The organism is Candidatus Caldatribacterium saccharofermentans (genome assembly GCF_050267035.1).
Lineage (GTDB): Bacteria > Atribacterota > Atribacteria > Atribacterales > Caldatribacteriaceae > Caldatribacterium > Caldatribacterium saccharofermentans.
In genome coordinates this window covers 671688-787030 of the sequence record NZ_CP187957.1, presented here as the reverse complement: position 1 = coordinate 787030, position 115343 = coordinate 671688, and the positions used below count along the sequence as shown (strand labels likewise).

The 115343-nt window shown below is 56.2% G+C and carries 105 protein-coding genes, 1 tRNA gene, 2 rRNA genes and 3 pseudogenes (2 of these 111 cut by a window edge); 89 read left to right on the top strand and 22 right to left on the bottom strand.

Features of this window, described 5'->3' with window-relative positions; genetic code table 11:
- The 4 genes in view from ACPT9Q_RS04055 to ACPT9Q_RS04040 are tightly spaced (at most 49 nt apart) and all read left to right on the top strand, a layout consistent with a single transcriptional unit that may run on beyond the window.
- A protein-coding gene (locus tag ACPT9Q_RS04055; protein ID WP_427366421.1) for an ABC transporter substrate-binding protein crosses the window boundary here: on the top strand, window positions 1-488 show its 3' portion. It extends 850 nt beyond the left edge of the window; only the last 488 of its 1338 coding nucleotides appear in the window; the start codon falls outside the window, past its left edge; its stop codon occupies window positions 486-488.
- Between the two features lie 49 nt (window positions 489-537).
- Complete coding sequence (locus ACPT9Q_RS04050; protein WP_017873716.1) at window positions 538-1422, top strand: ABC transporter permease subunit; 885 nt, start codon at window positions 538-540, stop codon at window positions 1420-1422.
- Window positions 1423-1433: 11 nt separating this feature from the next.
- On the top strand, window positions 1434-2282 hold the full coding sequence (locus ACPT9Q_RS04045; protein ID WP_017873715.1) for an ABC transporter permease subunit: 849 nt from the start codon (window positions 1434-1436) through the stop codon (window positions 2280-2282).
- Between the two features lie 14 nt (window positions 2283-2296).
- Window positions 2297-3559: a uroporphyrinogen decarboxylase family protein gene (locus ACPT9Q_RS04040; protein WP_427366420.1), complete on the top strand. Its 1263-nt coding sequence runs from the start codon at window positions 2297-2299 to the stop codon at window positions 3557-3559.
- On the opposite strand, the gene ACPT9Q_RS04035 is transcribed toward ACPT9Q_RS04040, so the two are convergent.
- Window positions 3543-4898 (bottom strand): sigma-54-dependent transcriptional regulator, encoded by a 1356-nt coding sequence (locus ACPT9Q_RS04035; protein WP_427366419.1) that lies wholly within the window; start codon window positions 4896-4898, stop codon window positions 3543-3545. The two genes, ACPT9Q_RS04040 and ACPT9Q_RS04035, sit on opposite strands and share 17 nt — an antisense overlap.
- A gap of 211 nt (window positions 4899-5109) precedes the next feature.
- Here ACPT9Q_RS04035 and ACPT9Q_RS04030 point away from each other — a divergent pair, with 211 nt between their 5' ends.
- Window positions 5110-6153, top strand: coding sequence for a uroporphyrinogen decarboxylase family protein (locus ACPT9Q_RS04030; RefSeq protein WP_427366418.1), 1044 nt, complete (start codon window positions 5110-5112; stop codon window positions 6151-6153).
- The gene (locus ACPT9Q_RS04025; protein ID WP_427366716.1) at window positions 6105-6734 is read left to right on the top strand and encodes a GNAT family N-acetyltransferase; all 630 of its coding nucleotides are present in this window, start codon (window positions 6105-6107) and stop codon (window positions 6732-6734) included. Before ACPT9Q_RS04030 ends, ACPT9Q_RS04025 begins: the two co-directional genes overlap by 49 nt.
- Here ACPT9Q_RS04025 and ACPT9Q_RS04020 read toward each other — a convergent pair.
- Both ACPT9Q_RS04020 and ACPT9Q_RS04015 read right to left on the bottom strand, forming a co-directional pair.
- Window positions 6724-7950: a homocitrate synthase/isopropylmalate synthase family protein gene (locus ACPT9Q_RS04020; RefSeq protein WP_427366417.1), complete on the bottom strand. Its 1227-nt coding sequence runs from the start codon at window positions 7948-7950 to the stop codon at window positions 6724-6726. The two genes, ACPT9Q_RS04025 and ACPT9Q_RS04020, sit on opposite strands and share 11 nt — an antisense overlap.
- A 12-nt stretch (window positions 7951-7962) precedes the next feature.
- Window positions 7963-9168 (bottom strand): pyridoxal phosphate-dependent aminotransferase, encoded by a 1206-nt coding sequence (locus ACPT9Q_RS04015; RefSeq protein WP_427366416.1) that lies wholly within the window; start codon window positions 9166-9168, stop codon window positions 7963-7965.
- A 147-nt stretch (window positions 9169-9315) separates the two neighbouring features.
- Here ACPT9Q_RS04015 and ACPT9Q_RS04010 point away from each other — a divergent pair, with 147 nt between their 5' ends.
- Genes ACPT9Q_RS04010 through ACPT9Q_RS03995 form a run of 4 tightly spaced genes read left to right on the top strand, consistent with a single transcriptional unit; the run spans window position 9316 to window position 14172 of the window.
- Complete coding sequence (locus tag ACPT9Q_RS04010) at window positions 9316-10278, top strand: TIM barrel protein (protein ID WP_017872778.1); 963 nt, start codon at window positions 9316-9318, stop codon at window positions 10276-10278.
- Between the two features lie 45 nt (window positions 10279-10323).
- A complete protein-coding gene (locus ACPT9Q_RS04005) occupies window positions 10324-11562 on the top strand; it encodes a M16 family metallopeptidase (RefSeq protein ID WP_427366415.1) in 1239 nt (412 codons plus the stop codon).
- 22 nt (window positions 11563-11584) lie between these two features.
- On the top strand, window positions 11585-12799 hold the full coding sequence (locus ACPT9Q_RS04000) for a M16 family metallopeptidase (RefSeq protein WP_427366414.1): 1215 nt from the start codon (window positions 11585-11587) through the stop codon (window positions 12797-12799).
- Window positions 12800-12855: 56 nt separating this feature from the next.
- Entirely contained in the window at window positions 12856-14172 is a 1317-nt protein-coding gene (locus ACPT9Q_RS03995; RefSeq protein WP_427366413.1) for a hypothetical protein, read from the top strand.
- Between the two features lie 37 nt (window positions 14173-14209).
- Here the strand turns inward: ACPT9Q_RS03995 and ACPT9Q_RS03990 are convergent, their stop codons facing one another.
- The 5 genes from ACPT9Q_RS03990 to ACPT9Q_RS03970 form a co-directional block, all read right to left on the bottom strand.
- Window positions 14210-16732, bottom strand: a complete 2523-nt coding sequence (locus ACPT9Q_RS03990; protein ID WP_427366412.1) for a beta-mannosidase — start codon at window positions 16730-16732, stop codon at window positions 14210-14212.
- A 14-nt stretch (window positions 16733-16746) separates the two neighbouring features.
- Window positions 16747-17595 (bottom strand): carbohydrate ABC transporter permease, encoded by an 849-nt coding sequence (locus tag ACPT9Q_RS03985; RefSeq protein WP_427366411.1) that lies wholly within the window; start codon window positions 17593-17595, stop codon window positions 16747-16749.
- On the bottom strand, window positions 17592-18452 hold the full coding sequence (locus ACPT9Q_RS03980; RefSeq protein ID WP_427366410.1) for a carbohydrate ABC transporter permease: 861 nt from the start codon (window positions 18450-18452) through the stop codon (window positions 17592-17594). Before ACPT9Q_RS03980 ends, ACPT9Q_RS03985 begins: the two co-directional genes overlap by 4 nt.
- 48 nt (window positions 18453-18500) lie before the next feature.
- On the bottom strand, window positions 18501-19757 hold the full coding sequence (locus ACPT9Q_RS03975; RefSeq protein WP_427366409.1) for an ABC transporter substrate-binding protein: 1257 nt from the start codon (window positions 19755-19757) through the stop codon (window positions 18501-18503).
- Window positions 19758-19829: 72 nt separating this feature from the next.
- A complete protein-coding gene (locus ACPT9Q_RS03970) occupies window positions 19830-20849 on the bottom strand; it encodes a substrate-binding domain-containing protein (protein WP_017872769.1) in 1020 nt (339 codons plus the stop codon).
- Window positions 20850-20986: 137 nt separating this feature from the next.
- Here ACPT9Q_RS03970 and ACPT9Q_RS03965 point away from each other — a divergent pair, with 137 nt between their 5' ends.
- From ACPT9Q_RS03965 to ACPT9Q_RS03935, 7 genes are read left to right on the top strand one after another with little or no spacing between them, the layout of a single operon-like run.
- On the top strand, window positions 20987-21397 hold the full coding sequence (locus ACPT9Q_RS03965; RefSeq protein ID WP_427366408.1) for a PspC domain-containing protein: 411 nt from the start codon (window positions 20987-20989) through the stop codon (window positions 21395-21397).
- Between the two features lie 43 nt (window positions 21398-21440).
- Window positions 21441-22520, top strand: a complete 1080-nt coding sequence (locus ACPT9Q_RS03960; protein ID WP_427366715.1) for an LptF/LptG family permease — start codon at window positions 21441-21443, stop codon at window positions 22518-22520.
- Window positions 22517-23188 carry a tetratricopeptide repeat protein gene (locus ACPT9Q_RS03955; RefSeq protein ID WP_427366407.1) on the top strand — a complete coding sequence of 224 codons (672 nt, stop codon included), beginning with the start codon at window positions 22517-22519 and terminating at the stop codon, window positions 23186-23188. Before ACPT9Q_RS03960 ends, ACPT9Q_RS03955 begins: the two co-directional genes overlap by 4 nt.
- 2 nt (window positions 23189-23190) lie before the next feature.
- The gene (locus ACPT9Q_RS03950; RefSeq protein ID WP_427366405.1) at window positions 23191-24375 is read left to right on the top strand and encodes a tetratricopeptide repeat protein; all 1185 of its coding nucleotides are present in this window, start codon (window positions 23191-23193) and stop codon (window positions 24373-24375) included.
- A gap of 6 nt (window positions 24376-24381) precedes the next feature.
- Window positions 24382-24957 carry an RNA polymerase sigma factor gene (locus ACPT9Q_RS03945; RefSeq protein ID WP_427366404.1) on the top strand — a complete coding sequence of 192 codons (576 nt, stop codon included), beginning with the start codon at window positions 24382-24384 and terminating at the stop codon, window positions 24955-24957.
- 44 nt (window positions 24958-25001) lie between these two features.
- The gene (locus ACPT9Q_RS03940) at window positions 25002-25484 is read left to right on the top strand and encodes a hypothetical protein (RefSeq protein ID WP_427366403.1); all 483 of its coding nucleotides are present in this window, start codon (window positions 25002-25004) and stop codon (window positions 25482-25484) included.
- Window positions 25481-26308, top strand: a complete 828-nt coding sequence (locus tag ACPT9Q_RS03935) for a hypothetical protein (RefSeq protein WP_017872762.1) — start codon at window positions 25481-25483, stop codon at window positions 26306-26308. Before ACPT9Q_RS03940 ends, ACPT9Q_RS03935 begins: the two co-directional genes overlap by 4 nt.
- 5 nt (window positions 26309-26313) lie before the next feature.
- On the opposite strand, the gene ACPT9Q_RS03930 is transcribed toward ACPT9Q_RS03935, so the two are convergent.
- Complete coding sequence (locus tag ACPT9Q_RS03930) at window positions 26314-27375, bottom strand: 3-isopropylmalate dehydrogenase (RefSeq protein WP_427366402.1); 1062 nt, start codon at window positions 27373-27375, stop codon at window positions 26314-26316.
- A gap of 111 nt (window positions 27376-27486) precedes the next feature.
- Here ACPT9Q_RS03930 and ACPT9Q_RS03925 point away from each other — a divergent pair, with 111 nt between their 5' ends.
- The 14 genes and pseudogenes from ACPT9Q_RS03925 to ACPT9Q_RS03860 all read left to right on the top strand — a co-directional run bounded on the left by ACPT9Q_RS03925 (window position 27487) and on the right by ACPT9Q_RS03860 (window position 43064).
- Window positions 27487-28038, top strand: coding sequence for a macro domain-containing protein (locus ACPT9Q_RS03925; protein ID WP_427366714.1), 552 nt, complete (start codon window positions 27487-27489; stop codon window positions 28036-28038).
- 112 nt (window positions 28039-28150) lie between these two features.
- Window positions 28151-29062: pseudogene (locus ACPT9Q_RS03920) on the top strand (UPF0236 family transposase-like protein).
- On the top strand, window positions 28962-29339 hold the full coding sequence (locus ACPT9Q_RS03915) for a UPF0236 family transposase-like protein (protein ID WP_427366713.1): 378 nt from the start codon (window positions 28962-28964) through the stop codon (window positions 29337-29339). The pseudogene ACPT9Q_RS03920 and the gene ACPT9Q_RS03915 overlap by 101 nt, the downstream one beginning before the upstream one ends.
- Window positions 29340-29344: 5 nt before the next feature.
- Complete coding sequence (locus tag ACPT9Q_RS03910) at window positions 29345-29527, top strand: hypothetical protein (protein ID WP_427366401.1); 183 nt, start codon at window positions 29345-29347, stop codon at window positions 29525-29527.
- A 236-nt stretch (window positions 29528-29763) separates the two neighbouring features.
- Window positions 29764-30657, top strand: a complete 894-nt coding sequence (glyQ, locus tag ACPT9Q_RS03905; protein ID WP_017873084.1) for a glycine--tRNA ligase subunit alpha — start codon at window positions 29764-29766, stop codon at window positions 30655-30657.
- Entirely contained in the window at window positions 30650-32752 is a 2103-nt protein-coding gene (gene glyS, locus ACPT9Q_RS03900; protein WP_427366400.1) for a glycine--tRNA ligase subunit beta, read from the top strand. The genes glyQ and glyS overlap by 8 nt, the downstream gene beginning before the upstream one ends.
- Entirely contained in the window at window positions 32745-33608 is an 864-nt protein-coding gene (locus ACPT9Q_RS03895; protein WP_017873086.1) for a kinase/pyrophosphorylase, read from the top strand. The genes glyS and ACPT9Q_RS03895 overlap by 8 nt, the downstream gene beginning before the upstream one ends.
- The gene (ppdK, locus tag ACPT9Q_RS03890; protein ID WP_017873087.1) at window positions 33605-36268 is read left to right on the top strand and encodes a pyruvate, phosphate dikinase; all 2664 of its coding nucleotides are present in this window, start codon (window positions 33605-33607) and stop codon (window positions 36266-36268) included. Before ACPT9Q_RS03895 ends, ppdK begins: the two co-directional genes overlap by 4 nt.
- 37 nt (window positions 36269-36305) lie before the next feature.
- The gene (locus tag ACPT9Q_RS03885) at window positions 36306-37370 is read left to right on the top strand and encodes a deoxyguanosinetriphosphate triphosphohydrolase (RefSeq protein ID WP_427366399.1); all 1065 of its coding nucleotides are present in this window, start codon (window positions 36306-36308) and stop codon (window positions 37368-37370) included.
- 15 nt (window positions 37371-37385) lie between these two features.
- On the top strand, window positions 37386-39350 hold the full coding sequence (locus ACPT9Q_RS03880) for a sodium-translocating pyrophosphatase (RefSeq protein WP_017873089.1): 1965 nt from the start codon (window positions 37386-37388) through the stop codon (window positions 39348-39350).
- Window positions 39351-39400: 50 nt separating this feature from the next.
- Window positions 39401-41161, top strand: coding sequence for a DNA primase (dnaG, locus tag ACPT9Q_RS03875; RefSeq protein WP_427366398.1), 1761 nt, complete (start codon window positions 39401-39403; stop codon window positions 41159-41161).
- Window positions 41162-41179: 18 nt separating this feature from the next.
- Complete coding sequence (rpoD, locus tag ACPT9Q_RS03870) at window positions 41180-42271, top strand: RNA polymerase sigma factor RpoD (protein ID WP_017890492.1); 1092 nt, start codon at window positions 41180-41182, stop codon at window positions 42269-42271.
- Window positions 42272-42298: 27 nt separating this feature from the next.
- Window positions 42299-42373, top strand: a tRNA-Asn gene (locus ACPT9Q_RS03865).
- A 25-nt stretch (window positions 42374-42398) separates the two neighbouring features.
- Complete coding sequence (locus ACPT9Q_RS03860) at window positions 42399-43064, top strand: hypothetical protein (protein ID WP_427366396.1); 666 nt, start codon at window positions 42399-42401, stop codon at window positions 43062-43064.
- Window positions 43065-43106: 42 nt separating this feature from the next.
- On the opposite strand, the gene ACPT9Q_RS03855 is transcribed toward ACPT9Q_RS03860, so the two are convergent.
- Window positions 43107-44096, bottom strand: coding sequence for a hypothetical protein (locus ACPT9Q_RS03855; protein WP_427366395.1), 990 nt, complete (start codon window positions 44094-44096; stop codon window positions 43107-43109).
- 202 nt (window positions 44097-44298) lie between these two features.
- On the opposite strand from ACPT9Q_RS03855, the gene ACPT9Q_RS03850 reads away from it, so the two are divergent.
- Complete coding sequence (locus tag ACPT9Q_RS03850) at window positions 44299-45276, top strand: alpha/beta fold hydrolase (RefSeq protein ID WP_427366394.1); 978 nt, start codon at window positions 44299-44301, stop codon at window positions 45274-45276.
- A gap of 91 nt (window positions 45277-45367) precedes the next feature.
- Here the strand turns inward: ACPT9Q_RS03850 and ACPT9Q_RS03845 are convergent, their stop codons facing one another.
- Together ACPT9Q_RS03845 and ACPT9Q_RS03840 are read right to left on the bottom strand one after the other, a co-directional pair.
- Complete coding sequence (locus ACPT9Q_RS03845) at window positions 45368-47350, bottom strand: HD domain-containing phosphohydrolase (protein WP_427366393.1); 1983 nt, start codon at window positions 47348-47350, stop codon at window positions 45368-45370.
- Entirely contained in the window at window positions 47347-48390 is a 1044-nt protein-coding gene (locus ACPT9Q_RS03840) for a diguanylate cyclase (RefSeq protein WP_427366391.1), read from the bottom strand. Before ACPT9Q_RS03840 ends, ACPT9Q_RS03845 begins: the two co-directional genes overlap by 4 nt.
- 801 nt (window positions 48391-49191) lie before the next feature.
- Here ACPT9Q_RS03840 and ACPT9Q_RS03835 point away from each other — a divergent pair.
- The 23 genes from ACPT9Q_RS03835 (at window position 49192) to ACPT9Q_RS03725 (ending at window position 72599) form a co-directional block, all read left to right on the top strand.
- Entirely contained in the window at window positions 49192-49746 is a 555-nt protein-coding gene (locus ACPT9Q_RS03835; protein WP_017874127.1) for a hypothetical protein, read from the top strand.
- An 11-nt stretch (window positions 49747-49757) separates the two neighbouring features.
- The gene (locus ACPT9Q_RS03830; protein WP_427366390.1) at window positions 49758-51653 is read left to right on the top strand and encodes a methyl-accepting chemotaxis protein; all 1896 of its coding nucleotides are present in this window, start codon (window positions 49758-49760) and stop codon (window positions 51651-51653) included.
- Window positions 51654-51898: 245 nt separating this feature from the next.
- Window positions 51899-53080, top strand: a complete 1182-nt coding sequence (locus ACPT9Q_RS03825; protein ID WP_427366388.1) for an Ig-like domain-containing protein — start codon at window positions 51899-51901, stop codon at window positions 53078-53080.
- The gene (locus ACPT9Q_RS03820) at window positions 53070-53777 is read left to right on the top strand and encodes a ComF family protein (RefSeq protein WP_427366386.1); all 708 of its coding nucleotides are present in this window, start codon (window positions 53070-53072) and stop codon (window positions 53775-53777) included. Before ACPT9Q_RS03825 ends, ACPT9Q_RS03820 begins: the two co-directional genes overlap by 11 nt.
- A gap of 102 nt (window positions 53778-53879) precedes the next feature.
- Window positions 53880-54833, top strand: coding sequence for a sugar-binding transcriptional regulator (locus ACPT9Q_RS03815; RefSeq protein WP_427366385.1), 954 nt, complete (start codon window positions 53880-53882; stop codon window positions 54831-54833).
- A gap of 2 nt (window positions 54834-54835) precedes the next feature.
- The gene (locus ACPT9Q_RS03810; RefSeq protein ID WP_427366384.1) at window positions 54836-55780 is read left to right on the top strand and encodes a carbohydrate kinase family protein; all 945 of its coding nucleotides are present in this window, start codon (window positions 54836-54838) and stop codon (window positions 55778-55780) included.
- Window positions 55777-56964 (top strand): mannitol-1-phosphate 5-dehydrogenase, encoded by a 1188-nt coding sequence (locus ACPT9Q_RS03805; RefSeq protein WP_427366383.1) that lies wholly within the window; start codon window positions 55777-55779, stop codon window positions 56962-56964. Before ACPT9Q_RS03810 ends, ACPT9Q_RS03805 begins: the two co-directional genes overlap by 4 nt.
- Before the next feature lie 5 nt (window positions 56965-56969).
- Window positions 56970-59012, top strand: a complete 2043-nt coding sequence (gene pdhA, locus ACPT9Q_RS03800) for a pyruvate dehydrogenase (acetyl-transferring) E1 component subunit alpha (protein ID WP_427366381.1) — start codon at window positions 56970-56972, stop codon at window positions 59010-59012.
- A gap of 2 nt (window positions 59013-59014) precedes the next feature.
- The gene (locus ACPT9Q_RS03795) at window positions 59015-60181 is read left to right on the top strand and encodes an MFS transporter (protein ID WP_427366380.1); all 1167 of its coding nucleotides are present in this window, start codon (window positions 59015-59017) and stop codon (window positions 60179-60181) included.
- A complete protein-coding gene (locus ACPT9Q_RS03790; protein WP_427366379.1) occupies window positions 60181-61725 on the top strand; it encodes an FGGY-family carbohydrate kinase in 1545 nt (514 codons plus the stop codon). The genes ACPT9Q_RS03795 and ACPT9Q_RS03790 overlap by 1 nt, the downstream gene beginning before the upstream one ends.
- Window positions 61715-62686 (top strand): sugar phosphate isomerase/epimerase family protein, encoded by a 972-nt coding sequence (locus ACPT9Q_RS03785; protein WP_427366377.1) that lies wholly within the window; start codon window positions 61715-61717, stop codon window positions 62684-62686. The genes ACPT9Q_RS03790 and ACPT9Q_RS03785 overlap by 11 nt, the downstream gene beginning before the upstream one ends.
- Window positions 62687-62699: 13 nt before the next feature.
- On the top strand, window positions 62700-64217 hold the full coding sequence (locus tag ACPT9Q_RS03780) for an FGGY-family carbohydrate kinase (protein ID WP_427366375.1): 1518 nt from the start codon (window positions 62700-62702) through the stop codon (window positions 64215-64217).
- Window positions 64214-65257: an alcohol dehydrogenase catalytic domain-containing protein gene (locus ACPT9Q_RS03775; RefSeq protein WP_017873038.1), complete on the top strand. Its 1044-nt coding sequence runs from the start codon at window positions 64214-64216 to the stop codon at window positions 65255-65257. Before ACPT9Q_RS03780 ends, ACPT9Q_RS03775 begins: the two co-directional genes overlap by 4 nt.
- The gene (srlD, locus tag ACPT9Q_RS03770) at window positions 65254-66051 is read left to right on the top strand and encodes a sorbitol-6-phosphate dehydrogenase (RefSeq protein WP_427366373.1); all 798 of its coding nucleotides are present in this window, start codon (window positions 65254-65256) and stop codon (window positions 66049-66051) included. Before ACPT9Q_RS03775 ends, srlD begins: the two co-directional genes overlap by 4 nt.
- Window positions 66052-67098, top strand: coding sequence for a hypothetical protein (locus ACPT9Q_RS03765; protein WP_427366371.1), 1047 nt, complete (start codon window positions 66052-66054; stop codon window positions 67096-67098). It abuts the gene before it with no gap.
- Window positions 67037-68275 (top strand): 2-oxo acid dehydrogenase subunit E2, encoded by a 1239-nt coding sequence (locus ACPT9Q_RS03760; protein WP_017873035.1) that lies wholly within the window; start codon window positions 67037-67039, stop codon window positions 68273-68275. Before ACPT9Q_RS03765 ends, ACPT9Q_RS03760 begins: the two co-directional genes overlap by 62 nt.
- 213 nt (window positions 68276-68488) lie before the next feature.
- Window positions 68489-68707 carry a DUF2281 domain-containing protein gene (locus ACPT9Q_RS03755; protein WP_427366370.1) on the top strand — a complete coding sequence of 73 codons (219 nt, stop codon included), beginning with the start codon at window positions 68489-68491 and terminating at the stop codon, window positions 68705-68707.
- Window positions 68694-69104 carry a PIN domain-containing protein gene (locus tag ACPT9Q_RS03750; protein WP_017873033.1) on the top strand — a complete coding sequence of 137 codons (411 nt, stop codon included), beginning with the start codon at window positions 68694-68696 and terminating at the stop codon, window positions 69102-69104. The genes ACPT9Q_RS03755 and ACPT9Q_RS03750 overlap by 14 nt, the downstream gene beginning before the upstream one ends.
- A 34-nt stretch (window positions 69105-69138) precedes the next feature.
- On the top strand, window positions 69139-69351 hold the full coding sequence (locus ACPT9Q_RS03745) for a DUF2281 domain-containing protein (protein WP_017873032.1): 213 nt from the start codon (window positions 69139-69141) through the stop codon (window positions 69349-69351).
- Window positions 69351-69752: a type II toxin-antitoxin system VapC family toxin gene (locus ACPT9Q_RS03740; RefSeq protein ID WP_427366368.1), complete on the top strand. Its 402-nt coding sequence runs from the start codon at window positions 69351-69353 to the stop codon at window positions 69750-69752. The genes ACPT9Q_RS03745 and ACPT9Q_RS03740 overlap by 1 nt, the downstream gene beginning before the upstream one ends.
- A gap of 99 nt (window positions 69753-69851) precedes the next feature.
- Window positions 69852-70151 (top strand): hypothetical protein, encoded by a 300-nt coding sequence (locus tag ACPT9Q_RS03735; RefSeq protein ID WP_427366367.1) that lies wholly within the window; start codon window positions 69852-69854, stop codon window positions 70149-70151.
- A gap of 97 nt (window positions 70152-70248) precedes the next feature.
- Window positions 70249-70992, top strand: coding sequence for a glutamine amidotransferase-related protein (locus ACPT9Q_RS03730; protein WP_017873959.1), 744 nt, complete (start codon window positions 70249-70251; stop codon window positions 70990-70992).
- On the top strand, window positions 70968-72599 hold the full coding sequence (locus ACPT9Q_RS03725) for an NAD+ synthase (RefSeq protein WP_026137374.1): 1632 nt from the start codon (window positions 70968-70970) through the stop codon (window positions 72597-72599). The genes ACPT9Q_RS03730 and ACPT9Q_RS03725 overlap by 25 nt, the downstream gene beginning before the upstream one ends.
- Before the next feature lie 182 nt (window positions 72600-72781).
- Here the strand turns inward: ACPT9Q_RS03725 and ACPT9Q_RS03720 are convergent, their stop codons facing one another.
- A complete protein-coding gene (locus ACPT9Q_RS03720) occupies window positions 72782-73120 on the bottom strand; it encodes a P-II family nitrogen regulator (protein ID WP_017873956.1) in 339 nt (112 codons plus the stop codon).
- 12 nt (window positions 73121-73132) lie between these two features.
- A complete protein-coding gene (locus tag ACPT9Q_RS03715) occupies window positions 73133-74503 on the bottom strand; it encodes an ammonium transporter (protein WP_427366365.1) in 1371 nt (456 codons plus the stop codon).
- 899 nt (window positions 74504-75402) lie between these two features.
- On the opposite strand from ACPT9Q_RS03715, the gene ACPT9Q_RS03710 reads away from it, so the two are divergent.
- From ACPT9Q_RS03710 to ACPT9Q_RS03670, 9 genes are all read left to right on the top strand, one after another.
- Window positions 75403-75708: an integrase catalytic domain-containing protein gene (locus ACPT9Q_RS03710; protein ID WP_427366343.1), complete on the top strand. Its 306-nt coding sequence runs from the start codon at window positions 75403-75405 to the stop codon at window positions 75706-75708.
- Window positions 75645-75845, top strand: coding sequence for an integrase core domain-containing protein (locus ACPT9Q_RS03705; protein WP_427366364.1), 201 nt, complete (start codon window positions 75645-75647; stop codon window positions 75843-75845). Before ACPT9Q_RS03710 ends, ACPT9Q_RS03705 begins: the two co-directional genes overlap by 64 nt.
- A 173-nt stretch (window positions 75846-76018) precedes the next feature.
- The gene (gene glnA / locus ACPT9Q_RS03700) at window positions 76019-77353 is read left to right on the top strand and encodes a type I glutamate--ammonia ligase (RefSeq protein WP_017873791.1); all 1335 of its coding nucleotides are present in this window, start codon (window positions 76019-76021) and stop codon (window positions 77351-77353) included.
- Between the two features lie 9 nt (window positions 77354-77362).
- Window positions 77363-78463: a hypothetical protein gene (locus tag ACPT9Q_RS03695; protein ID WP_017873792.1), complete on the top strand. Its 1101-nt coding sequence runs from the start codon at window positions 77363-77365 to the stop codon at window positions 78461-78463.
- A complete protein-coding gene (locus ACPT9Q_RS03690; protein WP_017873793.1) occupies window positions 78432-79952 on the top strand; it encodes a glutamate synthase-related protein in 1521 nt (506 codons plus the stop codon). Before ACPT9Q_RS03695 ends, ACPT9Q_RS03690 begins: the two co-directional genes overlap by 32 nt.
- A gap of 2 nt (window positions 79953-79954) precedes the next feature.
- On the top strand, window positions 79955-80377 hold the full coding sequence (locus ACPT9Q_RS03685; RefSeq protein WP_038305266.1) for a 4Fe-4S dicluster domain-containing protein: 423 nt from the start codon (window positions 79955-79957) through the stop codon (window positions 80375-80377).
- Window positions 80370-81644, top strand: a complete 1275-nt coding sequence (locus tag ACPT9Q_RS03680; RefSeq protein ID WP_017873795.1) for an FAD-dependent oxidoreductase — start codon at window positions 80370-80372, stop codon at window positions 81642-81644. Before ACPT9Q_RS03685 ends, ACPT9Q_RS03680 begins: the two co-directional genes overlap by 8 nt.
- On the top strand, window positions 81641-82378 hold the full coding sequence (locus ACPT9Q_RS03675) for a hypothetical protein (protein WP_017873796.1): 738 nt from the start codon (window positions 81641-81643) through the stop codon (window positions 82376-82378). Before ACPT9Q_RS03680 ends, ACPT9Q_RS03675 begins: the two co-directional genes overlap by 4 nt.
- 68 nt (window positions 82379-82446) lie before the next feature.
- On the top strand, window positions 82447-83877 hold the full coding sequence (locus ACPT9Q_RS03670) for a radical SAM protein (protein ID WP_427366362.1): 1431 nt from the start codon (window positions 82447-82449) through the stop codon (window positions 83875-83877).
- A gap of 44 nt (window positions 83878-83921) precedes the next feature.
- Here ACPT9Q_RS03670 and ACPT9Q_RS03665 read toward each other — a convergent pair whose 3' ends face one another.
- Window positions 83922-85490 (bottom strand): FMN-binding glutamate synthase family protein, encoded by a 1569-nt coding sequence (locus ACPT9Q_RS03665; RefSeq protein ID WP_427366360.1) that lies wholly within the window; start codon window positions 85488-85490, stop codon window positions 83922-83924.
- A 293-nt stretch (window positions 85491-85783) separates the two neighbouring features.
- Between ACPT9Q_RS03665 and ACPT9Q_RS03660 the strand changes: the two genes are divergently transcribed.
- From ACPT9Q_RS03660 to ACPT9Q_RS03640, 5 genes are read left to right on the top strand one after another with little or no spacing between them, the layout of a single operon-like run.
- Window positions 85784-86770 (top strand): autoinducer 2 ABC transporter substrate-binding protein, encoded by a 987-nt coding sequence (locus tag ACPT9Q_RS03660; protein ID WP_427366358.1) that lies wholly within the window; start codon window positions 85784-85786, stop codon window positions 86768-86770.
- A 56-nt stretch (window positions 86771-86826) separates the two neighbouring features.
- Window positions 86827-88347: a sugar ABC transporter ATP-binding protein gene (locus ACPT9Q_RS03655; protein ID WP_427366356.1), complete on the top strand. Its 1521-nt coding sequence runs from the start codon at window positions 86827-86829 to the stop codon at window positions 88345-88347.
- Window positions 88344-89297: an ABC transporter permease gene (locus ACPT9Q_RS03650; RefSeq protein ID WP_427366355.1), complete on the top strand. Its 954-nt coding sequence runs from the start codon at window positions 88344-88346 to the stop codon at window positions 89295-89297. The genes ACPT9Q_RS03655 and ACPT9Q_RS03650 overlap by 4 nt, the downstream gene beginning before the upstream one ends.
- The gene (locus tag ACPT9Q_RS03645; RefSeq protein WP_427366353.1) at window positions 89294-90277 is read left to right on the top strand and encodes an ABC transporter permease; all 984 of its coding nucleotides are present in this window, start codon (window positions 89294-89296) and stop codon (window positions 90275-90277) included. Before ACPT9Q_RS03650 ends, ACPT9Q_RS03645 begins: the two co-directional genes overlap by 4 nt.
- A gap of 10 nt (window positions 90278-90287) precedes the next feature.
- Window positions 90288-91061, top strand: a complete 774-nt coding sequence (locus tag ACPT9Q_RS03640) for a hypothetical protein (protein WP_427366352.1) — start codon at window positions 90288-90290, stop codon at window positions 91059-91061.
- 10 nt (window positions 91062-91071) lie between these two features.
- Here the strand turns inward: ACPT9Q_RS03640 and ACPT9Q_RS03635 are convergent, their stop codons facing one another.
- Window positions 91072-91686 carry a molybdopterin-dependent oxidoreductase gene (locus ACPT9Q_RS03635; protein ID WP_427366350.1) on the bottom strand — a complete coding sequence of 205 codons (615 nt, stop codon included), beginning with the start codon at window positions 91684-91686 and terminating at the stop codon, window positions 91072-91074.
- A gap of 219 nt (window positions 91687-91905) precedes the next feature.
- Here ACPT9Q_RS03635 and ACPT9Q_RS03630 point away from each other — a divergent pair.
- Together ACPT9Q_RS03630 and ACPT9Q_RS03625 are read left to right on the top strand one after the other, a co-directional pair.
- Window positions 91906-93033 (top strand): annotated as a pseudogene (locus tag ACPT9Q_RS03630) (IS256 family transposase).
- Window positions 93034-93043: 10 nt separating this feature from the next.
- Window positions 93044-93874 (top strand): annotated as a pseudogene (locus tag ACPT9Q_RS03625) (IS1595 family transposase).
- 179 nt (window positions 93875-94053) lie between these two features.
- Here ACPT9Q_RS03625 and ACPT9Q_RS03620 read toward each other — a convergent pair.
- Together ACPT9Q_RS03620 and ACPT9Q_RS03615 are read right to left on the bottom strand one after the other, a co-directional pair.
- Entirely contained in the window at window positions 94054-94347 is a 294-nt protein-coding gene (locus ACPT9Q_RS03620) for a nucleotidyltransferase domain-containing protein (protein ID WP_427366348.1), read from the bottom strand.
- A gap of 7 nt (window positions 94348-94354) precedes the next feature.
- Window positions 94355-94741 (bottom strand): HEPN domain-containing protein, encoded by a 387-nt coding sequence (locus tag ACPT9Q_RS03615; RefSeq protein ID WP_427366712.1) that lies wholly within the window; start codon window positions 94739-94741, stop codon window positions 94355-94357.
- Window positions 94742-95496: 755 nt separating this feature from the next.
- Here ACPT9Q_RS03615 and ACPT9Q_RS03610 point away from each other — a divergent pair.
- Window positions 95497-96390: a GNAT family N-acetyltransferase gene (locus tag ACPT9Q_RS03610; protein ID WP_427366347.1), complete on the top strand. Its 894-nt coding sequence runs from the start codon at window positions 95497-95499 to the stop codon at window positions 96388-96390.
- Between the two features lie 156 nt (window positions 96391-96546).
- Here the strand turns inward: ACPT9Q_RS03610 and ACPT9Q_RS03605 are convergent, their stop codons facing one another.
- From ACPT9Q_RS03605 to ACPT9Q_RS03590, 4 genes are read right to left on the bottom strand one after another with little or no spacing between them, the layout of a single operon-like run.
- Window positions 96547-96711 (bottom strand): hypothetical protein, encoded by a 165-nt coding sequence (locus tag ACPT9Q_RS03605; RefSeq protein ID WP_017874035.1) that lies wholly within the window; start codon window positions 96709-96711, stop codon window positions 96547-96549.
- Entirely contained in the window at window positions 96698-97675 is a 978-nt protein-coding gene (gene floA / locus ACPT9Q_RS03600; protein ID WP_017874036.1) for a flotillin-like protein FloA, read from the bottom strand. The genes ACPT9Q_RS03605 and floA overlap by 14 nt, the downstream gene beginning before the upstream one ends.
- Window positions 97672-99054 carry an NfeD family protein gene (locus ACPT9Q_RS03595; protein ID WP_427366345.1) on the bottom strand — a complete coding sequence of 461 codons (1383 nt, stop codon included), beginning with the start codon at window positions 99052-99054 and terminating at the stop codon, window positions 97672-97674. Before ACPT9Q_RS03595 ends, floA begins: the two co-directional genes overlap by 4 nt.
- 2 nt (window positions 99055-99056) lie before the next feature.
- Entirely contained in the window at window positions 99057-99302 is a 246-nt protein-coding gene (locus ACPT9Q_RS03590) for a glycogen-binding domain-containing protein (protein WP_427366711.1), read from the bottom strand.
- A gap of 1855 nt (window positions 99303-101157) precedes the next feature.
- Between ACPT9Q_RS03590 and ACPT9Q_RS03585 the strand changes: the two genes are divergently transcribed.
- The 17 genes from ACPT9Q_RS03585 to recJ all read left to right on the top strand — a co-directional run.
- Window positions 101158-101463, top strand: coding sequence for an integrase catalytic domain-containing protein (locus ACPT9Q_RS03585; RefSeq protein ID WP_427366343.1), 306 nt, complete (start codon window positions 101158-101160; stop codon window positions 101461-101463).
- Window positions 101400-101600, top strand: a complete 201-nt coding sequence (locus tag ACPT9Q_RS03580) for an integrase core domain-containing protein (RefSeq protein WP_427366052.1) — start codon at window positions 101400-101402, stop codon at window positions 101598-101600. Before ACPT9Q_RS03585 ends, ACPT9Q_RS03580 begins: the two co-directional genes overlap by 64 nt.
- Window positions 101601-101727: 127 nt before the next feature.
- Window positions 101728-104741, top strand: a 23S ribosomal RNA gene (locus ACPT9Q_RS03575).
- A 41-nt stretch (window positions 104742-104782) separates the two neighbouring features.
- Window positions 104783-104940 (top strand): 5S ribosomal RNA (gene rrf / locus ACPT9Q_RS03570).
- 135 nt (window positions 104941-105075) lie between these two features.
- Window positions 105076-105828, top strand: a complete 753-nt coding sequence (locus tag ACPT9Q_RS03565) for a YebC/PmpR family DNA-binding transcriptional regulator (protein WP_017874133.1) — start codon at window positions 105076-105078, stop codon at window positions 105826-105828.
- Window positions 105825-106307 (top strand): crossover junction endodeoxyribonuclease RuvC, encoded by a 483-nt coding sequence (ruvC, locus tag ACPT9Q_RS03560; protein ID WP_017874134.1) that lies wholly within the window; start codon window positions 105825-105827, stop codon window positions 106305-106307. The genes ACPT9Q_RS03565 and ruvC overlap by 4 nt, the downstream gene beginning before the upstream one ends.
- A complete protein-coding gene (ruvA, locus tag ACPT9Q_RS03555) occupies window positions 106300-106890 on the top strand; it encodes a Holliday junction branch migration protein RuvA (RefSeq protein WP_017874135.1) in 591 nt (196 codons plus the stop codon). The genes ruvC and ruvA overlap by 8 nt, the downstream gene beginning before the upstream one ends.
- The gene (gene ruvB / locus ACPT9Q_RS03550) at window positions 106887-107852 is read left to right on the top strand and encodes a Holliday junction branch migration DNA helicase RuvB (RefSeq protein WP_427366340.1); all 966 of its coding nucleotides are present in this window, start codon (window positions 106887-106889) and stop codon (window positions 107850-107852) included. Before ruvA ends, ruvB begins: the two co-directional genes overlap by 4 nt.
- The gene (locus ACPT9Q_RS03545) at window positions 107842-108414 is read left to right on the top strand and encodes an epoxyqueuosine reductase QueH (RefSeq protein WP_427366339.1); all 573 of its coding nucleotides are present in this window, start codon (window positions 107842-107844) and stop codon (window positions 108412-108414) included. The genes ruvB and ACPT9Q_RS03545 overlap by 11 nt, the downstream gene beginning before the upstream one ends.
- Window positions 108375-108605, top strand: a complete 231-nt coding sequence (locus ACPT9Q_RS03540; protein WP_017874168.1) for a DUF2905 family protein — start codon at window positions 108375-108377, stop codon at window positions 108603-108605. The genes ACPT9Q_RS03545 and ACPT9Q_RS03540 overlap by 40 nt, the downstream gene beginning before the upstream one ends.
- 1 nt (window position 108606) lies before the next feature.
- Window positions 108607-109947: a SpoIID/LytB domain-containing protein gene (locus tag ACPT9Q_RS03535; RefSeq protein WP_427366337.1), complete on the top strand. Its 1341-nt coding sequence runs from the start codon at window positions 108607-108609 to the stop codon at window positions 109945-109947.
- On the top strand, window positions 109947-110969 hold the full coding sequence (queA, locus tag ACPT9Q_RS03530; RefSeq protein ID WP_427366709.1) for a tRNA preQ1(34) S-adenosylmethionine ribosyltransferase-isomerase QueA: 1023 nt from the start codon (window positions 109947-109949) through the stop codon (window positions 110967-110969). Before ACPT9Q_RS03535 ends, queA begins: the two co-directional genes overlap by 1 nt.
- A gap of 19 nt (window positions 110970-110988) precedes the next feature.
- Window positions 110989-112101 (top strand): tRNA guanosine(34) transglycosylase Tgt, encoded by a 1113-nt coding sequence (tgt, locus tag ACPT9Q_RS03525; protein WP_017872802.1) that lies wholly within the window; start codon window positions 110989-110991, stop codon window positions 112099-112101.
- Between the two features lie 22 nt (window positions 112102-112123).
- Window positions 112124-112456, top strand: coding sequence for a preprotein translocase subunit YajC (gene yajC, locus ACPT9Q_RS03520; protein WP_017872803.1), 333 nt, complete (start codon window positions 112124-112126; stop codon window positions 112454-112456).
- A 23-nt stretch (window positions 112457-112479) separates the two neighbouring features.
- Entirely contained in the window at window positions 112480-113667 is a 1188-nt protein-coding gene (secD, locus tag ACPT9Q_RS03515; protein WP_017872804.1) for a protein translocase subunit SecD, read from the top strand.
- A gap of 14 nt (window positions 113668-113681) precedes the next feature.
- Window positions 113682-114563, top strand: a complete 882-nt coding sequence (gene secF / locus ACPT9Q_RS03510; RefSeq protein ID WP_427366336.1) for a protein translocase subunit SecF — start codon at window positions 113682-113684, stop codon at window positions 114561-114563.
- 5 nt (window positions 114564-114568) lie between these two features.
- Window positions 114569-115343 carry the 5' end (the start) of a single-stranded-DNA-specific exonuclease RecJ gene (gene recJ, locus ACPT9Q_RS03505; protein ID WP_017872806.1) on the top strand. It continues 920 nt past the right edge of the window, so the window shows 775 of its 1695 coding nt (coding positions 1-775); its start codon is at window positions 114569-114571; the stop codon falls past the right edge of the window.

Here is a 115343-nt window from a genome sequence, read left to right as displayed (position 1 = left end):
TTGGGAAGGGTATGGTGGCCATGGTGCCCCAGTGGACGGCGTGCCTTGCAAGCTGGAAGGAATCGCCGCTATTACAGCCTTTCGAGGAAAAGGTCGGTGTTGCGGTCATGCCCGGTGGAACGCCGGTGAGCGGTGGATGGGGCCTTGGGATTAACGCGGCTTCGAAGAACAAAGAAGTGGCTTTCCGCTTCATCCAGTACGCGACGAGCAAAGAGGGTGACAAAATCCAGTGGCTCAAGTACCGCATTGGTCCGACCCGGAAATCCGTGGTGGAGGACCCGGAAGTCCTTGCCGACTCTCCGTGGCTCAAAGAGGCCTATGTTGCGTCTCTTGACGGTGCTTCCCACCGTCCCCGGATTCCTGAAGAACCTCGCCTTGAAGATATCCTCGTTGGGACGCTCTCTGAGGTTCTCCTCGGACAGCAACCGAACTCCATCGAAACGCTGAACCTCGTGGCTAGCGAGTGGAAAAAAATTCTTGGGAAATGAGCGAGAGCGAGGGGCGCTCGAGCGCTCCTCGCTTTTTGGGTGATTTCCTATGCTTGCGCGAAGACGGATGCAACGTGTGGGTTTTCTCATGATTCTCCCGCTTCTTGTAATCCTCCTTGGTCTTACGATGTACCCCTTTGGGTATATGGTGTACATGTCCTTTTTCCGCTACTCTCTTGCGTCCTGGGAGAAACCCCAATTCATTGGCTTCTCCAATTACCGGGATATCCTGCGGGATCGCACGGCAATATCCAGCATCGATTTCACCGTCCTGCTTCTTGCCGTTGCTGTTCCCCTGGAGATCCTCCTGGGGATGGCCATTGCCTTTCTCCTTCGGGATACCTTTGGGGAGCGGGTGTTCCGAAGTGCCCTCCTCATTCCCATGATGGTTCCTGCAGTGGTGGCAGGAATTGCCTGGAAGATGCTCTACAACTTCGAATTCGGTCCGGTGAACTACTTTCTCTCCCTTCTGGGGATTCCCAAAATTTCCTGGCTTGGGACACAGTTCTTTTCACGCCTTGGAGTTATTCTGATTGACGTGTGGCAGTGGACCCCCTTTGTCTTCCTCGTCCTCTACGCAGGACTGCAATCCCTTCCCCGGGATATTGTGGAAGCGAGCTTTGTCGACGGGGCGAGCGGCTTTTCGGCCTTCCGGTACATCGAATTCCCCCTCCTGCGTCCCCTCCTTTTTGTGGTGCTCATCATCAGGGTCATCGATGCCCTGAAGATTTTCGACATCGTCTACATGGTGACCTTTGGAGGTCCCGGATCAAGCACGCATTCCTACAGTTTCTACATCTACAAAGTCGGCGTTTCTTTTGGCTGGGACATCGGGTACGCTTCGGCATTGAGCGTCCTGCTTCTTATCGCCGTGATGCTCCTTGTGAACCTCCTCATCCGGGGGCTTCGCCTCAAGGAAACCCTTGAGCTTTAGGGGAGATGGGTATGCGGTGGGTCAAAGGTTTTATAAAAGGTATCCTTGTTGCCCTGGTGCTCTTTTTCTTCCTCTTCCCGGTGTACTGGCTGGTGACGACTGCCTTCAAGAAGAGCGAGGAGTGGTTCACCTGGCCTCCGACGTTCTGGCCTTCTTCGTGGACGCTGGGGAACTTCATGGGCGTGGAGGGGGGGTTCTTTGGAAGCGCCACCACGGCCATCGCCACCATTACCCCGTACCTGCGGAATAGCATCGTGGTGGCCCTTTTTGTGGCCCTGCTTTCAACGGTCATTTCTGCCCTTGCGGCGTATGCGGTGTCACGCTTCAAAATCGGGGGGATGCGTTTTGTCTCCTGGATCATTTCCATCCGCATGCTCCCGCCCATTGCCTCGGCACTGCCGCTATATGTAATTTTTTCCCGCCTTCGGCTCATCAACACCTGGTGGGCACTCATCCTGGCCCATCTTGTCATCACCACACCTTTCAGTACCTGGATTCTCATCACGTTCTTCAACGAAATCCCCAGGGAACTCGATGAAGCTGCGTTTGTGGATGGGGCAGGAGTGGGGCAGAGCTTCTTTTCAGTAATTCTCCCCCTTGCCGCTCCCGGCCTTGCAGCGGTGGCGACGCTCTCCTTCATCCAGAGCTGGGGTGAGTTCCTCTTAAGCCTTGTCCTCACGACGGGCAAGGAGGCCCAGACCCTACCCCTTTACCTCGGGCGTTTCATCACCGGCTGGCGTATTGCCTGGGGGCCGCTTGCGGCAGCAGGAATCGTCACCATGCTGCCTGTTGTGGTCTTTTCCCTTCTTGCTCAGCGGTACCTTGTGCGTGGCCTCACCTTTGGAGCGGTAAAAGGATGAAAGGAGGAGGTACTGTGACCTCTCGGGAACGGGTACTGAAAACCCTTTCGCATGAGGAGCCGGATAAGCTTCCCCTTGACCTTGGGGCGACTCTGGTGACCGGAATCCACGTCTCAAGCCTCCACAAACTCAAGGTGGCCCTGGGACTCATTCGTCCTGAGGACCCGGTGAAGGTCATCGATCCTTTCCAGATGCTTGGGGAAGTGGACGATGACCTCCGGAAGGTCCTTGGTATCGATACGGTTCCTTTGATGTCCCGGGAGAACTTCTTCGGCTTCCGGAACGAGAACTGGAAGCCCTGGAAGTTCTTCGACGGGACACCCCTTCTTGTGCCGGAGAAGTTCAACACTATACCGGATGCCGAAGGGAACATCTACCAGTACCCCAGGGGCGACACATCCTGTGCGCCGTGCGCAAAGATGCCCAGGGGGGGATTCTACCACGATGCCCTCATTCGCCAGAAACCCATTGATGAGAAGAATCTTCGGGTTGAAGACCAGATTGAGGAGTACACCCTTCTTACTGACGAGGACCTCCGCTACTACGAGGAAGAGGCACGGAGACTCTATGAGGAAACCGATTACGCTGTTGTCTTTTCCGGGGTTCCGGGGACGAACCTCGGGGATATTGCCTTCGTTCCCGGTCTTGCCCTCAAGGACCCCAAAGGCATCCGGGACGTGGAGGAGTGGTACGTGTCTTTGGTGACCCGCCAGTCCTTCCTCCAGGAGGTCTTTGCCCGGATGACCGAGATAGGCCTCAAGAACCTCGAGATGCTCCACCAGGCAGTAGGCGAGCGTATCCAGGTCATCGTGATTTCCGGAACCGACTTTGGATCGCAGCACGGTCCGTTCATCGCTCCAGAACTCTACCGGAAGCTCTTCAAGCCCTTCCACACGAAGGTGAACGCCTGGGTTCATGAGCACACGACCTGGAAGACTTTCATCCACACCTGTGGCTCGGTGTACGAGCTTCTTCCGGACCTCAGGGAGGCAGGCTTTGACATTCTCAACCCGGTGCAGATTTCCGCAGCTTCCATGGACCCGGAGACCCTCAAGCGGGAATTCGGTGACCATTTCACCTTCTGGGGAGGAGGGGTAAACACGCAGCGCACCCTTCCCTTTGGGACTCCTGAGGAGGTCCGGGAGGAAGTCCGGAGGCTCATCGGGATTTTCGGGGAAGGCGGTGGTTTTGTCTTTGCCACAGTCCACAACATCCAGGCGAATATCCCGGTGGAGAACCTCCTAACGCTTTTTGAGACCGTCAACGAGTACCGGTAGGGCTACCCTCTGGGGATTTGAGGGAGAGCCTGGTGGCTTTTGCTTTCAATTCCTCGAGGGGAATATCGAGAACAGCAGCCTTCTCGAGGTCGAAGGCGAAGGCTTCAAGGACCTGGGCGATGTACTCTTCCTCAACCTCTTTGAGGGTTTTCCACTGTCCGGGTTTTGGGGCCTCGAAAATCTGCAGGTCGTCGACTCCGATGACATCGTCCTGGGTGAGGATGATGGCCCGCTCCAGGACGTTGTCGAGTTCCCGGATGTTCCCGGGCCAGTGGTATTTTCGCAGAATCCGCATAGCCTGAGGGGAAATCCCCCGGATTTTCTTGTGGAGTTTCCGACAGTGCCGGGAGATGAGAAAGTCGCAGAGGAGGGGCAAATCCTCTTTCCGTTCCCGGAGAGGAGGAAGGTATATGGGGATAACATTGAGCCGGTAGTAGAGGTCCTCCCGGAAGGTTCCCTCCCGGACGGCCCTTTTCAGGTCGCGATTCGTGGCGGCGATGATGCGGACATCAACGGTGATGGGTGTGGTGCCTCCAACCCGCTCGAAGGTCTTCTCCTGCAGAACTCGCAGGAGCTTCACCTGCATGGCAGGGCTCATTTCCCCGATTTCATCGAGGAAAATCGTCCCTCCATCGGCAAGCTCGAATTTCCCCGGTTTTCTCGTGTAGGCACCGGTGAAAGCCCCCTTTTCGTGGCCGAAAAGCTCGCTTTCAAGGAGTGTTTCGGTGATGGCGCCGCAGTTGACCACGACGAAGGGCTTGTCTTTGCGGTTGCTCTGGTAGTGAATAGAACGGGCAAGGAGCTCCTTGCCCGTTCCGCTTTCTCCGCAGATGAGGACCGTGGCGTCGGTTTTGGCCACAAGCTGCGCCACCCTCATGACTTCCTTCATTTTGGGGGATTCTCCAATTACACCCTCAAAGTGGAATTCTTCCTGGATTTCGGAGAGGAGGTACGCCTTTTCCCGACGGAGCTGTTCAACTTCTAAAGCCCGGGCAACAGCGTTCCGGAGTTCCTCGAGTTTGAAAGGCTTGGTGATGAAATCATAGGCTCCAACTTTCAGGGCCTCTACAGCATTGTCCACGCTCCCGTAGGCGGTAATGACGATGACGGGAACCGTAGAGTCTTCCTTTTTCATCTCCTGGAGGACATCGAGGCCGTTCATTTCGGGCATGCGCAGATCAAGGAGGACAAGATCAAAGTCCAGAGAGCGGAATTTCTCGAGAGCCTCTTTTCCGGTGTAGGCCTTTTCGACGAGCATTCCATCAGCCCGGAGCATCTCTTCGAGCATTTCTGCCATCAGACGTTCATCATCGGCCACAAGAACCCGAAACACTGGCATGGTACATCCCCCTGTGTTTATATAACCACCCCTGCAGGAAGAATGCAAGGGGTGGGAGAATGGGAAGTTCGCCCTACTGTGCAGGGTGGTGGGAGTTATTGGGTCGGGTCCAGGAACAAAAAATTATGCTACAGGTCTTGACGGGGAGGGGAGAAGGGTGTACAATGACTCAAGAAAATTAATTCTTTTATGAAACTTTGAGGTGACTTCCATGCGGCGTGTATCGGGCAAGTTCTCCCTACGAGAGCTCGCTTTAACCTTATGGAACGAGGGAAGAAGACCAGTCGTTCCCCTCATGGGCTATCCGGGGTTGCAGCTGACGAAGACGAGTATTAAACAAAATCAATTTAATCATCTGGTGCAGTTCCAGACCTTAAGCAGGCTCTACGACCGTTTCCACCCTGACGCCATGTTCTTCCTCATGGACCTTTCAGTCGAGGCCAGTGCTCTGGGGCTTCCCGTCCGCTTTCCTTTAGACGATACGCCGTCCGTTGAGGCCCATCCGGTGAGAACCCTTGAGGACCTTGAGCCTTTCAGGAAGATCGACATCTTGGGGGATGGGAGGGTCATGGTGTACCTTGAGACCTTGAGGCATATGCGGGCGGCCTTTCCCTGTCCTGTGGGGGCGTACGTCATTGGGCCCCTGACGCTTGCCGGATTGCTGGCCGGAGCGAATGAGCTTGCTATGCAGAGTATCCTCGATGAGTCGTTCTTCCAAGGAATACTTGAGTTTTCTTACGGAGTGGTCCTCCGTTACGCTCAGGCTCTGCAGGAGGCGGGAGCCGACACCATTATGGTCCTTGAACCCACGGCGGTCATCTTTAGCCCGGAAGCGTTCCGGAAACACCTGGCTCCGCTATACAGGGAACTTGTGGGGATCCTCGATGATGTTGAGGTTATCCTCCACGTGTGCGGCAACACCCACCATCTCATCCCCGAAATGCGGCGTTGTGGCGTGGTTGGCTTAAGTCTTGATAGCGTTGTGGACCTCCCCAGGGTGGCCCGGGATGGGGAGGGACTGCTCCTTCTTGGGAACGTGAGCCCCGTGGCCATGCTCTCTGAGGCACCGGAGCACATCTACCGGATAACGAATGAACTCCTTGAAGCAATGAAAGATTACCCGTATTTTATCCTGAGTACAGGCTGTGACCTTCCTCAAGACGTTCCCCTGGAGAACATCGAGGCCTTTTTCCAGGCAGGTCGGGACTGGAGAGTGGAGAGACAACGGAAAGAGACCAAAGCTTTCGCGAAGTAGAGGTCCGAAGGGCCTCGAAGGCGGTAGAGGATCGAGAGGCGTTCCTTCGCCTCCTTGAGCTTTCAGGGGGGAGGGTTTTCGAGCGGCTTTTTGGTCCCCGGTGGCGCAGGGTTTTTGAGCGGTGCTTTGAGGATGAGCGGAACCTCTTCAGCGCTCCTCATGTCCTGGTTCTTGGAAGGGATGAGATCCTGGGGATGGCGCTTGGGTGGAGTAGTAGCGCAAGGAGGACAAAGGGACTCCACACCGTTTTGCAGCTTTTCCCCTGCGTTCTCCCTCGCCTCTTCTCCCCTTTTCTCTTTGAGCTCTTCCGCATGGAGATTCCCCGGGATGCCTACTACCTGAGTAACATCGCTGTTTTCCCTCCCCATCAGGGGAGGGGCCTTGGGAGTTTCCTGCTCCAGACAGTAGAAGAGGAAGCCCGAAACTCAGGGGATTCCTGGCTTGTTCTTGATGTTGAGCGGGAAAACACCAGGGCGCTGACCTTCTATCTCCGGAACGGTTATGAGGTGCTCCGGGGGTTCCCCTCCTTTGTGCGGTTGAGGAAAACCCTGGGGAACCCCCGCTCATCCTTCAGGGGATAAGTGTAAGGATCTGCTTGGCCTGCTTGGGGTACCTGGCGATGAAGCGGAGCTCATCCTCCACAAGGGGTTTCTGCTTTTCGACATTGGCAAAGCGTACGAGCTCGAGGATTTCCCGGGCCTCTTCCTCGTTTTTGAACTCGATTTCCAGTTTCTCGTAAACGTTGCGGAATCCCTTGATGCCACTGTACTCGCCCACGACGATTTGCCGTCCGGTCTCGATGATTTCCGGTTCTCCCCGACCGAGCTCTTCAAAGTCGTAGAGTTCATAGTTCTTCCGGTCTTTCAGTACCCCGTCGGCGTGGATACCCGAAGCATGGGCGAAGGCATTGGCCCCAACCCCGGGCTGGGTGATGGGAATAGGAACCTTGAAGGCGTATGAGGCGTACTTACAGGTCTTCCAGGCTGCCTTGAGGTTGATCCGTTCATCAAGCTGGTACTTCCCTTCAATGCCGCTTGCATACTTTATGGCCAAGATGACTGAAACGAGATCGGCGTTTCCTGCTCGCTCACCCACTCCATTGATGGTGGTATTAATGAAGGCATCCACTCCAGCATCAATTGCCGCTTTAGCGCCAGCCACAGAATTCGCCACGGCCATGCCGAGGTCATTGTGGCAGTGGAGTTCGATGGGCATTCTGGTTTTCTCGGCGATGTATTTCACCCGCTCGTAGATGGTGAAGGGACTGTCGTAGCCTAAGGTATCGCAGTAGCGGAAACGCTCGGCTCCGGCTTCCTTCCCCGCAAGGACAAAATCCACAAGGTACTCAAGATCAGACCGGGAGGCGTCCTCGGCATTGATGCCAATACCGATGGCACCAAAACTCTTTGCCGCCTGAACGGCCTCGACCATCATTGTGATGACTTCCTCCCGGGTCTTGTTGAGTTTCCCCTTGAGCATCTGGTCGGAGGTAGAAATGGAGAGGTTGAGGTACTTGAGTTTGGGGACGAGCTTATACGCCAGTTCCACGTCGCCCTTTGTGGCCCGGAGCCAGCCGCTTAAGCGGATTGGGGCAATGACGCCCATCTCTGCGAGTTCCAGGTTGGCATTGAGGTAATTGGTTTCATGACGGGTGGTGGGGAAACCGAACTCGCTCTGGAAAACCCCCATCTCGTTAAGGTAGAGGTTCACCATGGTCTTTTCAATTTTCGCCAGCCCCAGTCTTGCCGTTTGCACCCCATCGCGGTTCGTCACGTCAATGATATAGATTTTCGGCACGCAACACACCTCCTATTCTATGCGCTGCAAAAAGCTCTTGAGTCGTTCCATGCCTGCTTCTATGGCCTTCTCGGAAGTTGCGTAAGAGAAACGGAGGTACCCTTCCATACCGAAGGCACTTCCAGGAACGCAGGCAATACGGGCCTCTTCAAGCAGGAGCTCTGCGAGATGCTCAGAGGTTCCGATGGGTTCCCCAGCAAAACGTCCACTGCAGTACTTTGAGAAGTCGACGAAGACGTAGAACGCCCCCTGAGGGATGGGAAAAGAGATTTCGGGAATCTCAGAGAGATGAGAGAGCATGAGTTTTCGCCGGCTGTTGAACGCTTCCACCATGTCCCGAACGACCGAGGACGGAGCGCGCAGGGCAGCGAGTGCTGCCCTCTGACTTACGGACGTGGGGTTGGAGGTCATGTGGTCCTGGAGACGCGCCATCCCCTCAATCACCTCCCGGGGGCCAGCGGCGTACCCGATACGCCAGCCAGTCATGGAAAAGGTCTTGGAGACCCCGTTGATGACTACCGTGCGCTCTTTCATCCCCGGGAACGTGGCAATGCTTCGGGGAAAGGGGACCTCGTACACCAGGTGCTCATAGATTTCGTCAGAGATAACGAAAAGGTCGTGTTCTACGGCAATGCGGGCAATCTGCGCAAGGGTTTCCTCCGAAAGCACCACACCTGTAGGGTTTGCAGGGTTGTTGAGGATAAGAAGCCGCGTCCTCGGAGTGATGGCTCGCTCCAGGACGTTGAGGTCTGGAGCAAGGGAAGGTTTCTCACACTCCACAAAAACCGGTTTTCCTCCTGCCAGCCGGATCTGCTCCAGGTAAGTCACCCAGTACGGGACGGGAAGGAGCACCTCATCCCCAGCCTCACAGAGGGTCATAACGGCGTTGTAGAGTGAGTGCTTGGCTCCGCAGGAGACAATGACCTCCTGAGGGGAGTACGAAAGACCATTTTCCCGTCGCAGTTTCTCACAGATGGCTTCCCGAAGCTCAGGAGTACCCGGAGTAGCAGTGTATTTGGTAAAACCGCTGTCGATGGCTTTCTTCGCTTCCTCTTTGATGAACCCGGGAGTATCGAAGTCCGGTTCCCCCGCACTGAAAGAAATCACATCAATTCCCTGGCGTTTCATGGCCTGGGCTTTTGCTGAGATAGAGAGCGTGGCTGAAGGAGCGATGTTCCGTACTCGCTGCGCCAGACGGATTCTCCTCTGGTCCTCCACGGAATTTCCCCCCTCTGGGTATGGCTTTGCCCTTGCCTGGTCCTGAGTTGCGTTCTTGGGCTTGGGAGGATATACTCTAAGGCGTGCAGTTTTGTTTTTTCTTATAGAGGAGGAGGAGAAAAAAGTCAAGAGAGGAGGGAGAGTTTTATGAAGATTGGCGTTTTTCTGGTACTCTTCCAGAACGAACCCCTGGAGAAAGCTCTGGACTATGTGAAGGCACAGGGCGTGGAGGCGGTGGAGATTGGTACCGGAGGGTACCCGGGGAATGCCCACTGTAATCCCAGGGAACTTCTGGCAGATCCGGGGAAGCTCGCCCGCTTCAAAGAGGCAGTGGAGTCCCGGGGCCTTGAAATCAGCGCTCTGAGCTGCCACGGAAATCCGCTCCACCCGAATCCCGAGATTGCCAAAAAACACCATGACGATTTCGAGGCCAGCGTCCTTCTTGCCGAGAAACTCGGGGTCCAGAACGTCATCACCTTCTCAGGATGTCCCGGGGACTCAGAGAATGCAAAGTACCCCAACTGGGTAACCTGCCCCTGGCCCTCGGATTTCCTGGAGGTACTCAAGTGGCAATGGGAGGAAAAGCTCATTCCCTACTGGAAGAAAGCCGGACAGTTCGCTAAAGATCACGGAGTTCGGGTATGTCTTGAAATGCATCCGGGCTTTTGCGTGTACAATCCTGAGACCCTCCTCAGGCTCCGGGAAGCAGTGGGTGAGGTCATCGGGGCGAATTTCGACCCAAGCCACCTCTTCTGGCAGGGCATTGACCCGATTTTTGCCCTGCGAAAACTCGAGGGCGCGGTGTACCACGTCCACGCCAAGGACACGAAAATCGACCCGGTGAATAGCCTCGTCAATGGTAACCTCGACACCAAGGTGTATACCGAGGAAATCAAGCGTTCCTGGATTTTCCGCACCGTCGGATATGGGCATGATTTTGGCTTCTGGAAGGACTTTGTGAGCACCCTGCGCCTTATCGGGTACGATGGTGTCCTCTCCATAGAGCACGAGGATTCCCTGATGTCGGGGAAAGAGGGGTTTGAGAAGGCGGTGGCCTTCCTCAAGGAGGTCGTCATCCGCGAAAAGATTGGTCAGGCCTGGTGGGTGTAGGAAAAGGGGGCCTCTGGCCCCCTTTTTCCAGAAGGAGGAAGGGAAGTGCGGTTTCTCTCCTACACCAAAAGGGTACTTCCCTGTGGCGCGCGAGTGGTTTTCCGCCGCATGGACTCTCCTCTTGTGGCGGTAAACCTCTGGGTACGGGCAGGGGTGAAAGACGAGGAACCGGAGAAGAACGGGATTTCCCATTTCTTCGAGCACATGGTCTTCAAGGGAACGGTTCATTTCCCGGGGCTTTTGCTCTCCCGGCGGGTGCAGGCCCTTGGAGGGACGCTGAACGCTGGAACGTCTCTTGATACCACTGATTTTTACCTTGTTGTTCCCCGGGAGTTCTGGAAGGAGGCCCTGGCGCTCGAGATGGAGCTTGTCACTCAGCCACTCTTTGACCCTGAGGACATCGAGCGGGAGAAGATGGTGGTCATTCAGGAGATTCACCTTGACGAGGACGACCCTGAGGAACGCCTGGCACGCCTCCTATACGAGCGAGTCTTCTCCAATACTCCTTATGGCCTTCCCATTCTGGGGCGGGAGGAGACGGTGCGGCTGTTCACCCGGGAGGACCTTCTGCGACACCAGGAACGCTTTTACCACCCGGCCAACATGGTCCTTGCGGTGAGTGGGGATCTGCAGGAAGGAGAGCTTTTTGCCTTCTCCGAGGAACTCTTTGGTTCTTTCCCGGCTCCCCGGGAACTCGATACCCCGCTTTTCCCGCCGTTACCTTCCCCAGAGCGGCAGATTGTGGAATGCGTCATGGATGTCCGGAGGTTCTACGGGGCTATCGGATTTCTCTGCGGGGGCATCAAAAGTGACGACTGCTACCTTCTGCGGCTACTTTCTCTGGTCATGGGTGATGGACTGGGTTCCCGGCTCAACGTGGCGCTTCGGGAAGAACGGCAGATTGTGGACACCATCCACACGACGTACTCGTACTACGAACACGCCGGGATCTTCGCTATCTTCTTCACCTTCTCCCGGGGAAATCTTGAAGAAATCGAGGAGGCCATTCGCGGGGAATTCACAAGGCTCACCTATTTTGTGCCCACCGATGAAGAGCTGAAACGGGCCAAAAATCTCTTAAAAAGCGGCTTTTTCAGCGCTACCGAGACGACTCTTGGGAGTGCTGAGCTTCTGGGGCGTCTTGACACCATCGACAGTATTGACCGGAGTCTCCGGGCGCTTTTTGAGATCGAGCGGGTGAAACCGCAGGACCTTGTGGAGGTGGCCCGAAGGTATGTGGACTTTGAGCGGGGAACCTCAATCCTCATCAAACCAGGTGAGTGAAGTGGGCACTGGTACCTTCAAGGTGGAAAAACGGGTTTTCAAGAACGGTCTGGTGCTCCTTTTCATCCCCAGAGAGAGCGAACTCGTGGTGTTCCACCTCCTCCTCGGTCTTGGGAATATCTTCGAAAAGGAGGAAGAGCGGGGGATATCGGCCCTCATGCAGGAGACACTCCTCAAGGGCACAAAAAGGCGCAGTGGTGTTGAGTTCAGCCGGGCGGTGGAGCGCCTTGGAGCAACGGTCCAGAGCTCCTCGAACTATTTTACAGGGAAAGTGGTGATGGAGGGTCCTGCAGAGGTGGCCGAAGACCTTCTTGGGCTCTTTCTTGAGGTTGTGAAAGCTCCGGCTTTTCTCCCTGAAGAGGTTGAGAAGGAGAAACGTTTCCTGATTGACCTTCTCCGCTCTCTAGATGATGACCCTCTGAAGGCAGCCATGCTCCGCTTCAAGCGAGCTTTCTTTGGCCGACACCCTTACGCCTTTCCGACCCTTGGGGAGGTGAGGAGCCTTGAGCGGATAACGCCTGAGGAGGTCGTCGCCTGGTACGAGCGAACCTTTGTGCCCAACAACATGGTGCTTGCTGTAGCGGGGAGGTTCGATAGGGAAAAAATTGCCAGGGTTCTTGAGCGGGAACTCGGGGAGATCATCCCCCGGGAATTTCCTTTCCCCCCAAAGGACAGGTTTTTCCCCGCTTCTTTACGGATTGTGGATTGCAAGGAAGTCCGGGATAGCTGGGTGGTTTTAGGGTTCCGGGCTCCGGGACTTCTTGAGGTGAAGGAACGGGTTGCTTTCGAGGTGCTCAACAACGCCCTGGGCGGAGGAATGTACTCCCGACTCTTTCTGCGTATCCGTGAAAGCCGGGGCCTGAGCTACCAGGTTGGTTCCATCTACGTGCCCCTCCTTGGCCCCTCGTTCCTCTGTGCGTACTGTGGTTTTGCGCCCTGTTATTTTGACACCGTGATGAGCATTCTCCGGGAGGAATTCCGCAATCTCCTCAACCTGAAAGAGGAGGAGTTCAACGAGGCCAAAACCTACACAAGAGGGCTCTTTCTCCACAGTTTCGAGACCGTGGCTTCTCTCGCCTCACTCTTTGCCTTTTACGAGCGGGTTGGGTTAGGGTGGGAGTTCCCCTTTCAGTATGAAGCGTACCTCCGGGAACTCTCTCTGGAAGAGGCCAGGGCCATCTACCGGAAGTTCGTCGGCCAGGGAGAATCGCTGGGGGCTATCATGCCGGTGGCATGAGGTTTTTTCTTTCCCTCAACCTGTATGATTGTCTTTACCACATGGAGGGGTGAGATATGAAGGCGACGCTTCTTCCAGTGTACTTTGCTTCGGGAATGGATGCGGAGTACCGGGAACAGGTGCTCCGGCTCCGGGAATTCCTGAGAAATGAAGCGGAAATCACCGATCCAGTCCCCTTAGGAAACGTTGTCCCTGGTGTCGATGCGCTCCTTTTCCCCCAGGTTCTCGGGGAAGCATACCGGTCTGTTGCGGCGATACAGGCGTATCGCCTTCCCGTGCTCATCGTAACCTCTCCCTTTGGGACGATGAACATGTGGGACTGGGAGATCGTCACTTACCTCAAGGCCCAGGGGCTTTCAGTCTTTGCTCCGTATTCTCTTGAGCTTACAAAGACTATCGTCCGCGCTCTGGCGCTCAAGCGGCATGCCCAGGGGGCGAAGTTTTTGGTGTTCCAGGATAACCCCGGGGAGGGCATGCAGGCAGAGATTTTCAAGCGCTTTTTCTGGTGGGAGGAAGAGTGCCGGAAGAACATTGCCGAGACGTTTGGGATAGAAGTTGTGGTGAAGAGTTTTCGGGAGCTTGCGCAAAAAGCTCAGGGCATTCCCGATGCTGCGGCCAGTGCTGAATGGCAGCAATGGGACATCCCGGTTGCAGGGGTTCCAGAGCGCTCCCTGTGGAGCGCGGTGAAGATGTACCTTGCCCTCCGCGAGGAACTGGAAAAGCACGAGAACGTCCTCGGCATGGGCATCAACTGCCTCAACGAGTCCTTTTTCTCGGACACCACACCCTGCCTTGCCTGGGACATGCTCTTTGAACGGTACGGCATCCTCTGGGCCTGTGAGGCCGATATTCTGTCGCTTCTCACTGAGTGCCTCATGTACTTCCCTTTCCGGGCCCCGGTGATGATGACCAACATCTATCCTTTCCTCATGGGTGAGGCAGCGCTGAGGCACGAGCGCATCGAGCGGTTTCCTGACGTCCCGGAACCTGAGCATCATGCGCTTCTTGCCCACTGCGGGTACTTTGGGATTGTCCCCCGACCTTTCGCTCAGTCCTTCTGCGTTCGGCGAAAAGTCCTCCGCATCGTCGACGAGAACGCCATTGCCCTGGATGCCCGGCTTCCCGAGGGATCGGTGACGCTTGTGAAGCTCCATCCTTCCTGTAAGAAAATGGTGGCTGCCTGGGGAAACCTTGAGGGATACGTCCAGTACCCGGGTTCAGACTGTGAGAATGGGGCGCTCCTTCGGGTTCGGGATGGATATAGACTTGTTGAAGGGCTCTATTCGCACCACGTGTGCCTTCTTGGCGGTGCAAGGATTCCCGAACTCCGCTCTGTTGCCCGGGTGTTTGGTCTTGAGCTTGAAGAACTCTGAGAAACCCCAGGGCCCCTAAGGCCCTGGGGAGAGTGTTTCAAGCGTTATTCCAGGAAATCTTCACATCCTGCTTTTTGAGCTCTCCCTCGCCCGTGATTTTCAGCCGCCGCACCTTACCGGGGAAAAGGTCGAAGTAGTTGTCCTCGGGAGTGAACGAGGAGGGGAGTTCCACGTTCACGAACCAGGCAAAGACTGGTGAAACGAGTTCTATAAAGGTTTCGCCTTTTTCAGAGACGATGTCCCAGTCGACCCGGGCTTTTTCGAGTTTGAGGTCCTTGAAACGCACGAAGAAGCACCGTTCCCAGTCGAGCACCCGGTCTCCGTCAAGGAGCCTGGCCCAGAAGAAGACCTCGGAGGGTCTTGCTTTTGCGGCTCCACAGGGAACCACGCCGACTTTCCGGGAGCTATTCGGAGGGATGTGGCAGGAGAGGTTCCCGGAGGTGATTTCCTGTCCGTCGAAGCATGACAGGCCGTATTCCACGGCAAGGACAAGGGTTTCCGGCGTGTCGTTCACCACAAAAAGCTCCACGGCGTGCTCTCCCTGGCGCAGCGAAAGGTCCACGGGCTGGAAAGCTCGCCGGACGAAGTAGTAGCTTGGTTTTTTCCGGAGGTAGTAGTCGATGACCGTCCAGCCGATAGCACCCCAGCAATCGCTGTACATCCAAAAGAGTGCCCCGGCGGTGAGGAATTTCCGTCTTCGCCAGTGCTCAAGGGCGAACTTCAACGCTTCGCCCTGGAGGAGCTGAGCAAAGCGGAGGTACTCCGGGAAGGAAAGGCATTCCGGGTCTTTGACAAACTCCCGGAGCATTCCCCGAATGTTCTCCCGCTCGAAGACGTTGTTGTGGAACTGCCAGGAAGGGGAATCAAGGAAGAGCTCCTCTTCGGGGATGAACTCCCGGAGGGACTCAAGGACCGGAGGCGCCAGAATGCCGAATTCGGAGATGAACTTCCCCCGGTCTCTGGCGTAGTTCTCGTAGTTCACCCGTTCCTTCAGGTCCTCAATGAGGATGCTCACATCCCAGAAATGGCGGTCCCCCTCGTTCTCCGAGTTCGGGTCACTCCCCCCGTAGGGGCTTGAGGGCCAGAAGGGTCTTGTGGGGTCGAGGTCCTTGAGGAGGCGGGGCATGAGGATGTGGTAGATGTCGTAATCAGGGAATTCCAGGTCCTTCTTCCCGGTGATTTCCTTGTTCCGCTCGTGCAGCCACTGGAGCTCGTTGTTGCCACACCACAGGACAATGGCGGTTTCGTTCCGAAGTTGCTTCACAACCGCCTGAATTTCCCGCTCGACTTCCTGCAAGAATTCAGGGCTTTTGGGGTAGTAGGCGCAGGCGAACATGAAATCCTGCCAGACCATGATGCCGCAGCGGGCACAGTGTTCGTAGAAGAAGGGGTCTTCATAGATTCCTCCGCCCCAGACCCGGAACATGTTGCAGTGGGCTTTCTGGGCCTCTTCGATGAGCCTCTGGTATTTTTCCCTTGTGACTCGGGGAATGAGGGAATCTGCCGGAACCCAGTCTGCTCCCTTGCAGAAGATGGGTTCACCGTTAACGGTGAGGATGAAGGACTCCCCTTCGTCGCTTGAGAGGGGCTCCTGCCGGAGGGCAACCTCCCGAAGGCCCCAGGCTTTTTCGAAGCGGTCGAGTTCCCGACCCTCCTCATCGAGGAGGAGGAGAAGAACTCTGTAGAGGTGGGGTTCACCGAAGCCGTTTGGCCACCAGAGGCGAGGCGGAGCAACCTCAAGGGTCAGGGTGAAATTCGTAAGACCGGGATAGGCCCGGAGCGACTCGTCCTTTGAGGTCACAAGTTTCTTTCCCTCTTCCTCAAAAAGGAGTGCCCGAAGCCGGAGCCTCGGCTCACAGGCGAAATTCTTGGAGAAGTTCTCCACCGCGCCAGAAAGAGTGACTGTAGCAGATTTCCGGTCGCAGGAGATACTCCCTCTCACAAAAACATCCCGGAGGGCGAACCCTTCAAAAAAGCGCAGGGAAACGCTCCTCCAGATACCCACGTTCACCAGGCGGGGAGCCCAGTCCCAGGCGAAGGTGAACTGGGCTTTTCTCGCCCAAACTCGGCGGTAGTCCTGCTCGGGGCTTCCCGCAGGATACGGCACGAAGGGTTTGTCTTTGATGCGCGGCACGCCGGAATCAACCCGGACGACGAGGATGTTTTCCCTCTGGAGTTTCCCGGAAACGTCAATGACCAGGGGGACGAACATGTTCTCGTGATGGGCGAGGTGCTCCCCGTTGAGGTACACGTCACAGTCGGTGTCGATGCCCTCGAACACAAGTTCAGCATGGAGCGTAAGCCACTCTTCAGGAACGGAGAACTTCCGGCGGTACCACCACTCTTTTTCCTCAACCCACTGGCAGAGTTTGGCGTTCTCACCAAAGAGGGGTTCAGGGATTCTTCCTGCCCGAAGGAGATCAAGGTGCACCTCCCCGGGAACCAGGGCTTCCAGAGGGTCTGAAGGAACGTAATCCGGGCGGTACGCTTGCTTCTCTACCCCTTCACCGTACGGTAAGCCTTCGAGAATCCATGATCCGTCAAGGGTGAGCCTGTGCATATGCTGACCTCCTTTTATGTTTTGAGGCTTCCAGCAAGAATACCCTGAATGATGAATTTCTGGAAAAAGGCAAAGAGCAGAAGGGGTGGCAAAATGCAGAGCACCGTTCCTGCGAGGAGCCCACCCCACTCCACCGTTGCTGCCCCGATGAAGCTGAAAAGCCCGACACTTGCCGTGCGTACCTCATTGGCATGGCAGAGGACCAGGGCGATGACCAGGTCGTTCCACATCCACACGAAGGAGTAGATGAGAATGGCCACAACCATGGGGGCGGCAAGGGGGAAGATGATGCGGAAGAGAATCGTTCCAACCCCTGCGCCATCAAGCAGGGCGCTCTCTTCGATTTCCTGAGGGATGTTCGCAATGTAGGCTTCGCTGATGAGGGTGCTGAAAGGGGCCACCATGCCCGGGTAGATGAGGATGAGAGCCAGGAGATTGTTCACAAGACCCAGCCGCTTCATGAAAAGGTAGATAGGGATGAAAAAGAGCACGGCCGGCATCATCTGGGTGAGGATCACCGCTGTCCGGAGGGTGCCTTTTCCTGGAAAGAACGACCTTGCGAGAGCGTACCCCGCAAGAACACTGATCACAAGGACGATGCAGCTTGCTATGCCACAGGCGATGAAGGAATTTCGAAGATACAGGAGCATATCGATGGTGACGGTTTTCGGGTAGGTGACAATCAGGTCGTAGTAATTCTTCAGGGTGAAGGTCCTGGGGAAAAGGTGTGGTGGAAAGGCGAACATCTCGTCCGGGGGGAGGAAGGAGGGCATGATGAGCCAGTAAATGGGAACGAGGATACAGAGAAGGAGGAGAACGATGAGGAAATAATACAGCGCTGTGGAAAGTACCCTGGTTTTCATGATTCAACCCTCCTTGAGATGGTGAGGATGGCCAGGCTCAGGGCGAAGTTGATGAGGAACATGAAGACTCCAAGCGTGGCAGCGTGATCAAAGCGGAGCTTGAGGAAGACGGTTTTGTATGCGAGGGTTGCCAGGATTTCTGTGGTGTGCCCTGGACCGCCCTGGGTCATGGAGTAGATGAGGTCAAAGTAGTTGAAGGTCCATACCGTGGCAAAGAGCGCCATGACGAAAAGGAGTGGTCGGATGAGAGGGAGGGTGATGTACCGGAAAATGGCAAAGGACGTTGCTCCGTCGATGCGTGCGGCTTCGTGGATTTCTTGGGGGATGGACTGGAGCCCGGCGAGGATGAAGAGGGCGTAGAACGGAAAGGCCTTCCAGATGTTGACCCAGCTCACCGAGTACAGTGCAAGATTCCTCCCAAGGAAATTCACCGGTTCACCCCCAAGAAGGGTCACGAAGTAGTTGATGAGCCCGTAGAGAGGATTGTACAGCCACTTCCAGGTGACTGCGATGGCCACGGGAGGGAGCACGAAGGGGATCAGGCTGAGATTCCGGAAGACCCGGTACCCCCGGCGCGGGATATTGAGGAGCAGTGCGGCGAAAAGCCCAAGAACAATCTGGAAAACAACCGAGAGGGCTGTCCATACCAGGGCATTCCTGAGTGCCACGAAAAAGAGGGGATCCTGGAGCACGATGGCGTAATTCCTGAGGCCAACGAAGAACGGTTCAGCGGTGTACAGGGTGTGCTCTTCGAAGCTCAGGAGGAACTGATAGAGCATGGGGTAGAAAAAGGTCAGAGAAAGAAAGGCAAAAAGGGGCATCAAGAGTATCCACAAAGTTCTCTTCCGGAGCACCATGGCTATCCTCCGTGACCCTCCTGGCCCTGGGCCAGGAGGGTCCTCGGTTCATTTCCCAAGCTCGGCGAGGATTTTCTCCATTTCCTGGGCACCGGTTTTGAGTGTTGCCTCGATGTCTGCGCCACCTTCGATGATGTCCCAGAACACTCTCCGGAACGTATCGGCGATGAGCGGGTTGAAGACCGTGGCCACGTCACCGGTGAAGATTGCCCGGGCTCTGGTGAGCTCAAATTTAAAGGCGTCAAATCGCGGGTCATCGAAGAAGGGATTGGCAAAAGTAGACGTCCTCACTGGGGTATGCCAGAGCTTTTCGCACCACTCCAGGTGGTTCTCTTCGCTCACAAGCCAGGTGATGACCTTTGCTGCTTCGTCGGGGTACTTCGTCCCTTTCATCACCATGTAGAAGCATACGCCGTGTCCAGGGACAACGGGTTCGGTGCCCATGGGACCGACGAGGTTGTACGGAGCAATACCGTAGTTGAGGTTTGGGGCGAGTTCGCGGTAGTTGCCGATGCTCCAGGAGCCGTTCCCGAGCTGAATCCCAACTTTCCCGAGGTAAAAGGCTTTATCCCAGTCATCGTACCCGAAGGTCGAAAGACCAGGAGGGGTATACTGGAAGAGTTCTGTCAGAAATGCAAAGGTCCTGGCGTTGTTCTCGCTGGCGAAGACGACTTTTCCGTCCTCAACGAAATTGCCCCCGTTAGAAAGGAAGAGTGCCCCCGTGGACCAGTAAGGGCCGTCTCCCCAGCTCATCCACTCAATGCCGAATTTCCCCTCTCTGGGCTTGTGGAGTTTTCTGGCTGCTTCAAGAAGCCCATCCCAGGTGGTGGGGAATTCCCCTATTCCTGCCTCCTGGAACAGGTCTTTGTTGTAGTAGATGACCGGAACAAAGAAATCCTCAGGAATAGCGATGATGCTTCCCTTATAGGTGCACATATCCCAGACATTCTTTGGGACATCCGTGAGCATACCTGGGTCATTCTTTGTGATGTACTCGTCAAGCGGTAAGGCAGCATCAAGTCGGGCGATTTCAAACTGCATGGGCATATCGCCACGGTAAAGGTCCGGAGGAGTGCCGCCCTTGATGGCGTTGATAATCATTGTGGCTCGCTGCTCGAAGGGGATGTTCGTGAGCTGAATCTGGACGTTAGGGTTTTCCTGCATGTACCGCTCGACCTGCTCGGTGAGCACTTTGATCTCCGCTAAGCTATAGGTGTGCCAGAACTGGAGGGTGATTTTCTCCTGAGCCATAGCACCCCACACAAGAAAGAGCACAAACACCGCGATGAGCAACACGCGCTTCACGGTTCCTCAGCCTCCTTTCGTCGAGAGCATTGGGAAAGGATACAGTGAGGACAATCGAATTCTCTCGTCTTTTCACCTCCCTCCTCCAACGAGGCTTTTCACCGAGTTTCTGGGGATAAACTGGCAGGGAAGGATTTTCCGTTCTAACCCCAGGTTGCCATTGCGTTTCAGCGTCTGGCGAACGATGATTTCTGCTGCCACGCGGCCCATGCGCTCAATCGGCTGGCGGATAGAGGTAATACCCGGGACGATCTCCTCGAGGTCATCAAAGCACACGAGGGACACGTCTTCGGGAACTCTTTTCCCTATGGTCTCAAGGCCGCGCAGGACCCCAAGGAGACAGTTGCCGCTGGCTACAAAGATTGCCGTTGGTGGTGAAGGGAGATTCAAAAGCTTTACGGCGCCTTCGAAACCTCCCTGACCCGAGACGAAGGCCGCGATGTCGCTCGTGATGGCAACGTATTCTTCCTGGAAGAGCCCCCGCTCTTTCAGGAAGGTCTGGTACGCGTTGAAGCGTTCAGCGTGGTCAACCTGGGTCAGGTCACCACCGATGAAACCAATTCTCCGGTGACCGAGGTCGAACAGGTACTGCAGGGCCACCCGGGTAGACTGGATGTTCTCGCAGTCCACGAAATGGACGTCTTCTTCGACTCTGGACCCCAGAACGACCACGTCTTTTCCCAGGGCAAGAAGCGGCCGGATTTTCGGGTCATCTCTGGGAGGCGTGATCACCATAACACCACCGACGTGGTGCTGGTGAAGGAAAGTCCTCCACTCCTGAGGGGAGGCAAAGTGATCTCTGGTGAAAAAGAGCATGTTGTAGTTGAATTTCTGGAGCTCTGCGGATATACCGTTGAGGAGCCGGGAGAAGTAGTAGTTGAGGAAAATGCCCTCCCGCCATTCGTAGACAATGCCCACAGTGTCGTTCCTTTTGGGGAGCATGCTGGGGATGAACTCGTGCTCTTCCATGGCCCGGAGGATCCTTGTCCGTGTTTCCGGGGAGACCTGCTCAGGATGGTTCAGGGCCCTTGAGACCGTTGCCGGAGAAACACCGACTTTCTTGGCGATGGTGTAGATACTGACTCTGGGCATGGTGATCCATCCTTTTTTGAAATTCTTTTGAAACAGTTTCGCTAAGTATTATAGCAAAAGTTTCTCCCCATGCAAGCCGGTTTGCAAAAATTCCCCCCTTGGGGTATTCTTGTACCATCCTGATAGGGAGAGTGACCATGGAAAAGCGACTGTACCGTTCCCGAAAGGACCGGATTCTTGGAGGTGTGTGTGGGGGTATTGCGGAGTACTTTGGGCTTGACCCTTCCCTGGTGCGGATTGTGGCCGTGCTCCTCATTCTTGTGGGGGGAGGGGCAATTCTGGCCTACATCATCGCCTGGATTCTCATTCCCGAGGAACCCAGAGGAGAAAACGAAAGGTTGCTTCACGAGGGTTCTTCACCTTCGCCAGGGGAAAGCCACAAAGAGCCCAGTCGCCATATGCTTGCCTGGTTTCTCGTCATCATCGGCGCGTTGTGGCTTTCCCAGTACGTTATTCCCCTCTGGGGTCCCTGGACTCCCTGGGTTCGTCAGGCGTTCCTGCCTGTTCTCCTCATCATTGGCGGTGTTTTGCTCCTTGTGCGGCGGTAGCCTGGATTGCTACAATAGCAGAGACAGGTGACGCAGGTTGTTTGTGAAAATCCTTGATCGCTATGTGGTGAGAGAAACCGCCCTTGGGATGTTCACCTGGGTTGGGGCGGTGACAATTGTGATGCTTGTGCAGACCCTTTTCGAGCTCATGGACTTTTTCGTGAACCAGAAGGTTCCCTTCCTTATCACCCTTGAAATCCTTCTCCTCTACATCCCGGCACAGATGGTCATGACGTTCCCCATTTCAGGGCTCCTTGCAGCCGAGCTCAACATGGGCCGGTTGTGCCGGGACAGCGAGCTTGTAGCTATTGAAGCAAGCGGCGTGAGCATCCGGCGATTCCTCCTTCCTTACGTTGGGTTTTCCCTCCTTGTGGCCTTGGGGTCTTTTCTCCTCAACGATTTCATCGTGCCAGAGACAAACCACAGAGCCCAGACGCTCATTCGCTACTACGTGTACAAGAAAGCCCCCCCGAAAATCCAGCAGAATGTCTTCTTTCGCGATGCCGAAAACCGTTACTTTTATGTGAACGAGCTTGATGCTACTACCTGGGAGATGAAAAGCGTCATCATTTACGAGCTCGGGAAGGGTCGAAAGTTTCCCGATGTCATTCTGAGCGAGAAGGCTCGCTGGGTGGAGGACCAGTGGATTCTGGAGAACGGGGTGCTCCATCGCTACGGGGAAGATGGGTACCTGGAGGAAGAGGTGGAGTTTGCGGAAATGCGCATCGATATGAAGGAGGAACTCCGGGAGTTCTTTGAGAAGCAGCGCAGCCCTGAAGAGATGTCCTCCCGGGAGTTGCGCAAACAAATCGCCATCCTCAGGCAGGCGGGGAGCGAAACGCAGAAACTCGAGGTGGCCTACCATTTTAAGTTCTCCCTCCCCTTCTCAGCGGTCGTTTTCATGCTCATGGGGATGCCCCTGGGGGTTCAGAAAACAAAGGACACCAAGGCCCTGGGGGTCATTGTGACTGTGATTCTCGCCTTCGTCTACTACATGCTCCTCTCGATTTTCCGTTCTCTGGGTCGGGGAGATGTTCTCATCCCCTGGCTTTCAGCCTGGATGCCGAACTTCCTCTTTGGGGGCCTTGGGATTGTCCTCTACGGGATGGTGGACTGGCGATGAGGCGATTCCTGGGGGTGTTTTTCCTTTTGCTTTCGAGTCTTTTTCTGGTATCAGAGGTCTGGGCCCTCGGCCTCTTTGAGGAAGCCATGGCGGCGAAGGCAAGCGGAGACGCCGAGAAGGCCCTGCGCCTTTTTGAGGAGTGTATCGCAGAGGGCGAACGGGTTCTTGACGCCTTCTGGGAGGCAGGGCTGCTCCTGGTTGAGGAAGGGAGGTACCGCCAGGCTTTTGAGCTTTCCGAACGGGCCATTCCGGTGTTTTCTGCCCATCTTGAAGCTCATCCTGAAGACCATATGAACTGGTTCCGCCTGGGGTATGTTTTTGAACTCCGGAGCAGTACCGGATACTTTCGGGAGTGGGAGAAAGCCCGAACATGCCTCACCAGGGCTCTGGAACATGCTCCGGAAAACTCTTTCTACCTTCTCCACCTTGGTTACGTATTGTATAAAATGGGGGAGGGGAAAAGGGCGGAGGAGATACTTCGGGGGATACTCCTTCGAGAACCTCTGAATCTTGAGGTCCGGTACTGGCTGGCAGTGGTTCTTGAGTCTGAAAAGAGGTACAGGGAAGCGGAGGAGGAGCTCCGCTTTGTTCTGGAGCACGCTCCGGAAGATTTCGGACGGCTCAGAGAGGTTAAGAAACTTTTGAGGAAAGTTGAGAGGAAGGGATAACGATGGGGCGGAGAGCTCTCCTTTTTGCGCTTGCAGCGCTGAGTCTGGTTCTCGTGGTAGGGTGTCTGCGGAGCGGAGGACGGGGGAATCTCACGGGGGAGGTGTGGGATGCGCAGGGACCGGTAAGCGGAGTGCTCGTTGAAGGAGGGGGGAAGAGTGTCCTCACTGGGAACGATGGGCGATTTCTCCTTGAGGATCTCCCGACAGGAAAACAGTACATCTTCTTCTCCCATGCCTCGTACACCGGAGCAGTGGTTGTGGCGGATGTTGCTGATGGGGAGACAAGGAGCATCAATGCTGAGGGAAGAGTGGTGCTTGCCGAACGCAACGAGGACAACCTCAAGGAGTACCTTTTCACCCTCTACGAGTTAGGCTTTTATGAACGGGTGGTTCGGGGGTCTGAGGACTTTTTGCTGTCGTATCCCCAGAGTCCGCTGACACCTTCCATCCTCTTCCTCCAGGGAGCGTCGTTCTTCTACCTTGGGGAGTACCGGAAGGCCGTAACTGTCCTGGGATCCATGGTGGCGGATGCGCCTCAGGATCCCTTTGCCGATGACGCCCAGTACCTTCTTGCCAGGTGCTATAGCGAAGGACTTCGGGATTTCAGCCAGGCCATTGGGGAGTACCGGAAGCTCGTTGAACACTATCCTGAGAGCGAGTTCGTCGGACAGGCCCTGTACGAAATGGGTGACTGCTACTACATCCTTGGGGCTTTCCGGGATGCCCTGGCCTCGTATGAAAGGGCGATGACATTTGGCGGGGAAGTGGCCCAGAAGGCGCTCTACTCTTCGGCGCACTGCCTCTACCGGATGGAGTTCTACAACCGGGCAGCGGCGAGATTCCTGGAGTACGTGGCCCAGTACCCCGCTACCGACCTCTCAGACGATGCCCAGTACTTCGCCGGGGCATCGCTCTATAAGGCCAGTCGCTTCGCCGAGGCTCTCCAGGCTTTCGAGGACTGTGTGCGGCTGTACCCGGAAGGGAAGTGGTACAACGGTATTCTCATCGCGCCGGCTGCGCTGTTCCACAAGGGTTTGTGTCTTGAGAAACTTGGTCGGTACCTCGAAGCGTATAATACCTACCTGGACATCATTCGCCGGTACCCCGGAGCCAAGTGGGCCGATGGGTCCTCGCTCATCCAGAACGTTCAGTTTCGGATCGACTGGTTGCGGAAGTACGTTCTCTGAACCACAATGTGGGAGCAGAGTGATAGAGAAATCATTCAGGAAGTGCTGAACGGCAACAAGGACCTCTTTGCTGTTCTTGTGGCTCGCTATGAGAAACCCATTTTCAACTACGTGTATGGCCTTGTGCGGCAAAAGCAGGACGCCGAGGACCTCACCCAGGAGGCCTTTGTGAAGGCCTTCTTCGCCCTGAAGACATACAAGGACTCTTTTGAATTCTCCACCTGGATGTACCGCATTGCCCGGAATGTGTGTCTGGATTATTTCCGACGACAGAAAATCCGCTCCTTTTTTTCCCTGAATACTCCCGTGGGGGAAGAGGAGGAGGATGAGTTTGGGGATTTTCTTCCTGAAGGGAAGGATCCCGAGGAAGGGGTGCTCAAAGAGGAGCTCCTTGAACGGGTTTCGCAGGCTGTGGGGCAGCTCCCTTTGAAGTTCCGGGAAGTTATTGTCCTCCGCTACGTTGAGGAGCTCTCTTATGAAGAAATCGCCCGGATTCTCGACGTTCCTGTGGGGACGGTGAAGACCTACCTCCACCGGGCCAAGGCGAAACTCCGGGAACTCCTGGGAGAGGAATTTTCTTGAAACTTCGTGTCTCTCCCCCTCGTATCTATAGGTGGGTGGGGAATGTGGAGGAAAGACTCGAGCAGTACTTGCAGCGCTTGCCAAAGGTTGAACCAGGGCGGTCCCTTGCGCCCTCTGTGATGGCTCGCATTGCAGAGCGGGAGCGACCGTCGTATCGACGTTACAAGCGATGGGTTGTGGTATTTGGGGCGGCAGTGCTTTTCGTCCTTATGCTCACCACCAACCTTCCTCTCACCCCTCGCCTTGAGCTTTTCGGGTACCGGACGGTACGGCTGGTGTTCTGCAGCACTGTCCGGAACCCCAAAACCGTGGCCGTTGCTGGCGATTTCTCGGACTGGGAATCCATTCCCATGGAGCGGATTGACGAGAACTGTTTCGCCCTCACCTTACGTCTTCGCCCGGGGAAGTACGAATACGGTTTCCTGGTCGATGGGAAATGGGTTCCTGACCCTCTCTCCTTGCGGGCCGTAGCCGACGGGTTTGGTAGTGTCAATTCTGTACTTGTGGTCGACGGCGATACCGAGTGAAGCGGACAATTCTTTTCCTGCTGCTTTCCCTTTGCCTTTTTGTAGTTTCTGTTTCCTGGGCTTCTGAGGCGGTTTTCCGCCTCATCGAGCGCTCCTCTTATCCCCCGGAGGACAAGGCGTATCTTAGGGAGCAGGTTGCCTCAATCTTTGCTGACACCCAGGATGCGTCTCAGAAACTCCTTCTCAAGAAGCTCCGGGAGGGCCTCGTCAAGAATGTCCCTCCGGAGGACCTCATTGAGGCGCTGAACAGGCGAAAGGAAGCCCTGGAGAAAGCCCGGTCCCTCCTTGAGGAGACAGGAGTTTCTGGAAGGGAAAGCATCCTCGAGGACCTGGTGCTCTCTCTGGAGCTCTCCGTGTCGCCCCAGATTCTGAAGGAAGTTCTCGTCCGGGTTGGAGGAAACCCCAAGGTAGCAGGGCGTTTCGTGGACGCGGTAGCTGCTCTTCTTGAGGTTGGTGTTCCCCCGGAGAAGGCGAATGAGGTGCTGCAGCAGGTGCTCGAGCGGAATCTCGAAGCCCGGGAAATCCGGACCATTTCCCGGCTCCTTGAGCGGGCAAGGAAAGAGGGAATTGAGGCAAAGGATATTGTCCAGGTTCTGGGAGAGGCGCTGGGGCGGCATGAGAATTTCACCCTTGTGGAAGTGGAACTTGAGAGCTTCATTGCTGCCAACAAACCACGGCCGGCCCTTCGGGCAGGGCAGGGAGTGGTGGCGCCACAACCTGGGGTATCTGGAGGCTCGCCGGTTGAAGAGGGCGGGACTCCCCTTGAGCCCCAACCCTCTACAGTGCGTCCACCCACGCAAGAAGGCGGAACACCTCTTGAGTGATTGCCTCACACCAGGGAGGCGACGAGATCCCCGACCTCCTGGGTTGTGAGACCCATTTTCCCGGCACTCATGCTCTTGATTTTCCCGCTTTGGAGAGCCTTGATGACTGCATTTTCCACGCACTGTGCGGCTTCTTCTTCGCCGATGGTCTCAAGGAGCATCTGCATGGCAAGTATTGCCGCCAGCGGATTGATGACGTTCATCCCCGTGTACTTGGGTGCCGAACCTCCGATGGGCTCAAACATGGAAACCCCCTGGGGGTTGATGTTCCCGCCCGCGGCGATGCCCATACCCCCCTGGATCATGGCCCCAAGGTCGGTAATGATGTCTCCGAACATGTTATCCGTGACGATAACGTCGAACCACTCGGGGTTTTTCACCATCCACATGGTGGTGGCATCAACATGGGCGTAATCGGTCTGGATGTCGGGGTACTCCCGGGCAACCTCGTAGAAGACCCGCTCCCACAGGTCGAAGGCGTAGGTGAGGACGTTGGTTTTCCCGCACAGGGTCACTTTCTTTTTCTTGTTCCGCTTCCTTGCGTACTCGAAGGCAAAGCGGATACATCGCTCCACGCCTTTCCGGGTGTTGATGGAGACCTGGATGGCCACCTCATCGGGTGTTCCTTTCCGCAAGAATCCTCCCGCGCCGACGTAGAGCCCTTCGGTATTCTCCCGGACCACCACAAAGTCGATGTCCTCGGGTCCCTTGTCTTTGATTGGGGTCCACACCCCCGGGTAGAGTTTTACCGGGCGGAGGTTGATGTACTGGTCAAGGCCAAAGCGGATTCGGAGGAGAATGCCCTGCTCAAGAATTCCGGGCTTCACGTCGGGATGCCCTATGGCACCAAGGTACAGGGCGTCGAGCTTTTTGAACTCCTCGAGGGCGGAGTCAGGTAGGGTTTCGCCGGTCTTCTTGTAGTGCTCGCCCCCAAAAGGGTACACGATGGTCTCGTACGAAAAGCCGACCTTTTTTGCCACCGCTTCAAGGACCTTGAGTCCTTCCCGAACGACTTCGGGTCCTGTTCCATCTCCAGGAATAACACCAATCCGGTATGTTTTCTTCATGTTCTTCCCCCTTTCCTGGTACACTATTATACGGGATTGCAGCGGGATTCCCAGGGGTTTGTCCAGGAAAAACAGAGTTTTGTCCTTCTGGAGGTGGAGACTGTGGAGCGGATGGTGGGTGGAGTAAAAATTGAGTGCGTGCGGGGGGATATCACAAAACAGGAAGGCATTGATGCCATAGTGAACGCCGCTAATGCTGAACTCCGTCCCGGTGGCGGAGTGGCTGGAGCGATTCATCGAGCAGCAGGGCCGGGGCTCTATGAAGAGTGCCGTCCCCTTGCCCCCATAAAGCCCGGGCAGGCGGTCATCACCGGTGGCCACAGGCTCCCGAACCGCTACGTCATTCACTGTCTTGGGCCAAGGTATGGTATTGACGAGCCCTCGGCAGAGCTCCTTGCCTCCTGCTACCGGAATGCCTTGAGGCTCGCCGAAGAACATGGCATAACCTCCATTGCTTTCCCAGCCATCTCGACCGGGGTTTTCGGATACCCCATGCGGGAGGCGGCAGAGGTGGCACTCAGAACAGTCATCGAAATGGCCCCACAGCTCAAGTCAGTCCGGCTCATCCGCTTTGTCCTCTGGGATGAGGAAGCGCTGCGCATTCACGAGGAGACCCTGACGAAGCTGACGGAAGGGAAAAGTGAAACTCCTTCGTTAGTGTAAATTTATCGTAGGTGTTCCAACCCAAAAGAACAAACCTCACCATCCAGAGTATGGTAGAAGTCTTGTTGGTGTAAAACCACCAAAAACACCCTGGAGGTGAGGTTCTGTGGATATGGTACAACAAATCCTCAAAGGGTTCCAGAGGATTCTGGAATTCTCCCTCCACTTTCTGGAGAAGAGGATGAATTTCCAGGAGTTTGAGGAGAAGCTCTGGGAGACCATGAACGGTGTGGGTAGACTGAGGGTAGTCCTTGAAGCCAAAGATGAGGAGATCCACCGGGAAAGGGACAGGACCTCCTTCCAGGTGGTCCGGAAAAACGACCAGAGGACCATCCTCACCCTCTTTGGGGATGTCACCTACAGGAGAACCTACTACAGGCACAAAGACACCAAAGAATACCTGCACCTCCTCGACGACCAGATTGGTTTCAGGAAGAAGAAAAGGATTGACCCCCTCCTGGAAGCCCTGGTTCTTGAGAGGGCCACGGAGCTCTCCTACCAGAAAGCAGGAAGGGAAATCCTTCCCCGAAATCAGGAATGCACCGTCAGTCCTGAGGTGGTGAAGAGACTGGTCCACAACCTGAGGAAAGATGAGGAGAAGGAAGGAAAGATTTCGGAGAAGAGACAGAAACCAGCAAAAAAGAAGCTCCCCTACCTCTTCATCGAAGCCGCTTGATGCCATGTTCCCCTCCAGGAGAAGAGGAGAGGAGGAAAAGGAAGAAAGAAGAAATCCAGAATCCTTGCCAAATTGGTCTACGTCCATGAGGGGAAGGAAGTCTCAAGCTCAGGGAGAGTAGAGCTCAAGAATCCCCACTACTTTGCCGGTTGCTATGAGGACACCGAAGAGCTCTTCCTCGAAGTCCTCGAGTACCTGGAGGAGAATTATGACCTCGACGCTGTGGAAGCCATCTTCCTCTGTGGTGATGGTGCCCCTCCTCAAGAAAGGACTGGAGATCATTCCCCAATCCATCTTCATCCTGGACCGCTTCCACCTGGCACAGAGAATCCAGGGAGCATGCCCTGAACCTCATAGAAGAGGGGAACTCTGGAAAGCTATCGAGGAGGGTTCCTGGGAGGAAGTAGAAGCCTTGCTCCTCAAGGCCCTCTCCCGGGGTAAGAATTCCAGAGACCAAAGAGGCCTTGAAAACCTCTACATCTACCTCTCCCGTAACTGGGAGGGAATCCAGAATGCCAGGCACTATAGAGAGCTGGAATTGCGAATCAGTGCCGAAGCCCATGGAAGCCTATCCTCTCAGCTCGACTCTCCCATCGTCCCATGGGCTGGGGGAGGAAGGGAGTAGACCGTATGAGCTACCTCCGAGCTTTGAAGTTCAACGGGTGCTCAGTGCAGCACGACTTCCTGAGAACCCAAAGGCAGAAACTTCCTCCCTTCACCCTTTCCCCTGAGACCATCAAGAAAGAGAAGGAGAGGGGGAAAGAGGTGTTCCGGGAAGTCTATAACAACATCCCGGTGATGCGCAAAGCGTGAGTGCTCTGCGTATGACCCTCAAGGCCCTGACCCAAGATATGTCCTGGGTTCCTGTGATATGAAAGACTGTAATCTGGATGAGTGAGGGAAAGGAAGGTAGATCAGGAAATGAAACCATGGAGAGGGTTTTCAAAAATATCCCTACAATAAGTTGACGCTATCACTCCTTCAGGTTGAGTTGACAGACCCTGTTCTCCCTGATATAGTGTTCCTCTGATGGAGCTGGGGGGAGTGTTGTGTATTTTCAGGATATCATTCTCGCTTTGAGCGACTACTGGAAGCGACAGGGGTGTATTATTGCGCAGCCGTACGATGTGGAAGTTGGTGCCGGGACCATGAATCCGGCGACTTTTTTGCGAGTTCTGGGTCCCGAGCCCTGGAGAGTGGCCTACTGCGAGCCCTCTCGCCGTCCCACCGATGGCCGATACGGGGAGAACCCCAACCGCCTCTATGAGCACTACCAGTTCCAGGTCATCATCAAGCCCTCCCCTGACGACATTCAGGATCTCTACCTCGAAAGCCTCTTTGCCCTCGGTATTGACCCCAGAGCACACGATATCCGCTTTGTGGAGGATAACTGGGAATCGCCGACCCTGGGAGCCTGGGGGCTTGGCTGGGAAGTGTGGCTTGATGGTATGGAGATCACCCAGTTCACCTATTTCCAGCAGGCTGGAGGCATAGATCTCAAACCGATTTCGGTTGAGATCACCTATGGTCTTGAGCGCATTGCCATGTACCTCCAGGAGAAGGACAATGTCTTCGAGGTTCAGTGGAACGAGTACCTTACCTACGGCGATATCCGGCTTCAGGAAGAGCGGGAGCATTCCATATACAGCTTCGAAGAAAGCGACCCTGAGACGCTTTTTGCCCTCTTTGAGTGCTACGAGAAAGAAGCCCAGCGACTCCTTGCGCGGGAACTCGTGCTCCCTGCCTATGACTACATCCTCAAATGTTCCCATACCTTTAACCTCCTCGATGCCCGGGGAGGGATGAGTGTTCTTGAGCGGAGCCAGTACATGGGGAGAATCCGGCAGCTCGCCAACCAGTGTGCGCAGCTTTACCTTAAAAAGCGAGAGGCTCTGGGATTTCCCTGGTGTCAGAAAATGGCGGTGACAGTGACTCATGGATAGAGAAGACTTCCTGTTTGAAATCGGTGTTGAGGAACTTCCCACAAGCCTCATCCAGGAGATTTTTTCTGAGGTCGAGGGGAAATTTGGGGAAATGCTTAAGAAGTTTCGCATCCCCTGTGAGGGGTTCCAGGTGTGGGGAACCCCCCGGAGGATTGCCGTGTATGCCTGGGGTGTGGGGCTCTCCCAGGAGCCGGTTGTTCGGGAGGTTAAAGGTCCGGCGAAAAAGGTGGGAATGGCCGAGGATGGCACCTGGTTGCCCCCAGCGCTGGCTTTTGCCCGGACCCAGGGTATTGCTCTGGAGAACCTTTTTGTCCGTGAAACTGAGCGGGGAACGTATATTTTCGGCCGAAAGTTCGAGGAAGGACGGCCTGTGAAGGAAGTGTTCCCCGAGGCGCTTTCGAGCTTTGTCGCCTCCCTGGAGTTTTCCCGGTCCATGCTCTGGGGAGAGGGGCATTTTCGCTTTGTCCGTCCCATCCGGTGGCTTGTGGTGCTCCTCGGCAGGGAAGAAATCTCCCTCTCCATTGCAGGAGTTGTGGCTTCCCGCCACACCCGGGGGCATCGCTTCCTGGCTCCTGCGCCACTACCTGTTCCTGAGGCACGGGCGTATGAGAAGGTGCTCCAGGAGGCCGGGGTTGTGGTGGACCCGAAGAAACGGCGAGCCCGCATAGAGGAAGCCCTCTCCCGGCGTGCTCAGGAAGTCGGCGTGCACTGGTTGCGGGATGAGGAGCTTCTTGAAGAAGTGAACTTCCTCGTGGAGTACCCCGACGTTTTAGTAGGTCGCTTTAGCGAGAAATACCTCTCCCTGCCGCCCCGGCTTTTGATCACCGTCATGAAGCATCACCAGCGGTATTTTGCTGCCTGCGATAGCGAAGGGAATCTCCGCCCCTTCTTCTTCGTGGTGATCAATCGACCCTGCGATGGGTCAGAGAAAATCATCCAGGGGAATGAACGAGTTCTGCGGGCCCGCCTTGAGGATGCGCTCTTTTTCTTCGAGGAAGACCGGAAGCACCGTCTTGCTGATCGGGTGGAAGCCCTGAAGGGCGTGGTATTCCAGGAAGACCTGGGAAGCATGTACGAGAAGACCGAACGTCTTGTGGAGCTTGTAACGTATCTTGGGGAAGTACTACAGCGCAGTGAGGCGGAAATCGCCTTGCTGAGGAGAGCAGCTTTCCTTTCCAAGGCTGACCTGGTGTCGTCAATGGTCCGGGAGTTTCCAGAGCTCCAGGGGTACATGGGGCGGGTGTACGCGGCGCTCTCGGGAGAACAGGAAGAAGTCGCCTTAGCCATTGAGGAGAGCTACCTCCCCTCACCTGACGGTCGTTTCCCTGAAACGACCCTGGGGAGCATCCTTGCCCTGGCCGATAAGATGGACACTATCGTCTCGAGTTTTGCTCTCGGGAGAATTCCCACGGGGTCTCAGGATCCTCTGGGATTGCGCCGTATGGGACAGGGGATTGTCGATATTCTGCTTGTTCGCCAGTGGTACTGTCCCCTTCCGGAGTGGATTGCCAGGAACCTGGCGCTCCTTGCCACTCAGGGGTTCACTCCCCGGATTCCCAACCCGAAGGAAGAGGTGCAGCGTTTCCTCCTGCAGCGGTTGCGCTCCTTCCTCCTTGAGGGAGGGAAGCACTATTCGGTGGTGAACGCGGTGTTTGCTGGAAAGACCGACGATCTGTACGAGCTTGCAAGACGCGTCGAATTCCTGCAGGAGCTTTTCGAGAGGGACCGGGTGCTCCTTGCTGAAATCGTCACCGGTTTCACCAGGGCGTACAACATTTCCCGGAATTTCGAGGGTCGGGAGGTTCAGGAATCCCTTCTTGTGGAAGCGGCCGAGAAAGACCTGTACCGGGCACTCCAGAACATCGAGGGCGAGGTGCGAGGGTCGCTCACCCGGGGAGAGTACCGGAAGGCCGTAGAAGTTTTCCGGGACATTGTCCCTCCCCTGAACCGCTTCTTCGACAGGGTTCTCGTCATGTGTGAGGATGAAGCTCTTCGGAGAAATCGCCTGGGACTCATGCGGCGTATCGTCGAACTCTTCGCCGATTTTGCCGACCTTTCGCTCATCGTGGTGGAGGAGGGAGCAGGGGTTGTCTGAGTTCGAGGACCACGAGATTCAGGGGGCAAGCGACGACTTTAACATTTTCGTCATTTCCGACGGAACGGGGAAAACCGCCTTCTCTGTGGTCCAGGCTGCGCTTTTGCAGTTTGAGCTCCCCCGGGTGAACGTTCTCCGATTCACTCACGTGCGGAGTGAGGAGGAAATCTACAATATCATGGACATGGTGCGGGTGGGAAAGGACATCGTGGTCTACACGGTGGTCAACGAGGACCTGGCACGGGTTCTGCGGGCAGAGGCGGCCAACCGCAGCGTCATCGCTTTGGATGTCCTTGGGCCGATGGTGGAGGCGCTGAAGCGGGTAAGCCTCCGAAAGCCCCGGGGAATTCCCGGGATTCTCCAGCGGGAGGAGAACGTGGCCGAACGCCTTGAGGCCATCGAATACGCCATGGAGAAAAGCACTGGATTCAGCGTATCGAATCTGGACCAGGCCGATGTGGTTCTGCTCACTGTTTGGTATCCGCACCGAGATGAGTGCATTCTGCGACTGGCCGAAAAGAGCATCAAATGTGGGTACGTCATGCTTGACCCGAATCTCCCTCTTCCAATAAACTTTGAAGAAGTGGTGGGGGGAAGCGCAAGGGCGCTCGTTGTGGGTATCGACATGGACCCCCAGTATTTGAGTGAGCTCCGTCTTGAGCGGATCAAGGCACTGGGGCTATACTGTCTCATGGAGAAAGCAAGTCTTGAACGGGTAAAGGAAGAGCTTGCCTTTGCCCGGGGGATTTACCGGCGTCTTCGTTGTCCAGTCATTGATATCACCCACCTTTCGGTGCACGACGTGGTGGGAAAGATTTTTGAATACATCAAAAAGAAAAGGGAGGAACAGGCATGAAGAAGTACGTGTACTTCTTTGGCGAAGGGGACGCTTCGATGAAGCTCCTCCTTGGGGGTAAGGGAGCAAACCTTGCGGAAATGACCCGCATCGGTCTTCCTGTGCCTCCTGGCTTCACCATCACCACAGAGGCGTGTTCACACTTTTACAAGAACAACCAGACCTGGCCTGAGGGGCTTGAAGAAGAGGTCAAAAAGAGCCTCAAGATGCTCGAGGAAAAGACCGGAAAGAAATTCGGTGACCCCAACAATCCTCTCCTGGTTTCCGTCCGATCCGGGGCTCCCGCATCCATGCCCGGAATGATGGACACCATCCTGAACCTGGGACTCAATGACGAGGTGGTGAAGGGTCTTGCCCGCCTCACCTCCAATGAGCGCTTTGCCTACGACTGTTACCGCCGCTTCATCCAGATGTTCGGCAACGTCGTCATGGGCGTGGACCATTCGAAGTTTGAGGCAGTTCTCGACGAGGTGAAAGAAGAGGTTGGAGCAAAGCAGGATACAGATCTCGATGCCGAGGCGCTGAAGAAGGTCGTCGAGAAGTACAAGAAGCTCTACAAGGAGAACACCGGTGAGGACTTCCCCCAGGACCCGTGGGAGCAGCTCCGGCGGGCGATCAACGCAGTATTCCTCTCCTGGAACAACAAGCGCGCCATCACCTACCGGAAAATCCATAATATCCCCGAGGACTGGGGAACCGCCGTCAACGTTCAGATGATGGTCTTCGGCAACATGGGCTTTGACTCCGGAACGGGCGTTGGCTTCACCCGGAACCCCTCTACGGGAGAGAAGGAGTACTACGGTGAGTACCTCCTGAACGCCCAGGGTGAGGACGTCGTTGCCGGTATCCGGACTCCCAAACCCATCAAGGAAATGGAAAAGGAACTCCCCCAGGCGTTTGAGGAGCTCAAGAAGGTTTACGAAATTCTTGAAAAGCACTACAAGGACATGCAGGACTTCGAGTTCACCATCGAGCGCGGCAAGCTCTACCTCCTCCAGACCCGAACTGGGAAACGGACGGCTCAGGCAGCCATCAAAATTGCTGTGGACATGGTCCGGGAAGGGCTCATTGACGAAAAGACCGCTGTGAAACGTGTGGAACCAGGCCAGATCAACCAGCTCCTCCACCCGCAAATCGACCGGAGTCAGCCTCTCAAGGTCCTTGCCAAGGGGCTTCCTGCGTCTCCTGGTGCTGCTTCCGGAAAGGTGGTCTTTGATGCCGATGAGGCGGAGAAACTTGGCAACGCCGGTGAAAAGGTCATCCTCGTTCGTCCGGAGACCACTCCTGACGACATCCACGGTGTGGTGGCGGCTCAGGGTGTCCTCACAAGCCGTGGTGGCATGACGAGCCATGCGGCCGTTGTGGCCCGAGGCATGGGAAAACCCTGTGTGGCCGGATGCGAAGCCATTAAGATCGATCTCGACAAGCGGGAGTTTACCGTCGGCGACGTGGTGGTGAAAGAGGGTGAGTACATCACTATCGACGGGAGCACTGGCGAGGTTATCCTTGGCCAGGTCCGCACCATCCCGCCTCAGCTTTCTGAGGAGTTCAAGGTGCTCCTTTCCTGGGCCGATAAATTCCGTAAACTCGGTGTTCGAGCCAACGCCGACACACCCGCTGATGCGAGGAAGGCGCTGGAATTCGGCGCGGAAGGCATCGGTCTTTGCCGGACCGAGCACATGTTCATGGCTCCGGACCGTCTCCCCTGGGTCCAGAAGATGATTATGGCCCAGACCCTGGAGGAGCGGAAAGAGGCCCTTGCCCACATTGAGCCCATGCAGAAGGGCGATTTCAAGGAAATCTTTCGGGTCATGGAAGGGAAACCGGTCACCATCCGGCTCATCGACCCACCGCTCCATGAGTTCCTGCCGAGACTCGAAGACCTTCTTGTGGAAGTTGCTACCCTCCGGGCCAAGGGTGTCACTGGACCGGAGCTTGAGGAGAAGGAGAAACTCCTGAAGATCGTCCGGAACCTCCATGAGGCTAACCCCATGATGGGTCTTCGGGGATGCCGTTTGATCATCCTCTATCCTGAGATTGCTGAGATGCAGGTTCGCGCTATTATGGAAGCAGCGTGTGAGCTCACCAAAGAGGGCGTCAAGGTCATCCCCGAAATTATGATTCCCCTTGTGGGTCATAAAAACGAAATCAAAGTTCTTAAAGAGAAGCTCGACGAAGTTGCCCAGAAGGTCCTGCAAGAGCAGGGCGTTTCCATAAGCTACAGCTTCGGTACCATGATCGAAGTGCCCAGAGCAGCGCTTGTTGCTGACCAGATTGCTGAATACGCCGAGTTCTTCTCTTTCGGTACCAACGACCTCACCCAGATGACCTTTGGCTACAGCCGTGACGACGCTGAAGGGAAGTTCCTCTTCTTCTACGAAGAGAACGGCATCCTTCCCGAAGATCCCTTCCAGGTCCTTGACCAGGAGGGCGTGGGACAGCTCATGCAGATGGCTGTTGAGAAGGGCCGCAAAACCCGTTCGAACCTCAAGTGCGGCATCTGCGGTGAGCATGGTGGAGAACCGAAATCTGTGGCCTTCTGCCACAAGATTGGTCTGAACTACGTGAGCTGTTCGCCCTTCCGGGTTCCCATTGCCCGGCTGGCTGCCGCTCACGCTGCACTTGAAGACGTCGAGAAAGAGGCGAAATTCAACCTGTGAGGGAGCAGGCGGGGGTGATCCCGCCTGCCTTGAAGCCATGGTGGACATTCAGAGCATCAAGTGTTTCCTTGAAGAGAAGGAGAGAGAGTTGCTCTCTCCTTTTGCTACCTTGAGTACCAGAACACGGGGGCGGGCAAGGGAAGAGAGGGAATGCGAGCTCCGGACCTGTTTCCAGCGGGACCGGGACCGTATTCTCCACAGCAAGGCTTTCCGCCGTCTCAAGCACAAAAGCCAGGTATTTTTGAGCCCTGAAGGGGATCACTACCGGACCCGTCTCACCCACACGCTTGAGGTTTCGCAAATTGCCCGCACCATTGCCAGGGCGCTTCGCCTCAACGAAGACCTGGTGGAGGCCATAAGCCTTGGGCATGACCTCGGGCACACCCCCTTTGGTCATGCTGGGGAAGAAGCGCTGAATGAGGTTCACCCAGGAGGGTTCAAACACAACGAGCAGAGCCTCCGGGTTGTGGATTACCTCGAGCGGGATGGGGAAGGTCTGAACCTCACCTGGGAGGTGCGGGATGGAATTGTGAGGCACTCGAAAACGCATCTTGCATGCCTCACCGCTTCCCCCGAGGACCTTCCGGCAACGCTTGAGGGGCAGGTAGTGCGCTGGGCAGACGTCATCGCTTATGTGAACCATGATATCGACGATGCCCTGCGGGCCCGGGTCATCCGCTTTGAGGAGCTCCCCAAAAAGGCCATCGCTGTTTTGGGAGAGACCCACAGGGAACGCATCAACACCATGGTTCGGGATGTCGTTATCGAGAGTTTCGAGCGCCCGGAAATCCGCATGAGTGAACGGGTCCAGGAAGCGACAGAAACCCTTCGGAATTTCCTCTTTGAGCGGGTGTACTTTGGTCCTGAACAGTGGCAGGAGCGGGAGAAAGCCAAACGCCTGGTGAAGCATCTTTATGAGTTCTTTACCGAGCACCCCGAAGTCCTCGAGACGGAGTACGCCTTCGCCCAGAAAAGACAGGAAGACCTGGGAACGGTCATCTGCGATTTCATCTCGGGGATGACCGACCGCTATGCTCTATACATCTACCGGAAGTATTTCATTCCCTCTTCGTGGCCGCAAGAGGGGTGGAGAATTCGCTAAAGGGAGGTGTCCAGTATGGGAGGAGTCGTGTACTTTACTCCAGTCGCCGGTCTCATTGCTGTGCTCTTTGCCGTAACGCTCATTCGCCGGATCAACGCGTTCAGCCCTGGGAATGAGAAAATGCAGGAGATTTCCCGGGCTGTTCAGGAAGGCGCCATGGCTTTCCTGAAGCGAGAGTACAGCTTCCTTGTGGTGTTCGTTGCGGTGATGTTTGTCGTTTTGGGCTTTGCCCGTGGCTGGGTGACGGCAGGGTGTTTCTTGGTTGGCGCTTTCTGCTCCGTCATGGCTGGCTTTGTGGGTATGCGCATTGCCACCCGTAGCAACGCCCGGACGGCTCAGGCCGCAACCCAGGGAGCCAATCCTGCTTTGCGGGTTGCTTTCTCAGCGGGAGCGGTCATGGGGATGTGTGTGGTGGGTTTTGGGCTTCTGGGTCTTGGGATACTCTACGCCATCATCCGGGATGCCCAGATTATCAACGGCTTTGCCCTGGGCGCAAGTTCTGTGGCCCTTTTCGCCCGTGTTGGTGGGGGGATTTACACCAAGGCTGCTGATGTTGGGGCAGACCTTGTGGGGAAGGTTGAGGCGGGTATTCCTGAGGATGACCCCAGAAACCCTGCGGTTATCGCCGATAACGTGGGGGATAACGTCGGAGACGTGGCTGGAATGGGAGCAGACCTCTTTGAGTCCTACGTTGGATCCATCATCGCGGCAATGGTTCTCGGAACGGCTTTGGCGGAAAACACCGCAGGACTCCTGTACCCCCTCCTCATTGCAGGGCTTGGAGTCATTGCTTCAATTATCGGGACGTTCTTTGTGAGCGCTCGAGATGAGAAAGGGCTTGCGGCGGCCTTGAACCGGGGGACCTACGTGAGCAGTGGGCTCATCGTGGTCTTTAGCCTCATTGCTTCCCTTCTCCTTTTCCGGGGTCTTGGGCCGTTTGTGGCCACGGTTGCAGGACTCGTTGCCGGTGTGGCCATTGGGCTCCTCTCTGAGTACTACACCTCAAGCGAGTTCAAACCCACCCGGGAACTTGCCCAGGCATCACAGACGGGCGCGGCGACCACCATTATCAGCGGTCTTGCCCTGGGCATGGAGAGTGCGGTTTTGCCGCTGCTTGTCATCTGTGGCGCGATCCTTGTAGCCTACTGGGCAGCCGGGATGTATGGGATTGCCATTGCCGGTCTTGGTATGCTCTCAATCACCGGTATCATTGTCTCTGTTGATGCCTACGGACCGGTGGCCGACAACGCCGGAGGTATTGCCGAAATGGCTGGCCTGGGTCCTGAGGTTCGGAAAATCACCGATTCCCTCGATGCTCTGGGTAATACCACTGCAGCCATCGGCAAGGGCTTTGCCATTGGCTCTGCGGCACTCACCGCCATGGGGCTTTTTGCCGCCTACGGGCAGGCTGTGGGACTTCGGAGCATGGACCTTCTGCATCCCCATACAGTGGTGGGGCTTTTTGTGGGTGGCATGATGCCCTTCCTCTTTTCTTCCCTTGCCATGAAGGCGGTGGGAAGGGCGGCATTCCAGATGGTTGAAGAAGTGCGCCGGCAGTTCCGGGAAATCAAGGGGCTCATGGAAGGGAAAGCTCGTCCAGATTACGCCCGGTGCGTGGACATCAGCACCCGTGGGGCCATTTCCCGGATGATTCTCCCCGGCGTTCTGGCTGTAGTGGTGCCCCTTGTTGTGGGACTTGTGCTTGGCCGTGAGGCTCTGGGTGGGCTTCTGGCGGGAGCCATCATCAGTGGACTTATGCTTGCCATCATGATGGCCAACGCCGGTGGTGCCTGGGATAATGCGAAGAAGTACATTGAAGCGGGAAACCTCGGTGGCAAGGGCACACCAACGCACGCCGCAGCGGTCGTGGGCGACACCGTTGGAGACCCCTTCAAGGATACTGCAGGACCTTCCCTCAACATCCTTATCAAGCTCATGTCCATTGTGGCACTGGTCTTTGCCCCCCTCTTTATGCGGTAACCTTCACCCGGAGGGGCAGCTGCCCCTCCGGGACAACACAGGGTGGGCGTATGTTCATCCCCGAGGAGTACCTGGAGGAAATTAAAGCCCGTGTGGATATCGTGGAGCTCATCTCTCAATATGTGGAGCTCCGTCCCTCGGGCCGGAACTTCCGGGCTCTCTGTCCGTTTCATGAAGAGCGCACGCCCTCTTTTACCGTTTCTCCGGAGAAAGGCATTTTCTACTGCTTTGGCTGTGGTGCAGGGGGGAACATTTTCACCTTTGTCATGCGCATGGAGCGCCTGACCTTTCCCGAGGCGGTGGCTTTCCTGGCAGAACGCTGCGGGGTGGAACTCCCTTCCGCTTTCCGGGGAGCGTCATCGTCTCTCCGGGAGCGGGAACGACTATTCCGGCTGCTTGAGTCTGCCAATCGGTATTACCGGGAGTGTCTTGAGGTGGGGAAAAGTGAGGAGGCGTGCCGGGCCAGGGAATACCTCGTGAAGAAGCGAGGGCTGGGTGAGGGAGTCCGGGAAATCTTCTCTCTCGGGTTTTCTCCATCTCTGGGGAAAGAGCTTATTACCCGGCTACTTGGGGAAGGTTTCTCGGGACAGGAGATTCTCCGTGTGGGGCTGGGTGTGGTCACAAAACGGGGTGAACTCCTTGACCGCTTCCGGGGAAGGATTACCTTTGCGCTCCATGATGCCCAGGGGAGAATCATCGGGTTTGCGGGGAGGGTTCTTGGAGAGGGTGAACCCAAGTACATCAACAGTGCCGATACTCCTCTCTTCACGAAGGGTCGCCACCTCTATGGACTTTTTGCTACCAGAGACGCCATCGTGAGGCAGCGTTTTGCCATCCTCGTTGAGGGGTACATGGATTGCCTCACCCTTTTTGAGTACGGCGTGAAGAATTGCGTTGCCTCCATGGGAACGGCGCTTACCCGGGAACAGGCCGGGCTCCTTCGGAGGTATACCGAGCGGGTGGTGCTCTGTTACGATGCTGACCAGGCTGGACAACAGGCAACGGCCCGGGGGATGACGGTGCTATATGAGCGGGGGCTTGCGGTGGACATTGTGACTTTGCCATTGTCGTATGACCCTGATAGCTTCCTTCGGGAAAATGGTAAAGAGGCGTTTCTGGAACTCCTCGGCAAAGCTCAGCCGTTTTTTGAGTATGCTCTGGAATTATTGCTGAAGAACTGTGGTTATACTTCTCTGGAGTCAAAAGCCAGAGTCATCCGGGGTATGGCGCCGTTTATTGAAGCGACGAAAGACCCGGTGGAACGGGCTTTGCGGGTGAGATTCCTCGCTGAGCGGGTTGGTGTTGATGAGGTCCTCGTGGAGCGGGTGCTCGGGAGGGAAGACTTTGGGGTACCTGGAGGTGCGCTTCCCCGCGGGATTCCTGAACCCGGATGGGTACAGGCTGAAAAGATGTTGCTTCGAGCGTGTTTCGATGATGCGACGCTGCGGGGGAGGATTGTGGAGGTCATCGACCGGGACCACTTCCAGAAGCCGGAGCACCAGCGAATTTTTCAGGCCATCATGCATCTTTCTTCAAAAGAGGCGTTCACCCTTTCGGACCTTGTGGACGTTTTCCAAGGAGAAGAGGGCATTCAGGCGCTCATCGGAGAGATCGCTTCCCGGGAGGAATTTGCCTGTGCTTCTCGAGAGGACCTTGTGGAGGACCTCATCCGCCAGGTGAAGCTTTCGTCGCTTGAGCAAAAAATTCGGAGCCTCCGGGAAGAGCTCAGGCGCTCTGACGATCCGGAGGGCTGGAGAAGGTACCATGCCCTGGTGCAGGAGCGGGAGAAACTCCGGAGAACCACGACGTGAGAGAGGAGAGAAGGAGCCTTGAGCGGGAACGGCAAAAAGAAGACCTCTCAGGAGATTGCTTCGCTTGTTGAGAGTGGTAAACGGAAAGGGTACGTAACCTTCAAGGAGCTCAACGATATCCTGGGGGATGACGCGGTCAACGTCGACAAGCTCGACGACGTGTACGACACGCTCTCGGAACTCGGCATCGAGGTTTCCGACGAAGAAATTTTTCGGGAGGAAGTTCCGGCTCTTGAGGCTGAAGACTGGCAGATTGAGGACGTTCGAGGGATTGGTGCAGACGACCCGGTCAAGATGTACCTGAAGGAAATCGGTCAGGTACCGTTGCTCACCCCCGAAGAAGAGGTAGAGCTTGCCAAGCGTATTGAACAGGGAGATCAGGAGGCAAAGAAGAAGCTCATCGAAGCGAATCTCCGACTTGTGGTGAGCATCGCCAAGCGCTACGTTGGCCGGGGTATGCTCTTCCTTGACCTCATCCAGGAGGGGAATCTCGGGCTTATCCGGGCAGTGGAGAAGTTCGACTACCGCAAAGGGTACAAGTTCTCAACATATGCCACCTGGTGGATTCGTCAGGCCATTACAAGGGCCATCGCTGATCAGGCCCGGACCATCCGCATTCCCGTGCACATGGTGGAGACCATCAACAAACTCGTCCGGGTGAGCCGCCAGCTGACGCAGGAACTCGGCCGCGAGCCCACTCCCGAGGAAATTGCTGAGCGCATGGGCATCACTCCGGAGAAGGTGCGGGAAATTCTGAAAACTGCCCAGGAACCGCTGTCCCTGGAAACCCCCATTGGGGAAGAGGAGGACAGTCACCTCGGCGATTTCATCGAGGACACGGGGATCATGGCACCACCGCAGGCAGCGTCGTATTCCCTTTTGCGGGAGCAGCTTGAGAATGTCCTCAATACCCTCACCGAGCGGGAACGAAAAGTCCTGAAGCTTCGCTTTGGCCTTGAGGATGGGAAGCCTCATACCCTTGAAGAGGTCGGGCAGATTTTCGGAGTCACCCGGGAGCGCATCCGCCAGATTGAAGCCAAAGCCCTGCGCAAGCTCCGCCACCCCAGCCGGAGCAAAAAGCTTCGGGACTATCTTGACGAATCCGATTGACGTTTTTATAATCTGTACTTGGGTCGCTCCTCGGTAGCTCAATGGTAGAGCGTCCGGCTGTTAACCGGATGGTTGCAGGTTCGAGTCCTGCCCGGGGAGCCATTGCTTTTTCAGGGAGGGCAGCGACATGAGGAGGGGATTCCTGCAGTTTCTTGGAAGTACGGCAATCGTTCTTCTTTTCTGTCTTCCCGTGCTGGCCCAGGAATTCACGGGAGAGGCTTCGGTTGCCTTTCCCCCTTTTACCCCGGAAGTCACGCCCATCTTTGAGTCCGACCAGGGTGTGGCCGGAGGCATCACCTTCTACTACCTGCCCCTGAGGCAGATTACTGTGGGGTACAGAATTTCGCTTATCGAGCCATCGCAGCCTCCCTCTGAGGCGTGGTGGCGGAAAGACCTCCGCTACACCTATCCCGTGTACTTCTGCGACGTCCCTGCCCAGTATGTGCTGAGCCGGGATGGTCGGTACTACGAGCAGGCCAACCCCCAGAGCTTCACCCTTCGGGGTCTTGTCCCGCGAGCGACCTATCATCTCGTGGTGACCCCTCTCTGTATCTGGCCCAGGTCTCCCTGGAACGTCGACGAGCGTGGAAAGGCCTTCTGGTACGTCTGGCTTCCGGCAAAGACTTTTGGCTGGATGTATACGGATGGGTCTGCCTGGGGCCTTGTGATGTCTGAGGGTGAGGGAGGGGAACGGAAGCGGGGGTACGCCGAGGTTTACCATGTGATTTTTAAAGGGGCGGTTCTTGCCCAGAAGTCCTCTGGGGAACCTGGAGGGAGGTACAGTCCCCAGTGAGACGGAGGAATTTCCTGCAACCCTGGGGGAAGGTAACCTGAGTCACCATTCGTAGCTCTGAATAACGATAACGCCTTTTTCCTCGGCTTTCCGGAGGAACCCCCGGGTGGCGAAGTGGGTGACGAGGATTTTCACAATGTCAGTCACTTCGTACTCTTTCTGCACCGCTTTCGCCTTTTGCTCGAGTTCCTGAAAGACCCTCTCTTTCCCGCCATCGAGGCGGATTTTGGCTTCTCCCACAAAGTACACCGGTTTCCCTTCTCGCTCTCCTTTACCGAAGAAGTTAACCTCCACACCACCTATGTCTATCCGAACGAACCGCTCCGTTACCCTGAACCCGTATTTCTCCTGGAGTACCCGGGGCAGCATTCGGTACGCTTCGTTTTCAAAGGCATAGCTGAAGCTTCGGGAAAGCCCTCCGAGCTCTTCCCGGGTCCGTTTGAGGCCCGCTGACAGGCTCCTGATCTCTTCCTCCGTCCTCTTCTGGGCTTCAGTGAGGGCCTCCACCGTCTCGGTGAGCTTGTCCACCCGTTCCTCGGTTCTCCTCTGGGCTTCAGCGAGCGCCTCAATCCGTTCCTCCGTCCTCTTCTGGGCTTCAGTGAGGGCCTCCACCGTCTCGGTGAGCTTGTCCACCCGTTCCTCGGTTCTCCTCTGGGCTTCAGCGAGCGCCTCAATCCGTTCCTCCGTCCTCTTCTGGGCTTCAGTGAGGGCCTCCACCGTCTCGGTGAGCTTGTCCACCCGTTCCTCGGTTCTCCTCTGGGCTTCAGCGAGCGCCTCAATCCGTTCCTCTGTCCTCTTCTGGGCTTCGGTGAGCTTCTCGACGTGGCCAATGAGCCTGGTGAAATCTTCCTCTCTCCTTTGCTCTACTTTGACGAGCTCGCCGACAATGGTTCCCAGGTCCCTGAGGGTATCCCGAAGCTCAACAAGGCCCTCCGTGCCCCCATAGGTTTCCCGGATGCGCTCATCAACAATCTGAATGATTTCCCGCTTTACTGCGGGGGTGATTTTCGGTTTGGGTTTTCCAGGCTGCACTCCCTGCTCCTCCTGTCCATCTTCTCCAGGGCGATGGCAATATTATCCCTGAGAATCCCCTGAAAGGCAAGTCCTGGCGCGCTTGCTGAGTCTCTGGTTGTGCTTTCTGACCACGGTCTTCCCTGGAATTCTTGCAGGAGAGGAGGGTCTCTGGTACAGTTTCTTTAGGGGGATCGTACACTGTGATCCCGGGGGTTGCCGGATGTGGAAAAAGGCGGTTAAGCGACGCTGGGTTTTCCTGAAAAGCGTACCCTGGATCCCCGTAATCCTTGTGCTTTTCTCAACCTCCTGGGGCCTGTGCCAGGAATCGCCCTTTGCCAACGGGCGTTTCTGGGAGAAAGGCGGTCTTTTCCTTCACTACCGGGTGTGGTTTCCCGAGCACCCCAGAAGGAAAATCCTCTTCATCCACGGTCTGGGTGGGTCAACGTTCTCCTGGCGGTACGCACCGGACTTTCTCCTCCAGGAGGGATACTGCATCGTGGCGGTGGATTTGCCTGGCTTTGGGTATAGCCAGAGGATAACGGGACGGTTGCTGAGAGCAGAAGTACAGGCCCGGCTGCTCCTTGATTTCCTGGAGTTCCTTGATCAAACCCTTCTTCCTGAGGACCTCTCCCATGTTCCCTGGTGTCTTGTCGGGCACTCTATGGGTGGGAAAATCGCTTTCCTTATGAGCTTCAAGGAGCCGGAGCGCTTCCTGGGCGTGCTTTTTGTGGATGCAGCCTTCCGGGGTCCTTCCCTGCGCTTCCTCAGGGTCTTCACGACTTTTCCTCCTCTGAGAGGATGCTGGGTGACGTTTATCCGGAACGTCTTTCTTGCCCCTTCACGTGTTCGCCGCTTCCTTGCCAGAGCTTACGGTCGAAAACCAAGCGCTTTTGGAGTAGAAGGGTACCTTGCGCCGCTTCGGCTTCCGGGGACTGCCCGGAGTCTCCTGAGCCTTGTGAACCAGGCCTCGTCGCTTCGGCTTGCCGCGTTTTCGGGGAGACCCCACCCGCCCTTTCTCCTTCTCTGGGGAGAGCGGGACCGTTTTGTGCCGAAGCGGCAGGCTGAGAAGTTCCGGGAGGTTTTCCCCGAAACGCCTCTTGTGGTCATTCCCGGGGCTTCGCACTGTCCGATGGAGACCCACCCGGAGGAGTTCTATAGAGTCGTCGTCGAGTTCTGCAACGCCCTGGCTTTGCGGTGAAAACGATTCCGGCACTGTACGCTACCCCAGCTATTGGAGGGTTCAAGGAGGCACCAGGAAGCCCTGGGGTTTTCGGGAACGGGCCGGGGAGTCAGGAAGAGGAGAGGATGAGTTCCCCAATCACCGCCACGGCTGCCTTCACAACTTCCGGATCGAACTGGGTGCCCGCGCAGCGCTTGAGTTCGGCAATGGCCTCCGCTATGCTCATCGCCCTGCGGTAGGGGCGGTTGCTCGTCATGGCCTCAAAAGCATCCACCACGGCGACGATGCGGGCTTCAAGGGGAATGGCCTCTTTTGCCAGGCCGTCCGGGTATCCCAGGCCGTCGAAGCGCTCGTGGTGGTGCCGGACGATCCGGGCAACGTCTTCAAGGCCCCGGACGCTTTTCAGGATCTCCTCGCCCTTCAGGGGATGGAGTTTCACGAGTTCATACTCTTCCGGAGTGAGAGGACCCGGTTTTCGGAGGATACTCTGGGGAATGAAGATTTTCCCAATATCATGGACCAGGGAAGCCCAGCGGATGCTTTTCGCCCTCCGTCCTTCAAGCCCAAGGCGTCGGGCAATGAGCAGCGCATACTCTGCGGAGACCTCAGAGTGTTTCAGGGTGGCACTGTCGTAGTACTCTAAGGCCCTGGCGAGAGCCACAAGGAGGTTCTCAAAGAAAGATTCCTCCTTTCTCGCATACTCCCGCAGGGCGTGAAAGGCCACGCAGATTCGGGAAAGCTGCTCGGCAAGAGCGATATCACCGCCGTCGAAAGCGTCCTGCGTTCCTCTGGGAAGGTCAAGGGTGAGGTGCCCGAAGAATGTCCCTTCCCACGTGAGGGGAACGACCAGAGTTTCGGCAACCGGTTCGGTACCCTCTATGAGCTCTCTGTACTTCTCGGGGGACGAAAATTTCCGGTGCGGGCTGAGGATGTCTTTCACCACCGTGACCCGCTCTTTCACGATGAGCTCCTCCGGTTCAAAGGTAAACCCAAGGAGGCTCTCTCGATGACCCCGGACGGCGACGATTTCTCCTCTTCCTTTCTCATCGATGAGGAGAGCAGCTCCCATGGAAGCCTTGGGGACCATCCCCAGGGCAAGGTCGAGCATGCGGGAGAGGAACTCCCTTTCTCCAACCTCAAGAAGGGGAAGGAGTGCGGTGACCTCAAGCGCCTCAAGGAGCTTTCGCCTCGCCCTCTCCTCGCCTTCCAGTGCGCGCTCGAGCTGAGCGGTGGCCTGTCGCACAAGCCTCTGCAACCTCCTGTTGAGCGCTGCAAGGACGGAGATTGTGCCGAGGATACTCAGGGCAGCGATGAGCAACCCCCGGAAAAGCCAGGGTGGATATTCCCTGGCGGTGACAAGATACGATTGAAGGAGGTCGTGGAGCTCTTTTTCTGAAAATTTCGAGAGTTCCGCTTTGACAAGCTGTACGACTTTCGTATTCCCCTTCCAGGTGGCAAGGTGGAGGAAATTCTCCACAGGGAGAGGAAGGCGGGAAAAGTCAGCCAGAAGCCCGTATTTGACAAGGTAGAAGTTCGCCGGAGGATCGTCCATGAGGAAGCAATCGATCTCTCGGCGTTGTGCCGCAAGGACGATGTCGCTGTAGTTGGGATAGAGCCGAAGCTGCAGGGAGGGATTGAGGGAAAGGGCGAGATTCACTAAGGCGTCTTTTGCTTTGGCGCCCACAACGTGGGGAGTGAGGTCTGAGAGGGAATGGATGTTCAGGGTTTTCCGGAAGTACACGCTTGAGGTGACCCGGAAAAGGGGCTGGATGTAGTCAAGGTAGGTTGCCCGCTCGGGAGTGTAGAAGATGGTGTCCACAAGGTCTGCCTGGCGTTCCTGGATAAGGGCATGCACTTTTGCCCACTCCGTTGGCAGAAGTTCCACAGGGATTCCGGTTCGCTCTTCCCACATCCTCCAGAACTCTACCGACGCCCCCACAAAGCGTCCTTCATCGTCGTAGTAGGCAAAGGGCGGGTAATCCCTGTCGATGAGGACTCTGATCGGGGTGTCCTGGGAAAAAGCCCCAGAGGGCAGAAGCGCCAGAACCCAGATCGCTACCCCTATCCCCAAGAGCACGCCCTTTCGCATCATGCTCCCTCCCCGTTTTCGATGCGACCTCGCCCAAGGTCCTTTGCCCGGTACGCCAGAGCATCCACCCGGCTGAGGAGGGTGTCGGGGGTTTCCCCCTGGGTGTACTCGACCACACCGAAACTCGCCGAAAGAGGAAACGCCAGGTGTTCACCGATGGCCCGTATAGCCTCCTGGATTCTTTCGGCCACCTGCCTGGCCTCGTCTTTTGCGGTGGTGGGAAGGAGGACCACGAATTCATCTCCTCCCAGGCGGACCAGGAAGTCCATTTTTCGGATTGCCGATTGCACGGCTCGTGCAACCTCCTGCAGGACCCGGTCTCCGGTGACGTGGCCAAAGCGATCGTTCACCACTTTGAAGTGGTCGAGGTCAAAAAAGAGCAGGGAGAACGTCTCGCTGCGGCGGTTTGCCCGCGCAATTTCCCGGGAAAGGATTTCGAAGAAAGAGCGGCGGTTGTAGGCTCCGGTGAGGGGATCGTGGAAGGCGAGAAAGCGGAGGGTTCGCTCCATCTCCCGGTACGGGGTGATATCGTGGAGGTAGTGGAGGTAGAGGTCTTCACCTAAGGGGACCCAGAACACATCAAAGAAACGTTTCCTCCACCTGATTTCGCACCGAATGGTTTGGCTCTCCCGCAGGGCCTCATCGGCCCGGCAAAAATAGCACCGGGTTCCCGGGAGGATAACCCCTCGCTTCAGGGCTTTCCGGTATTCTCCCCGAAGGGCCGCTCCTTTGCGGATGGCAAGGAAACAGTACTCCCCAACTTTTGTCTGCCAGTCCCTTTCGGCGGCTCTGTTCTGGGCGAGTATCCGGCGGTCCCGGGAGATAATCCAGGCGGGGGCCGGAATCCCCTCAAGGAAGAGGAGGTTGAGCCGTCCCCGCTCGTAGAGGGACCAGGGGAGGAGCACAAAGTCAGGGTGTTCTCCTTGGGAGAAGGCGGCGTCCTCGTGGACTACCTCAACAGTGTACCCGTTCGCCTCAAGGAGGGGATGAAGGCGCAGGAGGTCGTGATCGTTCTGGTGTACGAGGAAGATTTTCCGGGCCACCGGGCCTCCTCCCTTTTGGGGAAAATTATACCATTATACTCCTAACTGCCCAACAAGCTCCTGCAGTTTCTGCGTCATCCGGGGCAGGGGACACCGGGTTGACTGCTTCAGGGAAGCTGTTTCTCTCGTGTGGTGTTTCTGCATGGGCAGGATCAGGGATGTGCTTGTCCGCAAGACCAGGAGGGCTACCAGGACCGCAGCAGTTGCAACGATGATGGGGACGAAGTGGTTTCCCCACACCGGTGCCACGATCTGGCTTTCGTCAGGATGTCTGGGTCTTCGTGTTTTGGCACGGCAGGCGAGGGGATACCCCATTTTGGGAAATTGGATCTCTTGGCCACCTCTTCCTCCAGTTTCCCGAAGTCGATCCGGAAGTTGACGACAGGTAACACCAGCACAGTGCTGACCCCATGGCCTCGAACACTTCCTGCGCTTTCCATGACAAATAATCGGCAGGGGTTCAGGGAACTTTAGGCCTTCCAGAATTTCTTGTTTGTTCCCCTTCTTTCAGGCCTGCCCTCTCATTCCAGAGACGGCTACAGAGCGCTCTTTTTCTCAGGACTCCTTGTCGCTTCCAGCAGGAGCATCGCTGGCCGAATGGTCTTCAAGAGGAGTCTTTCTGGGTGACTGGTGAGGGTCACCGTGTGTCCTGCAGGGGAATGGCAACATGGTTTATCTACTGAGTACTGCAGGCTTTCCCCGGCAGGATGAGAGAGGCTTTTTGGGGAACTATCCAGAATGCTGAGCCTGTTCTTGACGCGGAGAAGCCGTATGAAATTAACCATGAGGAGGCTGTCTTGGATGTTCTGCGCGGTTTTGGTGTTCTTGCTCGCCGTTTCCAGTGCTGCCTTTTCCGCAGAAAAGGCTCCTGCAGCAATCGTGGAATTTGCCCAGAACGAACTCATGCGGTGGGGCGAAAATCCGATTATTGTGAAAGCGGTAAAAGACCAAAATGCTCAAGGCATGACGCTTGAGGACATTCAGGCCCTTGACGAACGCTGGGTGAAGACTCCAGGCATTGCGGATTTCATGAAACCCTACCTGGAGAATGAATGCGCCCAGGAACTGCAGAAGCTCCAGTCAAGCGCCCCGTACTTTGCCGAGATTTTCGTCACTGACAACCAGGGAGGACTCGTGGCGGCAACGGGGAAGACTTCGGACTACTGGCAGGGGGACGAGGCAAAGTTCACCGAGTGTTTCAGGGGGGAAGAAGGGGTTCTCTACATCAGCGATGTGGAGTTCGACGAGAGTACCCAGACCTATTCGGTCCAGATTTCGGTCCCGGTGCGGGAGGAAGGGAAGGTCATTGGGGTCATTGTGGTGGGCATTGATGTGGATGCGTTCCTTGGAGAGTGAAGGAGGGAAAGATGGCGCTCAGCTCTCGAAGGAAAATTGGTACGAGGATTCTCCTGGGGTTTCTCGCCGTCATTGCCTTTGTGGGGGTACTGGGGTACCTGGGGATTTTCCTCTCCCGGAATATTTACCGGAATCTCGAGGAGATTCACACCGTTCGTCTGCCGGCTTTAGACTATATCCTCGAGATTGACCGAGACCTGCAGCAGCTTCTCGTGGCCGAGCGGTCCATGATCTTTGCCAAGACGGATTCGGAGGTCTTCCGCAAGCTCCTTGAGGACTACGAAATGAATCTCAGGCAATCCGAGGAACGGTGGGAGAAGTACAGGGCGTTGCCGAAGCATCCTGAGGAGGAGCAGCTCGCTGCAGAGTATGAGCGGGCCAGGGCCGAGTGGGTGGGGCTTTCCCGCCAGGTCGTGGAGGGGAGAAAGGCCGATACCCGTGAGGGGCGTACTCTGGCCATCGACCTTACCCTGGGGCAGGCAAAGGAGAAGTTCGAGGAAATGCGGCATTTCCTTGACCAGCTGACGGAGGTGAACCTCCGTCTGGCTGAGGAGGACCGGAAGGAAGCGTACAGCAGTTTCCAGCGAAATCAACGCTTTGCCCTGTTCCTTATTGTCCTTGCGATTATTGTTTCGCTCATGCTTTCCCTTGTGACCACCCGGAGCATCACAAGACCTCTCCAGGCCCTTGTGCATCTTGCCCGCCTGGGGCAGGAGGGGGATCTCACTGCTTCCTGCAACCTCTCCTCTCAGGATGAACTTGGAGTCCTGGGTCAGGCCTTCACGGGGATGATAGCAAGCCTCAGGGCAACAGTGCAGAGAGTTATCCACGCTGCAGAAAGGCTGTCCTCTTCAAGCCAGAATCTCCACTCTTCCGCAGAAGAGGTCTCGAAAGCCACGCAGGAGATCGCCCAGACCATCTCTCAGGTTGCTCACGGAGCAAGCCGGCAAGGAGAGGAGCTGAGCCGTCTCAGTGAAGATGCCAGGGGTATTCACGGTCAGGCCCTCAGGATACAGGAAGCAAGCCAGAAAAGCACGCATCTTTTCCAGACCGTCCTTGATGAACGGCTTGAGGAGAACACCCGAGCGCTTGTGGAAATGCGCAGAGAAGTTGAGCGTACCATGCAGGAAGGTCGTGAAACCGGAGAAGAAGCCCGGAGAGGCCAGGAGCTTCTGACGCATCTCCTTGAGACCATCTCCTCCATCGCCTCGGTGACTCAGGAAGTAGGTCAGGGCATTGCACAGCTTGAAGCCCGTTCCCAGGAAATCGGAAAGATTGTGGATGTCATCACCGGAATCGCTGAACAGACGAATCTCCTTGCTCTGAATGCGGCGATTGAGGCTGCTCGAGCCGGAGAGGCCGGAAGGGGCTTTGCCGTTGTGGCTGAAGAGGTGCGCAAACTCGCTGAGGGCTCGGCCCAGGCTGCCCAGCAGATTGCCGTCCTCATTGCGGAAATCCAAAAAGATACCCAGGTGGCGGTGCAGCGGATGGAGAAAGCCCAGGGCGAGGTCGGTGAAGGGGTCAGGAGAGGTGAGAACATCGCCTCGAGCTTCCGGAAAATCCTCGAAGCGATCGAGCAGGTTGTTCAGAGTATCACCAGTATTGCCGGGGCAGCGGAAGCGCTGGAACGCACCCAGCGGGAGATTGTCCGGGCTCAGGAAGAGGCGGGGACGCTCTCGGAGAGCATCGGTAACGCCGTTGAAGATATCACCCGAAGCCTGCAGACCATGGCTGAGCGGATTGCCGCTCTTGCTGCCATTGCAGAGGAGAATGCCGCTTCAAGCGAAGAGGTTTCAGCTTCTACTGAAGAGCAGAGTGCAGCTTTGGAGGAAGTCGCCACTTCTGCCAAGGCACTCGCGCAGCTTGCCGAAGAACTGACGCAATCGGTGGCCCATTTCAGGGTGTAGGTGTTCCTGGAATTTTCCCTGGACCCCCTTGACGGCAAGGGAGGTCCCCTGTATAATTTCCCTTGAAAAGTGAAAAGAGTACCCCACTAGCACCTCCTATTAGAAGTCTTTCCCCTCCTTGCACCTAAGGGGGGCCAGGGAACACCTGGCCCCCCTTAGGTGTTTTCTGAACTCGAGTCGTTGACAGGTACTTCTTCTCCCCTGTAGAATTCAGGAAAGTCCTTGTACCAGTGCTTTTGCAGTCTATGCGGAACGTTCCAGGTATCGTTCTCGTTCTCGGGATAGTCCTTTTTACAGTGTCCTGCAATTCAGGCTGGGATTTTACCGTCGTCAATGTGCCGTTGCATCTTTTCTGCGGGGAGGAGTTCCACTTCCAGGTTGCCTGCCGGGGAAGCTGTTCTTTTCCACTTTTCTGGAGCGCCCGGTACGGAACCATCACGCAAGACGGCTGGTATCGGGCTCCGGATTTTCCCTGCACTGAGGTGGTTGAGGTCATCGGTCGGGGGATAAAGAAACTCGCGAGCTTCCCTGTGCTGATGCCGGGAGGTCCTGCGACGCCACAGAGTACCGCAGAGGCTTTGCCCTCTTTTCGGGTTCTCTTTGTCCCGCCTTCCTGTGTTGCCGATTCCTGTGTTCCTTTTCGCTTTACTGTGCGGGGATCCTTCCTGGTTGCGATAAACGGGGAAGTTTTGATGAGGGATCGGTATCACAGGGAGAGGGAGGTCGCGCTTGAGCTTCCCCTTGAGGAGGGGGAAAACGTCCTTTGCGTTGTGCTTGAGGGGAAGGAAGTATTCCGAAGCAATATCCTCTGTGACCGGACCCCTCCGGTGATTTTTCTGTCCCGGGCTCTTTGGACGCCTGAGGGGGTGTGGGTCTTTGGGACGGCCGATGAAGAGGTAACCATCGAGGGCGTAAAGGGGAACAAAAACACCTGGGAAGTTCTGGTTCCCTGGGAAGGGGAGAAACGGGTGGTCTGGCGTGACCTTGGGATGAACGAGCGAACGAATTCCTCCGGGAAGTGCGTGGGTGAGATTGCCATGCCTCGAAAAGTGGGGGACTACACGCTTGAAGCTCGTCTTCCTTTCTGGGAGGTCCCCTCTCTCGCCTTTTCGGTCACGGTTCTTGCCGCAGCACCCCGGTTTTTCGAGGACCTCTCTGTGCTCCCTCCCTCAGGGAGAGTTGGGGAACCTTTGACCTTCAGAGTGCAGGTACGGGATACCTATGGCAACCCGTGTCCTGAGAAAACCGTGAACGTGTACCTCAGGGAAGAGGGAAATCCTGTGAAGCAGCAAAGCGTCGTCACCGACGCCCAGGGAGAGGCGTCGTTTACGCTCATCCCGCAAAAGCCAGGGATGTTCACCGTGGAAGCCTACCTGCAGTTCACTCCGTACTCCCTTTCCTGGTCTTTGCCGGTAAATGATGGATAGTCTCCTCCACTTTTTCCTCCCCCAGCACTGTGTGGTCTGCGGGGCATACGTTGCGCTTCCCTCCCGTTTCCCCCTCTGTGAGCGCTGCCAGAGTTCGGTCGCTTACCTCCGGGAAGGGGTGTGCTTTCGCTGCGGGAGAACTGTGCCGCATCCTGGGATTCTCCTCTGTCACGTGTGCCGCCGTTTCCGGTACCACTTTGAGTTCGCCCGGGCGGTGAGCGCGTACACGTCACCCGTTCGGGAAGCTCTCCACGCCTTCAAGTACGGAGGGGTGGTGTCTCTGGCAGGGTTTTTCGGTCTCCTCCTTGTCCGGTACTGCGAAGAGTTCCCCTTTCTTCTGGATGTCGATGGTGTTCTCCCTGTGCCTCTGCACCCTTCAAGGGAGAAAACCCGGGGGTTCAACCAGTCCCTCCTTCTTGCCCAGGAGGTGGGGAGGGCATTCCGACTTCCTGTTCTTGCACGGAGCGTCCTGCGGGTGAAGCCCACGCTCCCCCAGGTGGGTCTTAAGGCAAAGGAACGACGTCAGAACGTCCGGGGGGCATTCCGGGTAAGGCGAAAAGAGGACATCTTGGGGAAGCGAATCCTCGTGATCGACGATGTTCTCACCTCCCGCGCAACCGCAGAAAGCCTTGCGCAGACTTTGAAAGATGCTGGATGTCGAAGCGTGATGGTGCTTGCTGTGGCCTCCGGGAAGTGAAGTCCTGAGAATTTTGATTCTTCCATCGTCAGATTATTGACGATTTCTCCGGGATGTGCCAGAATATTCTCGAAATATTATTCTTTTGAGGAATATCCATTCATGAGCACCAACGAGGTGGAGTTGCTCACCCGGGTGGCCTGGTTGCACTTCATGGAAGGGGTCACCCAGCGGGAGATTGCGAAAAAACTCGGTATTTCCCAGCCCAAGGTGGCCCGCCTTCTCGATCGGGCCAAAAAGTGTGGTATCGTCCGCATTTCCATCGCTTCACCCTATGTGAACTGTCTTGCTATCGAGGGAGAACTCCGCCGCCTTTTCCCTCATCTTGAGGATGTTGTGGTCATTCCCACCCCTCAAGGTGGAGACCTTTTCGTAAGCCTTGGTCGGGCTGGTGCCTGGTATCTTGAACGGGTGCTCCAGGATGGGGACCTTGTGGGGATTGCCTGGGGGAGGACTCTAAAACACGTGGCCTCCTCCGTTCAGGGGGCCCGGGTGCGGAACCTTAAGTTCGTAACCCTGGTTGGGGGGTTGACTGCCTCTGCCTCGCTGAATCCATACACCATTGGAGAGAAGCTGGCCTCGATTTTTGAAGGAGAGTGCTACTACCTCTATGCCCCAGCGGTGGTGGAGAGCGAGGAAATCCGGAATTTCTACCTCAGTGAGCGGATCAACCAGAAAACCCTGGAGCTTGCCCGGCAGACCCGCTGGTCGCTTGTGGGGATTGGAACGGTTGATGCCCGTCACTCCATCTATGCCCTTACAGGGTTCATTGACTACCACGAGCTCGAACTCCTCCGTCAGAAAGGTGCGGTCGGCGATATCCTCGGTCAGTTCTACGACCGGCAGGGAAACCTCATCGATACACCCCTGCACCGGCGAACGGTGGCTCTCCCCCTTGAGGACCTCCGGAAAATGAAGAACGTCATCGGCATCGCCGGGGGGAAGGAGAAGGTTGAGGCGATTCTTGGAGCGCTCAGGGGGAAGTACATCAAAATCCTCATCACCGATGAAGAAACGGCAAAAGGCGTCATGGAGCTTGCAGAGAGGGAGGGATAGCTGTGTCCTTTGTGACCTGCGTGGGGATTCTCGTAGCTGACCTCATGGGGCGGCCTATCAACCGGTTTCCGGAGAAAGGCAAACTCCTCCTTGTGCCTGAGATGGAGCTCCATGTTGGGGGATGCGCCCACAACACCGCAGTGGACCTCCGTAAACTCGGGGAGGAGGTGCTCGTGGTGGGGAAAGTGGGGGACGACGACCTGGGAGAGGTGGTGATCAACTCCCTGAAGCGCCATGGGGTGGACACAAGGGGTATTACAAAGGACCCCCGGTACCACACTTCAGCCACTATGGTCCTCCTTGATGAGCATGGGGAGCGGACCTTCCTCCATTACCCTGGGGCCAACCAGGCTCTTCGGGCTGAGGACGTGAAGGACGAGTTCCTTAGAGGAGCGAAGGTGGTCCACGTGGCGGGGAGTTTCCTCATGCCGGGATTCGATGGGGAGGAAACGGCAAAGGTTTTCGCCCGGGCAAGGGCGTTTGGGGTTGTGACCTCTCTTGATACGGCCTGGGATGATACGGGGAAGTGGCTGGACACCATTGCTCCGGTGCTGCCTTTTGTTGACATTTTCATTGCAAACCGGGACGAGGCCTCCCGAATCTCCGGGAAGGACGGTCTTGCGGATATGGCTTCCTTTTTCCTGAGCTTTGGCATTCGGGTGGTGGCCATCAAGATGGGAGCAGAAGGGAGCTTCATCATGACTGAGAAGGAGAAGATCCTTGTTCCGCCCTTTTCGGTGCAGGCTGTTGATGGGACAGGAGCAGGGGACGCTTTCGCCGCGGGATTCCTCTATGGGTACCTGCGGGGGTGGGACCTCTATGAGGTGGGACGGTTTGCCAATGCCTGTGGGGCCATGTGCGTAACTGCCATGGGGGCGACCGAGGGTGTGGGGGATTTCGTGGCGGTACGGCGATTCATCGAAGAACACGAGGCGAGGATGGGATGAAACTTTTTGGTGTGCAGTTTGGAGCGGGAAACATTGGTCGGGGGTTCATTGGGCATCTCCTTCAGGAGTCGGGGCTCTGGACTGTCTTTGTGGAGGCTAACGAGGATCTTGTGGCAAAACTCCGGGAACGGGGTTGTTACCCCCTCCGGCTCATTGAGAAAGACGGAACCTTTCGGGACGTTGTGATCGACCGAATTGAGGTTCTCTCGGTGAAAGAAGAAGCGGCGGTAGCTGAAAAAATCGCCTTTGCTGCTTTGGTCCTCACGGCCGTAGGAGCGAAGAATCTCCCACAGGTGGCTCCGCTTCTTGCCCGGGGGATTGAGGAACGCCGAATGCGCAACCCTGAACCCCTCAATGTCTTCCTCTGTGAGAATCTGAAGGACGCCCCCGCCATTTTCCGGGAAAAGGTGCAGCAGTACCTCTCTCCCGAAGGAATGGAGTTTCTCAAAGAAAGGGTGGGCTTTGTGGGAACGGTCATCGCCCGAATGGTTCCGGTGCTCGATGAGCGTTTCGGTATGACCGACCCTCTGGGGGTGGTGGCGGAATCCTACACCCGGCTTCCTTTTGATGCCCGGGCGGTTCGGGGAGTTCTTCCACCGCTTTTTGGCTTTGAGGGGACGGAACACTTTGAGGCCGAAGAGGAACGAAAGCTCTTTTTCCACAACCTGGGCCATGCCGTTTTGGCGTACCTCGGGTACCTCAGAGGGTATTCCTATATCCACGAGGCCCTTGGAGATGCATTCATCGAGCGCGTATTTTCCGGTGCCTGGGACGAGGTTACCCGGGCATTTTTCCGGAAGTACCCCTTCTGGAACGGGGATGAACACAGAGAATACCTTCGGGACCTCAGGGCGCGCTTTGCCAACCCTGCCATGATGGACACCGTGGTCCGGGTGGGAAGGGACCCCTTGCGGAAGCTCTCTCCAAAAGACCGTCTCATCGGAGGGGCGCTCTTCTGCCTTGCCCAGGGTGTTTTCCCTGAACATGTGGCCTGTGGGTGTGCGGCGGCGTTACTTTACGATTACCCCAAAGATGAGGAGGCAAAAGCCCTGCAGAGGATGATCGCTGAGGAGGGAGTGCGGGGGGTGCTCGAGAGAGTTTGTGGGGTGGATCCTGAGAGTGAGCTGGGAAAAGCGATTGAGCGCTGGTACAGGCGATTTCAGGAAGAAAGGAGCAGGAGGTGAGTGGGATGGAGATTCAGGAGAAGGTTTCAACAGCGCAGAAAGAGACCAAAGAGAGGCTTCTTGGCATGTACCGGGATATGCTGCGTATTCGCCGCTTTGAGGAGACGGTAAGCGACCTCTTCAGCCAGGATAAAATCCGGGGGACAACCCACCTTTACATCGGAGAAGAAGCGGTGGCAGTGGGGGCATGTTACGCTATTCGCCCTGATGACTACATCACCTCAACCCATCGAGGTCACGGCCACTGCATCGCCAAGGGAGCGCGCCTTGACCGGATGATGGCCGAGCTCTACGGGAAAATCGACGGGTACTGCAAGGGAAAGGGCGGATCGCTCCACATTGCCGACCTTACGGCCGGGAATCTTGGCGCCAACGGTATTGTGGGCGGAGGTATTCCCATTGCGGTGGGATCAGGGCTTACGGCAAAGTACAAGAACACTGGAAAGGTCACGGTATGCTTTTTTGGCGATGGAGCGGCCAACACCGGGGCATTCCATGAAGCGCTGAACCTTGCCGCCGTGTGGAAACTCCCGGTGGTCTTCGTCTGCGAGAACAACCTCTACGCCATGTCCATGCCGGTGCGAGAGGCCTTCCCCATCCAGGACATTGCCGAAAGAGCCCAGGCCTATGGGATGCCTGGAGTAGTGGTGGATGGGATGGATGTTCTCGCGGTGAAGGAAGCAGTGGAGCAGGCCGCTGAACGGGCCCGCCGGGGTGAGGGACCAACGCTCATTGAGTGTAAGACCTACCGGTACCTGGGGCACTCAAAAAACGACCCCCGGGCGTACCGGACGCGGGAGGAGGAGCAGGAATGGAAGGCGAAAGACCCCATTAAGCGCTACCGGAAATGGCTCTTAGAGCAGGGTGTGGCTGAGGAAGAGGAGCTCAAGACGATTGAAGACGAGGTAGAACGGGAGATTGAAGAGGCCATAGCCTTTGCTGAACAGAGTCCCTATCCTCCCCTTGAGGAAATCACAAAGGACGTCTACGTTGAGGAGGATTTTGCCGAGCTTGAACGGAAGAAGGGGACAAAGGTCGTCCGGAGCATCAAGGAGTACGATCCCGGGACGATGCGCATCATCACCTACCGGGATGCGTTAAACGAAGCCCTGCGGGAGGAGATGCGCCGGGACGAAAATGTCGTGCTCATTGGGGAAGACATTGGCCTTTACGGTGGGGCCTATGGGGTCACCCGGGGCCTGTGGCAGGAGTTTGGAGGAGAACGGGTTCGCAACACCCCTATCTCTGAGGCGGCCATTGTGGGGTGCTGTGTCGGTGCGGCCATGACCGGGCTGCGTCCTGTGGGCGAAATCATGTACATTGACTTCATGACGCTCTGCATGGACCAGCTGGTGAACCAGGGAGCCAAAATTCGCTACATGTTTGGGGGGAAGGCCAGGGTTCCCATGGTTATCCGCACGGAAGGGGGATGTGGTCGTTCCTCTGGTGCCCAGCATGCCCAAAGCCTCGAAGCCTGGTTCATCCACGTCCCGGGGCTCAAGGTCGTCATGCCCGGGACACCCTTTGACGCCAAGGGGCTTTTGAAGGCGGCAATCCGGGAAGACAATCCCATCCTCTTCATCGAACACAAAATGCTCTACAACACCAAGGGTCCGGTACCAGAGGAGGAGTACATCATCCCCATTGGGGTTGCTGATGTGAAGAGAGAAGGGAAGGATGTCACCATCGTTGCCTACTCCCGGATGCTCCTTGTGGCCCTGGAGGCGGCAGAAGTCCTGGCAAAAGAAGGCATTGAGGCTGAGGTTGTGGACCCCAGGACGCTTTTGCCGCTTGATATTGAGACCATCTGTCAGTCGGTTCGCAAGACCAACCGGGTGATCATCGTGTACGAGGGGTGTAAAACCGGCGGAGCGGGGGCAGAGATTGCCGCCCAGATCATGGAGCATGCCTTCGACTACCTGGATGCCCCCATTGTTCGCCTTGGAGCGGCTGATGCTCCCGTTCCCTGCAGCCGTTATCTTGAGGACAATTCTATCCCGAGGGTAGAAGACGTGGTAAAAGCAGCACGCACGCTCTGTGGCAGGTAGCCATGGAACGCTGGACAGCACTTCGGCTCTCATTCATCGTTGGAGTGGCGTTCTTTTTCCTGGCTGTGTCTATGCTCATCACCGGGGCAGTACTCCCCAAATGGATGGCCATTTTCCATCTTTCCGGGGCAAGAGCAGGGCGTCTCTTCGCCCTGTACTACTTTCCTTACGTGGTGACGACGTTTGTGAGTGGTGCGCTCTGTGACTTTTTCGGGAAAAAACCCGTGCTTGTGGCTAGCCAGGCGTTTCTTGCTCTGGGGTTTTTCGTGGTGAGCCTTGCGGATCAGTTCACCACCATTGAGTGGGGGATATTCCTCGCCGGTATTGGTGGGGGGTTCTGCGAGGCTCCCCTCACCGGACTTCTCTCCCGGGTCTTCCCCGGGCGGGAAGGGTATGCCCTGAATCTCAGCCAGATTTCCTTTGGCCTTGGGGCTGCCTCTGGGCCATACCTTGCGGGTTTTCTCCTTGAGCGGGAGCTGAGCTGGAGGGTACTCTATTTCGTCCCGGGGGCGTTCTCGGTGCTCCTCTTTGCCCTCCTTTTGCGGGAACGGGAGCTCTTTGCTGGGGAGAACAACGAGGGCTTTTCCCTGAAACGTCTTCGGGTTTTCAGGGAATGGAGGGCCCTGCTTTTTGCCAGTTTCCTGGCCATCTTCCTGTACGTCGGGGCAGAAATCGGCACCTCAGCCTGGGTGAGCACCTATTTTGTTCGGGAACTCCAGAGAGGCTTTTCCCTTGCGGGAGCGGCCATGGGGATATTTTGGGGGATGATTACCGTAGGAAGGCTTGTCTTTGGCCTTCTGGCCCGAAAGACGAGTTACCTTGTACTGCTTCGCTTTTTAATTCTTCTGAGCTTCTTCGCCCTTCTCCTCTTCAACCTCACCCGGAACGTTTCCATTGCCCTTCTTGCTCTTCTTGTTCTTGGACTTGGATTCTCTGCGGTGTGGCCGCTCATTGTGGCCTGGGTGGCGCAGCACGTCAACACCTTTCAGGCCACGGCCATTGGGCTCACAGTTGCCGCAGGGGGGCTTGGAGCACTCTTTTTCCCCTGGTCCATGGGGATTCTTGCAGACCGCATTGGCCTTCGTTTCGTTTTTCTGGTGGCCCTGGTGCTCGTTGCCGGGCTTTTCGGTGTGACTCAGAGTCGTTTCTTCAGGGAGGGAAAGGCATAGTGGCGCTCCTTGGGATTGACGTAGGGACAAGCGGATGCAAGGTCGTGGCCTTTCGGGAAAACGGTGAAGTCCTGAGTTCCTCAGGGAAAGAGTACCCTTTCATCACACCTCGGCCCGGATGGTTAGAGATTGACCCTGAGAAAATCTGGGAAGCAGTGTGCACTGCCTTGGGCGAGGTGGGCAGAGACCTCAGAGAGCCCATCAGCGCCCTGGCGGTCACCTCCCACGGGGAAACCCTGATCCCTCTGGGGCGGGATGGGCGGCCTCTGACTTTTGCCATTGCCAATTTCGATGTCCGGGCCAACAGATACGTGGCATTCTTTCGAGAACGCTTCGATCCTTTCCATCTTTTCTCAGTGACCGGAATGCCCCTTCATGGGATGTACACGGTGAATAAGATTCTCTGGCTTCGGGATCACGAACCGGAGATCTTTGAACGTACCTGGAAGTTCTCGTGCGTTGAGGACTTTATCGTCTTCCGCCTCACGGGAGAGGAGCCGGCGATGGACTACTCCTTAGCCTCCCGGACCATGATGTTCGATGTCCGGAGAAAAGCCTGGGCCTGGGAAATCCTTGAAGCAGTGGGGATTTCTAAAGAACGGCTCCCCCGGGTTCTCCCTTCGGGAACCCCTGTCGGCTCCCTGCGGGAAGATCTCGCGAGGGACTTTGGCCTCCGGGGAAAAATCCTTGTGGCCACCGGGGGTCACGACCAGCCCTGTGGGGTTTTGGGGTGTGGCGTGAGTTCTCCCGGAGAAGCTATGTACGGCATTGGGACCTCAGAGTGCGTGGCCCTCAACATTGGTCCTTCGCCCTTCCTCACGAAGGAGATGATGGAGAACGGGTTCTGCTGCTATCCCCACGTCACAGAGGGAGACTACATCACCCTGGCGTACATCGCCTCAGGGGGGTCTCTCGTGCGGTGGTTCCGTGACGCCATAGCGCCTGACAAAAAACAGGAAGCCCGGGAACTCGGGAAAGACCCTTATCGGGTGCTCTTTGAGCACCTTCCAGAGGGTCCAGTGCCGCTTTTTGTGCTCCCTCATTTTGCCGGTTCGGGAACTCCCTACCTTGACGAGCACTCCCGGGGGGCCATTGTGGGGTTGACTCTCGCGGCCTCTCGCTGGGAAATCTTTCGGGCCATCCTTGAGAGCCTCACCTATGAGATGAAGGTGAACCTGGATCTTTTTGAGGCTTTTGGATTACCCATTGTAGACCTGCGGGCTGTTGGCGGAGGTGCTCGTTCCCTTGAGTGGCTCAGAATGAAGGCAGACATTCTGGGGAAAACACTGCTTCTTCCGGAAACGGAGGAAGCCGTGGCGCTGGGAACGGCAATCCTTGCGGGGAAGGCAGCGGGAATCTTTGCGCACGCCCGGGAGGGTATTGCGGCGATGGTGCGTTTCCGGGGGAAGGTCGAGCCTTCTTTAGAACGGCACGAAACTTACGGGCGGTACTACAGTGTGTATCAAAAGGTGTACAATGGTCTCAAAGAGGTGCACGAACTCCTGAGTATGCTCCAGGGAGAGGAGGAGAGCCGTGAAGAGTAAGGGTTTTGCCACAGGAATCTGGGTTTTTGGGGCGTGTCCGGATCGGTTCTGCCCACGAGGGTACAAGGAGGATGTTCCCCTTGAAAAGGCCCTTGACGCCATTGCTTCTGTTCCGGACCTCAAAGGAGTGATGATGCACTACCCAGGCCCCATCAACGAGGACACGGCGGAAAAGGTGAAAAGGGAGCTCGATGCCCGGGGACTTGCCCTGGCGTCCTGCGATGTCGACCTTTTCGGGGACCCGGTATTCGCCCTGGGGAGCCTGATGTCGGAGAGGGAAGGCGTGCGCCGGCGGGCCATTGAGCTTGCCAAGAGGGCGATGGACATGGCCGAGTATTTCGGGGCGGAGGTGATGAACCTCTGGCCGGGGCAGGATGGCTTTGACTACCCCTTCCAGATTGACTACCGGGCACAGTGGGACCTTCTCATCGAAGCCCTTCGGGAAATTGCCAGCCACAATCCCCGTGTGAAGCTGAGTTTAGAGTACAAACTCCGGGAGCCCCGGACCCACTCGACCATCTCGAACGCCGGTGTGGCGCTTTTCTTAGCCCGGGAGGTGAACCTCCCGAACGTCGGGGTGACCATTGACCTCGGGCACTCCTATAACTGCAAGGAGTCTCCAGGAAACGTTGTGGCGTTGCTTGACCGCTTCGGGAAGCTCTTTGCCCTGCACCTCAACGACAACTTCCGGGACTGGGATGACGATTTAGCCGTGGGAACGGTGCACTTCTTCGAAAACCTCGAATTCCTCTACTACCTCTACCACTCGAATTACGAAGGCTGGCTCGGCCTTGATATCTTCCCCTACCGGGAGGATGGAAAAGTGGCGTGCCAGGTGAGCATCGAGAACATCACCATGATGCTTTCGATGGTGGAGAAAATCGACGTAGCTACTCTTCGGGCCTACCAGAAAGAGGCCGACGCCTTAGGAGCTTTCCGATACATCCGGAGTTTGCTCTGAAGAGGTGACGCCCGTGAGTTACCTTGGAATTGACGTGGGCACCACGGGATGCAAGGTCATCGCCTTTGATGAGGAGGGGAACGTCAGGGCCTGGGCCTATGAGGAATATCCCCTCCATCATCCCCGGAATGGGTGGAGTGAACTCGATGCTGAAGAAGTCTTTGGGAAGGTCGTGCGCTGCCTCCGAAAAGTCGCCGAGGGCATCCGTCACGACCCTCCGGTGAGCATCGGCATCTCCTCCCAGGGAGAGGCAGTGGTTCCGGTTGACGCCGAGGGTCGGCCTCTTGCCCGAAGCATTGTCACCTTCGATACGCGGGGAGACGAGTTCGTTTCTCTCTTCCGGGAAAAACTTGGAGAAGAGCGATTTTTCGCCATCACCGGGATGCCTCTCTCGGGCATCGGGACGGTGAACAAAATCCTCTGGTGGAAGAAGTACGCTCCCGAGGTCTTCAAGAATGCCCGGTATTTCCTGTGCTTTGAGGATTTCCTCGTCTTCCGCTTTGGGCTCCCTCCGGCCATAAGTTTTCCCCTTGCCTCCCGGACGATGATGTTCCATGTGGAGCGGGGGGAATGGTCTTCAGAAATCCTCGACCTTGCAGGGATTCCTCCTGAGCGCCTGGCTCAACCTTACCCTTCGGGAACCCCCCTTGGGGAGGTCCCGGAGAAATTCGCCGCAGCATTCGGATGGGGAAAAGGGATTGTGGTGGCTGCAGGAGGTCATGACCAGCCCTGTGGAGCCTTGGGAGCGGGTGTCATCCAGCCGGGGCTTGCTATGGACGCCACGGGAACGGTAGAGTGCATTGCCCCGGCAATTCCCCATTTCGTCGGGGGGGAGGCCATGTGGCGGAACAACCTCTGCTGTTACCACCATGCCTTTCCGGGGCTTTACACGACTTTGGTGTACAATTTCACCGGAGGGGTGCTCCTGCGCTGGTTTCGGGACCAGTTTGGGGAAAAGGAAAAGGAGGTTGCCGCTTGCCTTAAGAAGGACCCTTACGAAGTGCTCCTTGAGGGGCTTCCTGAAAACCCCACGAGCCTCTGGGTTTTGCCCCACTTCACCATGACGGGGACACCGTACTTTGACACCCGCTCGGCAGGGATGGTGGTGGGACTCACCCTCAATACTACAAAGAAAGAGTTCATCAAAGCCCTCCTTGAGGGTGTGAGTTACGAGATGAAATTGAATCTCGAGCTTCTTCGGAATGCCGGGATTCCCGTGGAACGGCTCCGGGCGATTGGCGGAGGCGCAAAGAGCCCGGTATGGCTCAGGATCAAGGCCGATATCTACGGGGTGCCGGTTGAAACCCTTTCAGTTTCGGAAGCGGCCTGTTTCGGCGCCGCGCTCCTTGGGCGAAAGGCAAAGGAGGACATTCGAGATTTCGGGGCTCTGGTGTGTGACCTTGTTCGGGTTCGGGAGGTGTATGAGCCAGATCCGGAGAGGGCGAAAATCTATGAGGAACGCTTTGCCGTGTACCGGCGCTTGTACCCTGCGCTGAAAACCGTTATCCTTCAGGAGGGCGGAATGCCATGAAAGCCGCAGTCTTTCTCGGTCCAGGGAATATCGAGGTTCGGGAAGTTCCTGAACCCGAGGCCGGTCCGGGAGAAGTGGTCATCCGGGTTGGGGCCTGCGCCATTTGTGGAACCGATGTTCGCATCTTCCAGTTCGGTCACCACCACGTGAAACCGCCACAGATCACGGGGCACGAGATTGCTGGGGAAATTGTGGCTGTGGGCGAGGGCGTTGAGGGGTACCGGGTGGGGGACAAGGTTGCGGTTATCACTGTAATTTCCTGCGGGCGGTGCCGGTACTGCCGCCGGGGTCTGCAGAACCTCTGCCCGGAACAGAAGTACATCGGGTACCATTACCCTGGAGGATTTGCAGAGTTCATGAAAATGCCCCGGGAAGGGGTAGTGCGGGGGAATCTCCTGGTCCTCCCGGAGGATATGGACCTCCTTGAGGCCAGCCTCATTGAGCCCCTTTCCTGCGTCATCAACGGCCAGTCGTATCTCCACATTGGCCTTGGGGAGACCGTGCTCGTCATTGGTGCGGGTCCTATCGGGTGCATGCATGTTGCCATGGCGAAGAACCACGGTGCGGGGAAGATTCTCCTTGCCGATATTTCCGATGAGCGGCTGGAGCTTGCGCGGAGAGTTGGAGCCGACGTCTATATCAATCCCCAGAGGGAGAACCTGAGGGAACGGGTCCTTGAGCTCACCGGTGGGTTAGGGGCCGACGTGGTCATTGTGGCAGCTTCGTCAGGAAGTGCCCAGGAGGAAGCTCTGGAGCTCGTTGCCCCCCAGGGGAGGATCAGCCTCTTTGGGGGTTTGCCAAAGGAGAAACCCACCATCACCTTCAATAGCAACATCGTCCACTACAAGGAAATCGGGGTTTTTGGCGTCTTCGCCTCTCACGCCTCCCAGTACGAGGAGGCAGCGCGGCTCATCTATGCAAAGAGGGTCCCGGCACGGGACCTCATCACCCATGTGCTGCCCCTTGAGGACATTGTGAGAGGCATTGAGCTTGTGCAAAGCGGGAAGGCCTTAAAGGCCGTGATTTCCTTTGTGAGGTGAGGAGTGTGCATCCGCAGCCGTTACAGGACAAAATCGCCATTGTGACCGGTGCGGCGTCAGGGATAGGGAAGGGCATTGCCATACGCTTTGCCCAGGAAGGGGCCCATGTGGCGTGCTGCGACGTGAACTTTGAAGGGGCAGAGAAAACGGCTCAGGAAATCGAAGCACTGGGCCGGGAATCCATGGCCATCAAGGTGGACGTCACAAAAAGCAACGAGGTTGCCGAAATGGCCCGCCGGGTGTACGAGCGGTGGGGAAGAATCGACATCCTGGTGAATTCCGCAGGCATTATCCGGGCCCACTTCATCACCGACGTTCCCGAAGAGGTCTGGGATGCCATTATCAACGTGAACCTCAAGGGGACGTTTCTCTGTATCCGGGAAGTGGCCAAGTACATGGTACAGCAGAAAAGCGGGAAAATTATCAACATCAGCTCGAAGTCAGGGAAGCGTGGTGGGCTCTGGCTTGCCGCCTATTCGGCATCGAAGTTCGGGGTAATCGGTCTCACCCAGAGCGCGGCCATGGACCTTGCCCCCTTCAAGATCAATGTGAATGCCATTTGTCCGGGAAACGTCTTCGCCACGCCCATGTGGGACCTCCTTGATAAAGAGTATTCGAAAAAGCTCGGTGTTCCTCCGGAGCAGGTGCGGAAAATCTACATTGAAAAGGTCCCGCTGGGGCGAGAGTGCACCATTGAGGATGTGGCCAACGTTGCCGTGTTCCTGGCCTCTTCCTACTCCGACTACATGACCGGGCAGGCTATCAATGTTACTGGTGGACAGGAAGTGCACTGAATGCGGCGCGTTGGCCTTGTGGTGAATCCGGTGGCGGGGAAGGACATCCGCCGGCTGGTGGCGTGGGGGTCTGTTTTTGGCAATCGAGAGAAAATCACCGCTTTGATCCGGTTCCTTCAGGGATTCCTGGGGGTCACTCGGGAGTCTTTTTGCTTCGTCTACATGCCTGACCCTTATGAACTTGTGGAGGTGGCCCGGAGAGAGGCGACGTTTCCTCCGAGGATTTGTTTTGAGAAGGCCCCCACACCGGCCTTTGGGGATGCTACAGATACCCTGCGTTTCACCGAGTGGGCCGTGCAGGAAGGGAGAGTGGAAGCACTTGTTGTGTTTGGTGGTGATGGCACGAACCGGGTGGTGGCCAAAAAAAGCGGAAGTACCCCCCTTTTCTCTCTCTCCTGTGGGACGAATAACGTCTTTGCCGACACCCTGGAACCCACCCTGGGGGGAATGGCCTTGGGATTTTTCCTCGAAGGGGCGGTGCCGAAGACAGAGGTTCTCTCAAGGTCCAAGGTGCTCCGCTGTTTCTCAGGAACCCGGGAGGATATCGCCCTGGTGGACGTGGTTTTTGTGGAAAAAGACGTCCTGGGGACCCGGGCGGTATGGGAACCGGAAACGGTTCGCTTCGTCGCCGTTACGCAGAGCAGTCCCGCAAATATCGGTCTCAGTGCCGTCATCGGGAGAATGGTGAGCATCTCCCCGAAAGAGCGCCGGGGTGCCTTCGCCTGGGTTGGACAGGGTGGCCAGCGAATACCCGTTCCTCTGGCTCCCGGGCTTGTCCGGGAAGTGGGGGTGGAGGAGTTTGGTTTCCTTCTCCCTGGGGAACCGCTGAAACTCCCTCAGGGGAAGGGAGCGCTTGCCCTTGATGGGGAACGGGAGATCCTTGTGCATCCCCATGAAGCGTGGTGGATTTGCCTTGAGGATCAGGGTCCGGTGAAGGCGGACCTTCGACGGATTCTTGAGCTCACACAGGGAAGGAGTGGGGAACATGGCCAGAGAGGTCATCATGCCCAAACTCGGCCTGACGATGGAAGAAGGGGTCATCAATAAGTGGTTTGTGCGGGAAGGCGAGCGGGTGGAGAAGGGGGACCCCCTCTTCGAGGTGGCGACCGACAAGGTGAACATGGAGGTGGAATCTCCTGCTTCAGGAGTGGTCCTTAAAATCCTCTATCCTGAAGGGGCTACCGTTCCCATCACGGAGGTTGTTGCCTATATCGGGGAAGAGGGGGAAGAGGTTCCTGTTCCCGGGAAAAAGGCCCCAGGAGAGCAGCCAGAGGCTGGAGAGCGCGTTGCTGGGGAACAGGTGATGACTCAGAAGACAGAAACAGGAACAGAGACGGCAAAGGAGCGCATCAAAGCCTCACCGCTTGCTCGAAAACTCGCTCAGGAATACGGCATCGACCTTGCAACCATCACCGGTACGGGTCCTGGGGGTCGTATCGTCAAAGAAGACGTTGAGCGGGCAAAGAGAGCACTTGAGGAGGCGAAAAAGCAGGAAATCCCCGTGGTGGAAGAGGCACCGGTGACTGAAGAGGTAAAGGGGAAAGTCGTTCCTCTTTCCCGGATGCGCCAGATCATTGCCCAGCGCATGGTTGAGAGCGCGAGGACGAAGCCCCACTTTTTCGTCTTCCAGGAAATCCTTGCCGAGGAACTCGTGAAGATGCGGGAACGCCTGCTGCCTCTGGTGGAGAAGGAAACTGGTCTCCGGGTCTCGTACACCGATATCCTCGTCAAGGTTGTCGCTAAAGCCCTGGAACGTTATCCGCTGCTTTACGCTTCCTTCACGGAGGAGGGAATCGTTTTCCACGAGCATGTCAACATCGGTGTTGCTGTGGCTTTAGAAGACGGGCTCATCGTTCCCGTGGTGAAGGAAGTGGAGCGGAAGAGCATCGCCCAGATCACCCGGGAGCTCCACGACCTTGTGGAACGGGCGAAAGCTGGCAAGCTCACTCCGGAGGAGATTTCCGGGGGAACCTTCACCATTTCGAACCTGGGGATGTTCGGTGTTGACGCCTTTACGGCCATCATCAACCCTCCGGAGTCGGCCATTCTGGCCTGTGGGGCCATTAAGAAGAAGCCGGTCTTCGACGGGAAGGACATCGTTCCCCTTGCGGTCATGGAGCTTGTCCTCTCCTGCGACCACCGTATCGTCGATGGTGCCGTTGCCGCCCAGTTCATGCAGTTTCTGAAAACCCTTCTGGAAGAACCCTTTGCCCTGCTCCTTTGAGGTTTCCAGGGTCAGGGTAAGGATTGCCGTTTTTCGGTCTGTCCTTGCCCTGCCCTTGTGGACTGTTTGTGGTCTGGCGAATCGCCTGAGCTTCCGGGATGCCTGGAGAATGCCAGTTGTTGAGGTGTTCTTGTGGGAGCTTCTTGGAAGTTCTTGCAGACCTTCCTCCAGGAAGTTAAGATATTCCTGGAATTCTGGCGGGGAGGTCAACTCATGAAGACTCTCGAAGAGAAAATCCGGGAACTCCCTCCTGAGCTCCGTCAGGAGGTGGAGGATTTCGTGGAGTTCCTCTTAGAGAGGAAGATGAAAAAGGCAAAGGAGCTTCCAAAGCTCCGTTTCAGGGGTGCCTTAAAGGAGCTGGGCTTGCAGTCTACTTCTGTGGAACTGCAACACGAAATCCTGAAGTGGTGGCAAGACGGTGTATCTCGTTGACACGAACGTTATTCTCGAGGTCCTTTTAGAGCGAGAACAGGCGGATGAAGCCGAAAGGTTTCTGTGCCAGATGCCTCGGGGCAGTCTCTTCGTTTCAGAGTTCAGTTTGTACTCTCTTGGAGTCTTTCTCTTTCGCCAGGGGAAGCATGAGGTGTTCCTCAAGCTCGTTGAGGATCTCTTTGAGTCCCTGGCGATTTGCCTTGTCCGATTGACTCCCCAGGATGTCCCTGCTTTGATTTCGGCAGCTCAGCGCTACCACCTCGACTTCGACGACGCCTACCAGTACACCGTGGCCGAAAAGCACGACCTCACCATCGTGAGCTTCGACCACGACTTTGACCAAACCGAACGGGGGAGGAAGACTCCGAAAGAGGTTCTGAGAGCGTCAGAAGCTTAGTGTCTTTCTCGATTGAATGATGGGAGGTCAGTCCATGAAGACTCTCGAAGAGAAAATCCGGGAACTCCCTCCTGAGCTCCGTCAGGAGGTGGAGGATTTCGTGGAGTTCCTCTGGGAGAAGAGAATGCGAAGGGTCTGGGGCGGGAAGAAACTCCGGCAGGATTGGGCTGGAGCGCTCTCGGAATACCGAAAGCAGTATACCTCCCTTGAGTTGCAAAAAAAAGCCCTTGAGTGGCGGGAAAACTGATGTTTCTTGTGGACACCAACGTGTGGCTGGAGCGGCTCCTGAACCGGGAAAGGTCTGAGGAGGTGGGGCGTTTCCTGGCGGAAGTTCCATCTTCCCGGCTTTTCCTCACCGATTTTACCCTGCATTCTCTTGGTGTGATCCTCACCCGCTTGAAGAAACCGGAGGCTTTTCTCCTTTTCATTCGGGACCTCTTCGTCGAAGGGGAGGTGGGGCTACTTGGCCTCAGACCCCAGGAAATGGAACACATTATTGTAACCATGGAACGCTATCACCTCGACTTCGACGACGCCTACCAGTACACCGTGGCCGAAAAGCACGACCTCACCATCGTGAGCTTCGACCACGACTTTGACCAAACCGAACGGGGGAGGAAGACTCCCGGGGAAGTGCTGCAATCTTGACTTTTGTGGTTTTTCTGCTATACTGCGCCCAAAAAGGCGAGGATGCCGAAGCAAGGGTGCCTGAGTGAACAGGCACCTCTTTTTTTGGAGGTGAAAGGGGTGCTCCGCCTTTCCGAGGAGGATGTACTGGCGTCGATTTGTCAGGAACTGGAACGAATGCTCTCTGGAGACCTTGTGCGACCAGTCCCCATGAAGGATGCAGAAGTTTTTACACTTCTTGAGCGGCTTCAAGGAGTGCTTTTGGGGTTTGAGACGGGACTTGAGGTTACTACTGCACAGGTAGCTTCGGTTGCCGAGGAAATGGGGACCGTCGTGAGTCAGATTGCCCGGCTTAAAGGAAACGCAGTGTCTTCGCTGAGTGCGATTACGTTTCCGCAATCACTCGCTGGCTCTGCGTAACGATAGCCTTCCTATCCTCAGTGACACGGGGCAACCGGTTGGGGTTCTCGGGGCCGACCTGAGCACCCGGGAATATCCTTGAGGAGGGATGACATCCTTGAGGATTCTCGTGATACAGCATGTGGCCATTGAGGACCTGGGTCTTCTCGGAGCAGCTTTTCAACAGCGAGGTTTTGAGGTAGACATCCGCCTCATGGAAGATCCACAGGTCTTTCTGTCCCCTTCGGTGAAGCCCTATGGAGCCCTGGTGATTCTTGGGGGTCCCATGGGTGCTTACGAGGAAGACCGTTATCCCTACCTTTTTCAGGTGGAGCGCCTTATTCGGGAGGCCTATCACGCAGGCCTCCCCACACTGGGCGTATGTCTTGGGGGACAGCTCATTGCCCGGGCCTTCGGGGCGTGGGTTGGCCCCAGTATGGTGAAGGAAATTGGCTGGTATCGAATACGGCTTACGGAAGAAGGGAAATCGTCTCCTCTTTTTGCCGGGCTTCCGGATGACTTCTTTGTCTTTCAGTGGCATGGGGATACCTTTGCCCTTCCTAAAGGGGCGGTGCTTCTTGCTTCCGGTGATTCCTGCAGGAATCAGGCCTTCGTGTATGGCGAGAGGATTTTTGCCCTTCAGTTTCACCTTGAGGTCACAGAAGCCATGGTGGCTCTCTGGAGTGAGGTGTATCGCGAGGAACTTTTGCGCTTTGGGGGAGCGGCGTTTCCTGAAAGGCTCCGGGAGGAAACGAAAAGGCGTTTTGAGGAGGATAGAGACATCCGCAGGAGATTCCTGGAGAATCTCTGCTGGGTGATTGCAGGGGGGTCGAGAGGTTGCGGATTGCTCTCTGGCAAATGAATCCCACTGTTGGTGATGTTCGGGGGAACGCCGAGAAGATCCTTCAGGGAATTTCGTGGGCTAGAGCTCAAAGAGCAGATCTTGTGGTCTTTCCAGAGCTTTCTCTTGTGGGGTATCCACCCCGGGATCTCCTCTTCCGGGAGGAGATGCTCCGGGCGGTGGAGGAGGTGCTTGAAGAGGAGATTCGCCCCGCTTCCCAGGGTATAGGAGTGCTTCTCGGCGCCCCGGTGAGGGAAGAGGGGAAGCTCTACAACTCGGCTTTGCTCTTCTTTGCGGGGAAGCTCTGCGCTCGGCAGGACAAGACGCTCCTTCCCAACTACGACATTTTCGATGAGGTGCGGTATTTTCGGTCGGCAAAGGAACGAAAGGTTGTGACTTTCTTTGGAGAAAGGCTTGGTCTTACCATCTGTGAGGATATATGGAACGACAAGGATTTCTGGTCAAGACCAAGATATGACCTTGATCCTCTGGAAGATCTCTTCACCCAGGGAGCCACACTTTTGGTGAATATATCGGCTTCTCCCTATCACTTTGGGAAGAAGCGCCTGCGTGCCAGTATGCTCTCCCACATTGCCCAGAAGTACACCTGTCCCCTGGTCTACGTGAATCAGGTGGGAGGCAATGACGAACTCGTTTTCGACGGATCCAGCCTTGTCCTCGATGCTGCCGGCGGCATTGTCTGGGAGGGAAAGTCCTTTGCCGAAGACTGTACCGTCATCGATACGGAAGGCTCTCTCCAAGCGAAAAACCCTTCCCAGGTTTGTGAGGGTATCGAAGAAGTGTACCAGGCGCTCCTCCTTGGCATCCGCGATTACTTCCGAAAAACAGGCTTCAAGAAAGCCCTGGTGGGGTTAAGCGGTGGCATTGATTCTTCGGTTGTTGCGGCTTTGGCGACATTTGCCCTGGGAGCAGAAAACGTCACGGGTGTGGGCATGCCCTCTTTCTACTCTTCAAAGGAGAGCCTGGAAGACGCCCAGGCACTTGCAGAACATTTGGGCATCGAATTTCGCGTCATTCCTATTGGAGAGATTTTCTCTGCCTATCTTCGTGTGCTCAATCCCTCTGGCACGCCCTTGGTGGATCTTGCTGAGGAGAACCTGCAGGCTCGAATTCGAGGGAGTATCCTCATGTTCATCTCCAACCGGGAGGGGTATCTCGTGCTCAGTACCGGGAACAAGTCCGAGCTCGCTATGGGTTACTGCACGTTGTACGGGGACATGTCTGGAGGGTTAGATGTTTTAGCCGATGTTCCTAAGACTACGGTGTACGAGCTGGCCCGGTACATCAACCGGGAAAGAGAGATTATCCCTCGGCGGGTACTGGTGAAAGCTCCATCGGCTGAGCTTCGTCCTCACCAGCGTGACGAGGATGTCCTCCCTCCTTATGGCGTGCTCGATCCCATCTTGAAGGCCTACATCGAGGACAACCTCTCCCCTGAGGACATCGCGGCTCTGGGTTTTGACGAAGTGGTCGTCAAGGAGGTCATAAGGCGGGTGGACCAGGCTGAGTACAAGAGACGCCAGGCGGCCCCGGGTCTTCGAGTCACCACCAAGGCCTTTGGGGTGGGGCGGAGAATGCCTATTGCCTGGAAAAAGGGATGGGAATGAGCTTGGTGCCATGAATTGTGGGGGTTCCAACAGAGGGCTCCGGAAAGACCCCACCTTGGAGAGAACCTGTTGTCAGCGTTAGAACCCTTCCCCTCATCCTGGCTTTTTCCGGGTGTTCCGCCGTTTCCAGAAAAAAGGGCCGAAGGCGAACCTTCGGCCCCGTGAATGGCTTTGGAGAATACTCAAAGGGCGACTTCCTTCCGTTCTCCGGTGCGGATTCGGACTGCATCGGCAATCGGGCAGGCAAAGATTTTCCCGTCTCCTATTTCACCTGTGCGGGCGGCGGTGATAATGGTTTCCACCACTCGTTCATAGTCCTCGTCCCGGATGACCACCTCGAGCTTGATCTTGGGCAGAAAGGGAATCTCGTACTTTCTTCCTCGAAATTGTTCCACAAGTCCTTTCTGAGATCCTCGGCCTTCCACCGGGTACATGGTCACCGCCGGATATCCGCACCGCTCGAGGGCGGCCACGACCTCCATCACCTTCTCTTCCCGAACAACTATTTCCAGCTTCAGCATGTTCATCCCTCCTCATGAACCCACAAACATGCGATGAGTGGTGAACTCAGGATACGCCGGGGTTCCATGCTCGTACAGATCAAGCCCCCGGAGTTCCTCTTCTGGGAGGACCCGAATGCCAAAGGAGAGGTCCATGACTTTGAAGAGCATGTATCCCAGACCGAAGCTCCAGGCTGCCACTGTGCCTATTCCTATAAGCTGGGCAACGAGCTGTCCTGTGCCGCCTCCATAGAGAAGCCCAGTAACATAAGGTGGTTCAAGAGAGTACAGACCGTAAGTCCCATCAGCAAAAAGCCCCACACTCAAAAGCCCCCACAAACCGTTGATACCGTGGACGCTCACCGCTCCTACAGGGTCGTCTATGCCTCGGGATTCAAGGAATTCCACCCCTCCCACCACAAGGAGTCCTGCGATAGCTCCGATGACCACTGCTGCCCAGGCTTCAATCCAGGCACAGGGGGCGGTTACAGCCACGAGCCCTCCCAGGGTGCCATTGAGGGTCATGCCGAGATCCCATTTACGGGTTTTGGCGTATACGAGAAGAAGCGTGGTCAGAGCTCCGGAGGCAGCGGCGAGGTTAGTGTTCACGGCTACTACAGCGATACGGAGGTGATGAGCGCTGAGAGTGCTTCCAGGGTTGAAGCCAAACCAACCAAACCAGAGAATGAAGGTTCCCAGCGCTGCCAAGGCAAGGTTGTGTCCAGGAATGGCACGGGGCTTTCCGTCTTTCCCATACTTTCCAAAGCGTGGCCCAAGGACCATGGCTCCGGCAAGACCCACAAGCCCTCCTACTGCATGGACCACTCCGGATCCGGCGAAGTCCACATGACCCACACCAAAGGGGAGTTTCGATAGCCACCCTCCACCCCATACCCAGTGAGCGTATACGGGGTAGATGAAGAGGCTCACAAAAAGGGTATACACAAGGTACGCTGAGAATTTCAGTCGTTCTGCTACTGCTCCAGAGACGATGGTTGCTGCTGTTCCACAAAAGACAAGCTGCCAGAAAAAGTCAAGGTAAGTTCCCACGTCGTAGGACGCTCCAAGGAGGAACCAGTGACCAGAACCGATGAATCCCCCGATGTCTTTTCCTTTTAGGAATCCATACCCCACGGCGAAAAACACAAGTGTAGCCACTACAAAGTCAATGAGATTCTTGCTCAGAAGATTTGTGGTGTTTTTGGAGCGGCAAAACCCTGCTTCCACCATGGCAAACCCGGCCTGCATGAAAAAGACCAGAAATCCACACACTAGGACCCACACGTAGTCGGTGGGGAGCCCAGGTTGCGCACTAAGAGTTTCCGTTCCCTTTGGATCGGAGGCATACGACGGGCTTCCGAAAAGTACCACGATCAGGATACAGAGGAGAAGGGCATACCGCATGTTCACCACCCCTTTTTGAGAATTGGATGGAAAAGAAAAGGCCCCTTTCCAGGGCGTCTTTGCTCCCCAAGAAAGGGGCCTCTTTGCCCAAAGCCTAGGAAAAGGAGAGGGGTCCCTGCCTCCTCGCAGAGACCCCATTGTCCCGGTGATATTTTACTCGAGGGGCTTGGGGAAAGTCAATACCCTGGATAGGTTCACAGAGATCTGCGGTAAGTAAGGGAGACAAAAAGGGGAGAGACCTGTATCCTGACTCAGTGTCGAAAACCCTAAGAGAAGAAAGGCCCTGCACCTACATGAAGAGTAGCACAAAGGGAACAAGGATGCTTCAGGCATATTCTGGAGGTCCTCCGCCTTTTGAGCTTCCCAGAAGGAATGCCATCGGGAAGCTTGCGAGAATCCATGGACTCTCCAAGAAGAGAGAATCCTTGAAGTCCTCGACTTTGCTCAGTCCCTCCTCTTAGCCGTCACCTGCGAAAGATTGAATAGCCCGAAGCCTCCTTTCGGTGGAAGAAAAAGTTCAACCCCAGAAACCTCCAGAACCCGGAAGGAAGGTCCAGAAGACCCAAAAAGGTCCGGAAGCCTCAGTGGGCCTCAGAGCTTGTGGAGGGAATTCAAAGACTCCGGGAGGAATTCCCCTCTTTGGGGAAGGCAAAGCTCACCGTCCTCCTCAGGAAAGAGGGTTTCACTGCTTCTTCCTCCACCGTGGGGAGGATCCTCAAATCTCTCAAGGCCCGGGGTCTTTTGAGAGAGGGAGAGAAACCGAGGAAGGTTTCTGTCACAGGGAATAGAAGGGGACACCAGAGACCCCATGCCCAGAGAAAACCCAAAGACTACGAGGTGGAATCCCCAGGGATCTTGCCGCCATCGACACTCTGGACATCCGTCCCCTCCCTGGAAAGGTGTATAAGCAATTTACCGCCGGAGACCTTGTCTCGAGGTGGGCCTACTCCTCCCTCCATTCCAGGGCTACGGCTAATCTCGCCAGGGTGTTCCTCGAGGAACTCCTCAGGAAGTGCCCCTTTCCAGTGCGGGCTATTCAGGTAGATGGAGGAAGTGAATTCTATGGGGAATTTGAGGAGGCCTGCAAGGAATACGGTATCAAGCTCTTCGTCCTTCCTCCAAGGTCTCCCATATCCGTGGAGTGGTGGAACGGCTCAATCGGACCTTCCGGGAGGAGTTCTGGGCGCACTATGAGGATGAAGTAGATCTTGCAACCATGAGGTTCCACCTTAAAAGGTGGACGGAAGAGGTGTACAATAGGAAAAGACCACACTGGAGCTTGGGATACAGGAGTCCTTGGGAGTACCTGAGGGATACTGGATTTGTTGAGTGTCCCACATGATATGAACCCGTACAACCTATTGACAGCAGTGCATCGTTCTCCGTATAATTAGCTTTGCCGCTGAAGGCAAACTCAGAGAACACCCAGAGCCGGGTGGAAAGCCTGCGATAAGGCGCTTTTGCTCCGAGGGTGGGGCAAAAGCGCCTATTTTTTCTCGAAAGGGGGTTTCTTTTGTGCCCTGTAGCTGCAAAACTCCAGAGGATGTTCTGCGTGTTTGCAAGGAGAATCGGGTGAAATTCATCCGTCTCTGGTTCACCGACGTTTTGGGAAGCCTGAAGAGCTTTGCCATTCCCTTCGAAGAGCTTGAAACCGCGCTCTACGAAGGCATGGGTTTTGACGGGTCCTCCGTCAAGGGTTTTGCCCGTATCGATGAAAGCGACATGGTTGCCCTTCCCGATCCTGCTACTTTTCAGCTCCTCCCCTGGCGTTCTGGGGAAGAGAAAGTGGGCAGGATGTTCTGCGACATCCTGAATCCTGATGGGACCCCCTTTGAGGGGGATCCAAGGTATGTTCTCAAGAGGAACCTGAAAAGGCTTGCCGAGAAGGGCTATACCTTCTACGTTGGACCGGAGCTCGAGTTTTTCTACTTTAAAAGTGATAAGGAGCCCGTTCCCTTGGACAGGGGAGGGTATTTCGACCTCACCACCCTCGATGCAGCCTCAGACCTCAGGCGGGACACCATCCGTACTTTAGAAGAAATGGGCATACGAGTGGAATACAGCCACCACGAGGTAGCGTATTCGCAGCATGAAATCGACCTTCGCTATGCCGATGCCCTCACCATGGCCGATAACGTCATGACCTATCGCATCGTGGTGAAGGAAATTGCCCAGAAATACGGAGTTTACGCCACCTTCATGCCCAAACCCATTATGGGTATCAATGGATCCGGGATGCACACCCATCAGTCACTCTTTCGTGGCGATACCAACGCCTTTTTCGATCCCCATGATCCTTATTTCCTCTCGGATGTGGCCAAGAAGTACATCGCTGGAATTCTGCGCTATGCTCGGGAAATTGCTCTGGTTACCAACCAGTGGGTGAATTCCTACAAGCGTCTTGTGCCGGGATACGAAGCACCGGTGTATATCTGTTGGGCCCGAAGAAACCGTTCCGCCTTGGTCCGGGTGCCGATGTACAAACCAGGAAAGGAGAAGGCGACCCGGATTGAAGTGCGGCATCCTGACCCCGCCTGCAATCCCTACCTTGCCTTTGCGGTGATGCTTGCCGCCGGTATGGCAGGAGTGGAGGGAAACTATGAACTTCCCGAACCAGTTGAAAGAGACGTTTACCACATGAGTCCTGAGGAACGGAAAGCACTGGGCATTGAGTCGCTCCCGGGAAGCCTGAAGGAAGCCATTGATTGTGCCCTGGAGAGCAAACTCCTTAGGGAGACCCTGGGAGAGCACGTATTCACGTACCTTATCGAGAGTAAACTCGTAGAATGGGACGAATACCGTGTGGTTGTGCATCCCTATGAAATAGAACGGTACCTCCCCATTTTATAGGAGGGCGTTATGGAGAGATTATGGCGGGTTCCTTCAGGATGCGCTGTTTTTGGCATCCTTAACCAGGATGGCCGGCGGATTTCAGGAGAAACCGTCATTCGAGCTATGGCGGTGATGCACGAGCGTTCCAACGGGCTTGGAGGAGGGTTCGCCGCTTATGGTATCTATCCTGAGTACTCCGAGCTCTATGCCTTCCACGTGCTGTACGACGATCCCCACCGCCGCCCGGATCTTGAGACATACCTCAAGGAACGCTTTGTCATAGAGAAGGCGGAAATCATCCCTACCCGAAAAACTCGGGCTATTCCAGCATACCCCCTTTTTATCCGGTACTTCCTCCGGCTGCGGGGGACGGAGGGCGATGAAGAGGATGAAGTCGTCCGGGTTGTTATGGACATCAATGCCCACTTCCCCGGGGCTTATGTTATCTCAAGCGGGAAGAACATGGGGATTTTCAAGGGTGTAGGATACCCGGAAGACATTGGCGAGCTCTTTCGCCTTGACGAGTACGAGGGATACTGCTGGATTGCTCATGGGCGCTTTCCTACCAACACCGCCGGCTGGTGGGGAGGTGCCCACCCCTTTGGGTTGCTCTCGTTTTCCGTGGTGCACAACGGGGAGATTTCCTCTTACGGCATCAACCGGAGATACCTCCAGAACTTTGGGTATTGCTGTACGTTGCAAACGGATACCGAGGTCATCGCCTACCTTGTGGACCTCCTGGTGCGGAGACATGGCGTTCCTGTGGAGTGGTTGGGAGCAATTCTTGCCGCTCCCTTCTGGGAGCAGATCGATGCTATGGAGGAGCCTAAAAAAAGCCTGTACCGGGCATTGCGTATAACCTATGGTGGGGCCCTTCTCAACGGTCCTTTCAGCATTATTGTGGGCTTTCCCGGAGGAATGTTTGGCCTTGTGGATCGGATAAAACTCCGTCCTATGGTGGCGGCCTGGAAGAGGGAGGTTTTCTACCTTGCAAGTGAAGAGGCTGCTGTGCGGGAGGTGGAACCGAGCCCTGAGAGAGTGGTGGAACTGAGGGCCGGGGAAGTGGTGGTCGGACGCGTAGGGGAGAAGGTCATCCATGGCCAAAAGCTTGCTCTTTCCAGAGTTTAAGATTGTGCGGGACGACAGCCGGTGTATTCGCTGTCAGGTGTGCGTGCGCCAGTGTGCTCATGACGTACACAGCTGGGACGGCGAAAGCGATGAAATTCTGAGCGATGAGGTGCGCTGTGTAGGGTGCCAGCGCTGTGTCACCCTGTGTCCCACTCAGGCCATTGACGTGGTACGGCGAGAGCCCGGTTTTCGGGCGAATGCCAACTGGGGCGCCAATCACCTCCGCAATCTCTACAAGCAGGCCGAGACCGGGGGAGTCATCCTTACCGGCATGGGTTGCGACCTTCCCTACCGGATTTACTGGGACCATCTGGTGTTGAATGCCAGTCAGGTGACCAATCCCTCCATTGACCCTTTGCGAGAACCCATTGAGCTCCGAACGTTTTTGGGGAGGAAGGAGGAATGCCTTAACGTCGACTGGAATGGTGATCTCCCCGTTCTTCGCACGGTTCTTGCTCCTCAGCTTGAGCTGAAGGTGCCGGTGCTTTTTTCCGCCATGTCCTATGGGTCCATCAGCTACAACGCCTTTCGGTCTCTCGTGGAAGCAGCAGAAGAGGCAGGAACGTTCTGCAACAGTGGTGAGGGAGGGCTCCATCCAGACTTCTACCCCTGGGGGAAGAACATTATCGTACAGGTGGCTTCGGGTCGCTTTGGCGTGCACCCTGAGTATCTCCGGGTTGCTGCAGCCATTGAGATTAAAATTGGACAGGGAGCAAAACCCGGTATTGGAGGACATCTTCCTGGAGAAAAGGTCACGGCCGAGATTTCCCGAACTCGCCGTATCCCCGTAGGGAGTGATGCCATTTCCCCCGCTCCTCATCACGATATTTATTCCATTGAGGATCTGCAACGCCTGATATTCGCCTTAAAAGAAGCTACCGGGTACACCAAGCCAATTCTGGTGAAAATTGCCGCGGTGCATAACGTGGCAGCAATCGCCTCAGGGTGTGTGCGGGCGGGAGCGGACGTGGTAGTCATCGATGGGATCCGGGGCGGGACGGGTGCTGCTCCTCAGGTCATCCGGGACAACGTGGGCATTCCGATTGAACTTGCCCTGGCGCAGGTTGACGAACGATTGCGTCAGGAGGGGATACGACACAGGGCCTCCGTTGTTGTTGCCGGGGGCATTCGCTCAAGTGCCGATGTCATCAAGGCCATTGCTCTTGGGGCTGATGCAGTCTACATCGGTACCGCGGCCCTCGTGGCTTTGGGTTGCCACCTCTGTCAGAAATGTTACACCGGAAAGTGCAACTGGGGCATCGCCACCCAGGATCCCTACCTCACCAAGCGTCTCAACCCTAAGGTTGGAAAACGTCGATTAGTGAACCTCCTTCGGGCCTGGGCGATGGAAATCAAGGAAATGCTCGGAGGTATGGGGATTAATGCCATCGAGAGCCTGCGGGGGAACAGAGAGCACCTCCGGGCGGTGGGGCTTACCCAGGAGGAGATGCGTCTTCTTGGGGTGAAACCAGCAGGGGAAGGGTGGTGAAGATGAGAATACGGATTCATGAAGAATTCTGCATCGGATGTCGGCTGTGCGAGATTATGTGCATAGTGAAGCACTCCCGAAGTGGCAAAATTCTGAAGGCTTTTCGAGAAGAGCACCCCCGTCCCCTCCCCCGGGTACGGGTGGAAGAGGAGGGATACACCTCTTTTGCCCTCCAGTGCCGTCACTGTGAGGAAGCCCCCTGTGTCGAGAACTGTATGACGGGGGCTATGCACCGTGAGGAAGGAGTTGTTCTCTGCGACGAAGAGAAGTGCGTGGGGTGCCTCATGTGCGTGATGAGCTGTCCCTTTGGAGTCATTCAGCGAGGGGGCGAGAAAAAGGCGGTGAGTAAATGTGATCTCTGCGGGGGAAAAGGAACCCCACCTTGCGTGGAGTACTGTCCGAATGAGGCGTTGACCTATGAGTGAGAGAAGGGTCAGGTATCTTCTTGTAGGGTTTTCTGTAGCTTCCTGGTGGGCTGCTCGAAGCATTCAGGAGGAGGATGTAGAAGGGCAGGTTCTTGCCGTTAGTGAGGACGAAGAGCTGTATTCCCGTCCTCTGATCACCTATGCCCTGGGGAGAAGGATTCCGGGACCCGCGTACTGGGGCGATGTGGTCTGCAACCCTCGGGTGACGGTACTCTGGGGAAGGAAAGCGGTGGCCCTGGAAGCCGAAGAACGGGTGGTCCACCTTGATAGTGGGGAACGGATTGTTTTCGACCGAGCGCTTATTGCCACTGGGAGTGTCCCGATTGTTCCCTCTGTTGAGGGAAAGGAGCTTGAGGGAGTCTTCACTTTCACAAGGGGCAAGGACCTCCTGCAGGTTGAACGTTTTCTTGCCCGGTATCCGGTGGAAGAGGTACTCATTCTGGGAGGGGGATTTATCGGTCTGAAGACCTGTGAGGCGTTTCTGGACCGGGGATTCAGGGTTACCTTGGTGGAACTTGCACCCTGCCTTCTCCCGGCTATGCTTGATACTGCGGGCTCGAAGTATCTCGAGAGAGCCTTGAAGCAGGCGGGAGTCCGGGTCATCACGGAGAATACCGTTGCCTCCTTTGTGGACCGTGGAGGTCGTCTTTTTGGGGCAAGATTGCAGGGTGGGGAATTCCTGCGGGCTGACCTGGCCATTCTGGCCATAGGGGTTCGCCCCAACATTGAGTGGCTCTTGGACTCTGGCCTCTCTCTGGGGCGGGGGATCATGGTGGATGAACACCAGGAGACTTCCGTGCAAGGGATTTTTGCTGCTGGGGATGTGGCCGAAACAAGGCATTACATCACTGGAGAGCGGACGGTCGTGGCCATATGGCCTGAGGCGGTGCGTCAGGGGAAGGTAGCGGGGAAGAATATGGCTGGCAGGAAAGTACAGTATCCCGGGAGTCTCCCTCTCAATGTGGTTGAGATTGGAGACGTCCCTTTGGCATCCTGTGGAGTGGTCAATCCGCCTGATGATACCTTTGAGGTCCTTTCAAGGAGCGAAGGAGACCGGTATCGGAAATTCGTCCTCCTTGACGGTCGGCTTGTAGGGTTTGTTCTGGTTGGAGACATTGAAAAGGCCGGACTCTTCGTTCACCTTATCCGGGAACGTTTATCCCTTCACTCCCTTAAGGACAAGCTCCTGGATGAGCGCTTTGGCCTTATTGCTTTGCCCGCTGAGTATCGAAAACATCTTGTTCAGGGAGCTGGGGTCGAGGCATGAAAGTTCTGCATTGCCGGGGGAAGCACTACCGTGACGTGAACGCTCTGGTGGAAGAATGGTGGAAGGGAGGCTGCCGCCATATCGTGCTTGAGGAGGTGTGTGGCCACCGGTACCTCGGGAGGGCTCTTGAAGGGGAAGGTCGCATCGACATTAAGGGGATACCTGGGGACGATTTAGGTATATTCCTGAACGGTCCTTCCCTCTGGGTTTTTGGGAACGCCCAGGATGGGGTGGGAAACACCATGAACCAGGGGAAGATCGTGGTTCAGGGAGATGCGCGGGATATCCTCGGCCTGTCCATGCGGGGTGGAAAAATCTGGGTCAGGGGCAACGTGGGGTACAGGGTGGGTATTCATATGAAATCTTACGAAGATGAACATCCGGTGATCGTCATCGGGGGGGAAACGGGAGACTTTTTGGGAGAGTACATGGCTGGAGGGTTCATTGTGGTTCTTGGGCTCTGGACCCCGAAAGAGAAGTCCCCGGTGGGGCATTTTGTGGCCTCGGGGATGCACGGGGGGAAGATTTTCGTCCGGGGTACTGTTGCGCCATCTCAGGTGGGAGCAGGAATTGGCCTTGACATTCCCACGGAGGAAGAATTCAGGGAACTTGAGAAGTACCTTGAGGAGTTTGCCACTGACCTTGCTATCTCCCTTCCCCCCTTTGGCCGTCAGGATTTCATCAAGATTTTCCCCCGAACGACCCGTCCATACGGGAGACTCTACGCCTATTGAGGAAATTCCCCATTTCCTGCACTCACCCCGCAAGAAACTGCTAAAATAAGGGCAAGGGGGGTGAGAGGATGAACCGGTACCTCATGAACCCTGAACGGGTGAGGCGATATCTCAACCTCTGGATTGTCCGGGCAGTTTTCCGCTGGGTAACCCGCAGGACCCGCGATGGCAGTGTGAGGCTTGAAAAGCTCCTTATGCACTATGGGAAGCCTAAAAAGGGCCTGTCCTTTTTGGAATTCCTGAGTTTTCTCCCTGTGTACCTTGTGATTGATATCCTGAGGGTGCTCCTTCGCTGGAAGAAGGAGTACCTGGTGCGGGAAATCTTCGGGTCCCGGAACATTCGTCGGGCGACCATCAACCTTGCCCGGAGCGTGGCCGAATACGGGGCCACCCGCCCGCAGAAGTTCGCCAGCCCTCTCCTTGTGGTGTGGAACTTCACCAACCTCTGCAACCTGCGGTGCCGCCACTGTTACCAGAATGCGGGAAAGAGGACAGCGCAGCTTTCCCTTGAAGAGCGGCTCCGGGTGGTGGACGAGCTTGAAGAGAACTTTGTGCCAACACTCGCCTTCTCCGGAGGGGAACCCCTGTGTGACCCTGAGTTCTTTACTGTAGCCAGGTACGCTGCTTCGAAGGAAATCTACCTTTCGGTGGCCACCAATGGCACCCTGCTCTCTGAAGACATGTGCAAGAAGCTCAAAGACCATGGTATCCAGTATGTGGAGGTGAGCCTCGAAAGCTCATCCCCCGAGTACCACGACCGTTTCCGGGGTATCCCGGGCCTCTGGGAGAAGACGGTGAAAGGCATTGAAAATGCTGTGAAGGCCGGTCTTTTGGTGGGTGTTGCGCCCACGGTGACCCGGGGGAACCTTGCGGATCTCCCCGCCCTGTACCGGCTGACAAAAGAACTTGGAGCCCATCGTTTCTACGTTTTCAACTTCATTCCGACCGGGAGAGGACGGGAAATCTGGAGCGATGACCTGAGTCCTGAAGAGCGGGAGGAAATGCTTGAGGTCCTCTACGGATGCCTCATGGAGAAGGAGATACAGGTCTTCAGCACCAGCCCGCAGTTTGGGAGAAAGTGTGTGGAGAAAAACCCCGAGGGCATCGTCATTACCGGGCATTACTCCGTTTCTGAAGGGAAGCTCGCCAGAGTCGGTGCCGAGTACGTGGGTGGCTGCGGGGCAGGGAGGGCGTATTGCGCACTGCAACCCGATGGGACGGTGACGCCCTGTGTGTTCATGCCCATTCCGGTGGGGCGGCTTTTTGAAAAGCGCCTGAAAGAGATCTGGGATACCTCACGGGTCCTGCGGGAACTCCGTTTGCGGGAGCTGTACCGTGGTCACTGCGGGGTCTGTGAGTTCCGGGCGGTGTGCGGTGGGTGTCGTGCCCGGGCCTATGCCTACTTCGGTGACTACCTCGGTCCGGACCCTGGTTGCAAGTTCAACGCCGAATGGTACTCTTCTCTGAAAGAAACACCCTTCGCTCAGGTAACAGCCTGAAGAATGCAAAACCCAAAGCTCCGGAGGCCTCCGGAGCTTTGGGACTACCCAAGGAGAATGTTCAGACTCTCTTCTCTGTCAAGGTCCATGACGTAGGGGATGCCGGTGACCTTTGCGGCTTCCTCGGTGAGGGCAAAAATATCGTCACGACTGATGTACTCGAGCTTGAACTTTCGCGCTCCGGCCATGAACTGCTTCAGACCTGTAGCCAGGCGGTCGAAATAGCCGTAAACACCTAAGGCTGCAGGAGGAACTTTTTTCCAATCGTTGCCCAGGATTTTCTTCATCTCGGCAACTGCAGTGAAGATTTCTTCCACCTGGTTACCGTACTCTGCGTAATCCTTGGGAATGTTGCCGCTGGCAATGAGTGAACCGATCGTTTTCCCCACCATGGCGGCGGTCAGCGTGGACCTTCCCATGGCGATGAGCTTCACATAGGGAGCTCCAAGGGCCAGTCCCTTGAAGATATGGTCCTCCATGGTGAAACCGCCGGCTATGGCAATAGCTGGAATGTGTTTCCCTTTTTCTGCCAAGAGCTTAGCGTAGTTGTACGTGAGTGCCTCGAGGTACACGGTGGGGATGCCCCACTCGTTCATCATGCGCCAGGGGCTCATTCCCGTCCCGCCACCGGCTCCGTCGACGATGAGCAGATCGATTTTCCCCTCTGAGGCTGCCCTAAGGGCTAAGGCCAGGTCTTTCGGTCTATAAGCTCCCGTCTTCAGGGAGATGTACTTTGCCCCTCGTTTCCTCAACTCTTCCACTCGCTTGAGGAATCCTTCAAGGGAGGCCATGCCGAGGCGAGAGTGACGCTCGAACTCTTTGATTCCACCTTTTTCGGCGAGATCCTGAATGACCGGGTCATCGGGGTCAGGGAAGACGATATAGCCCCGATCTTTAAGCTGCTTGGCTCGCTTGATGTCTGGAAGCTTGATTTCGCCTCCGATGTCTTTTGCGCCCTGTCCCCATTTGATTTCCACGAACTCTATACCCAGCTGTTCTATGACGTACTCGAGGGTGCCAAAACGCGAGTCCTCGATGTTTTCCTGAACAATCACTCCTCCGTATCCATCTCGCTGCCACTCTTGAAATAGCCTGATCCGTCGCTCCATTTCTGGTGAGCGGATGACTTTACCGTTTTGGAACTCTGCTTCGGGATCAACCCCACAGACGTTTTCCCCAACACCCACCATGGTGCCGAAAAGGGCTGAGCCAATGGCCACTCCCTCCCAGTTATCCCGGGCAATGAAGGTTGAGCCAAGGCCGGTGGTGAACCAGGGGGCACGGAGCTTAATGTCCCCAAGTCGTAGCTCGATGTCCACGTTGGGGAAGGTGGCAACATCGGGATCCGCAGCGACGCCCTGGGCTCCTACGCAGGTTCCATTGATGTTAAAGTGCGAGAAGTCCACAGGATAGTTCTTCTGGGAACCCGAGGTAACTTTGCCGTACGGTTTGGGGTAGATGTACTCTCTGCCACGAATAGCGGACTTCCCGATTTCGCAGTAGCCCGGGCATCCGTCAAGGCAGGTCACACACATGCCGCTAAATGGAGAGTAGTCTTTGAGGCGAAGCCGAGTATTGGTGGCTTCAGAAAAGTTGGGTCTTGAGAAGGACATTCCTCTCACCTCCACCTTTAGAGTTATACTGCCTGCACCGGTTCGCCATCTCTGGTTCTTTCAACCTCCTTCCTCGGAAAGCAAAAGGCGTTCAACACCCCAAAAGGGTGCCAAACGCCTTTGTTTTCTGGACGCCTTTGTCCGCTGACCGTCCTTGGTCAGGGATTTTTTACCAGAAGACTGTGAAAAAGTCAATACGTTGTAGGTCCGGGGGAAGTGTGCAGTGGAAGTCTTGAAAAGCACACTGCGGTGGGCTATAGTAAAGGTACAAAACCGAAAGGGAGGGATGTGGTGTGAAGAGGTTTGCGGTCGTGCTCTTTGTGGTTCTTGCGGTCCTGCTCCTCTCTGTTGTCATGGCCGAGGCCAAGTACAGGATTGCCTTCGTGCCCAAGCTCATCGGAATCCCCTACTTCAACGCCATGGAAGAGGGTGGGAGGAAGGCGGCGCAGGATCTTGACGTGGAGTTCATCTACACCGGCCCTGTGACGGCGGACGTAGCCAAGCAGATTGAAATCATCGATAACCTCATCACCCAGGGCGTTGATGCCATTGCGGTGGCGCCCAATGACCCGGCGGCAATTACCCCAGTTCTCAAGAAGGCCAAGGAGAAGGGCATTCTCGTCATGACAAGCGACACCGACGGTGCCCAGGACGTGCGGGACCTTTTCGTGAACCAGGCGCTGCAGAACGAAATCGGGTACACGGTGATGGATGAGCTTGCCAAGGCCATGAACTACGAGGGTGAATTCGCCATCGTCTCCTGCGGCCCCACTGCCTGGAACCTGAACATCTGGATTGCCTATGAGCTCGAGCGCCTGGCCCAGTACCCCAAGATGAAGCTCGTGACCATCCGCTATGCCGAGGAAGACGTCCAGATGGCCATCAACGTCATGCTTGATCTCATCAACGCCTTCCCCAACTTGAAAGGCGTTATCGGCCAGTGCAGCACCTCGGCTCCGGGAGTTGCTGAGGCCATTGAACAGGCAGGCAAAAGCGGTCAGATTGTGGCCACAGGGCTTTCGGTGCCTTCCATGATGGCCAAGTACGTGAAGAGTGGCACCGTGAAGTCCTTCGTCCTCTGGAACCCCATTGATCTTGGTTACCTCACCGTCTGGGCTGCAAAATACCTCCTTGACGGGAACCAGTTCGAAGACGGGAAAGAGTACGAGGTCCCGGGAATCGAGACGAAACCCAAGTACATCGCCAAGGACAAGATGCTGGTCCTTGGGCCGCCAAAGGTCTTCGACGCTTCCAATATCGACCAGTACATGTTCTTCTGAGAAAACTCAAGTGGGCGCCCCACTTCGGGGCGCCCTTTTTGTTCGGAGAGATGGCGATGGAGTACATCCTGGAATGCCGCAAGATTTTTAAGTCTTTCGGAGGTGTGCAGGCACTGCGGGGTGTGGACTTCACTCTGCGCTTTGGGGAAGTCCATGCTCTGGTTGGGGAAAACGGTGCGGGGAAGTCCACCCTGATTAAAATCATCTCCGGGGCCCTTCTTCCGGACCGGGGGGACATCTTCTACATGGGTCAGCCCGTCCGCATCGATTCGCCCCGGAAAGCTCAGGAAATAGGCATCTCCACCGTGTACCAGGAACCCCTGGTGTACAGCGAGCTCAGTGTTCTCGAGAACATCTTCCTCGGTCGGGAAATCCGGACGCCCTGGGGGAACATCGACTGGAGGAAAGAAGAGGAACAGGCAAGGTCGCTTTTTGCCTCTCTCGGTCTTCCGCACCACTTTCTGCGGGAACCCATGGGCGAGCTCAGCGTGGGCTTGCAGCAGCTTGTCCTCATCGCCAAGGCCCTGGTGTATGAAGCGAAGGTCATTATTTTTGACGAGCCCACGGCGATTCTCACCGAACACGAGACCGAGCGGCTCTTCACCATCATCCGCAAGCTCCGGGACCAGGGTGTGGGGATTATCTACATCTCCCACCGTCTCGAGGAAATCTTCCGCATTGCCGACCGGGTGACGGTCATGCGGGATGGGGAGGTCCGGGGGGAATTCCCCATCACCGCTGTCGACCGGGCAAAAATTGTCGAGCTCATGGCCGGGAAGCTCCTTGTGGAGGAGATCGCCCGCGAAGGCGTAAAGGGTGACCGCCCAATCCTTTCAGTGCAAGGACTGACGAGAAGACCTCGGTTTTTCGATATTTCCTTCGACCTTTTCCCCGGAGAGATTCTCGGCTTTTTCGGTCTTGTGGGCTCGGGCAGAACCGATGTCGCCCAGGCCATTTTCGGCCTTCTCCGTCCGGAGAGCGGGAAAGTATTCTTCGACGGCCGCGAGGTGAGCTTTGGGTCTCCTGAGGAGGCCATGCAGGCTGGTATTGCCTATCTCCCCGAGGACCGAAAAGTTCAGGGACTTTTCCCCATCCAGAGTGTGGCCTACAACATCTCGGTCACCGTTCTCAGGGAACTCGTGCGGCGCTTGGGGATTGTCGACGTCCGAAAAGAACGGGACATTGCCGAGAAGCATATACGAGAACTCAACATCAAAACCCCAAATCTCAAAACCAGGGTCTACAGCTTAAGCGGTGGAAATCAGCAGAAAGTTGTCCTCGCCAAGTGGCTTTCGGTAACGCCAAAACTCCTCATTCTTGACGAGCCGACCCGGGGGATTGATGTGGCCTCAAAGTCCGAAATTCACAACCTCATCGCGCACCTTGCAGACCGGGGACTGGCGATCATGATGATCTCTTCAGAACTTCCCGAGATTCTCAAGATGTCGGATCGGGTCGTCGTCATGCACGAGGGGAGAATCACAGGGGTTTTCGAGGGCCCGGAGAAGACTGCCGAGAACATCATTCGGGCCGCAACGGGCGAGCGGATGGCTGTTGCTGGAGGTGTGGGGGTGTGACAAATACCGGATTTCGAAAGGTGCTGCGGCGGCGGGAATTCACGGTTCTGGGGCTCATTGTGGTCCTCGTCATCCTTTTTTCCCTGACGACAGAGCGTTTCATGTCGGTGAGTAACCTCTCGAATCTCCTCCTCCAGCTTGCCGGAACGGCCATCTCGGCCATCGGCATGACCATGGTCATCATCACCGGGGGCATCGATGTTTCCGTGGGTTCCACCCTGGGGATGGCCTCGGTGGTGGCAGGGAAACTCCTCATGGGAGGGTACTCGCCGTTCTTTGTCCTTCTTTCTGCCCTCGGCACAGGTTTGGCCATCGGCCTCTTCAACGGGACGCTCGTTGCCTTCGGGAATGTCCCTCCTATCATCGTGACCCTGGGCATGATGAGCATCCTCCGGAGCCTCATGTACCAGCTTCTTGGGGGACGGTGGATTTCTGGAATCCCGCCGGCGATTCGGGTGATCGGTCTTGGCAAGTGGCTTGGCGTCCCCATATCCATGTGGATCACCGTGGTGCTCATCGCGTTTTTCACCTACTTCCTCTCTTCCCGTCCCCTGGGACGAGCGATTTACGCCGTGGGGAATAACCCCGAAGCCGCCCGGATCTCAGGCATTGACCTCAGGAGGACGACGCTTTTCGTCTACGCCGTTCTGGGAGCCCTGGCAGGATTCGCTGGCCTTGTCTATGTTGCCCGCACGGGGATTGTCCAGACGAACACGGGAAGCGGTTTTGAGCTTGAGGTTATCGCTGCGGTGGTGCTCGGGGGGACAAGCATTCTCGGGGGACGGGGAACGGTCATCGGCAGTCTCCTTGGTGCCTTCCTCGTGGGCATCATTAAAAACGGCATGGTCCTTCTCAATGTCCCTGCCCTGAGTGAAGGCCTGGTTGTTGGGGTCCTCATCATCCTCTCCGTGATGATTGACGTTATTCGAGCTCGAGGGGAACGGTCATGAAACGAATCCTGGACTACGTTGTGGAGAACCGGGTGCTTTTCCTCCTTGTGCTTTTCGTTGCACTCTTTGTGGTCTTTGCCGTGAGTGTTCCTGGGTTTTTCACTTTCTACAACCTCACGAACATGACCCAGTACGGGGTGGAACTGGGGCTTCTGGCCCTTGCGGAGATGCTCGTCATTCTCTCTGGAGGTGGGGGCATCGACCTCTCGGTTGGCTCCATGCTCACCATTGTGGCCATGATTATTGGCGTGCTCATCGGGCGGGTTGGGCTCAACCCTTCTCTGTCCATTCTCCTTGGGCTTTTCGCTGGGGCGGGTATGGGGTACCTCAACGGGGTCCTCGTGAGCTACACCAGAATCCTCCCCTTCATCGTGACGCTGGCCTCGCTCTACATCTACAGGTCCCTGGCCCTCATCATCGCCGTTGACCCCCGCTTTGGCCCCAATCCCATGCCGGTGTCGAGCTTTCCCGAGTCCTTCTATTTTGTGGGGCAGTACCGCATTGCGGGGATTCCCTTCCAGGTCCTCTGCATTTTCGTTCCGGTGATTCTTCTCCTCTGGCTTCTCCTTGAAAAGAGCGTTTTCGGCCGGTATCTCTACGGGGTGGGCAGCAACGAGAAAGCAGCGCTCTTTTCGGGGATTAACGTCTGCCGGGTGAGGGTCACCGTCTACACCCTCTCGGGAATTCTGAGCGCCCTCTCGGGCTGGATCATCACCTCCCGCATCGCCAGTGCCCGACCTGACATCGGCACGGGGTATGAGCTCCAGGCCATCACCATTGCGGTTCTGGGCGGGGTGAGCATTAAAGGTGGTGAAGGGAGTATCGGTGGGGTAGTCCTTGGGATTGCCATCATCACCCTCCTTTACAACGGCATGCAGCTTGCGGGGATTCACCAGATCTGGCAGCTGGGGTCCCTGGGAGTGGTTCTTGTTGGGAGCGTCCTCCTCAACCAGGTCCTCCTGGCCCGGCGGAAGATATAGGCTGGTATGGGTGTGCATTCTTGGGGTCCTGATTGCGTGGGGGGGAGGGGAAGCTTTCGCGGAAAAGCGCCTTGTCCTCCTTTCCCCCGCCGATAGCGGGTATTTCTTCTCCTTTCTTGAAGTTTTCCTCCGGCGTTCCCTCCCCGACTACCGGGTTACCACCGTGACCGCAGAAAAGGAAATCCCCCAGGTTGAGGGAGCTGTTGTTGTCGGTTTCCCGGAAGACCTCAAGGTCCTTAAGCGCTCACGGAAGAAACTCCTGGCCATTGTCCTTGGGGAGGATGGGGAGCTTTCCATTCCGGTCCTGGGGCGGGTGACCTTTTCCTTCGACGGGGTGGCGAAGGTTTTGCGGAAGGAACTCTTTGCCGGGGAAAGAGGGGTATTCCTCTTTGTGGGAAGGGAACACTCTCCTTTCCTGCCCCTTCTTGGGCTTTTAGGAGAAGCTCGCTTTTTCGGGGAAGCGGGGAAAGAACACGTGGTGGTGGTTGAACAGACGCTTCAGGCCCGACCATTTCTTCGGGCAAAGAACGAACGTTCCTTTACGCTTCTTGTCCTTGAGGCGGCGACCGAAATGCTCTTTGCGCTTCAGGAGGAGAAGGTGGATGCCCTTATCGACCTGAAGCCCTCTGCTGTCGCCTCCTGCATCGTGAGGATACTGCGGCGGTGGGAGGAAGAGGGGGAACGTTCGGAATGCTGCACCGTTTCCCCCCTCCTCGTCACCCGGGAAACCATTGCCTCTGCTGACGCCTATGAGGTCGTTCGCCGCTGCCTCTCCTGCCATTAGGAGAAAGTCATCACTCCACCACAATCTCCCGGATCCACTTCACCCAGCGGCCTCCGTAGAAATCTTCCGCCACCAGGCGCACCGGGAATCCATGTTCTTTAGGAAGCGTTTCGCCATTCACCCGTAGAGCCAGAAAGAGGAGGTCCACTTTTTCCCCTTCCAGTTCCTCCCAGGAGAACTGGGCACGGTAGTTATCAAGACCCACAAAGAGGATTTTCCGGTACGCTTTGACCTCGGCGAGTTTCAGGATTTCCCGCAAAGGCACCCCTTCCCACTCCGCGTAATCGGCGAAGAATCCGGGGCAAATGAGGAGTACCTTTTTCTTCACCATAGGGAGTTTCTGGAGCTCCTCATAGGAAAGCCGCAATTCCTTTCCCACGCTTTTCCCTTTGACTTCAAGATACCAGCTTCCAAGGTCGAAGTTCTCCGGAGGCAACCCGGTGGTGTTAAGATGTTCAATGGGGTCAAGGGGTAAAAGCGAAGCGTCCACCTCCGCCGGGTTCATGTGGATGATCTGGGACTTGGGGGTATTGGGAGGGAGTTTCACCCGTTCTTTGGTCAGCCCTGCACCGGAAAGCAAGACAAAAACCCCGAGAACCACAAGCGCCGTCAGGTATTTCTTCATCGTTCACACTCCCTTTCTGCCTCTCTGAAACCGCCCGGGAAGAACTCTATTCCATTCCTGATCGATCCATAGTGTACTTTAATTTGTGTCAGGCTCTAAAAACCATTAACCTTTTGCTGATCGAACCAAATCCCAAGGTAGTGCCTCAGGAAGTGTGTCCGAAGGGCAGCATGGTAGCCTTCCCAAAAAAGACCGGAAAAGAAAGGAGGGAAGGCCACCATGCGGCACAAAAGCTACGAGGAAATCCTAAAAGAAGTGGAAGAACGGATCAAGACCATGGTGAAGGAGCTCTTGGAGGCTCTCATGAAGGAGGAACGGGAGATCTCCCTGGAAAACCATCCTACGAGGGCCAACGGCTACTGTCAGCCGTGACCTCCTTACCCTGGTGGGGCCAGTGGAGGACCTCAAAGTCCCCCGTGTACGGGAGGGCAATTGCCATCCCCAGATCCTCCCTTACCGAAAGCGGATCTTTCTGGACCTTGCCTGTCGGTGGAAGCACCCGGAAGATCTCCGCGTTTCTGGAAGGGATTTACGGGGCGTTCTCCTCACCGCAAAGCATTTCCCGCCTCATCGAAGTCGCCCAAGAACAGGTGAGCTCTCGCGGGAAAGGCCCCTGAGCGCGGAGGACTATGCGGTGTTTCTGGATGGGACATTCCTTTCCATTCGTCGAGGGAAAACCGCCAAGGAACCGGTGTACGTGGCTTTGGGGATCAAGCCCGATGAGTGATGGGAGATCCTCGGGTTTTGGCTCTTCGGTGCGGAAGGAGAAAGTGCCCGGAGTGAGGAGGAGGTGCTCAAGGATCTCAAGCGGCGCGGGGTCCAACGGGTGCGGATCTTCGAACCTTTGACCTCCCAGGCTTAGAGGAGGCGATCAAGAAGATCTTCCCTGAGGCGGATTGGCAGCTCTGTGTTCTGCACGCGGTCCGGGACGCTTTGAACAAAAGCCAGAAGAAGGACCGAGACGCGCTGGTTGAGGATCTCAAGAAGATCTCCCGGGCCGAGAGCCAAAAGGAGGCCGAAGAAGCCTTACGGAGCTTGCGGGAGCGGTGGGGCACGGTCTATCCCAAGATCGTCAAGCGGTGGGAGACCAAAGCCTATGCTCTCTTGGCGTTCCTGCGTCATCCTAAACCCATCCGCCGCTACCTCTCCACCACGAACCAGCTGGAACGGCTCGCCAAGGAGGTGAAGAGGCGGACCAAGGTGGTGGAAGTGTTCTGTAGCGAAGAGGTCGCGGAAAAGCTTTGGTATCTGGTTTTGAGTGAGCTTGATGAGGCCTGGGGAGCCCGTCGGCTCCGAGGGTTTGCGGAAATCCAGATGGGAAGCTATCATGCTGACCGGACACAGTAGACGTTACACTATGTTAGCTGAGCTTGCTAAAATCGCTTTTTCTGAAGATGCTTCCGAAGAGTTCTTGAGAATCAAAGGTATTCTCAGAACCTTTGACGCCTGTCCCTTCTGCGGCAGCTATTCTCTTGGCAAGGTCAGAAGGCAAAGGTAGAAGTGCTACCGCTCCAAAAGGGAATGGAGCGTTCGAAGGGAGAGCCTGCTGGAAGGTCTGCGTATACCACTTTCGAAGTTCGTCTTAGCTTTGAAGCTCTTTGTCTTAGAGGTTCCTGTCAACCGGGCATACAAAGAACTGGGCACTTCCTACAACACGGTGTACAAAGTGTATAGTCTGGTGCGCAAAACCATCTTCCATTGCACCTGCAAAGATGCCCCTCTCTTGAGGGGAGAGGCCAAAGCACACGAAAGCTATTTCGGAGGAGAGAGAGGAAGGGGAGCCAAGAGGAAGATATCGATGTTTGGGATACTGGAGAGACAAGGAAAGGTGAGGGTGGAGATCGTCGAAGAGGTAAGCGCAGAGAGTCTCCTGAGGGCCACGATAAAGAAGGTCAAGAGAGGGAGCCTCATCTACACGGATAGATTCAGAAGTTACGATGGCTTAGTCATGTATGGGTTGAAACATGAGCGGGTAGATCACAGCCAGAGGTTCAGTAATGGAAGGGTATACATAAAGGGGATAGAGGGATTCTGGTCGTATGCCAAGGAGAGGTTATTGAGGTACCACGGAGTAGGCAAGGAGAACTTTGGGTACTACCTCAAGGAGTTAGAATTCAGGTCCAACAACAGGGAGAATTTAGACGAGAAAGTTTATGAGGTGTTGGGGAATTGGGGTGGGTTGAAATGAGGAATCACCTCCTTATAAATGGTAACGAAATGTGGTACGGCCATGAAGCTCCTGAAGAAAGTGTAAGAAAAGCTATATACGAAGCCCTTAAGGGCTGACCAGCGCCGCCAAAAGTAAAGGCGGTCGCACTCCGCAAACTTTGATATCCCCGGAACCTTAAGTGAAGCATCCCGTTCCCATTAGATAACCCATATTGTTTCTTCTTCGAGCACCCGAGCAAAGCGTCCCTTAAGCTTTTGAAACTCCTCTTTGGTGTAGACCAGGACATCTGCAGGGACAGGGAGGTCGGTAGCGTCGAAATCGCAGGGCCGCTCATGAAAAGGCTTGCTGGATGCACTTACCACCACAATGATGTCCAGGTCGCTCCCCACGCTCCACGAAGCACGGGCATAGGAACCAAAATACCCAATGCGCAGAATATCAGGACAACGTGCCTTCTGTTCCCTGGCCCATTCCCGGAAGGCCTTCTCCACTTCTTCCCTACTGGGCCATCTGAGAACGGACGAATTCAAGGATCGAACGGGCATGTTGCAAAGCCTCCCTAGCCTGCAAGCTTCCAAAATGTTCGAAGGGAGCGCCTTCCGGAAAACCATTGGGATACCGTGGAGGGATGTAATATCCATCCAGCACCTTGCCCCGCTCAACAAGCTCTTCTGGAACAGATATAGGCAGTTCCCGGAGCAGTTTGGCAACCACATGTCCCCAGGCTTCTTGCCCTAAAAAGAGGTGCAGAGCTTTGACTGCTTTTTCTGCTGCCTGGTGCGCCGCAAAACAGGCCCACTCGTAATCCCCATGTTCTAAAGAGAGCTGGGCGTGTTGCAGGTCTTTTTCAGCTTGCTTCAGCCAGTCCTGGTAGCGGTTGCTCATTCTGCTCATCCTCTTCAGGATATTTATGATAACACTTTCTGTTGGAGAGCTCCAGCTCAGTTTTGCGCTCTGGGCAGAGATTGAAAACGGGGCTTATACTCTTGTCACCCTGAATTCATTTCAGGGTCTTGGACTTCCCCCAAAAAGTGGAGGAACTTTTTAGCAACTCTTTCCCGTACAAGCTCCACTGTCTTTCAAATCCTTGCGGACTATTCTATCCCAGGGAGAAATGAAGCTTCTTGCGATTGGATAAAGAGGTCCCGTGCTTTCGCAAGGAGCATAACCTTTTTGGTGCCCTCGGTTTTCAGGTTTTGAAGAATGATTTGTCCTTCGGTTATCTTCCCTCACTGAGACTTTCAAGTCTTAAGCTGTCTGCGCTATCCATCCCTAAAGCGAAACTCCATCATGGTGCGGCTGGCGTTTTTTAAAATACCCCTCTCTCAATGGCGCACAGGGCTTTCTTTCAATACCAAATCTCAGGCTTTGCGCTACGGATCTTTTCCTTGAAGAGGCGAGAACCTCGAGCTTGAATTCTCGAATCTCTCTTTCAAACCTTTTTCGTTTTCCATTCTTTGACACCCCCAGTTGATGATACTCTCGTATCTACCTCCACCAAACTGGGGGAAGTCCGAAGGGCTGCCCTGGAGCTTGGGGAGAGGAGCCTTGGGAGTACCTGAGAGATACTGGACTTGTTGAGTGTCCCACATGATGTGGACCTATACAGGAACTTGACTGCATTGAAGCCGCATCGGAGAATGAAAGAAAGTGGTGAACCCAAAACCTGGAGCCAGAGCGTGGAAATCCGCCGGGGGACGTTTCAGGATTTCGAAAAAGTTGTGGAGCTTTTACGATTGGTCTTTCCCCAGGACGAGCGGGGATACTACTTCGGCTTCCTGCGCTTTGACCCCTTCTTCCATCCCCGGGATGTGTGGCTGGTTACAGACGGAAAAGAAGTGGTTTCCTGTCTCTTCCTTCTTCGGCGGCTTTTCTCTGATGGTGAACGGCTGCTTCCGGGCGGCGGGATTGCCAATGTAGCCACCCGCCCCGATTTTCGGGGGAGAGGACTGGCCTCCTTGCTGCTTCAGGAAGCCATACTTCAATCGAAAAAGGAAGGTCTTTCTTTTCTCGTTCTCGTCACCGAAATTCCCGCTTTCTACGAGCGCTTCGGGTTTCAGGACCTGGGGAAGTTCGTGGCGTACCTGACGCCGCAAGAAGGTTTCACGCTGGCGCTTTCGCGGGTGAAGGACGAAGAGATTCTCGACGCCTATGAGGCGTTCTACCGGAGAATGGAGCTCCTCGTCCCCTTTCGGAACCTCGGGTATCTGCGGGGGTTGCGGGTATGGAACCGCTACAGTTCCCGTTTTCGGGAGGGGAAAAAGGTGGCTTCATTCCGCAAGGTTGATGGAGTGGTGGGGTATTTCCTGGAGAAAGAAACGGAAATAGAGGTTTTCGACCTTTTCAGTAGAGGAAATCGCTCAAACCTCCTCGAGATTCTCCAGAGCTTGGGGAAACCCCTGCGCCTCTTCCACCACCCGGTGGTTCTCCGGCACCTGGGTGTTCCCTTTTCCCGCGACCGGGAGACGGTAATGGTCCTGTATCTTCGGGCCTTCTCGGGCGAGGTCTACCTCCCGGTGGCAGACTACTTCTGACGACCTGGTTCGCAGGGGTCCGCACCGGGTGGCGTATGTGAAAGCCAGCTAGCACCTATCCCTCCTCCGATTATTGTCCTTGACCTTTTCCGGCAGGTAAAAGCAGGGTTGGAATGGATGAGACGGGTGCAGAGCCTCCACTCCAGTATCTCAGCCTCACCGCCGGCGCGAAATCCGGGCACGCCACCGGAAAAGAGGGTGGATGAGCACGCTGGCCGGCGGGGAGAGGATTTCCCGGAAAAGCCAGAAGGACGGAAAGTCCTGTTGCACCTTTTCTCCAAAGGAGGCAGGCTTTTCCGGTTTTCTCTCACTGTCCTTCACCTTTTTCCTCCTCCTTTCCGAGCCGCTCCCTCATGCGGGTGTCGGCCTGGAGGTTCTGGAGGGAGTAGTAGTCGAGAACCCCCAGTTTCCCCTCCCGCAGGGCATAGGCTAAGGCTTTCGGGATTTCGGCTTCGGCCTCCACGACTTTGGCCCGCATTTCCTGGGTATAGGCCTTCATCTCCTGTTCCCGGGCAATGGCCAGGGCCCGTCGCTCTTCGGCCTTTGCCTGGGCTACACGCTTGTCGGCTTCGGCCTGGTCCATCTGGAGCCGGGCACCGATGTTCTCCCCAACATCAATATCGGCAATGTCGATGGAGAGGATTTCGAAGGCTGTCCCGGCATCAAGGCCCTTCTCAAGGACCGTTTTGGAAATCGTATCGGGGTTTTCGAGCACTTCCTTGTGGGAATTGGACGAGCCGATAGTGGTGACGATGCCTTCTCCGACCCGGGCGATAATCGTGGCTTCGGTGGCCCCTCCGATGAGCCGGTCGATGTTGGTGCGAACGGTGACCCGGGCTTTCACCTTGAGTTCAATCCCGTCCTTGGCCACTGCGGCAACCACCGGAGTCTCCACAACCTTCGGCAGCACACTCACCTGGACGGCCTCAAGGACATTGCGTCCGGCAAGGTCAATGGCGCAGGCCTTCTGGAACGAGAGGGGAATCCCGGCCCGCTCGGCGGCAATGAGGGAAATCACCACCCGGTCGACGTTGCCTCCTGCGAGGTAATGGGCCTCAAGAGCCCCCACGCTGAGGTCAAGGCCGGCTTTCGTGGCCTTGATGAGGGGCAGGACAATGCTTGCAGGAGGCACTCGCCGCAGGCGCATACCGATGAGCGTCAGGATGCTCACCCGCACCCCCGCCGCCAGTGCCGAAATCCAGAGCCCCAAAGGAACAAAGGAAAGGAACACCACAAGGATCACGAGGACCACAATCCCCGGAATGAGATACCCCAGAACGTTCACGATGCCGACCTCCTTTCCCTTCGAACCACAAGAACATTCCCCCGGACCTCATCAACCACCACCGCCTCTCCCGCTGCAATGAACTCCCCCCGACTCATGGCATCGTACACTTTGCCCTCAATCTCCACCATTCCCGCAGGTCGGAGGACGGTCTTTGCCCGACCTTCCTTCCCCAAAAGCCCTGTATACGGGGAGGCTTCCAGTGCGCTTTCTCCTTTCGGGCTTTGCTCCCGAAGACCGAGTTTCCGCCAGAGGGGGTTATAGGGGAGAAAGAGGAGGAAAAGGAGCAACACCCCTCCGGCAAGGGCAAGGTACCAGAGGGTCCCGAAAAAAGCGTTCAGGAAAAAGAGTTGCTCGGTGGTCCGAAGAAGAAGATACAGGGATCCCCCCATGGCTGCAATCCCCAAAACCCCGGTGACTCCAAAACCGGGGATGACGAAAATTTCGAGAATAAGAAGGAGCATTCCGGCAAGAAAAAGCAGCAGGGGTTCCCACCCGGAGAGCCCCGCCAGGTACCTCCCACCAAAAACGAAAAGGAGCGAAGCAATGCCCACAATCCCCGGGACACCAAAACCCGGGGTCATGATTTCCAGGAATATCCCCAGAAAAGCCAGGAAAAGCAAAACGGAGACCACAGCAGGGTACGTCACGACCCGGGCCAGTGTCTCCGACCAGGAAGGGCTAACCGTCACGACTTCTCCCCGAAGTTCAGCTTTCTCCAGTACCTCCTCTTTCCCCCGGGCAACCCCGTCAACAACCCCGAGCTCCAGGGCACGCTGGGCAGAAAGGGTAAGGAGCGTTCCTTTTGCCTTCACTCCCGGAATCTCAATTTCACGATCCACCATTCCGGCGAAGATCCGGGGATCCCGGCCCCGGGCCTCAGCAAGAGCCTCGATGTGCGCACGAATGGCCGACACCGCTTTGGGGTCAGGTTTTTCGGTGTCTTCCCCACCAGAGCGGGGCTCGCTTGCCCCGATGCTCCCATCAGGAGCAATGAATATCCGCTCACAGGCCAGCGCAAGGAACACTCCTGCCGACCAGGCTTTGGAGTTCACAAAGGCGATGGTTTTCACCGGGGACCGGAAGATAGCGTCTTTGGCAAAAAGCATGGCGTCGACCCGCCCACCGAGGGTGTCGATTTCAAAGACCACCGCTTCAGCCCGTTCCTCTTCTGCTTCTTTGAGCACCCTCTGGACGAAGCTCGCCATGCCCCACTCTACGGCCCCAATACCAGGAATGTCCTTCAGAGAAGCCCAGAAGATGGTTCCCGCAAGGGCAAGAGCTGGCACAAAAAGGAAGACCACCATCACCCCGGTGGCTGCAGCGACCTTACCCGTACCGGAGGCGGACTTTCTCAGCCAGCCCGAAGAGCACCCCACGGTCACTCCACCACAATCACCGAGTTTTCTGACCTGAATGTATTGGGGACCCTCGGGGTGTTTGGGTCGGTGAACCACTGGCCATCTACGACGTAGCGGTACTCGTACCGTCCCCGGGGAAGCGTGATGGTGATGCTCCAGTACCCTTTCTTGGTCCTCTTCAAAGGGTGGCTTTGAGAGTTCCAGTGGTTGAAACTCCCCGCTATGAAGACCTCTGAAGCAGCGGGATATTCCAGGCGAAAGGTCACTCGAGGCAAAGGGCTTCCCTCCTTGTACTCTATTCTGCAGAGGACAACCTTTTCGGCGAGGGATTATTCCCTGTATCTCATTTGGGTCGCAAGGCGATGGAAGGAGTGGTGCCTGAAGTGGGGAGAAAAACCAGGATGCCCGAGAGACACTGGACTTTCCGAGTGTCCCACATGATGTGGACCTCTACAACTTTATTGCACCTCTTCTTTCAAGACACCCGACCCCAGCCGAAAAAGACTCTGGGCGATCAGGAAGAACCACGGTATCAAAAGCGTGTACCCAATGCGAAAAAGGGTGGTGATTATGTTTGAATGAACACCTACAGTTAGGTCGCCTACAAGCAGAAAAATGCTTGCAAGAATTCCCGCATAAATCGTTACTTTACTAAAGGTTTTGTCCCTAAGCATAACGAGTGAAATTATCAGCACTGCGAGCATTACAGTGCTTCGACCAGTGATCTGTGTTACCAGAAAGAGTATTATGGCTATCACTGATAAAGCAAAAGCGATGAGTAACCAGGCCTTTCTAACGTTTCGGAAAATGGTACTAATGCTGAAGCATACAACGCTAACAAGTAGTAGGATGGATACGTCTAAAAGATTCAGCCCGTGCAAATCAACATGAATATCGCTGAACCCAGCGTGTAGAATCAATATTTTGATAAGCCAATTATTCGCCAATAGCGGTAACCAGCCGTTTGTGGTCCTATGTTGAAGAACCGAGACGATGAGACTTATCATCCCAACCAGCAGTAACATTCCTGTTATGAGTGCGCTCACTCCACCTATTCTGCAGAGCCATCCCCAGGGCGAATTTTTCATTTCACTACCCATGACTTGATGGGTCGTTTCGATCACCCTTTCATCTTATCTCAAGCTCGGATGCTTTCGCTGCCCAGCGGCTGGCGCGTAAGTCGCAGCACGAAGCAAGGGAGTGCTATCGGCTCAGCACGACCTACTGCTGCCCATCGCCAATGGCCTGATCTCACCACCGGTCTCCTCCGCCCCTTCCATCATCCCACATGTGACCAGCAAGGGCCTAACAACCTTGCGTTTCACCTGCACCGCAAGACTCCCTTCCCCATGTGCGCTCCTTTCTCTTTCTTCTGGCAAAGTGCGAACAACACTGCTACACTCATAACTTAGCACAACGCTGGGCAAAATGCACGGCCAGAACAGCCGCCGACCCTGTACGCACCCCTGCGAAAAGGCCTGATCAGGCGAGTCACCTTCGCCTGTCACGTAGCTCGCCCAAAAGCCAGGGGCATGCTTACTTACAGGCCTCAGGTCCTTGCAGGTGTACCCTGTGAGCTTCCCCCATGGAAGCTCTGTTGTAAGCCTTCCAGAATCCATGAACTCTCCAAAAAGGGGAGGATTCGCCTTGAAGTCCTCGACCCTGCCCAAACCCATCCTGTGGCATCGCCTGCGCAAGATAGGAAAGTCCGGAATGCTCCTTTTGGTGGACGGAGAAGCGGAACCCCAGAAACCTCAAAAGCCCCAGGGACAGATCCAGAAGACCCGGGGAGGTTGGGAAGCCCCAATGGACCCCGGAGCTTGTGGAGGGAATTCAAAGACTCCGGGAGGAATTCCCCTCTTTGGGGAAGGCAAAGCTCACCGTCCTCCTCAGGAAAGAGGGTTTCACTGCTTCTTCCTCCACCGTGGGGAGGATCCTCAAATCTCTCAAGGCCCGGGGTCTTTTGAGAGAGGGAGAGAAACCGAGGAAGGTTTCTGTCACAGGGAATAGAAGGGGACACCAGAGACCCCATGCCCAGAGAAAACCCAAAGACTACGAGGTGGAATCCCCAGGGATCTTGCCGCCATCGACACTCTGGACATCCGTCCCCTCCCTGGAAAGGTGTATAAGCAATTTACCGCCGGAGACCTTGTCTCGAGGTGGGCCTACTCCTCCCTCCATTCCAGGGCTACGGCTAATCTCGCCAGGGTGTTCCTCGAGGAACTCCTCAGGAAGTGCCCCTTTCCAGTGCGGGCTATTCAGGTAGATGGAGGAAGTGAATTCTATGGGGAATTTGAGGAGGCCTGCAAGGAATACGGTATCAAGCTCTTCGTCCTTCCTCCAAGGTCTCCCATATCCGTGGAGTGGTGGAACGGCTCAATCGGACCTTCCGGGAGGAGTTCTGGGCGCACTATGAGGATGAAGTAGATCTTGCAACCATGAGGTTCCACCTTAAAAGGTGGACGGAAGAGGTGTACAATAGGAAAAGACCACACTGGAGCTTGGGATACAGGAGTCCTTGGGAGTACCTGAGAGACACCGGACTTGTTGAGTGTCCCACATGATGTGGACCTATACACCCCCTTGCAAAAGAACAGGAAACCGAGTAAAATACCACTTGCCCTGTTGGGCAAGCACCTTGACAAGTGAATACTGTCTGGGGAAAGCATCCTGCCAGAGTGCAAGGTTTGCGGTCAAGTTAGAAAGGGCACACGGTGGATGCCTTGGCGCCAGGAGGCGATGAAGGGCGTGGCTAACTGCGATAAGCCCCGGGTAGCTGTAAGCAAGCGATGATCCGGGGATTCCCGAATGGGGCAACCCACTGGGGCAAACCCCCAGTATCCTCCGCAAGGAGGAGGCGAACCGGGGGAACTGAAACATCTCAGTACCCCGAGGAAAAGAAAGCAACAGCGATTCCCCAAGTAGCGGCGAGCGAACGGGGAAGAGCCCAAACCCAGAGAGTGCCAAAGCCCCTGGGCGTTGCTCTCTGGGGGTAGCGGGACGGAGAAGGGCCAAGCCAGGGTGCGGCCAGAGAGTTACAAAGAAGCGTCCGAGCCGAAGAGGACTGGAAAGCCTCGCCAGAGAGGGTGATAGCCCCGTAGGTGAAGGACGGCTTCCTCTCGGTTCTCCGCTCCCAAGTACCACGGTCCACGCGGAATTCCGTGGGAATCCGGGAGGACCACCTCCTAAGGCTAAATACTCCCTGGCGACCGATAGTGCACCAGTACCGTGAGGGAAAGGTGAAAAGAACCCCGGAAGGGGAGTGAAAGAGAACCTGAAACCGTGTGTCCACAATACGTGGAAGGACCATGGAGGAGACGTAGTCTCTTCCGGTTCGACTGCGTGCCTTTTGGAGAATGAGCCGGCGAGTTACGGAGGCTGGCAAGGCTAAGCACCTGAGGTGCGGAGCCGGAGGGAAACCGAGTCCGAACAGGGCGCAGAGTCAGTCTCCGTAGACCCGAAGCCAGGTGATCTACCCATGGCCAGGGTGAAGTGGGGATAACACCTCATGGAGGCCCGAACCGGTGTGGGTTGCAAACCGCTCGGATGAGCTGTGGGTAGGGGTGAAAGGCCAATCAAACCTGGAGATAGCTGGTTCTCCCCGAAATAGCTTTAGGGCTAGCCTCCGGTGGTGAGGAGAGGGGGTAGAGCACTGGATGGGCTAGGGGGCTTACCCGCCTACCAAACCCAACCAAACTCCGAATACCTCTCCTTGGAGCCGGGGAGTCAGACCGCGGGGGATAAGCTCCGTGGTCAAAAGGGGAACAGCCCAGACCGCCAGCTAAGGCCCCCAAATGCAGGCTAAGTGGGAAAGGTGGTGGCGTTGCTGAGACAGCCAGGAGGTTGGCTTAGAAGCAGCCATCCTTTAAAAAGTGCGTAATAGCTTACTGGTCTAGCGACGCTGCGCCGAAAAATTCTCGGGGCTCAAGCCTGCTGCCGAAGCTGCGGAACAGGAAGAACGCTGTTCTTCCTGTTGGTAGGGGAGCGTTGGGTAGGCCGTTGAAGCGGGACCGTGAGGACCCGTGGAGGTATCCCAAGTGAGAATGCCGGCATGAGTAGCGATAAAGAGGGTGAGAATCCCTCTCGCCGTAAGCCTAAGGTTTCCTGAGGAAGGTTCGTCCTCTCAGGGTAAGTCGGATCCTAAGCCGAGGCCGAAAGGCGTAGGTGATGGGCAGCCGGTTGATATTCCGGCACTACCTGCCACCGTTTGAGGATGGGGGGACGCAGGAGGGTAGGCGAGCAGCCTGGAGGAATAGGCTGTCTAAGCCCGTAGGCGGAGGGAGGAGGCAAATCCCCTCCCTCGCAAACGCCGAGAGGTGATGGGGAGCCCCTACGGGGGCGAACTCGCCAATCCCCCACTGCCAAGAAAAGCCTCTAACGATGGGCGGCAGGTATCCGTACCGCAAACCGACACTGGTAGGTGGGATGAGTATTCTCAGGCGCGCGAGTGATCCCCCGTTAAGGAACTCGGCAATCTGACCCCGTAACTTCGGGAGAAGGGGTGCCCCGCTAAGGTGAGAAGCCCTGCGCTTCGAGCCTGAGGGGGTCGCAGGAAATCGGCCCTGGCGACTGTTTACTAAAAACACAGGGCTCTGCTAAGCCGTAAGGCGACGTATAGGGCCTGACGCCTGCCCAGTGCTGGAAGGTTAAGGGGAGGGGTTAGCCTGATTCGATCAGGCGAAGCTCCAAACCGAAGCCCCAGTAAACGGCGGCCGTAACTATAACGGTCCTAAGGTAGCGAAATTCCTTGTCGGGTAAGTTCCGACCCGCATGAATGGCGTAACGACTGGGGCGCTGTCTCGACGGGGGGCTCGGCGAAGTTTCAATGCAAGTGCAGATGCTTGCTACCCGCGACTAGACGGAAAGACCCCGTGAACCTTTACTGCAACCTGATATTGCATCCGGGTGTGTCTTGTGCAGGATAGGTGGGAGGCGGAGAAGTGGGGGCGCCAGCTCCCATGGAGCCACCCTTGAGATACCACCCTTGACATATCCAGATGCTCACCTGCGGGAGTTATCCTCCCGAGGGACAGTGTCAGGCGGGCAGTTTGACTGGGGCGGTCGCCTCCTAAAAGGTAACGGAGGCGCCCTAAGGTTCCCTCAGCACGATTGGAAACCGTGTGGTGAGTGTAAGGGCAGAAGGGAGCCTGACTGCGAGAGGGACGCCTCAAGCAGGGACGAAAGTCGGGCCTAGTGATCCGGTGGTGCCGTGTGGAAGGGCCATCGCTCAACGGATAAAAGGTACTCCGGGGATAACAGGCTGGTCTCCCCCAAGAGTCCACATCGACGGGGAGGATCGGCACCTCGATGTCGGCTCGTCGCATCCTGGGGCTGGAGCAGGTCCCAAGGGTTGGGCTGTTCGCCCATTAAAGCGGTACGCGAGCTGGGTTTAGAACGTCGTGAGACAGTTCGGTCCCTATCTGTCGCGGGCGCAGGATACCTGAGGGGAGCTGTCCCTAGTACGAGAGGACCGGGATGGACGGACCTCCAGTGTTCCAGTTGTCCTGCCAGGGGCATCGCTGGGTAGCTGTGTCCGGATGGGATAAGCGCTGAAAGCATCTAAGCGCGAAGCCCACCCCAAGATGAGGTATCCCACTGGGTCGACCAGGTAAGACCCCGGGAAGATGACCCGGTTGATAGGCCCCAGGTGGAAGGGTGGTAACACCTTGAGCCGAGGGGTACTAATCGGTCGAGGACTTGACCGCAAAGGCTTCATCGCAGGATGCTTCCCCAGAGAGAAAGGTCTCCCGGTGGCCATAGCGGAGGGGAAACACCCGGAACCATTCCGAACCCGGAGTGGGCACCCCAAAAAGTCGCAGGACTTTTTGGGGACCCCGCGTTAAGCCCTCCAGCGCCGATGATACTGCCTGGGGAACTGGGCGGGAAAGTAGGACGCTGCCGGGAAAAGGAAAAAAACCTGGGAAGGTAACACCTTCCCAGGTTTTTTTGTGCTCTGGGGTCGAGGGGCTTTATCTTTGGCCTTTTTGCGGAGTGTGGTACAATAACTCTTGACACCACCAGTAAGGAGCGTTGGAGGGTATGTCTGGACATTCGAAGTGGGCTCAGATAAAACACAAAAAAGCAAAAACTGACCTTGAGCGGGGAAAGGCCTTCTCCAAGCTCATCCGCTTGATCACCGTTGCGGCCCGCCAGGGTGGAGGAAATCCCGAAAATAACCCGCGCCTGCGCCTTGCCATTCAGAAGGCTCGGGAGATGAACATGCCTCAGGAGAACATCGAGAAGGCTATCAAGAAGGGAACCGGAGAGCTTGAAGGTGTAGCTTATGAAGAAATCGTCTATGAAGGGTATGGTCCAGGAGGAGTAGCCATCATGGTGGAAGCCACAACGGACAACCGGAATCGTACCACCGCTGAGATCCGGCACCTTTTCAGCAAACACGGCGGAAGCCTCGGAGAGACGGGCTGTGTGTCCTGGGTTTTTGAACGAAAGGGTCTCATAAGCTTTGAGAAGGACAAGGTCGACGAAGAAACGATTATGGCCGTGGCTATTGACGCAGGAGCGGAGGACATTCGCTCTACAGAAACCACCCTTGACGTCATCACCACCCCTGAGGATTTCGAGCGAGTTAAGGAAGCCATTGAGAAGAGCGGTCTGCAGTATGCCGTAGCCCAGGTCACCATGGTTCCGAAGACCACGGTGAGCGTTGAAGGGAAACAGGCGCAGCAGGTGCTCTCCCTGATTGAGGCTCTGGAAGACCACGATGACGTCCAGGAAGTTTACGCGAATTTCGACATTGCGGATGAGCTCCTTGAATCCCTCAAGAGTTCATGAGAATACTCGGCATTGACCCGGGTATAGCTCTGACGGGCTTTGGGCTTCTTGCGGTCGAGCAAGGGGCTTTGCGTTTGCTTCATGCAGGCTGCATCGCCACAGCGCAGGATCTCTCTGTGGCAGAGAGGTTGCGGTTGCTTTTTGAGGACCTTGAGGCACTCTTTACCCTGTACACCCCTCAGGAGGTGGCGGTTGAGGAGCTCTTTTTCAACCGCAATGCCAAAACAGCCTTTTCGGTGGGAGCAGCGCGGGGTGTGGTACTCCTTTGCGCTGCGTTCCACAGAGTTCCGGTGTACGAGTACACCCCTCTTGAGGTCAAGCAGGCAGTTGTGGGGTACGGTCGGGCGACAAAGCCTCAGGTGAACTACATGGTGCGCCAGATTCTCCGCTGTAATGATATCCCTGGACCTGACGATGTGGCCGATGCACTGGCCGTTGCGGTATGCCATGCCTTCCACCTGAGGGCGCGCAATGTTTGAGTACCTTCGGGGAAAGGTGCAGAAAAGGGAGAAGGATGAGTGGGTGCTTGAGACAGGGGGGTTTGGTTTCCGGCTCCGGGTGACCCCCTTTGTACGACCGGGAGAAGAAGGCGAGGAGCGGTGTTTCTTCATTCGCTCTTTCCTGCGGGAGAGCGGGGAATTTGTGCTCTACGGGTTCGAAGAGGAGGATGAACGCAGGATTTTCGATAGTCTCCGGGAGGTTCGGGGCATCAACCACCGCACCGCCTTCAAGATTCTCTCGCGCCTGCACTGGAAAGACCTCGTGCGTTGCGTGCTTGAAGAGGATACCCAGGAACTTGAGGAAAGGGCGGGGCTGAGCAGCAAAACCGCAAGACGCCTTGTTGTGGAGCTTCGCCCCCTGCTTCTTGAAGCAGGGTTTGTGGCAGATTCCCCCCGGGGGGCAGTCTTTGAGGAGGCCAAAGAAGTGCTCTTCCGCCTGGGGTACACGCCTCAGGAGGTCAACCGGGTTTTTGCGGTGCTCTGGCAGGATGTAGAGCGCAGGAACATGGATGTTGAGGAGGTTATCAAACAGGCGCTTGCGCGATTGGGGGGACGGGGATGAGACGGGACGACGAAGCCCTGCGCCCTCGGTCGCTTGATGAGTTCATTGGTCAGAAAACGGTGGTGGCGCATCTTCGAGTCTACATTCAGGCAGCCATCCTGCGCAACGAACCTCTGGACCATGTGCTCTTCTACGGTCCTCCAGGTCTTGGAAAAACCACTCTTGCCCACATCATCGCCCGGGAACTGGGGCGGGATATCCGCTGTTTCTCTGGCCCCCTTTTCACCCGTCCCGGGGATCTCGCCGCAGCCCTCACCACTGTCACTCCCTGCGATGTGGTGTTCATCGATGAGATTCATCGCCTTCCCAGGCAGTGCGAGGAGATTCTCTACGGGGCTATGGAGGATTTTACCCTTCATGTTCTCGTGGGGAAGGGTCCGGCAGCCCGGGATGTGGCGATTCATCTGCCTCCTTTCACGCTCATCGGGGCCACCACAAGGGTGGGTCTTCTCAGTGCTCCGCTGCGTAACCGGTTCGGCATTGTGGAACGTCTGGACTTCTATAGCGATGAGGAGATTGCTGCTATCGTCACAAGGGCTGCTCAGCTTCTGGGGATGACCATTGCAGAGGAGGCGGCACAGGCCATTGCCTGCCGTTCCCGGGGAACACCCCGGGTGGCAAATCGTCTGCTTCGTCGGGTTCGGGACTTCGCCGAGGTCCTCGGCCAGAAACACATTGATTGTGGCGTTGTTGAGCGAACCTTCCGTGAGCTTGGGGTCGATGCCTGGGGGCTGACCAAGATGGACCGGGGTTTTCTGCGGGTACTGTGCGAGCAGTATGCCGGGGGTCCGGTTGGGATTGAGAGCCTTGCCCTGGTCCTTGGGGAAGACCCGGATACCCTTGAAGAGGTCTACGAGCCCTTTCTCGTGAAGATGGGCTTTGTGGCGCGAACAAGACGTGGAAGAGTGCTCACGCCTTCAGGGAGGGAATACCTGAAAAAGGTGGTCCTCCATGAGGGGTAAGCTGGCCCTTCATACTTGCTGCGCTCCCTGCGCCACCTACGTCAACCGGTTTTTCCAGGAGAGAGGTTTCGTGGTGGTCAATGTTTTCTACAACCCCAACATTCATCCCTTCGAGGAGTACGAGCGGCGTCGAACAGCGCTTGAGGAGTACCTTCGAAAAACCCAGAAAACCCTCTTCGTCCCCTTTCCGTACGATCCCCGGGAGTTCTTTGCGCTCTCTGAGGGCCTTGAAAAACGCTGTTCTCTGTGCTATGAACTCCGTCTACGAAAAGTAGCTGCCTGGGCAAGGAAGCAGCATTTCTCGGCCTTCAGCACAACGCTGACCATAAGTCCCTATCAGGATGTGGCTGCGATTTTGCGCTGTGGGGAACAGGTTGGGGAGGAAGTGGGTATTCCCTTTGTGGGTGCTGACCTCCGGAGTGGTTTTGCCGAAAGCGTTCAGATGAGCAAAGCGCTTGGGCTGTACCGCCAGAAGTACTGTGGTTGCATTTTCAGCCTTTGGGAGGGAGTGAAAAAGAGGATATGGAAATCTCTTACTGGGCAAAAGTCCTCATCATCATAGGGTGTATTTTTGTGCTTGTCGGTCTTTTCCTCCTTGCCCTCCCCCACATCCCGGGTCTGAGCCGCCTTGGGCGCCTTCCGGGGGACATCGTGTACCGACGGGGGAACGTCGTTTTCTACTTCCCCTTAATGACGTCGCTTCTTCTCAGCCTCCTTCTGACGCTCATCCTCACCTTGGTTCTGAGGCGGTAAGATGCGGCGCGTTCCCCTTCTTTTTATAGTCCTTGTCCTTGGGGTGGTGCTCTGGGGGGTTGCTGGAGCAAAGGACGTTGAGGTTCGGGTTCTTCTTTTGCGCACGGGGGACGAAGTGCGCCTCTCCTCTCCCTCAGGACTTGAGGTCCGCGTCAAGCAGCGGGTTTTTGTCGCTTCGCCCGGTCGTATCCTGCACTTTTCCCCCAAGGAGGGAGCCGTTCTCTGGAGGGAGAAGAATCTCACCGGCACTACTTTCGTCGTTCTCCCCCGGGGGGAGTTCGTCTTTTTGGGAAATCGACCGTACCGGGGGCGTCTGGAGCTCCGGGAACGGGGCAGACAGCTCGAGGTGATCAACGTTCTCCCCCTTGAGGAATACCTGAAGGGTACGGTGAAGCTTGAAGCCAGTCCCAGCTGGCCTGAAGAAGCTCTGAAGGCGTATCTTGTCGTTGCCCGGACCTATGCCCTCAGGAACCTCGGGCGCCACAGGGAAGAGGGATTCGATTTCTGTGCCACCGTGCACTGCATAAGGTACGGAGGTGTTTTTGCCGAAGACCCACGTACCAATGCGCTTGTGGAGAAGACCCGGGGAATCATCGTGACGTACCAGGGGAAGCCGGCGTCGGTGGTGTTCCATTCAGAGAGTGGCGGATACACCGATAGCGCGAAGAATGTCTGGGGGAAGGACGTCCCCTACCTTGTGGAGGTCCCTTCGCCCTGGGAAAAGGATGCGCCGCACGCTTTTTGGCAGGTGGTAGTGAGCCGTGAAGAAATCACGGAGGCCTTGCGAAGGCGGGGATACATCCGGGGGGAGGTTCTGGACCTTGAGTGCCGGAAAAGCGAGAGGAGTGGTCGGGTAGTCTCAGTCGTTGTGCGGACTGACCGCGAGGAAGTAGAGCTTTCTGCAAATCGATTCCGGGAAGCCCTGGGAGTGGATCGTCTCCCCAGTACCTTTTTTGACCTTCTCAGGGAACCCACTGCAGCGCAGCCTCAAAAGGAGGTGCCTCTTCAAGACCCGGAAGGGGAACGCTTCATCGATTACAGGGCGTGGATGGAGAAGGACTGGAATCTTGACGATATCATTACCTTCCTGAAGCTCCGGGAAGAGGAACGGAAACGGAAAAGGGGGGCTCGGGGGGTCTTTCCTTCGCCGAACACCCGGTCGCAGAGCCATCACGTGCAACAGACTCCTGATGCTTTCACGTTTGTCGGTCGGGGCTGGGGTCATGGCGTGGGGCTTTCCCAGTGGGGTGCCGTGGGCATGGCAAGAGAGGGAGCGAGTTTCCCCGAAATCCTCCGCCACTACTTTCCTGGGTGTGAGCTGGGAAGGATGGTTGTCCGGTGATGAACCTTCGGGAGTTCGATTTCTCCCTTCCCGAGGAACTGATTGCCCAGGAGCCGGTATTCCCCAGAGATGCCTGCCGCCTCATGGTGCTCCGGAGGAAAGACGAGACCATTGAGCACCGGATATTCCGGGACATCGTCGAATACCTCGAAGAGGGGGATGTCCTGGTGTTCAACGACACCAAGGTCCTTCCAGCTCGTCTCTTTGCCCGGAAAGAGGGCACAGGGGGTAGAGTTGAGATGCTCTTTCTGGGTGAGCGAGAAGGGCGCTGGGAGTGCCTGCTCTCTTCCTCACGTCTTCGCCCTGGTCATATTCTCACCCTCGTGGAGGATCCCACCTTTCGTTTTCGCGTTGAAGGGCGGGGGAAGGAATGGTGGTATCTCACTCCCCTTTTCCCCTGTGAGGAAACCGAGTCGGTGCTCTCTCGTTTCGGTCACACACCAACTCCCCCTTATGTGAAGCGGAAGGATGTTCCCCTTGAGGTATACCAGACGGTGTATGCTCGGGTTCCTGGTTCTGTGGCGGCGCCGACCGCAGGACTCCACTTTACGGAAGAGCTTCTTGAGACGCTGCGGCGAAAGGGTGTGGAGCAGGTCATGCTCACCCTGCACGTAGGACCTGGGACTTTCAGGCCAGTGAGGACTGAGAGGGTGGAGGACCACAGGATGCACGAGGAATGGTTTACTCTGCCTGAAGAGAGCGCGCAGAAAATCCGGAAAGCCAAGAGTGAAGGGAAACGCGTGGTGGCTGTGGGGACGACCACTGTTCGGGCCCTGGAGAGTGTGGTGCGGAAGACCGGATCGATTGAAGCTTTCTCGGGAACCACGGACCTCTTTATCTACCCTGGCTTTTCCTTCCAGGTGGTCGATGCCCTCATCACCAACTTCCATCTCCCCCGTTCGACCCTCTTTCTCCTCGTGTGCGCTTTCGGGGGAACGGCTTTTATGAAGCGGGCGTATGAGGAAGCCATAGCAAAGCGGTACCGCTTCTACAGCTTTGGCGATGCTATGCTCATCCTGTAGGACGTGACGGAGGTTTCCCATGGAGCATTTCACCGTTCTTGCTGTTGACCCGCGCTCAAAGGCCCGCCTTGGGGTACTGAGAACCCCCCATGGACAGGTGGCAACACCGGTCTTTATGCCCGTGGGGACTCAGGGGACGGTGAAGGCCGTGGCCCCTGACCGCCTGAAGGCCTTGGGGGTGCAGATTTTCCTCTGCAATGCCTACCATCTGCACCTTCGTCCCGGGGAGGAACTCGTCCGGGAAGCGGGGGGATTGCACCGTTTCATTTCCTGGGACGGAGCGCTCCTCACCGACAGTGGAGGTTTCCAGGTCTTCAGCCTTGCACAGCTTGTGCGCATTGACGATGAGGGGGTGAGCTTTCGGTCTCACCTTGATGGGTCACTCCACCGCTTCACCCCGGAGAGTGCCATACGGATTCAGGAAGCCCTGGGAGCGGATATCATCATGACGCTCGATGAGTGTGTGGGGTTTCCGGCTTCTTTTGAGCGGGAACGGAAGGCCGCAGAGCGAACGGTTCGCTGGGCCCGGCGTTCTCGAGAGGTTTTCTCAGGGAAGGGGCAGCTCCTTTTCGGTATCATCCAGGGGGGAACGAACAGGGACCTTCGCCAGTTCTGTGCCCGGAAAATCGTCGAAATTGGTTTTGACGGGTACGCCATTGGAGGCCTGAGCGTTGGGGAGCCAAAGCCTCTCATGTACGAGATGATTGATGTGGTTGAACCGTTGCTTCCTGAAGACCGCCCCCGGTACCTCATGGGGGTGGGGCATCCAGGGAGTATTGTAGAAGCAGTGCTTCGGGGGGTCGATATGTTCGATTGCGTGCTCCCCACCAGGAATGCCCGGAATGCCTGCCTTTTCACCTCCCAGGGGAAGATGAATATCGACCGGGCGGAATTTGCCCGGGATTTCCGTCCTCCGGATCCCCTGTGCACCTGCTACACCTGTCAGAATTTCTCCCGAGCCTATCTCCGGCATCTCTTCAAAGCGGGAGAGATTCTTGCGGCTGAGCTCGCCACTATACACAACCTGGCTTTTATGGTAAAGTTAATGGCGGACATCCGGAAGGCTCTCAAAGAAGGGTATTTCCTGGAATTTGCCCGGGAATTCCTGGCCGTGTACGGAGAGACTCCCTGAAAGGGACAAAGGGGTGATAGAGGTGAGTGTACTGTTTTCCGTAGCCTTTGCCGCACAGGAGGTGGCTTCATCTCCTGCGCCAGCGCCACAGCAGGCTACACCGAACGTTTTTGCTCAGCTCCTTCCTCTCATTTTCATCATTGCCATCTTCTACTTCCTCCTCATTCGTCCTCAGCAACAGCGGCAGCGCTCTCAGCAAGAGCTCTGGAAAAGCCTCAAGAAAGGGGATCGGGTCGTCACCATCGGGGGCATCCATGGTGTGGTGGCCCAGGTCAATGAGGACGAGGTGGTTCTTGAGGTCGCCAAGGACGTTCGCATCCGCTTCTCGAAGACGGCCATAGCAGCAAAGAAGTAAGGAGCACAGAAGGAGGGTCCTGGATGAGGCGACGATTGCTTCCGTGGAGACTTCTTGTTGTTCTGGGACTTATTGTCCTGTCGGTACTCGTTGTGTTTCCGGTGAAAGGACGGATTCGCCTCGGGCTTGACCTCCGCGGAGGGTCGCATATTCTCCTTGAGTGTGTGGACACTCCTGAAGCCCCGGTGGATGAGGATGCGGTGCGGAGGGTGGTGGAAATCATCCGCAACCGGATTGACCAGCTTGGTGTTGCTGAGCCTGTTATCGCCCGCCAGGGTGAGCGGCGGGTCCTGGTGCAGCTTCCTGGGGTGACTGACCCTCAGAGGGCAGTGGAGGTTATCGGGAAAACGGCGCTTCTGGAGTTCAAGGACGAGCGAGGAGAAACGGTCCTCACTGGGGCCCACCTCAAAAACGCCCAGGTGCAGTTCGACCGTCTTGGTCGGCCGGTTGTGGCTATCTCCTTTGATAGTGAAGGGGCAAAACTCTTCGCTCAGGCCACAACGGCCAATGTGGGGAGACCCCTCGGGATTTATCTTGACGGGAAACTCATCTCTAATCCCGTGGTGCAGGAGCCCATTCTCGGGGGAGAGGCCCAGATCACCGGGCGTTTTACCCTGGAAGAGGCCCAGAACCTGGCCATTCTCCTTCGGGCTGGTGCTCTGCCGGTGAAAGTCGAAGTCATTGAGAACCGTTCTGTAGAGCCAACCCTGGGAAGGGACTCGGTGAACGCGGGTCTGCGGGCAGCAGTCATCGGGATCATTCTGGTTCTGGCCTTCATGGTGCTCTACTATGGGTCCTTCGGGCTTCTGGCGGACCTGGCGCTTGTGTGTTTCGTCCTCTTTTTCTTTGCGCTTTTCATCGGCCTTCAGGCGACGCTGACGTTGCCGGGAATTGCCGGATTTGTGCTCACAGTGGGCATGGCGGTGGATGCCAATGTGCTTATCTTTGAGCGCATCAAGGAAGAATACCGCTTGGGCAAAACCTGGCGGGCTTCTATTGACGCCGGGTTTCAGAAGGCCTTTCGGACCATTCTTGATGCCAACATCACGACCCTCATTGCCGCGGTACTCCTTTTCTCTTTAGGCTCTGGACCCATTAAGGGTTTCGGGGTGACCCTGAGCCTTGGTATTCTCTGTAGCATGTTCACTGGAGTCTGGGTGAGCCGGGTCTTTGTGGACCTTTTTGCGGATCGTCTGAAGATGCGCGTCTGAGGGGAGGATCACCGGTGGAATTCATTCGCGCTACGCATATCAACTTTATGGGGGTTCGAAGGATCGCGTATGTTCTCTCCCTGGTGCTTGTTGCCATTTCTCTGGGGAGCATATTTTTTCGTGGGTTGAACTACGGCGTGGACTTCGCCGGGGGGACACTTTTGCAGTTCCGCTTTGGTCGGGAAGTTACCACAGAAGAACTCCGAAACGTCCTGGGAACTTTTGGCCTTGCAAAGAGTGTAATCCAGAGGTTTTCTCCAAACGAAGTGGTTATCCGGACGACCAAGCTCTCCCAGGAGGACCAGAGTCGCCTGAGCGCACTCCTTAAGGAGCAGTTTGGTTCGGCAGAGCTTCTGCGGATTGAGGACGTCGGTCCGGCAGTAGGGGCGGATCTGCGGCGAATGGGTATCATTGCCCTCCTTGTGGCTGTTGGAGGGATTCTGGCGTACGTGGCCTTTCGGTTTGAGTTCCGTCCGGCCGTCACCTCTATCCTCGCTTTAGCCCATGATGGGCTCACCGTTTTGGGGATGATATCGCTCCTGCAGCGGGAGTTCACCATTCCCATTCTGGCTGCCATTTTGACCATCCTGGGGTACTCTATCAACGACTCTATCGTCGTTATGGACCGGGTTCGGGAGAACCTTGCGGGGAGGAAAAGAAGTGAGGAGCTCGAAGAAGTCGTCAACCGGAGCATCAATGAGGTCTTATCCCGAACAATCAACACCGCTTTAACCACAGCTTTGCCCGTGTTCTCCCTCTTTTTCCTTGGTGGGAAGATGCTCCAGGATTTCGCGCTGGCGATTCTTGCAGGCCTTGCAGTAGGAACGTATTCCTCGATTTTCGTGGTGAGTGCTCTGTGGGTCGACTGGGAGAAACGAAGCCCTCGTCGGAGGTAGGGTATTTGGGGAAGCGCTGGCAGATTCGAAAGGTCAATGAGGCATATCTCCAGCGCCTCGTTGACAACCTGGAGCTTCCTCCTGTTTTTGCTCGCGTTCTCCTCAACCGGGGGATCACCACTCCTGAGGCTGGGAGGGATTTCCTCTCCCCCTCTCTGAAATTGCTCGAGGAGCTTGAGAGGCTCCCTGGGATGGCTCAAGCCCTTGCACTTCTTGAGCGAGCACTGAAGGACGGCTGGCGCATTCTGGTCTTTGGGGATTACGACGTTGATGGGCTCACCGCTTCAGCCATCCTGGTCCGTTTTCTCTCGGAGTTCTCCGAAAACATCGAGGTCTACATCCCCAGCCGCTTTGTTGAAGGCTATGGGCTCACGGAAAAAGCAGCGCTTCAGGTTCTCGCCCGAAAACCCCACCTTGTGGTGACAGTGGATTGCGGGATTCGCGACAGAAACAGCGTGAACATGCTCAGAAAACACGGTGTACGGGTGGTTATTCTCGACCACCACCTTCCGGAGCCCTCGTCCCTTCCCGAGGCCGATGCCGTTGTGAGCACCTTTGACCTTGGGACACAGAAACCCCTTTCTTTTCTCTCGGGAGCTGGTCTTGCCCTCGTTTTTGTCCGGGCACTCGCCGCTTTCCTGGGTTTTTCCCGGGATCCTCTGGAGGGCTTTCTTGACCTTGCCTGCCTTGGGACGGTGGCCGATGTTGTGCCTTTACTTTTGGAGAACCGGGCCATTGCCAGGTACGGACTGGACCTTATGAACCGCCGTCCCTCCGTGG

Coding starts and splice junctions, on each gene's coding strand:
- ACPT9Q_RS04050 (WP_017873716.1), top strand. CDS start 538: ATGCTTGCGCGAAGACGGATGCAACGTGTGGGTTTTCTCATGATTCTC.
- ACPT9Q_RS04045 (WP_017873715.1), top strand. CDS start 1,434: ATGCGGTGGGTCAAAGGTTTTATAAAAGGTATCCTTGTTGCCCTGGTG.
- ACPT9Q_RS04035 (WP_427366419.1), bottom strand. CDS start 4,898: ATGCCAGTGTTTCGGGTTCTTGTGGCCGATGATGAACGTCTGATGGCA.
- ACPT9Q_RS04030 (WP_427366418.1), top strand. CDS start 5,110: ATGCGGCGTGTATCGGGCAAGTTCTCCCTACGAGAGCTCGCTTTAACC.
- ACPT9Q_RS04010 (WP_017872778.1), top strand. CDS start 9,316: ATGAAGATTGGCGTTTTTCTGGTACTCTTCCAGAACGAACCCCTGGAG.
- ACPT9Q_RS03995 (WP_427366413.1), top strand. CDS start 12,856: ATGAAGGCGACGCTTCTTCCAGTGTACTTTGCTTCGGGAATGGATGCG.
- ACPT9Q_RS03990 (WP_427366412.1), bottom strand. CDS start 16,732: ATGCACAGGCTCACCCTTGACGGATCATGGATTCTCGAAGGCTTACCG.
- ACPT9Q_RS03985 (WP_427366411.1), bottom strand. CDS start 17,595: ATGAAAACCAGGGTACTTTCCACAGCGCTGTATTATTTCCTCATCGTT.
- ACPT9Q_RS03980 (WP_427366410.1), bottom strand. CDS start 18,452: ATGGTGCTCCGGAAGAGAACTTTGTGGATACTCTTGATGCCCCTTTTT.
- ACPT9Q_RS03970 (WP_017872769.1), bottom strand. CDS start 20,849: ATGCCCAGAGTCAGTATCTACACCATCGCCAAGAAAGTCGGTGTTTCT.
- ACPT9Q_RS03965 (WP_427366408.1), top strand. CDS start 20,987: ATGGAAAAGCGACTGTACCGTTCCCGAAAGGACCGGATTCTTGGAGGT.
- ACPT9Q_RS03955 (WP_427366407.1), top strand. CDS start 22,517: ATGAGGCGATTCCTGGGGGTGTTTTTCCTTTTGCTTTCGAGTCTTTTT.
- ACPT9Q_RS03950 (WP_427366405.1), top strand. CDS start 23,191: ATGGGGCGGAGAGCTCTCCTTTTTGCGCTTGCAGCGCTGAGTCTGGTT.
- ACPT9Q_RS03945 (WP_427366404.1), top strand. CDS start 24,382: ATGTGGGAGCAGAGTGATAGAGAAATCATTCAGGAAGTGCTGAACGGC.
- ACPT9Q_RS03930 (WP_427366402.1), bottom strand. CDS start 27,375: ATGAAGAAAACATACCGGATTGGTGTTATTCCTGGAGATGGAACAGGA.
- ACPT9Q_RS03925 (WP_427366714.1), top strand. CDS start 27,487: ATGGTGGGTGGAGTAAAAATTGAGTGCGTGCGGGGGGATATCACAAAA.
- ACPT9Q_RS03915 (WP_427366713.1), top strand. CDS start 28,962: ATGGTGCCCCTCCTCAAGAAAGGACTGGAGATCATTCCCCAATCCATC.
- ACPT9Q_RS03910 (WP_427366401.1), top strand. CDS start 29,345: ATGAGCTACCTCCGAGCTTTGAAGTTCAACGGGTGCTCAGTGCAGCAC.
- glyS (WP_427366400.1), top strand. CDS start 30,650: ATGGATAGAGAAGACTTCCTGTTTGAAATCGGTGTTGAGGAACTTCCC.
- ppdK (WP_017873087.1), top strand. CDS start 33,605: ATGAAGAAGTACGTGTACTTCTTTGGCGAAGGGGACGCTTCGATGAAG.
- ACPT9Q_RS03885 (WP_427366399.1), top strand. CDS start 36,306: ATGGTGGACATTCAGAGCATCAAGTGTTTCCTTGAAGAGAAGGAGAGA.
- ACPT9Q_RS03880 (WP_017873089.1), top strand. CDS start 37,386: ATGGGAGGAGTCGTGTACTTTACTCCAGTCGCCGGTCTCATTGCTGTG.
- dnaG (WP_427366398.1), top strand. CDS start 39,401: ATGTTCATCCCCGAGGAGTACCTGGAGGAAATTAAAGCCCGTGTGGAT.
- ACPT9Q_RS03860 (WP_427366396.1), top strand. CDS start 42,399: ATGAGGAGGGGATTCCTGCAGTTTCTTGGAAGTACGGCAATCGTTCTT.
- ACPT9Q_RS03850 (WP_427366394.1), top strand. CDS start 44,299: ATGTGGAAAAAGGCGGTTAAGCGACGCTGGGTTTTCCTGAAAAGCGTA.
- ACPT9Q_RS03845 (WP_427366393.1), bottom strand. CDS start 47,350: ATGATGCGAAAGGGCGTGCTCTTGGGGATAGGGGTAGCGATCTGGGTT.
- ACPT9Q_RS03835 (WP_017874127.1), top strand. CDS start 49,192: ATGTTCTGCGCGGTTTTGGTGTTCTTGCTCGCCGTTTCCAGTGCTGCC.
- ACPT9Q_RS03830 (WP_427366390.1), top strand. CDS start 49,758: ATGGCGCTCAGCTCTCGAAGGAAAATTGGTACGAGGATTCTCCTGGGG.
- ACPT9Q_RS03825 (WP_427366388.1), top strand. CDS start 51,899: ATGCGGAACGTTCCAGGTATCGTTCTCGTTCTCGGGATAGTCCTTTTT.
- ACPT9Q_RS03820 (WP_427366386.1), top strand. CDS start 53,070: ATGATGGATAGTCTCCTCCACTTTTTCCTCCCCCAGCACTGTGTGGTC.
- ACPT9Q_RS03815 (WP_427366385.1), top strand. CDS start 53,880: ATGAGCACCAACGAGGTGGAGTTGCTCACCCGGGTGGCCTGGTTGCAC.
- ACPT9Q_RS03805 (WP_427366383.1), top strand. CDS start 55,777: ATGAAACTTTTTGGTGTGCAGTTTGGAGCGGGAAACATTGGTCGGGGG.
- pdhA (WP_427366381.1), top strand. CDS start 56,970: ATGGAGATTCAGGAGAAGGTTTCAACAGCGCAGAAAGAGACCAAAGAG.
- ACPT9Q_RS03795 (WP_427366380.1), top strand. CDS start 59,015: ATGGAACGCTGGACAGCACTTCGGCTCTCATTCATCGTTGGAGTGGCG.
- ACPT9Q_RS03775 (WP_017873038.1), top strand. CDS start 64,214: ATGAAAGCCGCAGTCTTTCTCGGTCCAGGGAATATCGAGGTTCGGGAA.
- ACPT9Q_RS03765 (WP_427366371.1), top strand. CDS start 66,052: ATGCGGCGCGTTGGCCTTGTGGTGAATCCGGTGGCGGGGAAGGACATC.
- ACPT9Q_RS03760 (WP_017873035.1), top strand. CDS start 67,037: ATGGCCAGAGAGGTCATCATGCCCAAACTCGGCCTGACGATGGAAGAA.
- ACPT9Q_RS03755 (WP_427366370.1), top strand. CDS start 68,489: ATGAAGACTCTCGAAGAGAAAATCCGGGAACTCCCTCCTGAGCTCCGT.
- ACPT9Q_RS03745 (WP_017873032.1), top strand. CDS start 69,139: ATGAAGACTCTCGAAGAGAAAATCCGGGAACTCCCTCCTGAGCTCCGT.
- ACPT9Q_RS03740 (WP_427366368.1), top strand. CDS start 69,351: ATGTTTCTTGTGGACACCAACGTGTGGCTGGAGCGGCTCCTGAACCGG.
- ACPT9Q_RS03720 (WP_017873956.1), bottom strand. CDS start 73,120: ATGCTGAAGCTGGAAATAGTTGTTCGGGAAGAGAAGGTGATGGAGGTC.
- ACPT9Q_RS03715 (WP_427366365.1), bottom strand. CDS start 74,503: ATGCGGTATGCCCTTCTCCTCTGTATCCTGATCGTGGTACTTTTCGGA.
- ACPT9Q_RS03695 (WP_017873792.1), top strand. CDS start 77,363: ATGGAGAGATTATGGCGGGTTCCTTCAGGATGCGCTGTTTTTGGCATC.
- ACPT9Q_RS03690 (WP_017873793.1), top strand. CDS start 78,432: ATGGCCAAAAGCTTGCTCTTTCCAGAGTTTAAGATTGTGCGGGACGAC.
- ACPT9Q_RS03685 (WP_038305266.1), top strand. CDS start 79,955: ATGAGAATACGGATTCATGAAGAATTCTGCATCGGATGTCGGCTGTGC.
- ACPT9Q_RS03680 (WP_017873795.1), top strand. CDS start 80,370: ATGAGTGAGAGAAGGGTCAGGTATCTTCTTGTAGGGTTTTCTGTAGCT.
- ACPT9Q_RS03675 (WP_017873796.1), top strand. CDS start 81,641: ATGAAAGTTCTGCATTGCCGGGGGAAGCACTACCGTGACGTGAACGCT.
- ACPT9Q_RS03670 (WP_427366362.1), top strand. CDS start 82,447: ATGAACCGGTACCTCATGAACCCTGAACGGGTGAGGCGATATCTCAAC.
- ACPT9Q_RS03665 (WP_427366360.1), bottom strand. CDS start 85,490: ATGTCCTTCTCAAGACCCAACTTTTCTGAAGCCACCAATACTCGGCTT.
- ACPT9Q_RS03655 (WP_427366356.1), top strand. CDS start 86,827: ATGGAGTACATCCTGGAATGCCGCAAGATTTTTAAGTCTTTCGGAGGT.
- ACPT9Q_RS03645 (WP_427366353.1), top strand. CDS start 89,294: ATGAAACGAATCCTGGACTACGTTGTGGAGAACCGGGTGCTTTTCCTC.
- ACPT9Q_RS03635 (WP_427366350.1), bottom strand. CDS start 91,686: ATGAAGAAATACCTGACGGCGCTTGTGGTTCTCGGGGTTTTTGTCTTG.
- ACPT9Q_RS03615 (WP_427366712.1), bottom strand. CDS start 94,741: ATGAGCAACCGCTACCAGGACTGGCTGAAGCAAGCTGAAAAAGACCTG.
- ACPT9Q_RS03610 (WP_427366347.1), top strand. CDS start 95,497: ATGAAAGAAAGTGGTGAACCCAAAACCTGGAGCCAGAGCGTGGAAATC.
- ACPT9Q_RS03565 (WP_017874133.1), top strand. CDS start 105,076: ATGTCTGGACATTCGAAGTGGGCTCAGATAAAACACAAAAAAGCAAAA.
- ruvC (WP_017874134.1), top strand. CDS start 105,825: ATGAGAATACTCGGCATTGACCCGGGTATAGCTCTGACGGGCTTTGGG.
- ruvA (WP_017874135.1), top strand. CDS start 106,300: ATGTTTGAGTACCTTCGGGGAAAGGTGCAGAAAAGGGAGAAGGATGAG.
- ruvB (WP_427366340.1), top strand. CDS start 106,887: ATGAGACGGGACGACGAAGCCCTGCGCCCTCGGTCGCTTGATGAGTTC.
- ACPT9Q_RS03545 (WP_427366339.1), top strand. CDS start 107,842: ATGAGGGGTAAGCTGGCCCTTCATACTTGCTGCGCTCCCTGCGCCACC.
- ACPT9Q_RS03540 (WP_017874168.1), top strand. CDS start 108,375: ATGGAAATCTCTTACTGGGCAAAAGTCCTCATCATCATAGGGTGTATT.
- ACPT9Q_RS03535 (WP_427366337.1), top strand. CDS start 108,607: ATGCGGCGCGTTCCCCTTCTTTTTATAGTCCTTGTCCTTGGGGTGGTG.
- queA (WP_427366709.1), top strand. CDS start 109,947: ATGAACCTTCGGGAGTTCGATTTCTCCCTTCCCGAGGAACTGATTGCC.
- tgt (WP_017872802.1), top strand. CDS start 110,989: ATGGAGCATTTCACCGTTCTTGCTGTTGACCCGCGCTCAAAGGCCCGC.
- secD (WP_017872804.1), top strand. CDS start 112,480: ATGAGGCGACGATTGCTTCCGTGGAGACTTCTTGTTGTTCTGGGACTT.